We start from the raw sequence: 111,110 nt of genomic DNA, 5'->3' as shown, positions 1-111,110 counted from the left end.
GGGAAGCACGGCGCGGTTGACGACCCGGTCGACGATCACCTCGTGCCGGACGAACCAGTTCACCACATTCTCCGCGCCCATCACCGCGATGCGCTCCATGGTCGCCGCCGTCTCGGCCGCGATATGCGGGGTGATGATCGTGTTGGGCGCCGTCAGCAGCGGGTTGTCGGGTTTTGGCGGCTCGGCCGCCAGCGTGTCCAGCGCCGCCCCGCCCAGGCGGCCGGAGGCCAGCGCCTCGGCGACATCCGCCTCGTCCAGCAATCCGCCACGCGCCGTATTGACCAGCAAGGCCCCCGGCTTCATCCGCGCGATCGTGGCCCGATTGAAGAAGCCGCGATTGGATGCATCCATCGGGCAATGCAGGCTGACGATGTCGCTCTCGGCCAGGAGCTGATCGAGCGGCACGGTCCAGATCCCGGCGACGGCCGAGGCAGCTGCGCCCGGCCGGCCGGAGGCGATGACGCGCATGCCGAGCGCCCGCGCCATCTCGCCGACGCGGCGGCCGATGCGGCCGAGCCCGACAATGCCGAGTGTCTGGCCGCGCAGTTCGATGGCAGTGTAGCGGCCGCGATCCCAAAGGCCGGCTTTCAGCCGCGCATCGAGCCGCACGACGTCGCGCCGGATCGCCAGGATCAGCGCAATCGCCATCTCGGCGGTGGCATCGGCATTGGCGTCGCCCGCCGTCATCACGGGGATGGAGCGCTCGGTGGCGGCGGCAAGATCGACGCTGTCGACGCCCGCTCCCATCTTCGAGATCAGCTGCAGCGAGGCCCCCGCAGCATCGAGCACGGCGGCGCCGAGCGGCGGGTTGGCCCGCACCAGAATGGCGTCGAAGGGTTTGGCCGAGAGCGTCGCGATCATGCGCGCTTGGTCGATCGGCCCGCTCATTGTCTCGATGACAGCGCCAATCGGGTCGAGGATGCGCGACGCCGGCTCCAGCAAATCATCGCCCGTCATCAGGACACGGATGGGCGATGGCATGGCTCTGTCCTCGATCAGCGAGACTGAATTTCACCTCTCCCATAGGGAGAGGTCGGAGCGAAGCTCCGGGTGAGGGGCTGTGATCTCTCGGGCAAGGCCTGAACCCCTCACCCGCCGGCCTGCGGCCGTCGACCTCTCCCTATGGGAGAGGTGAAGACGACCCTTCGCTCGAACCCTACCGCTTCTTCGCCTTGTTCTCGAACGGGTTTTCGCCCTTGCGCAGCTGCAGGCGCAGCGGCACGGCGGCGAGCTTGAAGGTCTCGCGGATGCCGTTCAGCAGATAGCGCGTATAGGCGTCCGGCAGCGCTTCGGGGCGCGAGCAGAAGGCGACGAAGGTCGGCGGACGCGCCTTGGGCTGGGTCATGTAACGCAGCTTGACGCGGCGGCCCGAGACGGCTGGCGGCGGATGGTGCTCCAGCACGCTTGCCAGCCAGCGGTTCAGCGCCGCGGTCGGGATGCGGCGGTTCCAGGTCGCGTAGACCTTGAGCAATTCGCTCATCAGCTTGTCGATGCCCGCCCCGGTCAGGCCGGAAAGCGGCACGAGCGGCACGCCGCGCACCTGCGGCAGCAGGCGCTCGGCCATCTCGCGAAGCTCGGCCATCTTGGCCTGGCGATCCTCGACCAGATCCCACTTGTTGAAGGCGATGACGAGCGCGCGGCCCTCGCGGGCGACCAGATCGGCGATCTGCAGGTCCTGCTTCTCGAAGGGAATCGTCACGTCGAGCATCAGCACCACGACCTCGGCGAAGCGGATGGCGCGCAGCGAATCGCCGACCGAAAGCCGCTCCAGCTTGTGCTCGATGACGCGGGACTTCTTGCGCATGCCGGCCGTGTCGAACAGCTTGATGCGGCGGTCGTTCCAGGTCCAGTCGACCGAGATCGAATCGCGCGTGATGCCGGCTTCCGGGCCGACCAGCAGGCGGTCCTCGCCCAGCATGGTGTTGATCAGCGTCGACTTGCCGGCGTTCGGGCGGCCGACAATGGCAACCTTGATCGGCCGGTTGAGGTCGAGCGGGGCTTCCATTTCCTCGCCGGTCTCGGGATCGATCGGCAGCGGTGCGTCGAAATCGTCTTCCTCGTCGGAGAGCTCGTCTTCCTCGCGCTCGAACGGCAGCAGGGCGGCGAACAGGTCGGCCATGCCCTCGCCATGCTCGGCCGAGATCGCCACCGGCTCACCGAGGCCGAGCGAATAGGCTTCCAGGACGCCGCTCTCGCCGACCTTGCCCTCGGCCTTGTTGGCGACCAGCACGACCGGCTTGCCGACGCGGCGCAGCAGCTCGGCGAAATGCTCGTCGACCGGCGTCACGCCAACGCGGGCGTCGATCAGGAACATCGAGACGTCGGCTTCCTCGATCGCCATTTCGGTCTGGGCGCGCATGCGGCCCTCGAGCGTCTCGGGATCGGCGTCTTCGAGGCCGGCCGTATCGATGATCGTGAAATAGAGATCGCCGATGCGGGCTTCGCCCGGCCGGCGGTCGCGCGTCACGCCCGGCGTGTCGTCGACGATCGCGATCTTCTGCCCGACGAGGCGGTTGAAGAGGGTCGACTTGCCGACATTGGGACGGCCGATGATGGCGACGGTGAAGGTCATGATAGATACGGCCTCAAATGGCGTCGGGAAGCCGCGGCGTCCGCGACTTCCCGAAATACTGCCACGTCGAGGTTCCGGCTAATACGCCCCGCGTGGCCCCGGAACGACGAAAAACGATGGGTTCGGCGCCTGTCGGCGTCAGCTCTTGGCAGGTGCCGGCGCGGGACCGATCTTGGAACGGATCAGGTCGAGCATCAGCTGCGTCCGGCTCTGCATCGACTGCGGCGTCTCCGGATCATCGGCGATGGCCTGGAAATAGCCGCGCGCCGCCGGGAGATCGCCAACGCGCCATGCCGTCATGCCGAGCAGTTCGCGCGCGCTGTGGCGCCACGGACCGCCGACGGCGGCAAGATCGGCGACCCGCGCCTGCATGGCCGGCAGATCGGCCGTATCGACGACGAGCAGGGCGGCGCGCAGGCGCGCCATCGCCTTGAGCAGCGCCGGGGTGTCGGACTTGGCGGCGATCGCGTCGAACGCCTTGACGGCATCGTCGGTCTTCTTGGTCGCGGCCAGTTCCGACGCTGCGCGGAAGCTAGCCAGAACCGGGTAGCCGCCATTGCCGCTCGCCGCGATCTCGTCGAGCGCCTTGATGGCTTCGTCATGCTTGTTGTCGTTGGCCAGGTTCAGCGCCGCGACGAAACGGTCTCCTTCGGCGGCCGCTTGCTGCTCGCGCCAGTATTCCCAACCGCGCCAGCCGCCAACGGCGACGACGATCAGAACCGCTGCCAGAAGAACGTAAGGTCCGAAGCGGGCCCAGAGACGCTTCGCCTGTTCGCGGCGCAGATCGTCTTCGACTTCGTGAAAAATGTCAGTCATGCTCTTCTTTCCGGCTCCGGTCAGCGGCGCGCACCATAACGAAGCGACCCTGCGCTGGCAAATCGATGATGGCGGTTCTTCGCCCGTAAACCCGCGCTTCCGCCGCGGCGTCACGCCGCCGGCGGATCCAGCCGGAAAATGGTGCCCGCCTCGCCGGTATTCGGAAGGATCGCTGGCAGCGAGAATGCACTCCCCGCCCTACCAGAAGGTCCGCAAAGCAGCGTCGCGCGACGCCTCCCGATCAGCCCTTCGACTTTGCTGCAGCTTCGGCCGCGGCCGGCGTCTTCAGCGTGTAGACGTTCTCCGGCGCCGGGAAGGTCCGCGCCTTCACTTCCTCGGCATAGGAGGAGATCGCCTCGCCGATCAGGCCGCCCAGATTGCCGAACTTCTTGACGAACTTTGGCACGCGCGGCGACAGGCCCAACATGTCCTCCAGCACGAGGATCTGCCCGTCGCAATCCGGCGACGCGCCGATGCCGATGGTGGGGATCGCCACGGACTGGGTGATTTCGCGCGCCACCGGCTCGATCACCCCCTCGACCACCAGAGCGAAAGCGCCCGCATCGGCGATCGCCCTTGCGTCCGCCAGCACAGCCGCGACGCTCGCCTCGGTCTTGCCCTGCACCTTGAAGCCGCCCATCGTGTTGAACGACTGCGGCGTCAGGCCGATATGGCCCATGACCGGGACGCCGCGCTGGGTCAGGAAGCGCACGGTTTCCGCCATATGCACGCCGCCTTCCATCTTCACCGCGCCACAGCCGGTTTCCTTCATGATCCGCGCCGCCGAGCGGAAGGCCGCCTGCGGGCTCTCCTCATAGGAGCCGAACGGCATGTCGACCACGACGAGCGCGCGCTTCGAGCCGCGCATCACGGCGAGCCCCTGCAGGATCATCATGTCGAGCGTGACCGGGATCGTGCTCTCCAGGCCGTGCATCACCATGCCGAGCGAATCGCCGACCAGGATGAAGTCGACATGCGGATCCATGATCGCCGCGGTATGCGCGTGATAGGAGGTCAGCGACACGATCGGCGTGCCACCCTTTCGGCTCAGGATATCGATCGCGTTCAGGCGGCGGGTCTGCGGCTCGACGGACATGAGAGGTCTCCTTTGGCGCGGAAGCCATATCTCTTCTGATTGAGGCGCTCGACAACGTTTCGACCGCCCCCGGTGCCCGGATCGTTCCGTTGGCGCCCGGCGGAAACTTGCTAGCATGCTTCCCATCGGCATTCGACTACCGCGCGCGCAGACCTGCCAGCTGCAATTGCAACGGCTCCTGACTTTACGGAAGAATTTCGGTATCCAGATTACCGGTTGTTCAGTCTTTGCTTGCTACCATAAGGAAATGCAGCACGACCTTTCCGGGGAGAAGACTTCGATGCGCCGTTCCTTAGCAGTACTCGGCCTGTCCCTTTCGATCGGGCTCGCGGCCCTACTTGGCGCGGTGCCCGGAACGGCGCGGGCCGACGTGGTCGCCCGCATCAATCTGAGTTCGCAGCAGATGGTCGTCTATGTCGATGGCCGCGCCCGCTATGGCTGGGACGTGTCGACGGCGCGACGCGGCTACACCACGCCGGTCGGCAGCTATCGCCCGACGCGCATGCACCGCATGTGGTACTCGCGTAAATACGACATGGCGCCAATGCCGAACTCCGTCTTCTTCCGTGGCGGCTACGCCATCCACGGCACGCCGCATGTGCGCTCGCTCGGCCGTCCCGCGTCGCATGGCTGCGTCCGGCTCGCGCCTGAAAATGCCCGCACGCTCTATCAGCTCATCGCCGAGCGCGGCATGCAGAATGCGCGCGTCGTGATCACACGCTGAGAAAATCGTGTGGCCGGCGGCCATTGCGTGACGAAGGTCACTGACGGAACGGTTGTGGCCCGCTAGAACAGCATCGTGACGGGCGGCAATCAATGAGCCGCCCGGCCCCTCGAATTGACCCCGCCCGGAACCGCCGCCATGCTCGCTCGCCTGCTTGCTCCCCTCGCCATCGCCACGATCGCGCTGACCACAGCGCCGCAATTCGCCTCGGCCAATTCGCTGTTCCCGGGTCCTGCCGGCGTGTTCGCGAAGGTCAATCTCGCCAAGCAGCAGATGGACGTCGTCGTCAATCGCGGCAATGGCGTCAAGGAAACCTATAGCTGGAAGGTTTCGACCGGCCGCAAGGGCTTCGAGACGCCGCCCGGCAAGTTCCGCCCGGACTATCTCGACGAGATGCACCATTCGACGAAGTATGAAAACGCGCCGATGCCCTATTCGGTGTTCTTCAACGACGGCATCGCCGTGCATGCGACGACCGAAACCAAGAATCTCGGCCGCCCCGCCTCGCATGGCTGCGTCCGCCTCGACAAGGCGAATGCGGAATTGTTCTTCAAGGCCGTGAACGAGATCGGCATGATGCGCACGGCCATCATCGTCGAGAAATAAGCGCCCCGTTCTCCCGGCACTCCTGATTTCCTGACCGAAAGCGCCGCCGCACCCCTCGGCGGCGTTTTCGTTTGGAGCGTTTTCAAGCCAAGTGGGGTCAGTGGGTCGTCGGCGGAGTCATGAAGGCGTAGGGACGCGCCTCCATCAGTCGCCAGGCGCCGCCCTTCTTCTGCGCGAGCAGTGCGACATGCAGCTCCATCGCGCGGCCGCCGCCGGCGCTCGAGCCGGTGACCTCATGCATCGCGTCGATGAAAACGGCGTCTCCCAGCGGGCGCACCGCTTCGACCGTGAAATGGCTGTGCGCGCCCTTCAGGATCGCCGCCATGTCGGCAGTCAGGACCTTCTGCACCCCGGCCGTGCCCGTGCCGCGCAGCCCCATCGGGCTGATGACGGTGGCGTCCTCGGTGAACAGCTTGGCGGCCGCCGCCGCGTCGCCGCGATCCATGCAGGCCGCGATCTCGTCCATCAGCGGCTGAATCTCGTCGGCGAGCTTGCGGCTCATCGGGTTCATCGCGGCGTGCAGATGCGATTGTTGTTGCTGCGTTGCCATGGGGAATTCCTCCAATCAACGGACCATTTCGATCCGGCGACGGAGCATAGTCCCATCCAAATCGCGGACCGTGCACGTCTGCGCGAGGCAACGAGAGCGCCTTCAGCAGACGCGCTGGCCCTCGCGCCAGACGCTGCGCACGACCGGCACGCCCTCGCCGGCCCGCACGCGGACGAGATCGGCGCGCAGCCCCGGACGGATCGCGCCGCGATCGGTTAGACCGACCGCTTCGGCCGGCGCGCGCGTGACCAGCCGCACCGCTTCCGGCAGTCGGATAGACGGCACCAGTTCCGGCAGCGCGAACACCGCGATCATCAGGCTGAACGGCACGTAGTCGGACGACAGGATGTCGAGTTGCCCGGCCTCGGCCAGCACGGCGGCGGAGACATTGCCGGAATGCGAGCCGCCGCGAACCAGATTGGGCGCGCCCATCAGCACGCGGATATCCGCGGCGCGCGACGCAGCGGCGGCCTCCATCGTGGTCGGGAACTCGGCAATCGAGACGCCATCCGACGCCGCCTCGTCGACATGGGCCGCCGTCGCGTCGTCATGGCTCGCCACCGCGATGCCGCGCGGGTGGCAGAGATCGACGATCTCGCGGCGATGCCGGGCGGAAAACTCATCCGCCTGGGCGATCCGCTTGGCGGCGAACGCCTCATAGGCGGCGTCCGACATGCCCATCTTGCCCTGGTAGAAGGCGCGATAGCTGTCGAGGCTGGCAAACTGGCGCTGGCCTGGAGAGTGATCCATCAGCGAGACGAGCTTGACCGGCAGCACGTCGAGGAAGCCGGCCAGCCCGTCGAGCACGTCCGGCGCGGAGACCTCGCAGCGCAGGTGCAGCCTGTGATCCGCGCGCAGCCTGTCTTCCCGCTTCGCCGTCTCGATCGCGTCGGCGAGCATCTGCATTTCGGACGTCGAGGTGCGCGCATCCTCGTCCATGCCGACGCGCAGCGCATCGAACACGGTGGTGATGCCGGCGCCCGCCACCTGGGCGTCATGCGCCTGCACGGCGGCGACCGGGTTCCAGCGCACACCGGGACGCGGCGCATAGTGGTTTTCGAGATGGTCGGTGTGGAGCTCGACGAAACCTGGCACCAGGAAATCGCCCCCGAGGTCCTCGCCATGCCGCGAGGCGCCATGATCGAAATCGGCGATCAGCCCGTCGCGGACGAGCAGGCTGCCCTCGACGATCTCGTCCTCGAGCACGATCCGGGCATGCGAGAAGATCTGTTCGGCCATCACGCTGCCCCCGCCAGCATGGTGACGTGATGGACGCGGAACGGCGCGCCGCGCTCCGGCTCGATGAACAGGCCGAGCCGGTCGATCGCGAACGGCTTGCCGTCGAACTCTGCGAAACGCTGCTTCAACTCGGTCGCCATGGCCTCGGCATCGTCCTTCGGCACGCGCCCCGTCAGGGACATATGGAAGCGGAAGGCGTCGAAGACATAGGGATAGCCCCAGCGCAGCAGGTTGGTTTCCTCATCCAGCGTCAGTCCGGCGACGCGGCGGCGCGCAATATCCGCCTCCGAAAGCGGCGCACGGAAGGGCTCGAACTCGGCCACGATCCGGCCGGCAAGATCGTCCAGCTCCGGCACGCGCTCGTTCGGCACCAGAGCGAAGAATCGACCGAGCCGGCGAATCACCAGTTCCGGCACCAGCACCGGGGCCGACTGCGCCGCGAACGCGTCGAGGGTCGCGACCAGATCCGCCTCGCTCTGCCCATCCGCCAGGGTGAAGGGCGCCTTCAGCGTCGCGTGGAAGCCATATCGCGCCGGATCCGCCAGATAGGCCTCGATCGCGCCGCCGGAAAAACCCTGGATCGGCGGCAGGGGATGATCCTCGCCCGTGAACGCGTCGCGCCCGAGCCAGCGGGCGGCGGTGATCGCGAGAGGATGGTCGGCGGGCGGCGTGGCGTAGATGGCGTATCGCAAGGAGAGTCTCGACAGTTGGCGTCCGAATCGCGGACGAACAGTGTAACCCGAGGCGCATGGCGGAACGGAGACATTGAGCCGGCGAATGGCGGATGGAGAAAAGCGCGCGCCCGCCCGCGTTGCTGAAACTTGGAACGTTGTATTTCACGGTTCCACAACGATATCCGTCTATAAGAACAGCCTGCAGTCGAACGATCGAATGAGGATCCCTATGAGCCTGTCCAAAACCGCCCTCGGCCTCGCGCTGGCACTCCTGGCCGCACCGATGCTGCTTTCGGCATCGCCCGCCTCGGCCACCAGTGCCAACGACTTCTCCACGAGCGGCATCGACTCCGGTCCCATTCCGGATTGGAAGGTGTTCGGCTTCGATCTCTCCAGCGTGCCGAACGACACCGCCTCGCTCGCCGCCTTCAAGGCCTCGCTGTCGCCGCAGATGCAATTGGCGATTTCCAACCGCTGCCGATACAACATCGCGATCAACCCGTTCCAGTATTCCCCCAAGGTCCGCGATTTCTGCTGGGCGCGCTGACCGCCCCTTTTGCGGGATCTGGCAGACGCGGGTGGCGTGAGCGCCGCCCGCGTCAGCCGTGCTGAACCACCAGGCGATCGATCTGGGTGAGGAATTCCGTTCGCGCCACCGGCTCACGCAGGCCGCGCGGGCCATAGATATAGCGCGCCAGGAAATGTCCGGTCAGGCGGAAGGCGTCGCGCAGTTCCTGCGGACCGCCATTGCTCGGGCCGCCGGTCATGAAGGGCGCAAGTCGAAACAGCCGGTCCTCATAGCCGATCGCCCCGGCGCGGCTGACGGCGCGGCCGGTTTTCGGCGACACATAATGCAGTTCGTCTCGCTCGCCGGTCGCCGCGCAGACCGACAGGTCCAGGCCGTAGCCGAGCTCTTCGAGCAGGGCCAGCTCGAAACGGGCGATGAACGCCCCGAAATCCAGTAATTCCGGACGATCCGCTGCCGCGAAGGCATCGAGCGCCGCCTCGACCGCGCCATGCAGCGCGGGATGCGGCTCGCGCTCGGCCAGAAGGCGGAGATGGCCGGTCAAGGTCTGCAGGGCGAAGATCGTGCCGGGGTCGGCCATCAGCCGCCCTGCCCGGCTCACCAGCGGCTCGACCGTGAAGATGCCCAGATGCTCGTCAAGCCGCGCGCGCCAGACCACCTGCACGGTATTGCCAGGCTGGAGCACGGGTGAAAGCCGGCGCGACCGGCCGCCGCGCACGAGTCCCAGATGCCGACCGCGCGCAGCCGTCATCAGTTCGAGAACGACGCTCGCCTCGCCCTGTTGCCGGACGCCGAGTACCAGGCCCTGATCGGTCCATTCCATGCGCGTCATTCTAGAGCCTTTCACCGCTTCTCTGAAACGGCGCAACGCTCTATCTCACTGTGGGGTCGCGTTTTCTCCACGCGAACCGGTACCCACTTCGCTCGAAAACGCTTTGGGGAGTGTCGGCGGCCAAAGCCACGGTCCCGCGACGCGATCGCCGATCCGGCCGCGCTGGAATCCAGACAACAAAAAAGCCCGGCTGATTGCTCAGCCGGGCCTTCGATAACTGACCTAGGTCAGATTACCAGGAACGCTTCAGGAACAGGTTGAAGGTCCAGCCGTTGCCGTCGATGTCATCGGTCGGACCGAAGCGATCATCGTTGACGTTGACGTCGGTGTAGAAGACGTCGCCGACCAGGTCGAGACCCTTGACCGGGGTGTAGGCGGTGGTGAAGCCAACGCGCCACGCGTCGACGTTGAAGTCCTGGTAGTCATCCGAACCGTCGAACTGAGCGTAACCGCCCGAGAGCGACGACCACAGCTGCGGGGTCCAAACGTGCTTGTACGAAGCGAGGGCCGACCAGCTCGAACCCGTACGCGACGCTGCGTCGACGTTCAGGAACGGACCGACGAAGCCAGCCACCGAGGTGCCGCCGGCGATGCCGGTGTACGAGTTGGCGTTGTCGCCGTAGGCAGCCGACACGAAGAAGCGATCGCCAGCCGAGAAGTTGTCGAGAGCGATCTCAAGACCGCCACCGATTGCCCAACCGTCTTCAGCGTCATAGTTGTAGGGGTCGGCCGCCGAGCCGTCGCCGCTACCGATGCTGACAGCCTGATGCGTCCAGGCACCGGCCAGCTTGGCCGAGAAGATGCCCGAAGCGTAGGTCACTGCAGCGACGATATCCGGGATGTTGTCCTGGCCGCCGGTGTAGTACGGACCGATCGGATCAGCGAGATTGTCGACCTGACCGAATGCGTTACGGTCACGAGCGTCTTCCACCGAGATCGCCAGACCGAAGCCGTTGACGGCATAGGTCAGCTGGATGTGATCGACGGTCGAATCCGAACCGAACATGCCGGTGTCGTTGTAGCCCCGGCCGAAGTCGAACAGCGAGGTGAAGTAACCAGCCTTGAGCGGTCCGAGCTCGAGGTAGGCGCTGTCGACGTAAGCGGAGTTCGTCGAAGCGTTGATGTAATCCTGAACGTCGCCTTCGCCGCGGACGTTGCCGGTCTTGGCGCGCATGTCGATGAAGCCGGTCAGGTTACCGTATTCGGTGACCGACGAAGCCGTCGCCTGGATCGAAACTTCCGTGTAGAAGTTGCCCCAGTTGCTGTTCGGGTAGGTACCGTTGAAGACGCCGACGAAGTCGTCGCCCGAACGGTCGCCGAACGACGTACCGAACTTGACGTAGCCGCCGATCTTGATGCACGTGTCGGTGCCCGGCGAGTAGAAGAAGCCGGCGCCGAAAGCGTCGCAGACCTTCACGTAGTCAACCGGCTCGGCGACCGTGAGATCCGCCGCCTGAGCGCCACCAGCCATCAGCATGGCTGCTGCAGAGCCGAGGAGAAGGGTCTTAAAGTTCATATCCTGACCTCCAAAAAGGTAAAACCAGGAGACTATGTCATTCTTCTCGTCGCCTCAGAGTAGACCCCGCAGGATCACCCCTTCTCTTCAGCTCGTACGAAGTCAGTCCTAATCCCCGTTCAGCTGCATCCGCTTTTTATTGGCCCCCACCCCAGGGTGGCCGGCAGATGCAACCGGAATCTCATCTCGTGATTCCGTAAAACTGATCATAGCGAAAGCGCGTTCACGCGCTATGACAGAAATGCAACACCAAGCCCCTTCCGTACTGCGTCAGCCGTTAACCTCCGGCTAAGAAGGATTAACGGCCGTTAACCTTATAACTACCGGGCATTTCTTGAAAAATCCCAGTTTCCCCCGCGCCGCAGGCTAGCGCTTGATCCCGCCCCGCGCAGCGCTAATGTCCCTCCCCTCATTCCAACCACAGGGAAGACCGTCCGCCATGACCGCTCTCGACCAAAATGCGATTCTCGAGCGGCTGCGCTCCGTCGAAGGCCCGGATGGCAAGGGCGACATCGTCAGCCTCGGCCTGGTCTCCGATATCCTGATCAACGGCGCCAAGGTGATGTTCTCGATCACCGTCGACGCGGCGCGCGCCAACGAGCTGGAGCCGCTGCGCGAAAAGGCGGCCGCCGCCGTGCGGGCGATGGAGGGTGTCGAGAGCACGCTTGTGATCCTGACAGCCGAGCGCCGGGGCAACAGCCTCGAGACCCGCAGCCCGCCGCCGCGCCCCGCGCCCGCGGCCTCGTCGCCCGCCGCCCATCCCCCGCGCCCGGCCGCCGCCCGGCCGTCGGCTTCCGGCAAGCCTGGCATTCCGGGCGTCACCGCGATCATCGCGGTCGCCTCGGGCAAGGGCGGCGTCGGCAAGTCGACCACCGCCGTCAACATCGCGCTCGGGCTTGCCGCCAATGGGCTGAAGGTCGGCCTGCTCGACGCCGATATCTATGGACCGTCCGTGCCGCGCCTGCTCGGCCTTTCCGGCCGCCCGGAGACGATCGACGGCCGGACGTTGAAGCCGATGGAGGCGTTCGGCATCAAGGCGATGTCGATGGGCTTCCTGGTGGAGGAAGAGACGCCGATGATCTGGCGCGGGCCGATGGTGATGTCGGCGATCACGCAGATGCTGCGCGAGGTTGCCTGGGCGCCGCTCGACATTCTCGTGGTCGACATGCCGCCCGGCACGGGCGACGCGCAATTGACCATGGCGCAGCAGGTGCCGCTCGCCGGCGCCGTCATCGTCTCGACGCCGCAGGATCTCGCTTTGATCGACGCGCGCAAGGGCCTCGCCATGTTCCGCAAGGTGGACGTGCCACTGCTCGGCATCGTCGAGAACATGAGCTATTTCATCGCGCCCGATACCGGCGCCCGCTACGACATCTTCGGCCATGGCGGCGCGAAGCGCGAGGCGGAACGGCTCGACGTGCCGTTCCTGGGCGAAGTGCCGCTGGAAATGGTCATCCGCGAGACCTCGGACAGCGGCAAGCCAATCACGGCGAGCCAGCCCGACAGCCCGCATGCCCGCGTCTACAAGGAGATCGCCGCCAAGATCTGGGCGGCGGTATCCGGCGGCGCCGGCGCGAGGCAGGCCCCGAGCATCGTGATCGAGTAGAGGCGATGCCGTCATCCCGGCGAAGGCCGGGATCCAGGCCCGCCGTCGTCGGAGGGCTTGGCGACGTCCTCCGCGGCCGGTGTTCATGGCCCCCGGCCTCCGCCGGGGCGACGAGGCGCCTTGGCGGGGGCCCCTCTCTGTCTGAAATGAAAAACGCCGACCGAAGATATCCGGGCGGCGTTTTGATTCGGATCAGGTGCCGACGGTGAAGCGCTTGTGGGTGTGCTTGCGGCTCTCGGCTTCGTCGAGGATCGCCACCGCCAGGTCACCGACCGAGATATGCGCGGTGACGGTGGCCGGGTCGATGACGGGATTGTCGAGGCCGAGGCGATAGCGGCCGGTGCGCGGGGTGTCGTGCTCCAGGATCGCGGCCGGCGACAGGAAGGTCCAGTCGAGGCCGGTCTCCTTGCGGATCTCGGTCAGCCCGTCGCGGGCGGCGAGCGCACCCGGCTTCCAGGCCTCGGGAAATTCGGGCAGGTCGACCGCCTGCACGCCGGGCGCGACTTCGAGGCTGCCGGCGCCGCCGACGACCAGCAGCGGCAGGCCGGCCTTCTTCACGCCGGCGACGATCGCCGCCGCGCCGCGCTTGTATTCATTGTAGATGTCCGGGTTGGTCCAGCCGGGATTGTAGGCGCTGACGACATAGTCATAGCCTTTCACCAGCGCCGCGACGCGATCGGCATCGAGCACGTCGCCGGCGATCTTGGTCAGGCCCGGCGCGTCGGCCAGCTTCTCGGGATGACGGGCAATGGCGCCGACCGCGTGGCCACGCGACAGGGCCTCCGCGACGACCGTCGCCCCGACAAAACCCGTCGCGCCAATGACTGCAATCTTCATCATGTCCATCCTGTTCGACCGGCGCGACGTCCGCGCCCTCTTCCGCATCCCATGCGGTTACGAACGATAACTAGGCGCTTGACTTGAATGCGTAAAGAACGCATCTGCGGCGCACCACAGCACAGCGGGGGAACCACCCTGCGCGCCACAGGAGACGTCATCATGGAAGGAACGGCCGAAAGGCTCGATTCGGAAGCGTCCGACGCACCCGCACCGATGGCCATTGGCGCGCCGCTGCTGAACGGACCGTTCGCCGGCACCGTGGTGTTGCCGGCCGAGCAGTGCCCCGTGCGCGACGTGCTGGACCGGCTGGGTGATGCCTGGAGCTATCTCGTCGTGCTGCAGCTGACCACCGGGCCGCATCGCTTCAATGCGCTGAAGCGCGCGGTCGACGGGATTTCGCAGCGTATGCTGACGGTAACGCTGCGCAGCCTGGAACGGGATGGGCTGGTCAGCCGCCAAGTGTTCCCGACCACGCCGCCGCAGGTCGAATATGCGCTGACCGAGATGGGCCATTCGCTGGCCGAGCCGATGCGCGCCCTCACGGCGTGGGCGGCCTCGCATCATGACCATGTCCGCGCCTCGCGCGCGGTTTATGACGCCAGGCGCGAGACAGAAAGCGAGCGCTGAAATCAGGGCCTGAGCAGGCCCTTCAGCGCGACATGCTGGATAAGCAGGATCGTCTTGGCGTCGCAGATGCGGCCGTCGTCGATCATCGCCAGCGCTTCGGCGAAGGGAAGCTCCAGCACTTCGATATCCTCGCCCTCATTTTCGTGGCCACCGCCATCGCCGGTGCGGTCGCGCGGCGAATAGCGAGCGACGAAGAGGTGAAGCTGCTCGACGACGCTTCCGGGCGACATGAAGGGAATCATCACGCGCACCGGCGCCTCGAGCGTGACGCCGAGTTCTTCCTCGGCTTCCTTCTTGATGCAGGTGAAGGGATCGTCGGCATCGAGCAGGCCGGCGCAGACCTCCACCAGCGGCTCGTGATGGCCACGCACCCAGGCCGGATAGCGGAACTGGCGGATCAGCAGCACCGTGCCGCGATCGGGATCATAGGGCAGCACGGCGGCGCCATCGCCGCGATCATAGGTCTCGCGCGTCTGCGTCTGCCAGCTTCCGTCCGAGCGGCGATAGTCGAAGATGTTCTTGTAGAGCCTGCCCCAGCTATCCGAGAGCAGGATGCGCTCGCGCTCGCGAACGCGGTCATTCCAATCCGTCATGCGATTTCCTTGCCGTCCGTCCTGGCCGCAGCCCAGTCTGGGCGTCTCCGGCCTGCTTCCGCGTCGAGCCTAGTTCAGCACGAGACGCCCTATCAAAGCTGAAATCGCCGCATGGTATTCGGCCGGGTCCGCCCCCGCATCGATCGCCAGGGCGGCGCGGTCGAACGCGGCCGAGAGCAGATCGGTCAGCGCCGCGAGCGGCAGTCCGGCATTGCGCCCCGCCTGAGCCGGCAACGCGGCGGCCAGGCCCTCGGCGAGCGTCCGCGCCGCTTGGGCTTCGTCCAGCGCCCGAACCTCCGCCAGGCCGAGCACGGAAGGCGCCTCGATCAGCAGCAGTCGCGTCCGCCCCGGCTCGCGCATGGCTTGAAGATAGGCCGCGCCGCCGGCGATCAGCGCCTCCAGCGGCGGCAGGGAATCCGGCGCCCTCTCCCCGATCGCGCGAGCGACCTGGCGCGCCTCTTCCGACACGACGGCGCGGAACAGATCGCGCTTGTCCTGGAAGTGATGATAGAGCGCGCCGCGCGTGATCCCCGCCGCAGCCACGATCTCGGGCGTCGATGTCTCAGCATAGCCCTTGGCGATGAACAACGCCCGGGCCGCGGCCAGCAGCGCGGCCCGGGTCTTCTCGGTGCGATCCTGATTGGTGCGGGTCGCTGATTGCATACATACAGCCTGTATGTTAATGGACAAAATACACGCAGACTGTATGTCAGTTATGAGGGAGCGCAAAGCCATGCGGATCACGAGCTTCTATCCCGTGCTGATGACCGGGGATGTCGCGGCGACGGCCGCGTTCTACCAGGCCCATTTCGGTTTCGTGGCTGCGTTCGAGAGCGACTGGTACGTCCATCTCCAGTCCGCGACGGATCCCGCGGTCAATCTCGCCGTCCTGGACGGCACGCACGAGACCATCCCGGAGATCGGACGCGGCATGGCGGCCGGCCTGCTGCTCAATTTCGAGGTCGAGGATGTCGATGCCGTCCATGCCCGACTGGTGGCGGCGGGATTGCCGATGCTGCTGGCGCTGCGCGACGAGCCGTTCGGCCAAAGGCATTTCATCACCCGCGATCCGAACGGCGTGCTGATCGACGTCATCACGCCGATTGCGCCCAGCGCCGAATTCGCCGCGCAATATTCGAAGGACGCGCTGCCGGGATCGAACTGACCGGGATTACGGCGAGTTGGCCAATTCGCCTGCCAACCAGGTGCGGAACAGGCGGACCTTGCGGCTGCGCGCCTTCGCCTCTGTCGTCACGAACCAATAGGCAAGATCGGTCTTCGCCTCCTGCGGGAAGGGCCGGACCAGACGGCCCGCGGCGAGCGCATCGGCGACCACCATCTGCCAGGCCAGCATCACCCCCTGCCCCGCCAGGGTCGCCTCCAGCGCCAGCACCGGATCGGTATAGGACGGGCCGGTCAGCTTGACCGGCGCCGATCCCGTGGCCAGGAACCAGGCGTCCCAATCGACCAGCGTGCCCTCGTCGGCGATCACGGGGACGTCGGCTAGGTCGGCGGGCCGGCGCAGCCGGTCGCGCCATTGCGGCGCGCAGACCGGGAAAAAGGGCTGCGCCGTCAGCGGTTCGGCCACCACGCCCGGCCAGGCGCCCCGCCCGAGCCGTATCGCGCAATCGACGTCGCTGCGGGCGAGATCGATGACATCGGTCGTCGCCACGAAGCGGATCTCGATCTCGGGATGGGCGCGAGTGAAATGGCCCAGCCGCTGCACCAGCCAGCGCGCCGCGAAGGTCGGCGCCGTGGTGATCGTCAGCATGCCGCGCTGGTCGCCATCGATGATGGCGAGCGCCTCGGAGAGCGAACGGAATCCCGCCTGCAGCGGCGGCAAGGCGGCTTCCAGCGCCGGCGTGGCGACCAGACCTCGCGGCGTGCGCTCGAAAAGATGAACGCCGAGTCGCGCCTCGGCGCGCTTAATATGCTGGCTGACAGCGCCAGGCGTAACGCCCAGTTCCGCCGCGGCGGTCGCAAGCGTTCCCGAACGGGCGACGATTTCTATAGCCCGCAGCGCGTTGAGTGGGACTTTGAAAGCCTCGGTCATATAGTTTTTCTAAAGTGTGACCGAGATCATGTCGATAGTGCCGCGAAGCATTTAGGACCATCTTGCCTCAGCGTCAGCCGAGGAGATCGATGATGACGATCCATGGACTCTTTCGCGCACTGATCGATTGGGCGGTCGCGCCGGAGCCCGTCGCCCACAATGCGAACGCAGTTTGGGATTTGACTGTCCGCGAGTTGGCCGATCTTCCGATCGGACCAGAGGCGGTCGATGCCCCGCAGGCGTTTCAACCGCAACCAGACAGTCGCTGTGCGTAATGCAGCGGCTGGGAGAGGAGTACATGATGCCCAGACAGCAAGCGACCCTCGCGACCCAGACCGGCCCGCGCGAGGAAAACCTGCAGAGCCACTACAAGGCTCTGAACCCGTGCCTGGCGGCCGCCGTGCTGCATGCGCGGCCGTCCGAGAAGAAGCTGCCGCAGATGACGATGTCGCGTTCGGGAGAGGATCGCGACTCCGAAATGGAATAGCCGCGCTGCCTGACCGGCGAACGGCCCTCACCTCCTGCGGGAGATGAGGGCGCGCGTTTCGGACGGCGGGCACCGTTCTTAACCTCTCCCTGAGGGAGAGGCGAAGAGCCGGTCGCCACCAGCCTGTGCTAGCCGCGATCGAGCCAGGTCACCTGCTCCGGCGTCAGCTGGATGTCGAGCGCGGACAGGCTGTCTTCCAGTTCTGCCAGCGTGCGCGGACCGATCAGCGGAACCACCGGGAAGGGCTGCGCCAGCACATAGGCGAGCGCGATGTGGATCGGTTCGCGGCCGAGCTTCTTGGCAAGCTCGATCGCGCGGTCGCGGCGCTCGAAGTTCTTTTCCGAATACCAGACCCGGACGATTTCCTCGTCGTCGCGCTTGTCGCGACCGGCGCGGTCGGTGAAGAAGCCGCGGCCCTGGCTCGACCAGGCGAAGTTCGGGATCTGGCGCTGGTTGAGCCAGGCCTTCCATTCGTCATCCGACGCCGCGACGCAGCCGGCCCAGATCGGGTCGAGCATTTCGGCGAGCGAGAAATTGTTGGATAGCGCGCCCGGCTTCTGCTTGCCGGTCTTTTCCGCATAGGCGATCGCCGCGTCCATGCGCTCGCGCGTCCAGTTGGAGCCGCCGAACGGGCCGCGAATGCGGCCAGCCTTCACCTCCGCATCCATAGCGTCGACGAATTCCGAGACCGGCACGTCCGGATTGTCGCGATGCATGAAGTAGATGTCGACATGGTCTGTCTGCAGCCGGTCGAGCGATTCCGTCAGCTGCTTGCTGATCACATCGGGATAGACGAGCGGCGAATGCGCGCCCTTGCCGATAACGACCGATTCATTGCGCACGCCCCGGCTGGTCAGCCAGTCGCCCAGGATCTTCTCGGTCTTGCCGCCGCCATAGATGTAGGCGGTGTCGAACAGATTGCCGCCGGCCTCGTGAAAGGCGTCGAGCAGCACGGAGGCGCTGGCGAAATCCGGGAAGAACTCGAAACCAAGCGCCGCCACCGAGGTCGGCTGGCTGACGCCGGCGAGCTGGCGCTTGGGGATCGACTTCGGTCCGCGCGAAAGCTTGGCGCCCTTGATCGTGGTGGTCTTGCGCGACGCCTTCTCGATGTCGAACACGAGGCCGACCGAGGCGCGCCACTTGTCGAGCGTGCGCAGGTTGCCGAGCGTATCGGCCCAGCTCATGCCGGGCGAATCCAGCTGCTGCTTGCCGGCGCGGATCGCCTCGCCGGCCGCATCGACCTCGAACGAATAGAGCCAGCCCGGCTCGACGACCTCGACAACTTCGACGGTGCCATCAGGACGGATGACGCGGATGGTGCCGGTGCCGCCCTCCTTGCCGCTGGCGAACCAGAAATCGGAAACCTCGATGCGGCCCTTGGTGCCGAGGATGCGCAGCACATTGTCCTGCGCCACCGACACGCTGCAGGAGACCTCGGCGATGATGTCATTCGGGAAAGTCAGGATCGCCGCCGCCCATTCGTCGACGCCGGACTTTCCAAGATGCGCCGAGCCCTGGACCTGGACCGGATCGACGAAGGGCTTGCCCGAGGCAGCGCCCGCGATCAGACGGGTCATCGACACCGGATAGCAGCCGACATCGAGAATGCCGCCGCCGGCGAGATCGTTGGAATAGAGGCGATGGTCGGGATCGAATTTCGGCATGGCGAAGCCGAAGCTCGACTTGATGGCGCGGACTTCGCCAATCGTGCCGCCGGCGACGAGATCATAGAGCCGCTTCGTCTGCGGATGCAGACGGTACATGAAGGCTTCGGCGGCGAAGGTGCCGGCCTTCTTGTGCGCGTGGAAGATCGCTTCCGCCTCATAGGCGGTCAGGCCGAGCGGCTTTTCGACCAGCACATGCTTGCCGGCTTCGGCGGCTTTGATCGCCCATTCGGCGTGGCCGGGATGCGGCGTCGCGATATAGACGGCATCGACCTCGGCATCGTCGAGCAGCGCCTGGTAGCCATCATGGATGCGGGCGCCGGGAAAATCGTCGGCAAGGCCCGACTTGGCGGGATTGCGGCTGCCGATCGCGACCAGCTGGCCGGTCTGCGAATGCGACAGGCCATCGCGAAACGCCTTGGCGATGCTGCCAGGTCCGATAATGCCCCAGCGGACGGGTTTCTGGGCCGAAGTCGTCATATCAGTCTCTTTCGTTGCAAGGCATCCGGCGCGGGAGCCGGATGTTGGAGGGAAGAAGGCGCCGCCTAGCCCTTGACCGCACCCATGGTCAGGCCGGCGACGAAATGACGTTGCATCAGGAAGAACATCAGCACCGGCGGGATCGCGACGAGCACCGTCGCGGCGGAGATGATGTTCCAGGCGGTGACATACTGGCCGCGCAAAGTGGCGAGACCCGCCGTCACCGGCCGAACCGTGTCGGCCTGGGTCAGCACCAGCGCCCAGAAATAGTCGTTCCAGACAAAGGTGAAGACCAGCACGCCGAGCGCCGCCAGCGCCGGACGCACCAGCGGCGTGACAATGTGCCAGAGCACCTGCCAGGGCGAGGTGCCCTCGACCCTGGCGGCCTCGAACAGTTCACCCGGCAGATCGGCAATGAAATTGCGCATGAACAGCGTCGCGAACCCGGTCTGGAAGACGGTGTGGAACAGGATCAGCGCATAGGGCGTGTCGTAGAGGCCGATCGTCAGCATGAAATCGCGAACCGGGATCATCAGGATCTGGTGCGGGATGAAGTTGCCGCCGATCAGCAGCGCGAACAACAGCATATTGCCACGGAAACGGTACCGCGCCAGCACGAAGCCCATCATGGTCGAGAGGATCATGACGAAGAAGACCGTCGGCAGCGTGATGACCAGCGAATTGAAGAAGAAGCGCGCCATCGCCGTCTGGGTGAAGACGGCCTGGTAGTTCTCGAAGAGATTGAAGCTCTTGGGCCAGCCCCAGTAATTACCGACCATCAGATCCTCTTGCGAGCGGATCGAGGTGATGGTGATGGCGACCAGCGGCAGTAGCCACAGGGCGAGCACCACGACGATGGCGACTGGATAGAGCGCGCGGATGGCCGGACGGGCCTGCTGGACGGGAAGTGGATAGCTCATCGTTCGCGCCTCGCCTCGGCACGCATGACGCGGCTCAGATAGAAGACGATGAACACCGCCATGACGCCGAACAGGACTGTGGCGATCGCCGCCGCATAGCCCATCCGGTAGGAGAAGATCGCCTGCTCGTACATCTGGTAGGCGAGCACGGAGGAGGATCCGTAGGGCCCGCCCTGCGTCATGATCGCGATCAGGTCGAAGCTCCGGAGCGCCCCGATCACCGTCACGGTGAGCGCGATAAAGCTCGCAGCGCGCAGCTGCGGCAGCACGATGTGCCAGAACATCGGAAAGCCCTTGGCGCCATCGACGCGGCCGGCGCCCAGCACGTCCTCGTCAAGATTGTTGAGCCCGGCGAGAAACAGCACCATGCAGAAGGCGACCTGCGGCCAGAGCGCGGCGGCGACGATGCCGAATGTCACCAGGTCCGGGTCGGAAAGGATCGCCGGCGCAGAGGCGCCGAAGGCGTTGAAGATCAGCGCCAGCATGCCGAAGGTCGGATCGTAGAACCAGGAATAGACGACGCCGACGGTGACCGGCGCCAGCACGAGCGGCATGAAGAACAGCGACTTGGCCAGCCGGATGCCCCTGATCTTCTGGTTGACCAGTAGCGCCAGCACCAGCCCCCCGACCGGCGCGAGTAGGAAAAGCACCAGCCAGATGACGTTGTTCTTCAGGCTGGTGAGGAACTGCGGATCCGAGAAAAGCTCGATGTAATTGCCGAGGCCCACCCAGCTTTTCGGGCCGATGCCATCCCATTCATAGAGGCTGAGGCGAAAGCTCTGCAGCGTGGGGATGACGATGATCAGCATGAACAGGATCAGGCCCGGGGCCAGCAGCAGCACCGGCGTAATCCATTCGCGATGCCGCCGCCAGGGCGAACTCGGCCGCCTCGTCGCGGCGCGAACCGCCGAAGCCTGCAGGACGTCTGTCATTCGTATTCCACCCGGTCTGTCCGATCGGTGGCCGGGATGCACGCGGCCGGGAAAACCCGAACCGCCGCGAACCCGGCCTGTCGGCAACCGGCGCGGTCGACCCGCGCCGGCTGCATCGGCCCGTCTCAGCTCGGCTTGTAGATGCGCTTGCGCGCCTGCTCGAGCCGGGCCTGGACCGCCTTGCGGCTCTTCGGGTCCGCCATGAACTGCTGGAATCCATTCATGCCGATCTGCGCCATGTCGGGGTCGGTGTCGCGGTCGTAATATTGCGAGGCCGACTTGGCCGACTTGAGGATCTCCTGCCCCTTTTCGAGCAGCCAGTCCTTCTTCAGCACCGGCACGTCCGAGCGGGTCGGGATGTTGCCTTCCGGCTCGACCCAGAGCGCCAGCCGCTCCGGCTGGTAGAAGAACTCGATGAACTGGCGGGCCAGGTCCTTGTTCTTCGCACCGGAGGGGATGTGCATGGAATCGACCGGGAACTCCTCGGCGGTGGGCACGGCCGGGTCGATCGTCGGGAACTGCAGGTAGGTGTACTTGTCGAGGTCGGCGGCCGGGATGTTGCGGGTCAGGAACTGGCCCATCAGATACATGCCGGCCTTGCCCTGCAGCAGAAACGGCACCGCGCCCTGCCAGTCATAGGAGGTGTGGTTGGGAATGAAGAACTTCTTGTCGATCAGTTCCTGCCACTTGTCGAAGACCGCATCGAGCTTGGGATCCTCGTAGGAGGCCTCACCGGCCATCAGCTTCATGTGGAAGTCGTAGCCGTTGATGCGCAGGTTCAGATAGTCGAACCACGCCGCCGAGGGCCAGAGATCCTTGGTGCCGATGGCGAAGGGCGAAATGCCGTCCGCGACCATCTTGTCGCCGAAAGCGACCAGCTCGTCCCAGGTGGCCGGCGCCTTGCCGCCGGCATACTTGTCGAGATAGTCCTTGCGCGCCCAGATGCCCCAGAAGCTGGCGCCGGTCGGCACGCCATATTGCTTGCCGTCGACGGTGACCGTGGTCGTCAGAGCGCCGACCTTGTCGGCCCAGCCCTCCTTGACCCAGAGATCCGAGATATCGTCGAACAGGCCGCGATTGACAAAGGCGCGCATGCGATCGCCCGAGAACCACAGGCAGACATCCGGCGGATTGGCGACGAGGAAGTTGCGGATCGCCGTCTTGTAGCCCTCATGGTCCATCGCATTCTGCTGGACCTTGATGCCGGTTTCCTTCGTGAATTCCTCGATGAACTGGGCCATCAGCTTGCGCTGGCCCTCGCCGCTGATGTTGGTGTTGATCGTGAGGGTGCGGTCGTCGGCCAAAGCGGCCGTGGACCATCCGCCTCCGAGCGCCGCGACGCCGGCGCCCGCCGCCAGCGTCTTGAGCACAGTGCGGCGACTAGCCGTGCCAAAGGGCACGTCAGAACGTTTCTTCATGCTTGTTCCTCCCAAGGACCCTGTTCAACGAACGCCCTCGGATCGGCGCGGCCCTCCAACCGCATGCTGCCGACCTCGAACGATCGAAGCCTCTACCCATAGTCCGCGGGCATTAGGGATCCGGCGTCGCACCTTTGTCAATGCAGCGCCGCAAGCAAATCCCAGCCTTGTAATCGTTACAAAATTCGGCTTAAAGCAGGACTGAAATATCGCGGCAAGTTCGCGCCACCTGAAAATATAATAGTATAAACAAAACCCCTCATTTCTATACTTGAAAACCGAGCCCCCCCGCCGCGCCCGGACTCTCCCAGGCGCCGTTGAATTAGTTAATCAGCGCGGCGAGCGGCAGCGATACCTGCGGGGTAAAGATCTCTACGCGGCCGGCCATTGGCCGTGGAAAGCGAAGTCCGAGACCGCCAGCCGCTCCCGTCCGCCCAATTCGCGCAGCCGGTCGCGCTCGGGCAGCATGTCCGGATCGCCGGGAAAGCCGATGCCGATTCCCGTGCAGGGCTCGAAGCCTTCCGGCACATTGGCGGCGGCGATCACCTTGTCACTGTCGAAGCCGCCGAACGGATGCACGGCGAGGCCGTTGGCGGTCGCCTGCAGCAGCAGATAGCCGAGCGCGATGCCGGTGTCGTGCCGGTTGTGCCAGAGCGAGCGGCCGCTGTCCGAGTGAAGCTTCGCGACCGCATAGGCGAGCACCGAGACGCGGCGGACCCAGGGCTGGTTGCCCTCTACCGCGCAATCGACCAGCGCATCGAAGAACGGCTCGCCGCGAAAGGCATAGACGAAGCGCCAGGGCTGCGTGTTGCTGGAGGACGGCGCCCAGCGGGCGGCCTCGAACAGCGGCTTCAGATCAGCTTCCGTCAGCGTCTTCTCGGGATCGAAGGCGCGCGGGCTCCAACGCTCGGCGATCACGGGCAGGATCGGTACGGCGGTATCGGCAGGCTTCCGCATTCTCAGGCTCTCCATGGCGGCGCGTCGTCCCGAAGCGCCCGCGGCGATCGTAGAGCCCCACCGGCCGCGCGTAATCCCCCCGGCTTGAGAATTCGCGGCCATGATGTTTGATCAACGCCCGTGAAGGCGAAGCAGATTCGCCCTGGGAGGAGCAGCATCGATGAAGAACGTTCTCGCCTATGGCGATTCCAACACCTGGGGCGCCGCCACCGTCCCCCGCCCCGACGAACGCTATGCGCGCGACGAGCGCTGGACCGGCGTGGCCCAGGCGGAACTCGGCCCGGACTGGCATGTGATCGAGGAAGGCCTGCCCGGCCGCTCGACCGTTCATTCCGACCCGGTCGAGGGCGAATACATGAACGGCAAGACCTATCTCCTGCCGTGCCTCAGGAGCCACCGGCCGCTCGACGTCGTCGTCATCATGCTGGGCACCAACGACCTCAAGGCGCGCTTCCACGTGCCGGCCGAGGATATCGCCAAGGGCGTCGGCGAACTGATCAAGGTCATCAAGCAGGCCGAGGCCGGCAATGACGCCGGCGTGCCGAAGATCCTGGTGGTCGCGCCGCCGCCGATGCTCGACCACACCGGCCAGAAGCCGGAATACACCCCGATGCTGGAAGGCGGCTACGCCAAGTCGCTGAAGTTCGCCACGCTCTATGCGGCGATCGCCAAGGAGCATGGCGTGGCCTTCCTGGATGCCGGCCAGCATATCCGCTCCAGCGCCTTTGACGGCATCCATCTGGATCCGGCCGACCAGGCCGCGCTGGGCAAGGCCATCGCCGCCGTCGTCAAGACGCTCGCCTGATCCGGGCTCTCCACGATCCGGCCGCCGCGCGGCAGATTGACGATGCGCCTCCGAGCGCATCGCCAAGGATCAGGCCATCCGCAAGGCGTGGCTACCATCGGCCTCGCGGGCGCTTTCATTCAGCAGTTCGCTGATCGCCGCCGCCGACATCGGCCGGGCAAAGGCGAAGCCCTGCAGATAGGAACAGCCCGCCTGCCGCATGATCTCGGCATCGGCCTCGGATTCGATGCCTTCCGCGGTGACCTCGAGATTGAGGGCGCGGCCAAGCCCGATGGTCGCCTCGCACAGGCGCCGCGTCTCGAGGTCGACCGAGACGCCATGCACCAGCGACCGGTCGATCTTCAGCTTGTCGAACGAGAACCGGCGCAGATAGCCGATCGAGGAATAGCCCGTCCCGAAATCGTCCAGCGCCACGCTGACGCCCAGTATCCGCAGGGAGGCGACGATGTGCTGCGCGCGGTCGGGGAAAGTGACGAGATGCGTCTCGGTCATCTCGACCTCGAGGCGCTCGGCCGGGAACCCGGTTTCCTGCAGGATGGCAGCGAGATTGCGATCGAAGCCGGGATTGCGGAACTGCACCGGCGACACATTGATCGCCAGCCGGATTTCCGGCCATTGCAGCGCGTCGCGGCAGGCATGGCGCAGCACCCAGTCGCCGACTGCGTCCATCAGGCCGTTTTCCTCGGCGACATTGATGAACAGGTCCGGTGAAACGGACCCCTGTCGCGGGTGATCCCAGCGCAGCAGCGCCTCGACCAGGGCGGGCCGCATGCTCTGCGCCTCATAGATCGGCTGGTAGACGACATGCAGCGCGTCGGTGGCCAAGGCATCGCGCAATTCGTCGGCCAGCCGCTTGCGGTCGGTCTTCTCGGCGTCGATCGACCAGTCGTAGAACGCGACGCGGCTGCGGCCCATTTCCTTGGCCTGGTACATCGCAACATCGGCGCGGCGGAGCAATTCGTCGGCAGTGATGGATTCGCCATCGACGACGGCGATGCCGACGCTGGTGCCGATCGCGATCACCCGGTCGTCGATCAGGATCGGCCCGTTCAGGTAGCGGACCAGCCGGTTGCCGATCTCGTCCGCCGACGCGACCGATTCACGATTGTCGAGGACGAGCGCGAACTCGTCGCCGCCCACGCGCGCCAGCAATCCCCGCCGCATGCAGATGGCTTCGAAGCCGCGCGCCACCCGGCGCAGCAGGCGGTCGCCCATCTCGTGGCCATAGGAGTCGTTGACCTCCTTGAACCCGTCGAGATCGAGAAACAGCACCGCGACCGGCTGCACGGGCCGGCGGCTCACCGCCACTTCCAGCGCCCGCGTCAGCGCCACGCGATTGGGCAGGCCGGTCAGGCTGTCATGGTTGGCGTCATAGACGGCCTGGCGCTCGCGCCGGCGTACGGCGACGAGATTGGCGTAGCCGATGCCGAGCAGGAACAGGATCGTCAACCCGATGATGCCGAGGGTCAGATAGGCCATCGGCGCGACGCGCGAGAAGGCCTCGTTGCCGCGGCTGCGTTGCGTCCAGTTCAGCGATCCCAGCGGCTTGCCGGAGGGATCGAGCAGCCGGACGCCCTCTGTCACATGGTTCGGATCGAAGCTCAGCGACAGGCCGTCGATCACGAAATCCTCGCCCATCTGGCGGATGGAGGGATCATCGAGCGTATGCGAGAGCACCAGCATGCGCGGCCGACCGACTGGCGGCGGCACCGCGTCGGACAAGGGAAAGACCGACCCGACCGCCACGACGGCGATGGCGCCCGATCGGTCCTTCATCAGGCCGACCTTGGAATCGAAGGCGGCATACTGGCCTGCCAGCCCCCCGATCAGGGTCTGGAGCGGAGAGCCGAACTCCTCCAGCGCGCTGCGCGGCGCGATGCCGCCCCGTCGAAAGGAGAAGACGGTCTGTCCCCTTTCGTCGAGCAGGTAGGCCGCGTCGAAGAAGACCCCGGTGCGTGTCGCATCGCGGAAATTATTGTTGGCGAAGTCCTTGTCGATCTCGCCATAGAGCTTGATCGCGGCGTCGTCCCAGACCGAGTAGTCGCCATGGATCTGACGCATGCGTTTCTCGAAAGCGCGCAGCGACGCCGCAGCCGAGCGCTCCGTCGCGATATCGTCGATCCGGTCGACCTCGCCCGCCATTTCGTTCAGCGCGAAGATCATGAACATGATCGAGCCGGCCAGCACGAGCAACACTGGCAGGGCAACGCGCAGACCAAACCGAAAGGTGGATCGCTGGAGAAAACTCATGACACCGTGACAAGACCATGTTCCGCAACGTCATTCAATTCGCCGCAAGAGAGGGGCGGCGTAATCCTGCGAAGTTGCTTAATCGCTACCCCGAGTAACGTGTTTCGCAAGCAAAACCGCAAGCGGCGTGTCCGCTTCGACAGTGATATCCGCCAGATCCAGCCAGCCGGCCAGATGTCGCAATTCCTCGGCCAGCGCCGTCACCATGGGCTCCGGCTTGCGCAGGCTCGCCTCGGCGAAGACGCCGAGGATGCGCAGGCGCCCCGCCGCGCGGTCCGCCTTGAGATCGACCCGCGCCTCGAGCCGGCCCCGATGCAGGAACGGCATGACGAAATAGCCGAAGATGCGCTTCGGGCCGGGGGTATAGAATTCGAGCCGGTAATGGAAATCGAAGATCCGCTCGGTGCGGGGACGATGCCAGACCAGCGGATCGAACGGCGACAGCAGCGCGGTCGGCGTCGCCCGGGCGGGAATGGCGGCGCCATCGACCAGATAGCCCTGCTGCTTCCAGCCTTCGACCGTCACCGGCCGCAGCGCGCCCGCCTCGACCAGTTCGCCCAGCGCGAGGCGGGCCTCCGCCACCGGCAGGCGGAAATAATCACGGATGTCGGTCTCCGTCGCCACGCCATGCGCCTTCGCGCCGGCCAGCGCCAGCGCGCGGATGGCGTCTGCCTCGCTCGGCGTCGCGATCGCGCCGATCTCGGCGGGGATGACGCGCTCGGTCAGGTCATAGACCCGTTCGAAGGCACCCCGCCTGTGGCCGGTCGTGACCTCGCCGGCCCAGAACAGGAATTCGAGCGCCGTCTTGCCCTTGTGCCAGCCCCACCAAGGCCCGCTGCGGGTTCCGGGATCATCCAGTTCGCTCGCCGCGAGCGGTCCGCGTCGGCGGATCTCGTCGACCACGGCGCGGACATAATCGCGATTCTCGGAAGCGAAGCGGGAAAGGCCGGTATAGATGCCGACGCCGGAGGCCGCGCGCTGCATGCGCCAGCGCATCAAGGGATGGAGTTCGAGCGGCAGCAGCGACGCCTCATGCGCCCAATATTCGAACAGGGCGCGCTTCTTGCCGCCGGCAAAGGCGCGCGCGTCGAGCGCGGCGCGATCATAGGCGCCGATGCGGCTGAAGGTCGGCAGATAGTGCGAGCGCACCAGCACGTTGACGGAATCGAGCTGCAGCAGCCCCATCTGCCCGATGACAGGCGATATCTGCCGCCACGACGACAACTTCGCCTGGCGCCGGCCGCCAAATCCCTGGGCGGCCAGCGCAATGCGCCTCGCCTCGTCTGCTGTCAGTCCGTCCGTCACCGGCAATCCCCCGCCCTCACCCCGCGTTTATGGCAAAGCGCGGAGGCGGAAGCCATACCGGCCTCGTCCTACGGCGTGGGATCAGGATTGGAGGTTGAGCGCCGAGCGGCCGGATTCGAAGCCAGGCAGCTCCAGCTCCGGCAGGATCCGCCGGCTTTCGCCCAGCCGCGCCAGCAAGGCGGAGATCTCGGCCGCCGGCATCGGCTTGGCCAGATAATAGCCCTGCACATATTCGCACTGGAGCAGGCGCAGCAGCTGCAGCTGTTCCACCGTCTCGATTCCCTCCGCGACCACGGCAATGTCCATGGCGTCGCCGAGCGCGATCATCGACTGGATCAGCGCGTTGGCGGTTGGGTTGGTGCCGAGCTCGGATATGAACGACTTGTCAATCTTGAGCCAGTCGAACGGGAACTGGCGCAGATAGCCGATCGACGAGAAGCCGGTGCCGAAATCGTCGAGCGACAGGCCGAAGCCCATCGACTTCAGCCGTGCCAGCTTGCGCTTGGCGATCGTAGGATTGCGGACCAGCAGCCCCTCGGTCAACTCCAGCTTGAAGCGGTTGGGCACGACGTCATGCCGGCGCGCGATGGCGCCGAGATCATTGGCGAAGCTCGGATCGCGCAGCTGGGCCGGCGACACGTTGATCGACATACGCAGGCCCGGCCAGTCGACCATGTCCTGGCAGGCGCGCTGGAACACGAACTTGCCGATGTCGTGGATCGCGCCAGTCTCTTCGGCGACGGGAATGAACTCCGCCGGCGAGACGCGGCCGAACTCCTTCGAGTCCCAACGCACCAGCGCCTCGAGCGAAACCACAGCCAGGTCGCTGGCCCGCACGATCGGCTGGTAGACGACCGACATCTCATTGGCTTCGATGGAGCCGCGCAAGGCCATGCCGAGCCGCTTGCGATGCAGCGCACCGGTCTCGAGGCCGGGATGATACGGCACGGCGTCGCGTTCGGCGGCGTTCTTGGCCTGGTACATGGCGAGGTCGGCGCGGCGAAGCAGTTCATCCGGCGACACGTCGATGCCGTCGGACACCGCATATCCGACGGCGGCCGTCACCTGGAACTGGAAGCCGGTGACCGTGAAGGGCTGGTCCAGCGCATGCACCATGGCGGAGGCGACCCCCCGCGACGGCGTCAAGCGCCGGCCGGCCGGTAAGCGCCACGGCGAATTCGTCGCCGCCGACGCGGGCAAAGCGGGCATCGGGCGGCAGGATCATCGACAGCCGCTCGGCCAGCATGCCGACCAGCGCGTCGCCGCCCTGGTGGCCGATCGAGTCGTTGACCGACTTGAAGCCGTTGATGTCGAGATAGATGATCGCCGCCTCGCCCCGGGCGCAGGCTTCCTCGAAGGACGCGCTGGCGCTGAGCTCGTTGAAGCCGAAGCGGTTGGTGAGGCCGGTCAGGCTGTCCGTGCGGGCCGCCTCGATGGCATGCTTCTCGCTCAGGGCCTGCGACAGCGCCAGGCGCCGGGCGCGCAGCACCGTCCACATGGCGATCAGGCAGAAGATCAGCAATCCGCCGGCGATCGGCGCCACGACATTGCGCAGCACGGCGAAGCCCGGCGTCGGCGGCGTCCAGACCAGGCGTCCGATCACCTTGCCGAAAATATCGCGGATTTCGGGAAATTCCCGCGTGGCGTCCGTGACCGCGTCGGCCCGCTCCAGACGCAGATCATTGATCAGGAAGCTGCGGCCGAGCTCGGAAAGGCGCTGGTTGTTGAGATAGAAACCCATGGCCAGGAGCGGCAGGGTCGCGGGATCGACCGCGCCGGCATTCGAGACGGGCGCGATGCGGGACACAGCGAAAAGCAGGATTCCGGCCGGCGTCTCGACATAGCTGGAGCGGGCGGCGTTGTTCTCGACCGGTGCGGTGCGGATCAGGTCCTCGATCTTGCCGATCAGCGCCGGCGACATGACCGACGCCGTGTTTGGCGCCTCGGGTGGCGTCCACCAGCCATATTTGACCTGGTGGTCCGGCGACACGATGACGAGGAAATCGGCGATCTGGGTGTCGACGATACCCGTGCCGATATTGGCATCGATCCAGGCGGCGTCGCCGCGCTGGTAGGCGTCGTAGGCTTCTTCCCACCAGGAATAGTCGTTCGCCAAGCCCTGGACGCGCGTATGCATGGCATCGATGCCACCCATCACCATGGTGCGTGTCTGGGCGGCGGCCTGGTCGTTCTGGCGATAGGCCATCCATGCCACGCCCGCAATGACGGTCACGACCGTCACCAGGATACCGGCAACCAGGTTAAACGTTATACGCCCGGCGATCGGGTGAGACATGACGTGTCCATCTCAATTGGCGACACGCAAACTTACGCACCAGCCTTTTATGCCGATTTAACTCGATACAGCGCATTTTAGACAAACGCCGAAACCGGGCGAGTTGTTGACGGCATGCCGGACGCGGCCCGAGGCCCTGTTTCGAACTAAATTCCGACTGCAAATCCGTACTTTCCAGCATGGGGCAACCGTGTGAAAGTGTTCAGTAGATTTGAATATAATATGGTTGACAAACCGTCGAACTTGTCGCCATTTTCCCGACAAAACTGTATGCATCAAGTCTGGGCTATGTTGCGGGGGCAATATGAACTTCCCACCGGATGACGATTCGGCTGGGATGGCGTCATCGGCCGTCGGCTGCCCTTTTCACACTGTCGCTAAGGCCCCTTCGGACAGTGAATTCGAAGATTGGCTCCAGACGGATCTGCGTTGTTCCGCGGGAAAGCGCGAGTTTCAGCTCGGCCGATACACGGTCGCGCATGTTCGCAACGGCTATCAGTTCCTGGAAGCGCTGAAGACCTTTCGGCTGGATGTCGATGACTACCGCAAGACGGGATTCCTGGCGATCGTCCCCTCCTGCGAGCCCTTCGACAATTCGGTCGATGAACTTCGCACGCTGGGCCAGATCCTGGTCGATGCCGGCCTTGCGGAGAGCGCGGGCGCGCTGATCAACAGCCAGACGGTGGCGATCCCGTTCGACGTCGTCTGCCCGGTCACGAACATTCCCACCATCTACGAGTTCTTCCCGGTCGCCTTCTGCCCCCATGCCCGCTCGGTGGCCGATCCCCTCTATGATCCGGCGCTCAGCACGCCTTTCCTCGCCATCAACACGACCTCCGACGCGTTTGCCTTCGGCATGCTGGTGCGTGACCTGAGCCTGCGCCATTTTCGCGTTCCGCCGCACGAGATCCGCGACCGGCACGAACTGGAGCGGTTGCTGCACAAATGCGCCGTCGTCTGGCAGAATATGTCGGCCAACACGATCACGAGCTACAACAAGGTCTCGGAAATCCCGGCGCGGGCGGTGCACCTCTCGGCCGACAAGCGGACCTGGACCGCGCCGCACAACGACCCCGTGTTTGCCGAGATGGTGAAAGAGCCGCACGATCACGAAATGCCGGCCCTCTATGCCAATCGCCTCTGCGAGCGCTGGATCGCCGCCTTATTTGACGGGCAAGCCCTGATGGCCGCCCGGGACGGACAGTCTGGCGGCACCCCCGCCTTCGATTTCAGGAAGTGATCCGATGAGCTACACCAACGAGGACTTCATCGAGGTCCGCTCGATCAGCGACGATCACCAGACCATCCATGCCAAGGCTACCGTGCCGAAGGACACCCTGCTCGGCTTCTTCGACGGCAAGGCCATGCTGATCGACCTCGACAAGCAGAGCGAGCTCGACGACTACTGGTGGCGGCAATCGGTCCATCTCAAGCTGATCGGCCGCAAGCTGCTGTGCCTGCTGCCGATGGAAGAGCCGGCCGGCATCGATTTCCTCAATCACTCCTGCCGTCCGAATACGCGCGTCGAAGAGCAGCTGTACGTCTTCGCCGATCGCGAGATCGCGGCGGGCGAGGAACTGACCGCCGACTACCGGACCTTCGATCTGGTGCCCCAGGGCATCAAGTGCTGGTGCCCCGAGCCCAACTGCGAGATCTGATGCCCTCCCCAGACAAGACGAAATCCGCCGCGCGCACCCGCTATTGGCGCGTCGCGGGCGTCCTGCTGCTGATCGGCATCGAGGCGCTGCTGTTTGGCTATTCCTATCCGTTCTTCTCGCTCGCATTGGAAAAGAAGGGCATCGCCACCTGGCTGATCGGCCTCAACGCGTCGATCGCCGGCGCCGGCATCCTGATCTTCGGGCCCTTCGTGCCCTGGCTGATCGACCGCATGGGCCTGCGCCTGCTGGTCGCGGCCCAGTTCGCGCTGTCGCTGGCCTCCTTTGCCGCCATCTTCGCCTTTGACAACATCGCCGTCTGGTTCATCGCCCGCTTCGTCATGGGCACCTGCTTCTCGGCGCTCTGGACCACCACCGAGATCTGGCTGAACGGCGTGGTCGACGACCGCAATCGCGGCCGCATCGTCGGCGCGTCGGGCACGCTCTATGCCGCCTGCCAGTTCATGGGCCCGTTGCTGCTTTCCGGCACCGGCTCGACCGGCAGCCTCCCCCTTATCGCCGCCATGGTGCCGCTGGCGATCGGCGTCGCGGTGGCGCTGTCGATCCGCTCGGCGGTCGGCGAGGTCGACGACGAGGAAGAGAGCGGCGACGTCCATACGCTGCGCATGTCGCTGACGCTGGCCGGCAGCCTGATCGCCGCCGCCTTCCTGACCGGCATCGGCGAAACCGCGATGCAGAGCCTGTTGCCGCTCTACGGTCTCGCCCACGGGCTGAACGACGCCGGCGCCTCGCGCCTGGTCGCGGTGTTCAGCCTCGGCGAAGCCGTGCTGATCGTGGCGCTCGGCTGGTTCGCCGACCGGCATGGCCGCCGGCTGACGCTGATCGGCACGGCCGGCCTTGCCGTCGTCAGCACGCTCGCCTTCCCCTTTGTCATGGACAAGGCCTTCCTGCTGGAGCCGGTGGTGTTCATCGCCGGCGGCACGGTATCGGGCCTCTACACGCTCGGCATCGTGCTGATCGGCCAGGATTTTCGCGGCCAGCGCCTGGCGGTGGTCTCGACCGGCTTCGCCATGGCCTATTCGGCAGGCTCCGTCATCGGCTCGACGCCGATCGGTTTCCTGATGGACCTGTTCGGCGCAGAAGCCCTGCCCGTCACCGTGGCGCTGGGCTTCGTCGCGCTGCTGATCTTCCTGGTCCGCCCGGGCCAGAAGAAGGCGGCGGAAGCCCCCGCCGACTGAACCTCGATTCCCGCCTGTGCCGCGTCATGCAGTGGCACAGGCAATCCCGCCGAAGTCATAAGTGCACTCGCGATCCCGATCTCGGCCGTTCGCCTCGTTTCCGTCATCGCTCCAAAGCGAACCTCCGAGCTGAAACAGAATCGTAGTATCCAGTTTACGATTGGACCGGCGACGAGCGTGGAAGCGGACCACGCACCAGTCGTTGGGGATGTTTCTGGGCTCGGTAAGGTCTTCTTATTGAGAGAGCATGTGATGTCAGGTTACTTCGGTTCGGAGGAGCAACAGCGCTTGCAAATGCAGGCCGAGGCGAACGCTGACTGGATCGACAAGACACCCGGCGCGTGTCAAACGGGCCGCATGATGGGTTGTGATGACCCCAACAAATTGGGATGGGATCGGGTTACCGAGTTTCTTCATCGTGACGGCATCTGTGGATTCCGCCTTCTCTCCACCAACGAGGCTGACCAGATCGGCACTCGGCTGCTAGGACAGGATTATCGCTTCGATACGTGGGATGTCTTCCTTGCCTCGCGCGCCGCTGCGCCCACCGCAGCGGAAGCAATCCTAGCTCGTGGGCTACCAGACGGGTTGGTCGAACTTGACCGACCAACCGATCCCGAAAGCAAATATATCAAACAGATTCAGGGGTTGATGAACGCGGCGGGGGTCGTTCCGTTCTCTGGGTCACTACTCACCGGAGCCCTTGGCCCGGCGACGACCGTAGTCATCGGCGACGGGCGCGGGGAGATAGTGGCGGTCGCTCATTGTTACCTGCCTCACAATGCCCACAGCCCCTATCACCGATATGCTTGGGGAGGACTCGTCGCCGTATTGGAAACGCAGAGGGGAAGAGGCCTCGGTAATTACATTAATGCACGGATGGTTGTGAGTGCGTTTCGCGACCTCGACGCAACCCACATATACGAGCTCGTTTCGGCTACTAACGCCTCCTCGCGAAAGATGGTCGCGGCGTCCGGGCTCCGGCTAGAACCGACGCTGATATGTGGTGTGGTCGCAGCGAACAGAGGCGCTCGCTTCACCCGATAGCTGATGCGACAGGCGTCTGGATGGGGTTTGAAACAGAATTGCCAATTCTGTTTCACGAACAGCTTCGCTAACTGTACGGCGCCTTTCAAACTCTAGCTCCCCAAACCCGCCGTTCCGCTTTCCACCCGATGTCAGATATTCGCCCGGCGGGTTGCCGAGCTGCCAGCCGTCCAATCGAAAAGGCCGTCCGAGCTAGCTCGTAGCGGCCTTTTTCGATTTCGGGACGTTGAGCGCCAACCCGCCCCCCGCTCAGGCCGTCATCGGCGTACCGATCTCGACGACGCGGCTCTGCCCGTCACGGCCGGCCTTACCTTATGCTGGTGGCCTGCGACCAGACGACCATCCATTGCCCGTCGCGGCGCTCATAGACGTCGGTGTGCCAATAATCGCTGAGGGGAACTTTGTGCCCACCGAAGACGACTTCAAGCTGGGCGCGATAGCGAAGAACCGCCGCTCCGTCGTAGAGGCGCACGGCGATGTCGGCGGGCTCCCATGTCAGGTATCGGATTTGTCCGGAAGCAATCGCCCCCCAGATATTCGTCCCTGGAAAGCGTGGCGCCGATTGGCGTTATCAACTGGAAGTCCGGAGCATGGAGCGGTCGTGCCTGGCCCATATCCGCGCTGACGAGGGCGCGCAGCCTGGCGCGCTCGGTTTCACGCAGCCAGTCGGCGTCATCGGTCGCTGCAGGGTCGGCGGCTCGGATTGTCACATCTATTCTCCACTTGAAAACGAGATATCGCAGGATCTCTGAAGAGGCGCCCTATGCACGGTCCTAGGATCCCGACAAAAAGGCCGCCCGAGATAGCTCGTGGCGGCCTTTTCTATCTCTGGAAGTTGGGCGCAAACCCGACGCCCTGCCTCAATCAAATCGTCATCTGCGTACCGATTTCGACGACGCGGCCGGTCGGTATGTGGAAATATTCCGTCGCGTCGCTGGCGTTGATCGCCAGCTTGATGAACAGCTTGTCCTGGATACGCGCGAACAGGTGATGGCTCGCGGGCTTGATCGAGCGGCGCGACAGGAAGAACGACGTCGACATGATGTCGTATTTCCAGCCCTGCTTGCGGCAGAGGCTGAGCGCCTTCGGCACGTTCGGCGTCTCCATGTAGCCGAAGCTCATGAACACCCGCGTGAAGCTCTCGTTGATCGGCTCGACCCGCACGCGGTCGGCATCGTCGATGCGCGGCGTGTTGCTGGTGACGACCGTGAGCAGCACGTTCTTCTGGTGCAGCACGCGGTAGTGCTTGAGGCTGTGCAGCAGCGAGGACGGCGCCGTTTCGGGATCGCTGGTCAGGAACACGGCGGTGCCGGGAACCCGGACCACGCTGCTCTTTTCCAGGTTCTTGACGAGATCGGCCAGCGGAACGTCCGCGCGGCGGCTCTTGTCGAACAGGATCTTGGTGCCGCGTACCCAGGTCCGCATGATGAACATGATCATGAAGGCGAAGGCCAGCGGCAGCCAGCCGCCCTCGGTGATCTTCAGCAGATTGGCGCCGAAGAAGACGAGATCGATGATCAGGAACGGCGCGATCAGCAGCGCCGACACCCAGAGCGGCCAGCGCCAGAAGCGCCAGATGACGATGAAGGCGAGGCAGGCGGTGATGACCATTTCGGCCGTGACCGAGATGCCATACGCCGTGGCGAGCTTGCTGGACGAGCCGAAGGTGATGACCAGGATCAGCACCGCCACCATCAACAGCGTGTTGACCTGCGGCATGTAGATCTGGCCGACATGCGTCTCCGACGTATGCTCGATTTCCATGCGCGGCAGCAGCTTGAGCTGGATCGCCTGACGGGTCATCGAGAAGGCGCCGGTGATCACGGCCTGCGAGGCGATGACGGTCGCCATGGTCGCGAGCAGCACGACGGGCAGCAGCGCCCATTCCGGGAACAGCAGGTAGAACGGATTGCTGATGGCGGCCGGATTGGCGAGCACCAGCGCGCCCTGCCCCAGATAATTGGCGGCCAGCGCCGGGAAGACGAAGGCGAGCCAGGCGGCCTGGATCGGCTTGCGGCCGAAATGGCCGAGATCGGCATAAAGCGCCTCGGCGCCCGTCACCGACAGGAAGGCCGCGCCGATGACCAGCAGGCTGGTATGGCCATGCGTCGTGACATAGCGGACGGCGTGATAGGGGTTGAGGGCGGCGAAGATGCCGGGATCGTCGGCGATATGCAGGAAGCCGCCGATCGTCATGACGATGAACCAGACGGCGGTGATCGGCCCGAACCAGGCGGCGACCTTGGCCGTGCCATAGCGCTGCACCATGAACAGGGCGGCGATGATGGCGATGGTGATCGGGATGACATAGCCGTCGAAGGCCGGCGTCACCAGCGTCAGGCCTTCCACAGCGGAAAGCACGGAGATCGCCGGCGTGATCACCGCGTCGCCATAGAACAGCGCCGCGCCGGCCACGCCGAGCACGAAGACGATGGGCGCGGACTTGCCGACGGTGCGGGTGGCGAGCGCCATCAGCGACAGCGTACCGCCCTCGCCATTATTGTCGGCGCGCAGCAAAATGACGACATATTTGAGCGTGACGATGATCGTCAGCGTCCAGATGATCAAGGAAATGACGCTGATGACGTCTTCCCGAACGAGTTCGCCATGGGCACGGTTGGCCGCATGCAGGGCCTCGCGCAAGGCATAGATGACGCTGGTGCCGATGTCGCCATAGACGACGCCGACCGAGCCAAGCGCCAGCGTGAAGAACCCAGCATGAGCGACTGGGCTGCCGGCGCCATGCTCGTCGGTAGCCGCTCCGGTCGGCACATCGCTGGCCGAAACCGAAGATGGGGTTCCGGTATCGGACCCCTGCGCATTCAGAGCCATGAACTGGTCATCTCATTCACCGCACCTACCGGCGGCCGCGCGTGCTTATAGCAGAAGCCGTGCGGTGCACAACGCGGAGCATAGCCCCATCCTATTGCGCGGGCACCTCCCGCGGCTTCGGTGCAGGGGCTTTGGGTTTCGAACTCCGGCTCTGGGCCGGCGCAGGTGCAACGGCCGGAGCGGCCACTGGTTGCGCGAAACAGCGGATCGACCCGATCTGGTTCGGGCCATACTGGACATAGGGGAGTCCCCGCAGGCTAGCCGTCGCCCATCGCCATCAGCGACGCGTTGCCGCCCGCTGCCGCCGTGTTGACTGAAATCACCTGTTCCTCGGCAAAGCGCAGCAGGTAATTCGGGCCGCCGGCCTTGGGGCCGGTGCCGGAAAGGCCGGAACCGCCGAAGGGCTGGGTGCCGACCACGGCGCCGATGACGTTGCGGTTCACATAGACATTGCCGACCGCGAGCTTCTCTACGATCGCATCCACCGTCTCGTCGATGCGGCTGTGGATGCCGAGCGTCAGGCCGTAGCCGGTCGCGGCGACCTGCTCGACCACCTCGTCCAGATCGCCCGCCTTCCAGCGCACGACATGCAGGATCGGCCCGAACACCTCGCGGTCGAGCGTCCGGGCCTCGCGGAGCTCGATGATCACAGGCGCGACATAGCTGCCGGCATTGGGCGCCCTGCCCTCGAAGCGCACGGTCTCGCTTTTCCGCATCGCGGCGATGTGGCGGTCGAGATTGGACTTGGCTTCGGCGTCGATGACCGGGCCAAGATCGGTCGCAGGATGGCGCGGATCGCCGACGGTGAGTTCCGCCGCCGCGCCCTCGATCATCTCCAGCATCCGGTCGGCGACATCGTCCTGCAGATAGAGAATGCGCAGCGCCGAGCAGCGCTGGCCGGCCGAACGGAAGGCCGAGGCGACGACATCGTCCGTGACCTGCTCCGGCAGCGCCGTCGCATCGACGATCATGGCATTCAGGCCCCCCGTCTCGGCGATCAGCGGGACGATCGGGCCCTTCCTCGCGGCGAGCGCGCGGTTGATTGACCACGCGGTCTCCGTCGAGCCGGTGAAGGCGACGCCCGCGGTTAACGGATGGCTAACAAGAGCGGCGCCGATCTTGCCGTCGCCGGTCGCCAATTGGCAGGCGCCAACCGGCACGCCGGCCTGGTGCAGCAACCGTACCGCCTCGAAGGCGATGATCGGCGTCTGCTCGGCCGGCTTCGCCACGACCACGTTGCCGGCGGCCAGCGCCGCCGTCACCTGGCCGAGGAAGATTGCCAGCGGGAAGTTCCAGGGCGAGATGGCGACGAAGACGCCCCGGCCGCGATACTGGAGCTCGTTGCGCTCGCCAGTTGGGCCCGGCATCCGGATCGGCGCTGCAAAGTGGCGGCGGGTCTCAGCGGCATAGTAACGGCAGAAATCCGTCGCCTCGCGCACCTCCGAAAGCCCATCGGCCAGCGTCTTGCCGGCCTCGCGGGCGAGCAGGCTCATCAGCCGGTCGCGGTTCTGCTCCAGTAAATCCGCCATTTTGTCGAGGATTTGGGCGCGATCCTCGGCCGGCGTCGCCGACCAGCCGCGAAACGCCGCCTGCCCCGCCCTCATGACGCTGTCGACGGCATCGACGGAGAGCGAGGAAACCGAACCAACCACCGTCCGTCCGTCGATCGGGCTCAGGACCGGCGTCGGCTTCCCGTCGTCGATCGTCACGGCGACGATCGGCTTCGCCACCAGCGCCGTGCCGTCATGCGCCTTCATGCCGTCGAGCACCGCGTTCAGCACGGTTTCGGAGCCGAATTCGAGGCCGGCCGAGTTCTTGCGGGTCTCACCATAGAGATCGGCCGGCAGCGGCAGGTGCCGATGGCGGGCCCGGGCACCGCCCTCCAGCGTCGTGTCGGGCCGGACCAGCAGGCTCGCGATTGGCACCGAGCGGTCGCCCACGACGGCCACAAAGGAGGAGTTTGCGCCATTTTCAAGCAACCGGCGGACCAGATAGGCGAGCAGATCGCGATGGCCGCCGACCGGCGCATAGATTCGGGTCGAGACCGTCGGCACGCTGTCATGCACCGCCTTGTGCAGCGCCTCGCCCATGCCATGCAGGCGCTGCAGTTCAAAGCCGGTCGCCTCCCCGGCCATCTCCAGAATCGTTGCGACGGTCAAGGCATTGTGGGTGGCGAATTGCGGAAATATGCGCGGCCGCAGGTCGAGCAGTTTTCGCGCGCAAAAGAGATAGTTCTGGTCGGTCGCGGCCTTGCGGGTGAACACCGGATAGTCGTCAAGGCCGCGCTCCTGCGCCCGCTTCACCTCGGTGTCCCAATAGGCGCCCTTGACCAGGCGGACCATCATCCTGCGATCCAGCCTTGAGGCCAGTTCGCCAATCCAGTCGATCACCGCGCCGGCACGCTTCTGATAGGCCTGGATGGCGAGGCCGAACCCATCCCAGCCGGCAAGCGACGGATCGGCGAACGCTGCCGCGATCACGTCGAGCGACAGTTCCAGCCGGTCGGCCTCCTCGGCATCGACGGTGAAGTTGAGGTCATAGCTCTTCGCCTGCGCCGCCAACTTGACCAGCCTCGGCGTCAACTCCGCCATTACCCGCGCGTGGTTGACCGCCTCGAAGCGGGGATGCAGCGCCGAGAGCTTGACCGAGATGCCCGGCCGATCCGGCAGCGCCTTCTTGCCGGCCGCCTTGCCGATGGCATCGATCGCCATGGCATAGCTGTCGAAATAGCGCTGCGCGTCTTCGGCCGTGCGGGCGCCCTCGCCCAGCATGTCGTAGGAATAGCGGAAGCCCTGCTTTTCCAGCGTCCTGGCGCGCTTCAGTCCATCCTGGATGGTCTGACCCAGCACGAAATGGTAGCCGAGGAAGCGCATCGCCTGGCGCGTCGCGGTGCGGACGGTCGGGGTGCCGACGCGCTTGACGAGGCCGGCGATGATCCCGTCGGCGCTGTCGGTCGGCGTCACGATACGCGCCGAGAGCCCTAGCGCCCAGGTCGAGGCAGAGACGAACCAGCCTTCCGCCTTGCCGCTATGCTCGCTCCAGTCGGCGCCACCGAGCTTGTCCTCGATCAGCCGGTCCTGCGTCGCCGAATCCGGCACGCGCAGCAGCGCCTCGGCCAGCACCATCAGCGCCAGCCCCTCGCGCGTCGAAAGCCCGAACTCCCGCAAAAAATCCTCAATGCCGCCGACCGCGCCGGACTGGCCGCGGATCGCCTCGATGAAGGCGGTGGCGCGGCGGTCGGTGCGCGCCTCGGCGGCGGCGTCGAGCATCGAGCCGCGGATCGCCTGGCGCATCAGCGCGGCATCGTCGCCGGCATAGGGAGCACGAAAGGGTTCGATGGCGACGGTCGGCATGCGGGCACTCCGGATTGCGAAGTCCGCAGAATATCGCCGATCTCGGCGAGGTTTTGGGGTTTGATGCGAGCCCAATCCGTGACATTCACGGCCGATTGGCATTTTTCCGCGAATGTCTCTACCGTCCAAGGATCTACCTTCTAAGCCGGAGAGCGACACACCGTGGACTTCAGCGACGACGATCTCCGCCAGTTCGACGAGAACGGCGCGCCGCCCCTGCCCGCCACCGGCGATAGCTTTACAGTCGAGACCAACGGCGCTCGCATCTGGGCCGCGAGCTTCGGGACCGGACCGGCGGCCGTCCTGCTGCATGGCGGTCTCGGCAATGCCGGCAATTGGGGCCATCAGGTGCCGGCGCTCGTGGCCGCAGGCTTCCGCGCGATCGTCATGGACAGCCGGGGCCATGGCCGCAGCAGCCGCGACCAGCATCCCTTCTCCTATGGGCTGATGTCATCGGACGTGCTGGCGGTGATGGATCATCTGCAGATCGCCACCGCCCCGATCATCGGCTGGAGCGACGGCGCCTGTACCGGCCTGGTGCTCGCCCGCCGCCATCCCGAACGCGTCAAAGGCGTGTTCTTCTTCGCCTGCAACATGGACCCGAGCGGCGCCAAGCCCTTCGTGCCGAGCCCCGTCATCGACCACTGCTTCGCGCGCCATGTGAAGGACTATGCGGCCCTCTCCCCGACGCCGGACGATTTCGATCCGTTTTCCGCGGCCGTATCGCTGATGCAGCAGACGCAGCCGGATTATTCGGCGGCCGACCTTGCCGGGATCACGGTTCCGGTGGCGATCGTCCAGAGCGAGAGCGATGAGTTCATCCATACCGAGCATGCCCGCTATCTCGCCCGAAGCATCCCCCGCGCGACGCTCACGCTGCTCGACGGCGTCAGCCATTTTGCACCGCTGCAGCGGCCGCGCCTTTTCAACGAGGCGATGCTGGCCTTCCTCGCCAGCCTCGACCTGCGCTGAGCCCATTCTTCCAGCCTATCCAGAAAAGCCGAACCGACATGGACCGTACCGACCGCGCCATCCTGAAAGCGCTCCAGGCCGATGGCCGCATCACGACGCTGGAACTGGCGGCCAAGGTCAACCTGTCGCCGACCGCGACGGCCGACCGGGTCAAGCGCCTGACGCGAGAGGGCTATATCGAGGGCTATCACGCCCGGCTTTCGGCGGAAAAGCTCGATCTCGGGCTTCTGGTCTTCGTCGAGGTCAAGCTCGACCGAACGACGCCGGATGTGTTCGAGCATTTCGCAATCGCCGTGCGCCGCGCCTCCGAGGTGATGGAATGCCACATGGTGGCCGGCGGGTTCGACTATCTGATCAAGGCCCGCGTCAGCGACATGAACGCCTATCGCGCTTTCCTGTCCGACAGTCTGCTGTCTCTGCCCGGCGTGCGCGAAACCCACACCTACGCGGTGATGGAAGAGGTCAAGAACACGGATCTGCTGCCGCTTTAGGGCGCCAGCCGGCTCCCCAAAAGCCAACAAAAAACCCTCCCCCGCGCGCGGCGGGAGAGGGTCGTGACGTTCAGACCGGCCGATTAGAACGGCGAGTCGGGGTAGTAGAAGTCCTTGGCGTTTTCCTTCGTCACCAGCGTGGCGTCGAGGATGTAGCTGCCACGGACCGGCAGGTGGTCGTAGAGACCGGCGGCCGTCAGATCCATCGCGACGGCGACCATCGCCGGCGGATAGAGGATGTCGACCGGGATCATCTTGTCGCCGTCCATGACCTTCTTGATCATGTCCTTCATGCCGGCGCCGGCGACGACGAACTGGATGTCCTCGCGCTTGGCCTGCTTGATGGCCTCGAGCACGCCGACGGCCATGTCGTCGTCCTGGGTCCAGACCGCGTCGATCTGCGGATACTTGGACAGGTAGTCCTGCATCACCTTGAACGCGTCATCGCGGCTCCAATTGCCGAACTGGCGATCGAGAACCTTGATGTCGCTGCCGGCGATACCTTCGTCGAAGCCCTTGTTGCGCTCTTCGTCGATGACGATCGGCAGGCCGCGGATGACGACGACGTTACCCTTGCCGTTCAGCTTTTCCTTGATGTACTCGCCGGCGACGCGGCCGAGGGCCGGGTTGTTGCCGGCGACGTAGAGGTCGGCAACGGCGTTGTCGGTGAGCGCGCGGTCGACGACGGTGATGAAGACGCCCTTTTCCTTGACCTGACGGATCGGGTCGGTCAGCTCATCGGAATTGTGGGGCAGCGTGACCAGGGCGTCGATGCCCTGAGTGGTCAGGTCTTCCAGCGCGTTCGCCTGCGACGCGCCATCCGGCGACGTCTTGACGATGACCTTGAGGCCGGGATAGCGGGCCTCGAGGCGCTTGGCCTGTTCCTGGGCGTGGTAGACGACGCCGCCCGTCCAGCCATGGTCAGCCGCCGGAATGGAGACGGCGATCGTCTTGGTTTCCTGCGCCTGTGCGACGCCGGCGACGAGCATCAAGCCCGCCGCGACCGATCCGAGTAGAAGCTTCCGCATTTCTCTCTCCCAAATTAGCCCAATGCAATGCGGAGTTGATCTCCGCTCTTCCCCTCACCGCCGCCGGACGAGCGAGCGCTGGACCAGCATCGCAATGATGATGATGGCGCCCTGTACGGCTCCGATGAGGTATTCGCTGACGAAGTTGGACAGCACCATGATGTTGCCGACCACTTCGAGAATGAGGGCGCCACAGATGGTGCCCCAGATCCGGCCGACGCCGCCCTTGAGGGCGGTGCCGCCGATGACCACCGCGGTAATGGCCTGCAATTCCCACAGCAGGCCGGTCGTCGGCGTGGCGGCACCGAGGCGCGGCACGTAGACGAGAACCGCGATGGCGACGCAAACGCCCTGGATGACATAGGTCAGGGTCCGGACCCGGTTGACCGGGATGCCGGAATAGCGCGCCACGTCCTCATTCGACCCGACGGCGATGACATGCCGGCCGAAGGCCGTGCGATACAGCAGGAACGCGCCGATCAACGCGACGGCCAGGATGACCAGCACCGGGATCGGCACGCCGAAGACATTGCCGAAATAGACCGGGCGGTAGGCGGCGCGCAGATCCGGCGCCTTCATGGCAATCGAGCCGCCCTCGGCCAGGTAAATGGTGAGCGCCCGGAAGATGCCCATCGTGCCCAGCGTCACGATGAAGGGCTCGATCCGCCCTTGGGTCGTGATCACGCCATTGGCGAGGCCGCAAAGCCCGCCGACGCCGATCGCCAGCAGCATGGCGACCGCCAGCATCGGGATTTCACCGGAGACGACGCCAGTATTGAGGAACAGGATCATCACGCCGGCGACGAAGGCCGACATGGCGCCGACCGACAGATCCAGTCCGCCGGCCGAGATGACGAAGGTGGCGCCGACCGCGATGATCGCGATGAAGGCGCTGCGCGTCAGCACGTTGAGAAGGTTGTCGACCCCGAGGAAATTGGGGTTCACCAGCGCGCCCAGCACCAGCAGCACGGCGAGCGCGACAAAGGGCGCCACGGCGCGGAGATCGATGTCGCCGAGCGAGCGGCGGGCGGGGTTCTTGTTGGCGGTGGTGTCGGTCATGCCTGCTCCGCCATCGAGGCGGCCTCCCTCGATGTAACGCCCGTCGCCAGAACGACGATCTCGTCTTCGGTCATGCGGTTGCCGGTCACCTCGCCCACGATGCGCCCGTTGCGCATGACGAGGATGCGGTCGCAGATGCCGATCACTTCCTGCATCTCGGACGAGATGACGATGACCGACTTTCCGCTTTCCGCCAGTTCGGCGATGAACTTGTAGATCTGTTCCTTGGTGCCGATGTCGATGCCGCGCGTGGGTTCGTCGATGATGACGATCTGCGGGTTCAGCAGCATCATCTTGGCGAGCAGCAGCTTCTGCTGGTTGCCGCCCGAAAGCTGGCCGGCGAGCAGGTCCTTGTTGCGCGTGCGGATATCGAACTCGGTGATCGCGCCGTCGAGCGCCTTGGTTTCCCGGCCGCGGTCGATCAGCAGCCCGCGTACGAACTGGCCGAGCGCCGCCAGCGTCAGGTTGATGCCGAGATTCTGCGCCAGCAGCAGGCCTTTGCCCTTCCGGTCCTCGCTCAGATAGACGATGCCGGCGCGCATGCTGTCGCGAACGGTGACGAAATTCACCGGCCTGCCGTTCAGCTTGACCTTGCCATGCGACGGACGCAGGCCGACCGCGCCTTCCAGCAGCTCCGTACGGCCGGCGCCGACCAGCCCGGCAAAGCCGAGGATCTCGCCCTTGCGCAGCTTGAACGAGGCGTCCTGCGCATAGCCCGGAACCGTCATGTCGTCGACTTCCAGCGCGTAGTCGACGGCCTGGGTGGCGACCCGGTCCGGATAGAGCTTGGCGACGTCGCGGCCGACCATCAGCCGCGCCATGTCGACCGCTTCCAGCCCCTCGGCCGGACGCGTGGTGATCAACTTGCCGTCGCGCAGCACGGTCACGCGGTCGGCGATCTCCTTCACCTCGGGCAGGCGATGCGAGATGTAGAGGACGGCCGCGCCCTTCTTCTTGATGTCCAGGATGACGCGCAGCAGCGCGTCGGTCTCGGTCAGCGTCAGCGAGGCGGTGGGCTCGTCGAAGATGACGATCCGGTGCGGCACCAGCAGCGCGCGGGCGATCTGCACCAACTGGCGCTGCGCGATCGAAAGCCGGCCGACGATGGTGGTCGGATCGATGTCGATGCCAAGGGCGCGCACCGCTTCGGCGGCGCCCTTGTTCATAGCCTTATCGTCCAGCGTCAGGCCCTTGCGGACCTCACGGCCGAGATAGATGTTCTGCGCGACGGTCAGGTCGGGCGCCAGGAGTATCTCCTGGTGCACGAGCACGATGCCGCGATGCTCGGCATCGACGGGGCCGGCCATGACGACCGGCTGCCCGTCGATCCGCAACTCTCCCTTCGTCGGCATCAGATGGCCGGCGAGGATCTTCATAAGCGTAGACTTGCCCGCGCCGTTCTCGCCGATGATGGCGTGAACCTCGCCGGGCACGAGAGCCAGGTTAATGTCTCCCAGCACCTCGACGGGTCCAAACGACTTGGAAATCCCGACCGCCTCCAGGAGAGGCGGCTGCGCACTCGTCCCCATCTCTCTCCCCTCGGCGATCGCCATCAGCCTACCTTGGTCCAGACGTTGCCGGCCTTGGACGATGCCACGGCGGCTTCGATGAACTGCATGCCGATCAGGCCGTCCTCGACGGTCGGATATGTCACGGCCGGATCGACCTTGCTGCCGTCGCGGGCAGCATGAATGGCCCGGGCCGCCTCGGTGTAGATGTTGGCGAAGCCTTCCAGATAGCCTTCCGGATGGCCGCCCGGCACGCGGCTGACGCGGGCTGCCTCAGGCCAGGCGCCGGCGCCGGCGCGCGTCAGCAGCTGCTTCGGCTCGCCGAACTTGGTGAACCAGAGATAGTTCGGGTCGGCCTGCGTCCATTCAAGACCGCCCTTGGTGCCGTAGACACGGAGCTTCAGGCCGTTCTCGTTGCCGACCGCGACCTGGCTGGCCCACAGCATGCCCTTGGCGCCGCCCTTCCACTTCAGAAGGATCTGCACGTCGTCATCGACCTGGCGACCATCGACGAAGGTCGAGAGCTGGGCCAGCAACTGGTCGATCTCCAGGCCCGTGACGAAGCAAGCGAGGTTATAGGCGTGGGTGCCGATGTCGCCGATGCAGCCGCCGGCGCCGGTGCGGGCCGGATCGGTGCGCCATTCGGCCTGCTTGTTGGTGCCGGTGGCTTCCGCCCGCTCGGTCAGCCAGTCCTGCGGATATTCGGCCTGCACCAGACGGATCTCGCCGAGATCGCCATTGGCGATCATGGCGCGCGCCTGCCGGATCATCGGGTAGCCGGTGTAGTTGTGCGTCAGCATGAAGATCTTGCCGGACGACTTCACCAGTTCGACGAGTTCCTTGGATTCCTCGACCGTCAGCGTCATCGGCTTGTCGCAGATGACGTGGATGCCGGCCTTCAGGAATGCCTTGGCCGCGGGCGCATGGACATGGTTCGGCGTGACGATCGACACGACCTCGATACCGTCCGGACGGGCGGCCTCGGCCTTGGCCATCTCTTCATAGGAGGTGTAGGCCCGATCCTCGGCGATGCCGAGATCCGCGGCCGACGCCTTGGCGCGGGCCGGATCCGACGACAGCGCGCCGGCGACCAGGTCATACTGGTCGTCCATGCGGGCCGCGATGCGGTGGACGGCGCCGATGAAGGCACCCTGCCCGCCGCCGACCATGCCGAGGCGGATGCGACGGCCGGCGGTTTCTTCCTTGCTGGCTCCGATTGCCATTGTTTTCTCCGATCCGTGTGGTTGCCGAGGGTCAGGCGATGCCGAGAATGCGGCGGTTCGCCGCCTCGTCGGTGCCGGAGCCGGCAAAGTCGTCAAAGGCGTGTTCGGTGACGCGGATGATGTGGTGCTTGATGAACTCGGCACCCTCGCGCGCGCCGTCCTCGGGATGCTTCAGCGCGCATTCCCACTCGAGCACCGCCCAGCTGTCGAAATCATAGGCCGCCAGCTTCGAGAAGATCGCGCCGAAATCGACCTGGCCGTCGCCAAGCGAGCGGAAGCGGCCGGCGCGATTGACCCAGCTTTGATAGCCCGAATAGACGCCCTGGCGGCCACTCGGGTTGAACTCGGCGTCCTTGACGTGAAACGCCTTGATGCGCTCGTGATAGATGTCGATGTATTCGAGATAGTCGAGCTGCTGCAGCACGAAATGCGAGGGATCGTAGAGCAGGTTCGCACGGGGATGGTTCTTCACCTCCGCGAGGAACATCTCGTAGGTGATGCCGTCATGCAGGTCTTCGCCGGGATGAATCTCGTAGGCGACGTCGACGCCATTCTCCTCGAACACGTCGAGGATCGGCGTCCAGCGGCGGCCGAGCTCGGCGAAGGCTTCCTCGACCAGGCCGGCCGGGCGCTGCGGGAACGGATAGAGGAACGGCCAGGCGAGCGCGCCCGAGAAGGTCGGATGCGCCTTCAGGCCGAGGTTCTTCGAGGCGCGGGCGCAGCGCTTCAGGTGGTCGACGGCCCATTCCTGGCGCGCCTTCGGGTTGCCGCGCATCGCCGGAATCGTAAAGCCGTCCATCAGCTCGTCATAGACCGGATGAACCGCGACCAGTTGGCCGATGATGTGCGAGGCGAGTTCCGTGATCTCCAGGCCATGCTTGGCAGCGGTGCCGGCGAGCTCGTCGCAATAGTCCTTGGAATCGGATGCCTTGTTGAGGTCGATCAGCCGGCTGTCCCAGGTCGGGATCTGCACGCCCTTGTAGCCGAGGGAGGCTGCCCAGCCGCAGATCGCGTCGAACGAATTGAACGGGGCGGCATCGCCCGCGAACTGCGCCAGGAAGATCGCCGGCCCCTTGATCGTCTTCATCGAAAACCTCCTTCGGATACTGCATCCCGGACTTGCGTCCGGGTCGGATGAAAATGAGATCAAGCGCCCCGCTACGGGACGTTGTCCCGGATGAAAATATCGATCTTGATCCGTTCCTGACCGGGAACGATCTCCATATCCTCGCGCATCGCCAGCAGGATGCGCGCGGCGCTGCGGGCCATGTGGCCCGGATCCTGGTTGATGACGGCGTCGATGGAGCCGCGGATCAGGTTGCGGCGATTGGTGGTGGTGAGTTCATGCGCCACGAAGATGATGTCGCGCGTGTGCCCGGTCTTCTGCAAGGCGGTCACGACGCCGGTCGAACCGGCGCCGACATTGTAGATGCCGACGAGATCGTCATGTTCGGCCAGGAGCGCCTCGGCGACGTGACGCACGCGGTCGTCCTCGTCGCGCCCCTCGCGAACCGGCAGCACTTCCAGATCGGGATATTCGCGCGCGACGACCTGCTCGAAGCCGTACTGGCGCTCGATGTGGTCGCGCAGCGCCAGCGAGCCGGCGATCAGCCCGACCTTGCCTTTGCGCCCACCGAGAAAGCGGCCGAGCAGGCTGGCGGCGGTGCGGCCGGCGGCGGAATTGTCGATGCCGACAAAATGCGAACGGCGGGTGCCGGGCAGGTCCGACACCAGCGTGACCACCGGAATGCCCTGATCGGCCAAGGTGTTGATGGCTTCGGCAACGGCCGGATGATCGAGCGCCACGACCGCGATGCCATCGACATCAGCCGGCAAGCGCTCCAGCGCGACGGCCAGCGCCTCGCCGTCGAACACGTCGACGAGCGTGATGTTAAGGAGGACGCGCTCATGCACATAGCGCTCGGCCGTGGCCCGAAACTCGGTTTCGAGCATGCGCATGAATTCGTTGGCGCCGATCGGAAGGATAATCTCGAAGCGATAGTCACGACCGCGTGCGAGGCGCGACGCCATCCGATCCGGCTGATAATTCAGCCGATCGACAGCGGTCTGCACCTTCTCGACCGTTCGCGCATGGACGCCGGCTCTCCCGTTCAGCACGCGATCGACTGTCGCGAGACTGACGCCAGCCTCCCGGGCGACGTCTTGCAGCGTCGTCTTTCCCACGAGGTATCCTCCCTCGTGATGAAATAGCATCAGGAAATGAGGTAGGCAACTCAGAGATGAAACTCCGCCGCACAACACGGTGGAAACCGTTGCGGCATGCGACGGCCGACAGACCGGTCGCATCGACCCATCTCAAGCGGGAGTCATCCGGAGTTTCGGGGGAATTCGGCCTTTGCCATAGCGACACCCGGCCGAACCCCCTATCTTGCAGCCCTGTGAAACCGGCCCTTGCACAGCCGGTCACCACCGACGGGAGTATTGCCTCATGAAGACCGAAGCCGCGCCGTTCCGGCTCGAAGACTATCGCGCTCCCGCCTTCACCATCGATACGGTCGGGCTGGATTTCCAGCTTGCGCCCTCTGCAACCGGGGTTGTTGCCACGATCGCCGTTCGGCCCAATACGGACGAGGCCCGCAACCGGCGCCTCGAACTGGTCGGCGACGAGATCACCCTGAAGGGATTGAAGCTCGACGGCGCGACGCTGCCCGAAAGCCGCTACACCGCGACGCCGAGCCTGCTGACGCTGCATGACATGCCGAACCGGCCGTTCACGCTCGAGATCGAGACCCTCGTCGATCCTGCCGCCAACACGAAGCTGATGGGGCTCTACCGGACCAGCGGCACCTATTGCACGCAGTGCGAGGCCGAGGGCTTCCGCCGCATCACCTATTTCCTTGATCGGCCGGACGTTCTGGCGGTGTACACGACCCGGATCGAGGCTCAGAAGTCCGATGCGCCGATCCTGCTCGCCAACGGCAATCCGGTCGAGAGCGGCGACGTTGCCGGCACCGATCGCCATTTCGCCGTCTGGCACGACCCCTTCCCCAAGCCGTCCTACCTGTTCGCCATGGTCGCGGGCGATCTCGGCGTCATCACCGACAGCTTCACCACCTCATCCGGGCGCGAGGTCGAGCTGCGCATCTATTGCGAGCACGGCAAGGAAGCGCGCTGCACCTATGCGATGGACGCGCTGAAGCGCTCGATGAAATGGGACGAGGACGTCTTCGGCCTCGAATACGACCTCGACATCTTCATCATCGTCGCCGTGTCCGACTTCAACATGGGCGCGATGGAGAACAAGGGCCTCAACGTCTTCAACGACAAGTACGTCCTGGCCGACCCGGATACCGCGACCGATGCCGACTACGCCAATGTCGAGGGCGTCATCGCGCACGAGTATTTCCACAACTGGACCGGCAACCGCATCACCTGCCGAGACTGGTTCCAGCTCTGCCTGAAGGAAGGGCTGACCGTCTTCCGCGACCAGGAGTTCTCGTCCGACATGCGCTCGCGCGCGGTCAAGCGGATCGCCGACGTGCGCACGCTGCAGGCGCGGCAGTTCCCGGAGGATGGCGGCCCGCTGGCCCATCCGGTCCGGCCCGAAATCTACCACGAGATCAGCAACTTCTACACGCCGACCGTCTATGAGAAGGGTGCGGAGGTGGTGCGGATGCTGAAGAGCATTCTCGGCCCCGACGACTTCCGGAAGGGCATGGACCTCTATGTCGAGCGGCATGACGGCGACGCGGCGACGATCGAGGATTTCCTGGCGAGTTTCGCCGATGCGACCGGCGCGGACCTGACCCAGTTCAAGCTCTGGTACTCGCAAGCCGGCACTCCGCAGATCATTGCCCGCGGCGCCTACGACGAAGTCGACCGCACCTACCGCCTGACCTTGAGCCAGAGCATTCCAGCGACGCCCGGCCAGGCCCGCAAGCAGCCGATGCACATGCCGATCCGCTTCGGCCTGATCGGGCCGAATGGCGAGGACATGGAGTTTAGGTCGGTCAGCGGCGGCCGCGTCGAGGACGACATCATCCATCTGACGGAGGCCAGCCAGACGCTGGTGTTCGAGGGTGTCGGCGGGCGCCCGGTGCCGTCCCTTCTGCGCGGCTTCTCCGCGCCGGTCCGCCTGGCGATCGACATCTCGGCCGCCGACCTGCTGTTTCAGGTCCGCACCGATGCCGATCCCTTCAACCGCTGGCAGGCCGCCCAGACGCTGGCCATGCGCAATCTCGTCGCCAGCACGACCGAACAGATCGCCGGCCGCCCCGCCAAGGCCGAGCCGGCCCTGATCGACGCGCTCGGCAGCGTGCTCGACGACGAAACGCTGGAGCCGGCCTTCCGCGCCCAGGTGCTGCAGCTTCCGAGCGAAGCCGACATCGCGCGCGAACTCGGCCAGAATGTCGATCCCGACGCGATCGCGGCGGCGCGGCGTGAGCTTCGCCTGGCGATCTCGACCGGTCTCGGCAACCGGATCGAGCGCCACTACCGCAGCCTGTCGGGGGCGGAATCCTTCCGTCCGGATGCGGACAGTGCCGGAAAACGGGCGCTGCGCAACACCCTGCTCGATCTGCTGCTCGCTCGCCGTTCGCCCGAGGCGATCGCCGCGGCGCTCGCGCATTTCGAAACCGCGAACAACATGACGGATCGGCTGGCGGCGCTTTCCGCGATCACCCAGGCCGCCCTGCCCGAGCGCCGCGCGGTGCTCGACGCTTTCTACAAGCGCTACCAGGACGACGCGCTCGTGCTCGACAAGTGGCTGACGCTGGAGGCGACCGTGCCGGCCTCGGATACGCTGGACCGGGTGAAGGCGCTGCTGAAGCACCCCTCCTACTCGCCGAACAACCCCAACCGGGTGCGCGCGCTCGTCGGCAGCTTCGCAAGCGCCAACCAGACGCAGTTCAACCGGGTGGACGGCGCCGGCTACGATTTCCTGGCCGATTTCGCGCTGGAGCTGGACAAGCGCAACCCGCAGACGACGGCCAGATTGCTGGTCAGTTTCCGCTCGTGGCGGGCGCTGGAGCCGGTTCGCCGGGCCCGTGCCGAGGCGGCGCTGCGCCGGATCGCCGCGGCGCCGGACCTGTCGCCGGACACGCTCGACATCGTCACGCGGACGCTTGCCTGAGCGTCACGCAGGCGAAAACGGCGCCATTCGGCGGCAGACGAATCCGGGCGCGCCGAACCCGGATTCCCCAAGGCCGGAGCCAGAAAATTATGCTTAACGAAACCCTAACACACCTCTGGACAATGTGATTCGCGTCGATTCAAATGGGGGTGATTCGGGGCAAGGGACTGACCCGATGATAGCCGACATCGGGGGGCTGAGATGGCGCGGGCAGATACAGCCAGTGCGTCTGCGAGCGAGCGCATGCCTATTGCAGGGGTACTGTTTCGACGCAAGCAGATGATCAAGGGTCACGCTCGGCTTCTGGCCAAGCCGGCCTACGAAAAGCTCGTCTCGTCCGAGCCGATCCTGCGTCGCTGCATCCCCGTCCTCATCATCATCTTCCTGATGATCGTCGCGCTGGCGCGCTTCGTTCAGCTTTACGACCTCCGCATGGAACGCGAGAACCAGGCGCGCGACCTGATGGGCATGGTGGCGTCCTACCTCGCCCTCTCGCTCGACCAGGCGGAGCCGACGCTGTCGACCGATCGCTACCAGATGGCGGTCCAGAACACGCTCGACAATCTCGTGCCGCAAAGCGCCGCCGATGCCGGCCAGCGCATCTATGTCGCCGACGCAACCGGCCGCGTCATCGCCACCTCGCCGCGCGCCGCCACCGAGGAGAACCGCAGCTTCACCGAGATCGTCAGCGGCGCCCAGCCCCTGGTGATCTTCGGCGACCGTGCCGGCGTGCTGAAGATCAACGTCGATGGTGACCAGCCGGCCTTCGCGACGCTGCGCCACCTGAACGGACGGCTCGGCTTCGTCGCCGTCGCAACGCCCTTCCCGGCGATCTACCGCGACTGGCGCGCCGACGTCTCGCTCAACGTCTCGATCTTCGTCGGCACCAGCGGCATCCTGCTCGTCATCCTCTACGGCTATTTCTCGCAGTCCGCCCGCGCCCAGGAAGCCGACATCATCTACCAGGAGACCTATGACCGCTTCGACACGGCGCTGCGCCGGGGCCGTTGCGGCCTCTGGGATTGGGACGTCGCGCGCGGACGCCTGTTCTGGTCGAAGTCGATGTTCGAGCTGGTCGGGCTCCCACCGCGGGACACGCTGCTCGGCTTCGGCGAGGTGAACGAACTCGTCCATCCCGACGATGGCGACCTGATGAACCTGGTCGAGGCGCTCTATGAGGCCAACGAAACGACCGTCGACCGCATGTTCCGCATGCGCAAGGCGGACGGCAGCTATGTCTGGCTCCGAATTCGCGTTGAGCTGGTGGATGCCGATGGCACGGAGCCGCACCTGATCGGCATTGCCGTCGACGTGACCGAACAGATGCGCCTGGCCGAAAGCTCGCGCACCGCCGACATCCGCCTGCGCGACGCCATCGAGACGATCTCCGAGGCCTTCGTGCTCTGGGACACCCAGAACCGCCTCGTCATGTGCAATTCGAAGTACCAGCAGTTGCACGGCATTCCGGATTCGGCGCTGGAAGCCGGCACACCCTATGCCCAGGTGATCGCGGCCGGGCGCCAGCCCGTGGTGCAGGCGCAGATTCCGAACGAGGGCCGCGCCGAGGAAGGCGCCCGCTCCTTCGAGGCGCAGCTGAACGACGGACGCTGGCTGCAGATCAGCGAACGGCGCACCAAGGATGGTGGCTTCGTGTCGGTCGGCACTGACATCACAACGATCAAGCGTCACGAGGAAAAGCTGATCGACGGCGAGCGCCGCCTGATGGCGACGATCGCGGACCTGCGCCAGTCGCGCCAGAAGCTGGAGCAGCAGGCGCAGGAAATGGTCGATCTGGCGGAGAAATACTCCGAGCAGAAGGACCGCGCCGAGGCCGCCAACCGGACCAAGTCCGAATTCCTCGCCAATATCAGCCATGAGCTGCGCACGCCGCTCAACGCGATCATCGGCTTCTCGGAGATCATGAAGTCCGGGCTGTTCGGCCCGCTCGGTTCGCCGAAATACGGCGAGTATTGCCAAGACATCAATGCCAGCGGCAACTTCCTGCTCAACGTCATCAACGACGTGCTCGACATGGCCCGGATCGAGGCCGGCCGGATGACGCTCGACATGCAGCCGCTGATGCTCGACGAGATCGTTGACGAGGCCGCGCGCGTGATGTCGCCGGAAGCGTCGGCCCGCAAGGTGACGATCGAGGCCGACCTCGAAAGCTCGCTCGGCCTCCATGCCGATCGTCGCGCGGTGAAGCAGATGGTGCTGAACCTGCTGTCGAATGCCGTGAAGTTCACGCCGGAAAACGGTCACATCAGCGTCCGCGCCCGCAAGATCGGCGGCGCCGTGACGCTGACGATCGAGGACAACGGCATCGGCATTCCGAAGGAAGCGCTGAAGAAGCTCGGCCGGCCGTTCGAGCAGGTGCAGAACCAGTTCACCAAGAGCCACAAAGGCTCCGGCCTCGGCCTCGCCATCACCCGCTCGCTGGCGGAACTGCATGGCGGCGCGATGCGCATCCGCAGCCATGAGGGCAAGGGCACGATCGTCTCGATCCGCCTGCCGCTGCTGCAGACCGCGCAGCTGGAGCCGCCGACCGGCGCTTCGGCCGGCGTCGCTCTCAGGCTCGGGGCTTCCGCCGAACCTTCCCGATGATCCGCTCGAACGAAGCGCGGACATCCTTCTGCGTCGCCTGGACATGGGCGTCGAGCGTCGCGAAATCGGGCAGTTCGCCCGCCCTGGACAGCATGTCCAGCAGGCCGCGCGGCGCCTCGCTGGCCCGGAACGGACCGTCGACGCAAAGCCGCAGGATCAGCACCAGCCGCTGATAGAGCCGGAGCGCGGGAAGCAGGATTTCCGCCTCGGTCGCCGGCAGCAGACCGGTGCGCGATGTCGCCGCCAGCACGGTCTCGGTCTCGACATCGAGTATCTCGGGATGGGTCGCGCCATGCACGAGCTGCAGATATTGCGCGATGAATTCGATGTCGATCTGGCCGCCCGGCACCTGCTTCAGGTCCCACGGCCCCTCGGCGGTCTTCTCTTCCTCGAGCAACACGCGCATTTCCAGCACGTCGCGCTTCACCTTCTTGGGATCGTGCGGCGTGGAGAGGATGGCGCGGATATCCTCGACGGCCTCGCCGACCAAGCTCGCATCGCCATGGATCGGCCGCGCCCGCGACAGCGCCATGTGCTCCCAGGTCCAGGCTTCCTTGTTCTGATATTCGACGAAGGAGCGGATATGGGTGGCGAGCGGGCCGGAATTGCCGGAGGGACGCAGGCGGAAGTCAACCTCGTAAAGCGAACCCTCCGCCGTCGGCGCCGAGATGGCCGCGATCAGGCGCTGGGTCATGCGCGCATAATACTGGCTGCCGGAAAGCGGCCGCGCGCCGTCGGAGCCGGTCTCCGTCTCGGGAAAATCGTAGAGCAGGATCAGGTCGAGATCGGACGAGGCGGTCATTTCGCGCCCGCCGAACTTGCCCATCGCCAGCAGCGCGATCCGGCTGTTGGCGATGCGGCCGTGCTGGGCTTCGAGCGCGATCTTGACGTGGTCGAGCAGGGTCGAGACCAGCAGGTCGGCCAGATCGGAATAGGCGATTCCGGCGGCACGCGTGCTGACGGAGCCGGCGATGACGCGAACGCCGATCAGGAAGCCCTGCTCCTTGCCGAAGATGCGCGCGCGATCGAGCACATCTTCCAGCGACACGGCCTCGGCCAGCATGTTCGTCAGCCGGGCGGTGAGGATCGTGCGGTCCGGCAGGCGGCCGAAGAAGGCCGGATCGAGCACGGCATCCAGCACATGCGGTCGCGCCGTGACGATCTCGGCCAGGCGCGGCGCGGTGCCCATGATGGTGGCGAGGAGATTGAGAAGGCCGGGATTGGAGCCGAGCAGCGCGAAGAGCTGAACGCCGGCAGGCAACCGGGCCAGGAAGCGGTCGAACGAATTGAATGCCGCATCGGCATTGTCCGTGGTGGCGAAAGCCTCCAGCAGTGCCGGCGTGATCTCGGTCAGGCGTTCGCGCGCGGCGGCCGAACGCATGGCGGCGTAGCGGCCGAAATGCCAGCCCCGGATCGTGCGGCTGACTTCGCGCGGGTTCTTGTAGCCAAGGCTTGCCAGCGTCGCGACCGTCTCCGGATCCTCGTCGTCGCCGGTGAAGACCAGGCTGCCCAGCGTCGAGGAAAGCGAGGGGGCCGCTTCGAACAGCTGGATGTAGTGGTCGCGCACGGTCTCGAGCGTCTCGACCAGCGCCTTGGAGAAGGCCTTGACAGTCTTGAACCCCATCAGGCGGGCGACGACGTCCAGCCCCTCCTCGCTCTCGGGCAGCGTGTGGGTCTGTTCGTCGGCGATCATCTGCAGGCGATGCTCGATGGCGCGCAGGAAGCGGTAGCAGCGCGCCATGTCGGCCGCCGCCTCGTCGGCGATCCAGCCCTTGGCGCGCAGGATCTCCAGCATGTCCAGCGTGCGCCGGCCGCGCAATTCACGGTCGCGGCCGCCGGCGATCAATTGCTGGGTCTGGACGAAGAACTCGATCTCGCGAATGCCGCCGCGCCCGAGCTTGATGTTGTGGCCGGCCACCGCGACCGCGTCATGGCCCCGATGATCGTGGATCTGCCGCTTGATCGAATGGATGTCGGCGATGGCAGCGAAATCGAGATATTTGCGCCAGATGAAGGGCGCGAGCTCCGAGAGGAACGCATCGCCCGCCTCGATATCGCCGGCGAAGGGACGCGCCTTGATCATGGCGGCGCGCTCCCAGTTCTGGCCGCTCGCCTCGTAATAGAGGAAAGCTGCCAGCGTCGAGATCGCGACCTGGGTGGAGCCCGGGTCCGGCCGCAGGCGAAGATCGGTGCGGAAGACATAGCCGTCGGGCGTGCGCTCCTGCAGGATCTTCACCAGCCGGCGCGTCATGCGGACGAACAGCGCGCCGATCTCGTCGGGGTCGGCAACCTCGGCCCGCTCGGGATCGAACAGCACGATCAGGTCGATATCGCTGGAATAATTCAGTTCGCGCGCGCCGCACTTGCCCATGCCCAGCAGGATCCAGCCCGAGCCGCGCGAAGGCTGGTCCGGGTGCGGGAGCGTCAGCTTGCGGGAGGCGTGCGCCTCGGCGAGGAGGAAGTCTACCGTGGCGCTGACGGCGGCCTCGGCGAAGGCGGTGAGCGCGCCGGTGACGCGCTCGACCGGCCAGATGCCGCCGAGGTCGGCGAGGCCGACCAGCAGCGCCACTTCGGCGCGCGCCTGGCGCAGGCGGGTCATCAGCGTCGCTTCGTCGGTCTCGCGCCAGAGCGCGGCAACTTCGGCCATCCGGCGGGAAAAGTGCGCGTCGGGGTCTGCGGTGAGGATCGCGACCAGACGCGCGGGATCGTCGAGCGCGATCTGCCTCAGGAAGGGCGACGCATCGAACACGGCCGCCAGGAACGACCCCAATCCCTTGTGGGCGTGCAGCAGATCCGCCCAAGCGGGCCCGATGTCGGCCTCCTTGGCGGCTGCCTGCAGGTCCTGAAGGATTTCCCGCGTCCTCGCCGCCTTGGGTGGCCGGATTTCGGTCTGGATGGATGTGGCAAGCGAAGCGCCAACCGACGCGTCTGCCGGTTGCGAAAGAGTGGCGGCCATCATCCCGTCCTTCAGGTCTCGGCCGGGAATCGCAAGGTCACCACAAGTCCCGGTCCGCCATCGCTCATGGCGACCGTACCATGGTGGAGCTTCACGACGGCGTCGACAAGGCTGAGGCCGAGGCCGCTGCCCGGCTGTGAACGACTCTTTTCCAGCCGGACGAAGCGCTGGAGGACGCGAAGCCGCTCGGATTCAGGAATTCCGGGGCCATTGTCGCTGACCGAGACGACAATCTCGTTTTCGACCTGTTGCGCGGCGACGGTCACGACCGGCGTCTCAACCGCCGGCTCGCCGGTCTGAACATACTTGATCGCATTGTCGAGCAGGTTGGTCAGGGCCTGGCTGATCAGCTCGCGGCTGCCATGCAGCGGCAGCGGGCCTTCGACGGACAGCTTCAGCGCGACGCCGGCTTCCTCGGCCACCGGCTCGTAGAACTCCACGACATCGGCGGCGATCTGCGCCATGTCGAGCGGCCCCAGCGCGCCGTCCGGCGAGCCGGCCTCGACGCGCGCGATCATCAGCAGCGCGTTGAAAGTGCGGATCAGCTGGTCCGATTCCTCGATCGTGGCTTCGAGCGCCGCGCGATAGGCCTCGACTTCCGCCGGCCCCGCGAGCGTCGTCTCGACGCGGGTGCGCAGCCGGGTCAGCGGTGTCTTGAGGTCATGCGCGATGTTGTCGGAGACGTCCTTCAGCCCGTGCAGGAGATGCACGATGCGATCGAGCATGGCGTTCAAGTTTTCCGCCAGGCGATCGAACTCATCGCCCGCGGGCGTCACCTCAAGCCGGCCGGAAAGGTCGCCTGCCATGATCTGGCGGCTGGTGGCGGTAACGGAATCGATCCGCTTCAGCACGCGGCGGCTGACGAAGAACCACGAAACCAGAGCGAGGAAGATCAGCAGCACCACGGCGCTGATCATCGCTTTGCCGATCAGTTCGCGGATGCGCTCGATCTCGCTGATGTCGCGACCGATCAGCATGCGGAAACCGTTGGGCAGCGGCAGCACCTGGACCATGGCGATGTGATGCGAGGTCTCGCCTTCCAGCCGCTTGTAGGGAACGGTGACCGGTTCGAGACCGCTCAGCTTGAGCAGCGCGGGCGGCACCTCGGTGACGTTGCCGGCCACGACGCGTCCCTCGGAGTCGGTCACGACATAGAGGCTGGCACCGGGCACGCGGCTGCGCTGCTCGATGGAAGCGACGATGCCGGTGAGGCCGCTGCGCAGGCCCTCGTCGGCCAGCACGCCGATCTCCGCCTCGATCGTGTCGCGGACCTGCTGCGTGAGGAAGCGGTCGGTCTCGCGCGTGATCCAGCCGACAAAGGCGATCGCGAAGACCGAGAAGACGACGAAATAGATCGCGGAGAGCTTGAACGCGGTGGTGCGGACGACCTTACCGAACGCCGTCACGGACCATGTATCCTGCGCCCCGAACCGTATGCAGAAGCGGCTCGGAGAATCCCTTGTCGATCTTGGAACGCAGCCTGGAGATATGAACGTCGATGACGTTGGTCTGCGGATCGAAGTGATAATCCCAGACATTCTCGAGCAGCATGGTGCGGGTCACGACCTGGCCGGCATGCTTCATGAGATATTCGAGCAGGCGAAATTCGCGCGGCTGCAGGGGGATGTTGATGTCGCCGCGGCGGACCAGATGGCTGAGCCGGTCGAGCTCGAGCTCACCGACCTTCAGCATGGTCTCCGCCTCGCCGGGCTTGCGGCGGCGCGCCAGCACCTCGATGCGCGCCAGCAATTCGGCGAAGGCATAGGGCTTGGCGAGATAATCGTCGCCGCCGGCCCGAAGACCGGTGACCCGGTCGTCGACCTGGCCGAGCGCCGAGAGGATCAGCACGGGCGTATCGTTGCCCTTGCGCCGCGTCTCCTCGACCAGCGTCAGGCCATCCTTCTTGGGCAGCATGCGATCGACGATGATGACGTCGTATTTGTTGGCATCGAGGAGAAACGCGCCCTCCTCGCCATCCGCCGCGTGGTCGGGCACATGGCCGACCTCGCGCAGGGCCTTCACCAGGTAGCTGGCAGTCTCACGATCATCTTCGACAAGCAGGATTCGCATGGGTTTACGATAGCCGTTTTTGCAACCAGAGGCACAACTGCCTTGTCATAAAAAGGCGGGCAGGCGGAATAAATCCCGCCTGCCCCAAGCCCGCCGGAAGTGTCGCGGGGCTCACACTGCACTCCCGTGGGCCGTCGAGACGAGGCTTATGCCTTGCCGAAGGGGAGCGCCACGAAGCGCGTCTGGTCGCCAGACTTCACCCGCATCAGCACGGCCTTCATGCCCTGCTTCTTGGCATCGACGACTTCACGCTCGACGTCGCCGGGACGCGCAACCTCACTGCCGCCGACTGCGAGAATGATGTCGCCCGTCTGGAGGCCCTGCTCCGCAGCCGATCCATCGGGATCGACATCGGAAACCAGGACGCCCTTGCCATCGGGCGAGACGGACAGCGACAGTCCGAGATCGGCGACCGAAGCCGACTTGTCCTCGGCCTGCTTGGCACTGGCCTGCTTCTCCGAACCGGGGAGCTTGCCGAGCTTGACGCTGACGTCCTCGGCCTTGCCACCGCGCCAGATGCCGAGCTTCACCGTCGTATCGGGCGAGTAGCCTGCGATGATCTGGGCCAGGTTGCGGGCGTCTTCGACCGTCTTGCCGTCGACCGTCAGGATCGCGTCACCCGACTTGATGCCGGCGGTCAGCGCGGGGCTGCCTTCCTGCGGCTCGCTGACGAGCGCGCCCTTGGCTTCCTTCAGGTTGAGGCTGTCGGCGATATCCTTGGTGACCGGCTGGATCTGGACACCGAGCCAGCCGCGCACGACCTCGCCGTGATCCTTCAGGTCCTTGATGACACGCTCGGCGGTCGCGGCCGGAATGTCGAAGGCGATGCCGACGCTGCCGCCCGACGGCGAGTAGATGGCGGTGTTGATGCCGATCACTTCGCCGGCGAGGTTGAAGGTCGGGCCACCGGAGTTGCCCTTGTTCACCGATGCGTCGATCTGGATGAAGTCGTCATAGGGACCGGCGCCGATCTCGCGGCCGAGCGCCGATACGATACCGGCGGTCACCGTGCCGCCGAGGCCGAACGGATTGCCAACTGCGACGACCCAGTCGCCGACGCGGGAATGACCCTTGGCGAAATCGACATAGGTGAACTTCTCGGCGTCATCGACCTTCAGAAGCGCGAGATCGGTCTTCTCGTCGGTGCCGACCAGGCGGGCGCTGAATTCCTTGCCGTCCGAATTGCTGACGGTGAATTCGGTCGCGCCGTCGACAACGTGGTTGTTGGTGACGACGTAGCCGTCCTCGGAGATGAAGAAGCCGGAGCCGAGCGCCACCGACTGGCGGGGCTTCGGACGCTGCATGCGGTTCGGGGCCTGACCCTGCGGGCCACGCTGGTCCTGGAACTGGCGGAAGAAGCGCTCCATCGGCGAGCCGGGCGGGAACTGGTCCGGATTCGGGAAGCCGAATGCGTCAGGGCCGCCGGACGCATCCGCCTCGGTGACCGTCGACTTGACGCGAACGCTGACGACGGCCGGCTTCACCTTCTCGACCAGGTCGGCGAAGCTCGGAAGCGTCTGCGGCTGGACGCGAACCGCCTCAGCGTAGGCCGGGGTGTGCGAGCTGACCACGGCCTGTCCCGCGATTCCGCCGACGATCAGGGCGGCAAGCGCCGTGCCGAGCAGGGCGCGGCTGCGGAGCCGTGTCTGAGTGGACTTCGGAGCGGGATTCTGTTCGGTCATGATGGTCTCCGTCACGTACAAAAAGGAAAGCAACGCGGGGGGTCGCTGCTCATACGCCGGAGAATGGATCAATGAACGTTACAGCCGCCTGTCACCATCATGAAACGTTGGTAATGTTTGGAGAAGCGTCGCAGAAGCCGAACGAGCAAGGCGGAGAGATCCGCGAAAATGCTCGTCAGGTCAGTGAGATAGCTGAAACGGCGCTAGTTCGAAATATCGCGCAACGGTCCGCTATTCCTCGCGCGCCAGCAATGCCTCGACGCGGGCTTCCTCGTCAGCCGTCAGGCAGGTCACCGCGGCGACGCGACGGCGCCGGAAGACGCCGATCGCCAAGGCTCCGCCTACAACGAGCAAGGCCGGCGGGGCGCCCCAGAGCACGATCGTGTGCCAGGTCAGGCGCGGTTTCAGCAGGACATATTCGCCGTAACGATCGACCAGGAACGCCTTGACCGCCGCATCGCTGTCGCCGGCCTGCAGGCGCTCGCGAACCAGGACGCGCAGGTCGCGGGCGATCGTCGCGTCCGAATCGTCGATCGACTGGCTCTGGCAGACCAGGCAGCGCAGTTCGGCGGAAAGCGCGCGGGCGCGCGCTTCCAGGGCGGGGTCCTTGAGGATCTCGTCCGGCTGGACCGCGGCGAAGGCCGGCCAGGCGGCGACCAGAAATCCCAGCGCAAGCATCATCCGGCGCATGATGCTACTCCGCCGGGACGGCGACAGAGCGCCGGGCCGGCTTCGGCGCGCCGACGCGCAGGCGACGGTCGGAAAGCGAGAGCATGCCGCCCGCCGTCATCACGAGCGCGCCCAGCCAGATCAGCGCGATCAGCGTCTTCCAGTAGACCCTGACGACGGTCGAGCCATCGGCGGAAATATCGCCGAGCGAAACATAGAGCTGGGAGAAGCCGAAGGTGTTGATCGCGGCCTCGGTCGTCGGCGTGTTCGGGACCGTGTAGAGCCGCTTTTCAGGCTCCATCGTCGCCACGACATTGCCGCCCTGGCGAACCGTGAAGCGCACGCCCGTGCCGGTATAGGTGCCGCCGCTGATCGGCACGAAGCCGTCCATGGTCAGCGTCCGCGATCCGATCGTCACCGCCTCGCCGGGCTTCAGCGTCACGATGGTCTCGCTGTTCCAGGCCGTGGATCCGATGATGCCAAGCACGGTGACGCCGACGCCGAAATGCGCGACCATCGTGCCCCAAGCCGAGCGCGGCAGTCCCGCGCCGCGCCGCCAGCTTTCCGCCGGCGAGACGCGCCCGAGCTTGATGCGGAAGGCGATTTCCGACAGCGCACCGACCATCAGCCACACCGCCAGCGCCACGCCGAACAGCGCCAGAGCCGAGGGCGTTCCCATCAGCGCCAGACCAAGGATGACCACCGCCATGGCCGCGCCAAAGGCGAACAGCAACCGCTGCCCCGCCGCGACGATGTCGCCGCGCTTCCAGGCGAGCATGGGGCCGAACGGCACCGCTATCAGCAGCGGCACCATCATCGGGCCGAAGGTCATGTCGAAGAATGGCGCGCCGACCGAGATCTTCTCGCCCGTCAGCGCTTCCAGCGCCAGCGGATAGAGCGTACCGACCAGGACGGTCGCGCAGGCGGCCGTCAGCAGCAAATTGTTGAGGACGAGCGCGCCCTCGCGGCTGATCGGGGCAAACAGGCCGCCCTGGCTGAGCTGACCCGCCCGGGCCGCGAACAGCGAGAAGGCGCCGCCGATGAAGACGCAGAGAATGCAGAGGATGAAGATGCCGCGCGTCGGGTCGGTGGCGAAGGCATGCACGGAAGTGAGCACGCCGGATCGAACCAGGAAGGTGCCGAGCAGGGACAGCGAGAAGGTGAGGATGGCGAGCAGGATCGTCCAGATCTTCAGCGCCTCGCGCTTCTCCATGACGATCGCGGAATGCAGCAGCGCGGTTGCGGCGAGCCAGGGCATGAAGCTCGCATTCTCGACCGGATCCCAGAACCACCAGCCGCCCCAGCCGAGTTCGTAATAGGCCCAGTAGGAGCCCATCGCGATGCCGAGCGTCAGGAAGCACCAGGCCGTCAGCGTCCAGGGCCGCACCCAGCGCGCCCAAGCCGCGTCGATGCGGCCATCAATCAGTGCGGCGATGGCGAAGGCGAACGAGATCGAACAGCCGACATAGCCGAGATAGAGCAACGGCGGATGGATCGCGAGCCCGACATCCTGCAGCAGCGGATTGAGGTCGCGCCCCTGCAGCGGCGCCGGATCGAGCCGCAGGAAGGGATTGGAGGCGATCAGGATGAAGAACAGGAAGGCCGCGCTGATCCAGGACTGGACGGACAGCACCAGCGCCTTCAGCTTCAGCGGCAGGTTCTCGCTGAACACCGCCACGAGCGCGCCGAAAAGCACCAGGATCAGCACCCAGAGCAGCATCGAGCCTTCATGGTTTCCCCAGACGCCGGAGATCTTGTAGAGCAGCGGCTTCAGCGAATGGGAATTCTCGACCACGTTCTGGACCGAGAAATCGGAGACGACATAGGCATAGGTCAGCGCCGCGAAGCTCATCGCGACGAACAGGAACTGCGCCACCGAAGTGGTCGAGGCGACCGCCATCAGCCTGTTGTCGCCGCGCAAGGCGCCCCAGAAGGGCAGCGTGCCGCCCGCCAGCGCAAGAACCAGCGCCAGAACGAGCGCGTAGTGGCCGATCTCGACGATCATCGCTGCACCGTCTCCGGCGCAGGGCCATCGCCGTCCTCAGGCCGCCATTCGCCACTCTTCTTCAGGGCCTCGACGACTTCCTTGGGCATGTAGGTCTCGTCATGCTTGGCCAGCACCGTGTCCGCCACGAACAGGCCATTGCCATCGACCTTGCCCTCGGCCACGACGCCCTGCCCTTCGCGGAACAGGTCGGGCAGAATGCCGACATAGCGCGCCGGCACCGTCGCCTTGCCATCGGTCACGGCGAAGCGGACGACGCCGTCCGCCTCCTTGACGATCGAGCCCCGCTCGACGAGGCCGCCGAGGCGCACGCGCTGATCCAGCCCCGGCGGCTTTGCCAGCACATCCGAGGGCGAGGTAAAGAAGGTGATGCCGTCCGACAGCGCAAAGAGAACGAGCCCGACGGCGCTTGCCAGCACGACGCCGGCAAGGCTGATGAGGGTCAGGCGGCGCTGCTTACGCGTCATGTCGAACGATCAATCCTTGCCGATGCCAATGTCACGGGCCGCCTGCTCGACGACGGCGAGAAGTTCCGGCTTTTCAGCCAGTCCGGCGCGAGCGCGAGACAGCGCCGCGCGGGCCTCGTCCGGCTTGCCAAGCACCATATAGGCACGGAACAGCCGTTCCCAACCGGTCGTGTCGCTGGGATCCGCGTCCAGCCTGGCCGCGAGGCCCGATACCATGCCCTCGATCATCTGCTGCCGCTCGGCCGGGCTCTGCTGCGCGGCGGCGGCGATGTCGGAGGCCGTCGGACCGGGCGCGACCGGCCCCGCCGTCGGCGCTGTTGCGGCGACAGTCGAGGTTGGCTGGAACTGCGCCAGCTCGGCCTGCGCTGCCGAGAGCCAGGGCGCATCGGCCGGCGCGGAAGCAATCAGCGCCTTCCAGGCCGCGATGGCATCGTCCTTGCGGCCGGCCTGGCCCAGCGCCACGGCGAGGAAGAAGCGGGAGCGCACGTCGTCGGGGTCGAACTTGAGCGCTCGGTCGAAGGCGGCGCGGGCATCCTCGGTCACGACATTGCCGCTCGCCCGCGTCAATGCCTCGCCATAGAGCGACTCCCGCTCGGCGGTGGATCCGAGCAGGCGCTTGGCGTTGCCGAGGGCGCGGACGGCGTCGTCGAAACGGCCGAGCCGCATGTAGATCGGCGACAGCACCTCCCAGCCGCGCCCGTCCTCGGGATTGGCGGCGAGATGGGATTCGACCTTGGCGATCAGGTCGTCGACATTGCCCTGGGCTGTCGGCTCGGCCTCGCGGCTGCCGATCGGCCGGTCGGCCAGCTGCGGCGAGCCGACATAGAGATAAGTGCCAATCGCCAGCAGCGGGATGAGGACCAGCGCTCCCAGCCGTTCGACACGGTAGGCGGGCCGGGATGGGGGCGTCTCGGCCGTCGCACCGGAATCGCTGTTCAGAAGCCTGCGTGAAATCTCGATGCGGGCCGCATCCGCCTCGGCATCGCCGATCAGGCCGCGCTCGCGGTCACGCCCGAGTTCATCGAGCTGGTCGCGGTAGATCGAACGGGCAGCGCCGGCATGGGCGGCGGCGTGCGTCTGCCTGCCCAGGGGAATGAGCACGGCAAGCGAGGCGGCGGCCGTCAACGCGGCCATGACAATCCAAAGAAGCATGGTCTGTTCCTGGACGCGTTCTAGCCTGTCCGCCACCGACGCGCACGCCGCATTCTGTCGCGGCAGGAACGCGGCTTCTAACTGATCGGACGCCAGCTGCCTTCGGCCTGGCGACAGGCCGTGCCGCGCGCGGCCTGCGGTTCGCCGCCCGCCCAGATCCGGTGCGTGTAATCGCGGCAATCATAGGCGTTGACGCGGTAGCGTGGCCCGGGAACCACCTCGCCGCGAAAGCCCTCGCGGTCGCCGCGCCACTCGACGGGCGAACCGGGGCGGCCATATTCGAGCGCCTGGAATTCCGCCTGCTCCGCGCGCTGGCGCTCCCGGTCGTCCAGTCCCCGGCCGATCGACTGTCCCGCGACGCCGCCGCTCAGGGCGCCCGGCGGTGGCGCGGCGGGCCGTCCGGCGCCGCTGCCGGCCGCGCTGCCGAGGCTCTCATTGCCGCCTGGGCTGATGCAGCCGGCCAAGCTCGTCGCAACCAGTCCCAAGACAAGCCAAGCACCCAGCCGCATGATCAACCACCCCGTATGTCCCTGCGATTCGGAAGAACGCCCCCCGAACCGCGGATTCGCAGATCCGATACCAGCATGGCGGAAATGCGATTCCAAACCAACTCAGGCGGCGGGCAGCCGGACTTCCGCGCGCAATCCACCGAGCGGCGAACGATCCATCTCGAACGCCCCTTCATAAAGCGAGGCCAGATCGGTGACGATCGACAGGCCCAGGCCGGAGCCCGGCTTGCTCTCGTCGAGCCGCTTGCCGCGCCGCGTCGCCTCCAGCCTCTCGGCTTCCGTCAATCCGGGGCCGTCATCATCGACGCGAATCACCAGCGACCCGTCGATATCGCCGGCAGCCGGGATATACGCGACCTCGATGGCGACTTTGGACGCAGCCCATTTGCAGGCATTGTCGACGAGATTGCCGACCATCTCCTCGAGATCCTGCTGCTCGCCACGGAAGCGCGCATCCGGCGCGGTGCGCAGGTCGATGGTCAAGCCGCGATCCTCGTGGATGCGGCGCATGGCGCGAACCAGCCGCGCCAGAACCGGCTCGACCTCCGTCACGGCGCCGATCACCTGCGAGCGCGCCGCGATCCGGGCGCGGTCAAGGTGATGATTGATCTGCATCCGCATGATCTCGGCCTGCTCGCAGACCTTGGCCGAAAGCCCACCCTGATCCGATCGGGCCTCGTTGGTGATGACGCTGAGCGGCGTCTTCAGGGCATGCGCGAGATTGCCGACATGGGTTCTCGCGCGCTCGATGATCTGCTGGTTGGAGGCCATCAGCGCGTTGAGCTCCTTGGCGAGCGGCTCGATCTCGGCCGGGAACGGGCCATCGAGGCCCTGCTCCTTGCCGCTTCGCAGCGCGGCTAGTCCCCGCCGCACCTTCTCGAGCGGTCGCAGGCCCCAGCGGATCTGGAACGCCGTGGAGGCGACCAGGCCGATGCCGAATACAGCCAGCGTCAGCGCGACACTGGTGCGGAAATCGGCGATCTCCTCCCGCAGCTCGGACGCGTTGCCGGCGATCACCACGTCGTAGCGGTGGTCGACGTCGAAGGTGATGGTCCGTTGCAGGACGCGCAATTGCTGCTTGTCCGGCCCCTCCATCGTCGCCTGCTCGACGCCGTCGACGGAGTTGCGCGACGTCGCATTGGCGATATCCAGCGTGTCGGTGGAAAGCGAGCGCGAGGCGAGCAGCACCGGGCCATTGACCTGGCGGATCTGCCAGTACCAGCCGGAATAGATCAGCTCGAAGCGCTGTTCGCCGAGATTGCCGGGGTCGCCCAATTGCCCGGGCGCCTGGGTGGCGAGGTTCCCGACCAGGGTCTTGAGATAGACCGAAAGCCGCTCGTCGAAGGCGCGCTCCACCGTATCGCGGTAAAGCGAGGTCAAGATCACGCCGGCCACGACCAGCGCGATCGCGCTCCAGAGCGACGCGCCGGCAATTAGCCGAAACGCGAGCGAATTGACGCGCATGTCAGTCGGCGCCGCCGCCGGCCGCGGCCGTTCCCGGCGTCACCACACGGTAGCCGAGGCCGCGCACCGTCTCGATCAGATCGCCCGAAACCTTCTTGCGCAAGCGGCCGACGAACACCTCGATGGTGTTGGAATCGCGGTCGAAGTCCTGGTCATAGAGATGTTCGATCAACTCGGTGCGCGACACCACGCGGTCGCGATGATGCATCAGATATTCGAGCACCTTGTATTCATGTGCGGTCAGCTTGACGGGATTGCCATCGACGGTGACGCGGCCGGATTTGGTGTCGATGCGGACCGGGCCGCATTCGATCTCGTTGGTGGCATGGCCGGCGGCGCGGCGGACCAGCGCACGGATGCGGGCCAGCACCTCCTCGATATGGAAGGGCTTGGCAACATAATCGTCAGCGCCGGCATCGATGCCCTGCACCTTGTCGCTCCAGCGATCGCGGGCGGTGAGGATGAGCACCGGCATCTTGCGGCCGGCGCGGCGCCAGGCCTCCAGCACGCTGATGCCGTCCATGCGCGGCAGGCCGATATCGAGCACGACCGCGTCATAGGGTTCGGTATCGCCGAGGAAATGGCCATCTTCGCCATCCCTGGCGGAATCGACGACATAACCAGCCGTCTTCAGGGCTTCCGTCAGCTGACGGTTCAAATCCGGATCGTCTTCAACGACGAGAATGCGCATTCCACTAGCGTCCCATGATCGAGCCGCTGCGTGCGTCGACGCGCACGCGCTTCACCTCGCCGCCACTGCCAAGCACATTGACGATGTAGACAAGGCGATTGCCGGCCCTGCAGAGCTGCGCCGAAACCACTTCGCCGCCATCCGCCAGCGAACCACGGATTTCGCTCAAAGATATGGCATCGCCATTCTGGACCGCCTGGCGCGCCTCCCCCTGCGACAGGCAGGTGTCGCCATACGCCGCGGACGGGCCGTATTCGGGCGACCCGAACCAGACGAACATGGCGGCCAGAAAGAGAATTGCGATGAAGTTCTTCGACATGCCCCCGTCCTAAGCGTGTTCATATGAACACGACCTGAATGCCGGCAACTTTCACGCGAACTGTATCACTTTCCACCGAGGGGCGCGCGCGCCATCCAACGGCCGTATAACGTCAGCCCCGCGCCGACCAGCGTGCCGATCGCCACCGCAATCTGGCCGAGCGACGCCTGATCCTCGGCCGAGATCGAATGGCCGAAAATGAGGCCCAGTATCGGCGCCAGCGCGGCAATGATCGCGCCCCAGGTGACGCGCGAAACGTACCACGGCTCGGCGTTCGACGCATGGATCACGGCGGGATCGGCGGCAACCTCCTCTATGATCGCCTTGGTAATGCGCGGCGCCATGTCGGCCGTCAGCGGATTGTCCGCGCGACCGACCATGCGATTGATCGCGCCTTCCAGCGCGCCGAGGACGATATCGACGGGATTGAGGGTGGGCAGCCGGATCATCAGGACCTCCAGAGCCGGATCAGGGAATGGATTTCGTCGCGATGGCGCCAGCCGACGATGACGAGCGCGTATAGGGCCAACAGCACCACGACCAGGACGATCGCGCCGGGCGACAAAGAGGGATCGATGGCGGATCCGTCGAGGGGCACGGCCCCGGCGCCGCCGGTGGCAAGTGCCCCGCTCGCGGCGGTCGCCGCCACGGATTTCCGCGCCGCGATGACACGGGCGATCTGTGCCCGCGTCGCCGGGCCGACCATGCCGTCGACGGTGAGGTTCGGATGGGCAGCCTGGAAGGCGCGCACCGCTTTGTCCGTCTCGACTCCGAACCGGCCGTCAGTCGGGACGGATCCGATGCCGGCGCGGACCAGATCCTCCTGCAGCGCGCGCACGTCGTCGCCGGCATCGCCAAGGCGGAGGGCTGCGAAGGCAACTGCCGGGAGGGTGCGCCGCCCCAGAAGGATGAGGTCCGCCTCGCGCGCCCGGCGACGCGTCAGTCCCTCGACCACCCGCCCTCCCGCCTTGTTCCAGGCGGCGAGGCCGGCTCGCGCGGCGACCGCGTCGCCCCGGCGCCAGGCCTTTACCCAGGAAGCACGCGCGATCGCACCGGTGTTGAAATGAAACGACACCGCGCCGTCGAAAGCATGGGCCGGCGCGCCCGGCATCGCGGCGGCAACGGCTGGCTCGTAGCGGCTGGCCAGCGCGGCCGCGAGAAGCCGCCGGCTTTCGGCCCTCGTGATCACCATCCCGGCCTTGGGCCTCACCACGCCCGAGGCCGCCGTCAGGCCAACGCCGATGGTCCACACACCCGCCACGTCACGATAGGCGCGCAGCACTTCGCCCTCTTCGGCGACGAGCTGTTCCAGCCCCGCCGGCGTGATTTCAGCCATGCCCAATCTCCGCTCTGCGAGGCACGCGAAATTTTTCAAGAAAAATTGAAAGGCTCGGGAACCGCCGCCGCCCTGCGGTGTTGATTTCGCGAGATGCTCAGGCAGCTCATATCAGGCCAAAAGCCGAAAAGAGCCCGCCGCTCCCCCCCCAGCGGCGGGCTCTCTTTATTTCCCAAGCCGTTCAGTACGCCGCGATCACCGCTCCCACCGCGGCGGTTTGCACTTGCCCTTCGCCCGCCCGGTGCGACCGCACATGCAGCGTGGACGTATCGCCGGCGACCAGCGAGCGGGCCGAGCCGGACGACTTCGTCCGCTCCAGCCAGAAGATCGCGGTTTCCTGGATGTTGAAATCGACGGGTGCGATCGACCCGCCACGCAGGCCATCGCCAAGGCTGTCGCGCGCCTCCGTGCCGAGGCACCAAAGCCGCGAGGCCCCGTTGGACACGACATTCGCGCCGAAATTGTCGTGATAGATCCCGCCGACATCGATGCCGACGAGCCCGTCATGGCTGGTCAGGCCGTTGTTGGACTGGCTCTCATAGCAGCCATTGCCATAGGCCCGGCAATCCACCGTCAGATGGTGCAGCGCGGGCGTGCCGCCCTGACCCCAATGGAAATTGAAGCCGTCCTTGGCGTTGGAGGCGGCGATGCATCGGACGAGAACGACCAGGCCGGTGGTGTCGAAGATGCGGAAGCCGTCATAGAGATGGCTCGGACCGCCGGCATAGCGGGCGGAACAATCGACGAAGACCAGAGAGCGCGTCACCGCTCCCTGCACGAACACGCCGCCATTCGCGCCACCCTGGAAATCGAAGCCCTCCAGATAGACGGACTTGGCGGTGCCATCGAGCGCGAAGGCGTCGACCACGAGCAGCACGCGGGTGTTGGCATTGGTCGGTGCGGCGCCATCGGCGCGATGCACATAGAGCGTGCCGCCGACCTGCGCCCAGGATCCGGCCGTCGCGTTGCAGCTCGCGGCATCCGCCACCCGCGCCAGTTCCCCCGGTTCTCCGAACGAATTGGCGTGAGCCAGATCGAGCACGGCCGTGACGTTGGAGCGGGCGACCGCGTAGCAATTGCCGTAGGTTCCGTCCGGCGAGCCCGGCCAGCCGAGATCCCCGCCGGCCCAGCAGGTCACCCGGCCGCCCACCGCGCGGTAGGCGGCCGGCTGGGTCGGGATCACCATCGGGCCGCTATTCGTGAAGCCGTTGGCGCGCGGATAGACGCCCGCTTTGACCGCCACGTTGAACGGCACGCCGCCGGCATTGCCGAGCTGGGTGGCGACGAAGATCGACTTCACCGCCGCGCCCCAGCTGGTGCCGGCATTGCCGTCATTGCCCGTGGCGATGTCGACGAAGTAGCTCGGGCCAGCCAGGGCGGCCGTGGCATAGGCTTCCGGCTTGAGATCGCAGAGATAGCGGCCTACGCGCTGGCGGAAGGCCAGCGGATAATCGGCGAAGGGAAAGCCGAGGCCGGAGGGCGGCGGCACCCGCCGCCCGGCGCGCGTCCGCGCCGTGATGCCGAGACGAGGCATCCGCATCAGATCCACCCGATCAGCGTCGCCGTCGTGCCGGTCGCCAGCACCCGCACGGCGCGGATCGGCAGGACATCGCCGGCATAGCGGCTGTAAGTGATGTCGACGCCGCCCTCGTCGCGCAGCACGGCGTTGCCATCGGTCTGGAAAACCAGCGCGCGAGGACGAACAACGAGATCGGCGCTATCCGAGGGCGAGATGGAAAAGTGGCGCGTCGCCGGCCCCGAAAGGCCCGACGCCGCCCCGGCAAAGGGATCGCTCATGATGGTCTCCATGGTTGATGGTTTGCGGCCGACGCATGCGGCTTTTGCCTGCGAAGGCCCTCACCCCAGCCCTCTCCCGCAAGCGGGAGAGGGCGCAGCAAGGCCCCGGAGGCGAGCGCCTGAAGCCCTCGTCCCACTCGCCCTCGCCCTCGCCCCACACTCGCCGTCATCCTCGCGAAGGCGAGGATCCATGCAGCCGGGTTTGCCAGGGGCCAGGCGCTCGAAGATCCTTCGAAACGCCTGAGGCTTCGGATGAATGGGTCCTCGCCTTCGCGAGGATGACGTCGGTGGTGGGGGGCCACGCCGATCGAGGGTGGCGGAAGAAAGTCTCCCGATCACACGCTGGTCCAGCCCGGCGCCTTGCGCACGAGCAGTGTCTCGCTCGCCTTGTCGAAGGCGAGCCAGCCGATCTCGGGCGTGGCGAACCACCACGCTCCATCGGCGTAGACGGCGAGATCGCCGCCCTGCCCGGCCCAGGCGCCGGTCGGGCTGAGCCCGAGCAGATAGCGCTCGCCCTCGACCGGCGAGCCCGGCGGCGAGACCGCGTCGACGGACTCGACCGCAAGCTGGACCAGCCCGTCGAGACGGCGGAGCGCCTCGTTGTGGGTAACATGCTTCTGCGCCTGTGACGGCGCGAGGAACGGCAGCGCGAGATGCGCGGTCTGATCAACCATGGACGAGAACCTCCGTTGCGATGCCCGGTCCCGCCGTGGCGCTCAGCTGGCGGACGCGGACGGTGAAGGATGCATCCGGCGCGCTCAGCACCGCCGCGAGGTCGCCCGCCGACAGTGCCAGCGACGGCACGGCGGTGTCGAAGCTCGCGCGCAGCGTCGCGCCCTCGAGCAGATCGACCCGGTAGGCTTCCGACGCCTCGCCGAGCGGCACCTCGACCTGCTCCCAGCCATCCCCGCGGACCCGCGTCTGGCGGATCCAGGAGAGCGCGACGTCGCCGATCGCATCGCGTGCCCCGCGAAGATGCGCTGGCGCGAAGGGCAGCCGCCAGCGACCGGCGACGGTGAAATCCTGCGTGGTGAAGCGATCGGGATCGAAGGCGATGGCCAACGGCCCGACCCGCAGCGTGTGGGCCAGGCCGATCTCGGAGGGATCGAGATCGAGTTGGGGTGTCGCAGCGTCGATGCGCACGAAGCGTGCCCCTGCCGCATGACCGCGCGCGGCAAGATCCGACGTGCCGCCCTGCCCGCGCAGCAGTCCGGACACCCGCCAAAGCCCGGCGCCGAGCAATTCGGCCGAGCGGAACTGGATCACCTCGAAGCCATCCGCCTCGCTACCGATCGCCGCGATATTGCGCCCGTTCAGCGCCGCCTCGTCCGGCAGGCTCGCCAGCGCACCGACCGGCAATTCCACGTCGAGCGTGGTGGCAAGATCCCAGCGCCCGACCGGCCCCGGCGGCACGACCTCCGCGATGGTTCCGACCGTCGCTGCCTGCGGCACGATCTGGCGCAGCGGGAAGCCAGTTTCGGCCGAACCGATCGAAAGGCCGAAGGCGCCTGGCCAGGGAGCGGCGAACACCGCCACCCGCGCCGCCGTCGCTTCGCTGCCCGTCAGGGACGGCAGGTCGAGGACGATGACGTCGGGCGGGCCGGGATCGGCCGACCATTCCGGCGTGCCGGTCGTGCCGCCGCCGGCCGGAACCGGTGCGCCAAACGGATCGACCGTTCGCCCCTCGATGCGCCGCGCCAGGCCGTCCTCGACCTTGGTGACGCGAAAACTCGTTCGTCCCTCGGGCCGGAGCAGCGTCACGACATCGGCCGGCTCGATCGCCAGCCGGCTGTCGGTCAGCGCCAGCGACACCGTCTCGCGCCCGTCCCAAATTTCCTGCAGGCGCTGATCGGCGAGCGCGACGGCCAGCGCATCGTCGGTCACGATGCCGGTCGAAAGCGTCGCCTGCCGATGCCCCGCCGCCTCCAGCCGGCGCGAGGCAACGACCCGGTCGCGGTAATCGCCGGCGCCGTCGATGAAGCCGAAGGCAAGTTCGGCCGGCAACTCGGTTTCCTGCGCCCTGCGGATCGCGAGCAAGGGCTGCTCGCCCTCCTCGACGAGATCGGCCGTCGTCAGCGTCAACCTCGGCAGGCCGCGCCGGATGAAGCGGACGACGTCGCCTGATTCCGCTGCTTCGAAGCCGAGTGCTTCGGCGAGACCGTCTAGCGCCTGCCGGGCCGAGCCGACCCGGGCAATCACGAAGCCGTCGACCAGCCCGTCGAGATCGCCAACGCGATAGGGCTCGAAGCCATAATCCCGCAGAATGCGCTCGACCAGGCGGATGGTGGTCAGGTTGCCGAGCCGACCGTTCAGCCAGTGCCCAGTCTCCCAATTGCCGCCATCTGACCAGACTTCCGTCAGCTGCGGAAAGGCCGGATAAGGCCGCGCGTCCCAGGACCAGACATAGGTGCGCGAGGCATCGACCATCCGCCCTTCATAGACATCCGAGGCAGGATTGTTCGTCGCGACGAAATCGGCTGAGGCCGGGTCCCAATAGCCGAGCACAGCGGTGAGGAACCGCTCCTGCATCAGCGCGTCGCGGCTGCCATTGGAAAAATGCGGCAACCTGGCGCCGCCGACCTTCGGATCGGGAAAGACGTTCGGCTCGTTGGCGCCCTTGTCGATCGCGGCGCAGCCGATCTCGGTGAACCAGATTGGCTTCGACTTCGGCGTCCAGGCGGTTGCGATCGTCGCCTCGACGCCGCCCGGTCGGTCGAAATGCGGGTTCGACCACCAGTTCGCGAGATCCTTGTAGCGGAACACCCAGGGCTTGCCCGCGCCGCCATCGCTGATCGGCGAGCGGATCTGCGCCAAGCGGTCGGCGTCGCTCGCATAGTACCAATCAAAGCCCTCACCGCCGGCGATGTTGGCCCTGAGATAGTCGACGTCGCGGCCGCTCTCGGCGACCGCTGCGTCGAGATGGTCGAAACCGTCGCGCCAGTCGGACAAGGGGACGTAGCTATCGATGCCGATCGCGTCGATGGCATCGTCGGCCCAGAGCGGATCCAGATGAAAATGCACATCGCCCGAGCCATCGCCGGGCTGGTGGCCGAAATACTCGCTCCAATCGGCGGCATAGGTAATCTTTGCCGCCGGCAGGATCAGCCGCACATCGGCGGCAAGCGCCTGCAGCGCCGCGACGAAGGGATAGGTCGAGGCGTCGGAGCGCAGCGTCGTCAGCCCGCGCAATTCCGAGCCGATGAGAAAGGCATCCACCCCGCCGGCCGCCTTGCAGAGATGCGCCGCGTGCAGGACCATCCGCCGGTAGGTCCATTCATCCGGGCCGGAATAGTGCACCGCGCCGCCCGAGACGGAGAAATCCGTCCGCGCCGCCGTGCCGACGAAGCTGGCGATTTCGCTCGCGGCCGCCGCCGTCTTGTCCGGCGTGCCGTCACGGTCCGGTGCGATCGAGGCGGTGATCTCGCCGCGCCAGGGATAGGCCGGCTGGGTCGCGTCCCAATAGGGATGCGGCAGGTCATTGTCGGCGGGGATATCCATCATCAGGAAGGGATAGAAGGTGACGGCGATGCCGCGCGCCTTCAGATCCTGAATCGCGCGAATGACGCTGGCGTCTGAGGGCGTGCCGCCGAAGGCCGGCCGGTCATCGATACGGCTGACGGCTCGCGCCGCGGAGCGGTTCAGCCCAGCGACGCGCCACGCGGTCGGGCTCGTGACCGTCGAGTAATCCTCGACGCGCGGTGAAACGGTGCAGTGGCCGACGCGGAGATCGTCGCCAAACCAGGAGACGGCCAGTGCCGCCCGTTCGAGATGGGGGCAAAGCGCCTGCAATTCATAGATCGAGGCTTCCCAATCGGTGCGCGCGCCATCGACATGGCGGTTGATGGTAACGCGCCGGCCCCGCCCCTTCGACGTGTAGACCGGCAGCGGGTCATAAGCGAATTCCGACGCGCCGGGGATGATGACGACGGCGCGGATCTCGTCCTCGACGCCGCCGACCGGGCGGAATACCTCGAAGGAAAGCTGCGGCAGCCGGTTGCCATAGTCGCCGATCGGCAGGCGCTCGAAGACGACCATCGCCGTGCCGCGATAAGCCGGCGTTCCGGTCGTGCCCTGCCGGGCCTCGATCAGGCTGTCGGCCGGCTGGTCCTCCCCGCCCAGATGCACGCGATGGTGTACATCCGCCAGGTTGATCAGATCGCCATCGGCCCAGACGCGTCCGATGCGGGCGATCGGCCCCTCGCAGATGCCCACGGCGAAATTGGCATAATAGGAGTAGGTGGTGACGGTCGGGCCGCCCTTGCCGCCCTCCTCTTGCTTCACCTCCTGGAAGCGCGTCGCCCAGATGACCTGGCCGGCCAGCCGGGCGCGACCATAGACGCGCGGGATCGGCGTGCCCTCCTCCGAACGCTGCACCGAGAGATCGGAGAGGCGCGGCCCCTCGATGTTCTGGCCGAACAGGGTCTGGTCGACGGCATAGCCGGCCATGGCGCCGACCGCGCCGCCAAGGATCGCACCGACCGGGCCAAACAGGCCGCCGATCGCGGCGCCGGCCGCCTGCAGGACGAGGGTCGCCATCAGTCGGTCACTCCGGGAAAGCGGAAGGCAAAGGCGGCGCGCCGGCGCCACCAGGGCGAGAGAGCGGCGGTGGCGACGGCGGCGCCGTCATGCGCATGCAGGAAGCGATCCGGCGCAATCAGGATCGCCGCATGCTTGGCCGGCAGGTTTTCCCGCCAACGAAACAGCAGCAGATCGCCCGTCGTCGCCGCATCGAGCGGAACAGCCGCCATGTGCCGTCCGGCGGCCTCGGCCAGCGTGTCCTGCCCGCGCGCCTCGGCCCAGTCGGCGGTATAGGCCGGCACGTCTTCCGGCTCGCCGCCATAGAGCTCGCGCCAGACGCCGCGCACCAGGCCGAGGCAATCGCAGCCGACGCCTCGAAGCGACGCCTGGTGCCGATAGGGCGTGCCGAGCCAGGCCATCGCCGCCTCGACGATCGCCTGGCGGGAAGCCGGGTTTACCATTTCGATCCCCTTCCGAATCTGCGAGGTTCCGCCGGCTCACCGGGAACGAGGCTCCGCCATGCCCAGGCACACCGAAAACATGCGCGCCTTGCGCGAAACCCTGACCGGATTGACGCGCGAGACGGCGTGGCCGCAGAAGAACGAGGTCAGCCGCAACATCGACATCGCGATGTCCTATGTCGCCTGGACGCCGGCTGTCGGCGCCGCCGCGACCGATACGGCGGCCCGTTGCTTCGAGGTGCTGCAGATCGTCAGCCGCGCTTCGTCCGACGAGGCCAAGCGCGCCAGCGCCATCCAGGACGGCCTTGCCGCGATCGATGAACTGGAGCGCGTGCTCGACGCCGCGGCCTGAAGCTACAACCGCCCGCCATTGTTGCGGCTGCCATTGCGGGCATAGCCGAGCGCGAAATCATTGCCCGGCATGTGCGGAAAGCCGCGAAAGTTCAGGCGATTGCCGAATTTCTCGCGGCAGGTATCGAAGCGCTTGTCGCAGCCGGCCGTGACGGTGAACGTGTCGTCGGGCTCGATCGCGCCGGTCATGGCGTTCCAGAGCTCGATCGTCGGCTGGCCTGCGACATCGCGCCGCGACTTGACCACAGCGCGGCGGCCGGTATTGACGCCGCCAACCCAAGTAAGCGTGCCGCGCTCGAACCAGCCGGCGGCAAACGCTTCCAGCCCGGCAATTGTGAACCGCCTGCCGTCCTGCGCGGCCACCACCGTCCCGCTGCCGCGAAAGGCGGGATCGTCGAGATCGACCCTGCATCTGGCATCACCGAGATCGGCGTCGCAGGGGGCGCGAAACACCCGTCCCTGCGGTTCGTCCAAGCCGGCGGCGAGACCACGGATCTCGACCCGGAAGGCGCCATCCTCGCGCAGCACCTCGCCGATATGGCCGACGCGGAGCAGCAGCCGCTCCTCCGGCGCCGACCAGTTGACGAGAAACGTCTCGATCCGGGCGTGGTCGAAGGCGCCGGCGGCAAGTTCTGCCTCCGACAGCCGGTCCGAGATCAGCGCACCGGCGACCTCCATGCCGCCCGTGACCATGCCGGTCTCGGCGCTGGCCTCGCTGGCGGAAAGGCCCGTCGCCGCCTCGTAGGTGACGCCGTCCAGCACGAGGTCGCGATCATGATCGGTGAAGCCGAGCACGACGCCGTCCTTCCGCTGCAGCCGCCAGGCGTGGCAAAGCGTCGAGGCGTCGCCGGCCAGATGCGCCGCGAGATCGGGAGGAAGCGTCCTCATGGCCGGATCTCCACGATCGGGATCGACGGGATTTCGCCGGCCTCGAAGGCGGCGAGATTGATCAACAGTTGGTCGGTATCGAAGCGCACCGGCACGTCGAAGCGGAAGCCGGCGGTGACGATCGCGCCCTCGGCCGGCGCCTCAGCGAACGTGACCAGCCCGGTCGCCGGGTCGACGGCGAAGTCCTCGGTCGCGACGCCATCCACCGCCACGCGGACGCTGCCTTCGACCGGCTTGGCGATCGCCCGCTCATAGGGCGCATGCAGCGCGCCGTAGGTCTTCTTCAACTGAAACACCGTCGTTTCTTCGTCGCCAGCGCCAAGCACCTGGTCGGTCGGCGCCGGCTCCGTCCCCGGCGGTGCGGAGGCGTCGTCGGCTCGGTCGCGCCAACGAAACCCGAACAGTTTTCCGCGCCGCTCCTCGAAGAAGGCGATCACCTGATGCAGGTCGGCGAGCGAGCGCACGCCATAGCCGGCGTCATAGCGGCGGCGCGATTCCGCCCAGCGCGCATTGCGCCGCTCGCTGCCCGAGCCAAGCGTCACCACCTCGGTGCGCCGCTCCGGCCCGCCGGAGGAACCGAAGGCGATGTTGGTCGGGAAACGGATTTCGTGAAAGGCAGGGATCAGCGGCATCAAAGCCCCCTTCTGCCGCGACCGACGGCGCGCGCCAGCGTCGCGGCGACATGCGCCTCGGACTTTCTAAAACTCTGGGCGTCCGGCGTCTGGATGGCGATGTTGACCGTCACCGGCGCGCCGCCGCCCGAAACGCCCAACCGCCCGTCAGGGCCGCGTGAAAGCGGCATGATGGCCTCGGCCCCCGCCTCGCCCATCAGGCCGAGCCCGCCGGACAAGGGAAAATAGGTCGGGCTGGCGACGACGCCGCCCTTGGCGAACGGCTTTACCCCGCCGAGCGAGCCGACCAGGCCGGAGAGCAGCCCGCCGATGCCGCTTTCGATCGGCTTCAAAGCGGCGTTGAGCGCCATCGTCGAGAAGCGCAGCGCAAGGTTTCTGAGGATGTCGTCGAATTCCTTGCCGCCGACCACCGCATCGCGAAACGCCCGGCTGATCGCGCCGGAAAAGCCGTCGGCCTGCTTGGCAAGGCCATCGAGCGAGGCGGTGAAGGCGGAGGTATCGGCCGTGATACGCACGGAAAGTTCGTCGATTGGCGTGGTCATGATGGCTCCTGGTCGAACAGACGGTCGCCTCCACCGGTACACGCATGTATAGTGACGAAAGGACCAGCTCTATCGGGGGTTATGAATGCTGAATCTGAAGGCCATTTGCTTCTCGGCCATGATCATTCTGGGCGGCGCATACCAACACGCTCATGCGACCGAGCCAACGACCGACCAGAAAATTGAGACCCTGATGAAGGGGATTGACTTCGATCAGCAAAGACATCGTCTGCTGGACCAGATCTTCAACGCCTTGAAAGCAACAAATCTAGAAATCCCTCAGTCGTTCATGGACAGAGCGACGTCAATCATGATGGAGAATTACGAGGACGTTTTCTCCAATCAAGATCAGGCAATCATCGAGATATACAAGTCGGTATATTCTGAAGCAGAAATTGACGCCATGTACGACTTCTACAGCACACCTGTTGGACGCCAAATCCTGGACAAGAATTCAGCTATTGCCAAAGAAATAACGGAATACTCGCTTCCAAAGTCGGTAGAATTCATACAGAAATCGATGAGCAAGATTCAGACGGATCCGGAAATCCAAGAAATAATCCGCGAAGCTCGTCAGAAGAAGCAATGATTCCAGGCGAGGGGCTAGTGATCCGGGAACCGCCGCATCAAGTCGTCAAGACGGGTGCGGTCCATCGGGGCATGGGTCCGGCCGGTCAGGCCCTCGATCGCGGCGGAGAGTTCGCGCGGCGTCAGCGCCCAGAATTCGCGGCTCGACAGCCTGAGCACGCCAAAGCCGATCGCCATCGCCTCGCGCCAGGGAAAAGGCGCCGGATCCTTTCCCGAGGCAAGCAAGCCCCTCACCCCGACCCTCTCCCGGTTTCCGGGAGAGGGAGCCGACCGAGGCTCGGGCGAGACGTCATGCTTACCGCCTTCATTGGAGGAGAAACACGATGTCCCAAATCGCGAGCAGTTCTGATCGGCCATTGCGTCCTCTCTAGTCGCCCCCGCCGCCGATGATAATCAACTCCTTTGCCCGACGCCTGGGATATGAGCGGCCGACTTGATACGTCAAATCCACCGATCTGATCGCCGCCCAACAATAGAGGTCGCGAGCCTCCGAATTGTCGTTCAACGACAAGATGAAGCGACCGCGAATATTCCTCAGACAATCCGCGAGGCGAGTGTGATCAGCCCGTTCGAACATACCTCGACCATATACATGCTCAGTCCCTAAGTAGGGTGGATCGAGGTAGAATAGCGTTTTTGGCCGGTCCCAGCGCTCAATGAATTCTTGCCACGGTAAGCATTCAATCCAAACCCCAGACAACCGCTCGTGAACGGCCTTTAGTGCGAGAGCAAGCTTGGTGATGTCAAACCTGGCCGAACTGGCGGCATCTATGCCGAAGGTCCGCCCTGAGACCTTACCGCCAAAGGACAAACGCTGAAGGTAGAGAAAGCGCGCGGCACGCTCCAAGTCAGTCAGTGATTCCGGTTCCTGGGCCGCCAATCGTTCGAATTCAGTTCGACTCGTGAGCTGCCACTTCAGAATGTCCATGAATGCCTGATAGTGGCGCTGCAAGATCCGGAATAGCGTCGCCACGTCACCGGACGCGTCATTCACAACCTCAGTTTTTGGCACCAGGCGACGCCTGAGAAAGACGCCGCCCATACCCAAAAAGGGTTCGGCGTACACACTGTGCGGAGCGGCCTCGATCTCGTTGATGATCCGCTTGGCTAACTGCCTCTTGCCCCCAATGTAGCCCGCAACCGGCTGAACCGGATTGATATTTCGAAACTCTGAAAGATCCATATCGATTAACATCCCGGTCTGCGGTTGCATAACTGCATACACATACGAATGCCGGTACGGCGCAAATTGGCTCCGGTCCGTGCTTTACAAGCGAATAACGGCCCCGATCCGCCGGCTGCCGTGAGCTGAACAAGCGTCTTGCTTGCCGGCCTTCCCGCGCATGCCGTCATCCTGCCGCCCCGCACTCACCCCCCGCCCCCGCCAAACGTCGCGCCCAGAAGCTCCGACACGATCGCCGCGAACCCCGCCGCACCGTTGGGAGCCCGCATCGCCGCGACCTGGTGGTCGTCTATGCTTTCTCCCGCGCCGCGGAGGCCGGCGCCGAGGATGCGGATCGCATCCCTGGCCGAAAGCCGGCCCTCGCCGAAACGGGCGGCCAGTGCCGAGAGGTCCTCGGCGCCGAAGGCGGCCTCCAGCTCGGCCAGCGCGCCGAGCGTCAGGCACAGCGTGTGCGGCCGGCCGTCGAGTTCGGCCTCGATCTCGCCGCGATGCCGGTTCGCCATCACGTGGCCGCCGTGAACTGGATCAGGCCGGCCGATTCCAGCGCGATCTCATAGGTGACCGCGCCGTCATGCTCGCCGGAATAATCCAGCGCGGTGAGCTGGAACGGTCCGGCCAGCGTGCCGAAATCCGGCACGATCAGCTGGAAATCGCGGATCGCGCCGTCGAAGAACAGCGTGCGGATCGCGGCGTCGGTCGCCGCGTCGCGAAAGATGCCCGATCCGGAAACGCTGGCGCGACGGACGCCGGCGCCGGCGAGCAGTTCGCGCCAGCGGCCGGCCGAATCCGTGTCGGTAATGTCGACCGTCTCGGCGTTGAGCGCGAAGCGCCGGGTCCGCATTCCGGCCACCGTCGAAAAATCGCCGGAGCCGGTGGTGTCGATCTTCAGGAGCAAATCCTTGCCCTTCTGCGCCGTCATCCTCTATCCCCTTCTCATTCGCTGAACCTGTTTCACCCGCCTGGGAGCCGCCGCCGATGCCTCGAATCGAAGTCGTCCGCGCCGGCGAGAGCGACATCCCGTTCATCGTCGCGACCGAGCGGCGGCCGGGTTTCGAAAAGCTGGTCGGCCGATGGGAAACGGCGCAGCACGCCGAGGCGATGACCGAACCGCGCTATGCCTATTTCCTCGCCCGCGCCGGCGAGGATGGCGGCGAGCCAAAGCCGCTCGGCTTCGCGCTGCTGCGCGACTGGGACTCGCCCGAGCGGTCGACGCTGCTGAAGCGGATCGCCGTCAGCGAGCCGGGCCAAGGCGTCGGCCGCGCGCTGCTCAGGGGGCTCATCGAGCGTGTCTTCACCGAGACGAAGGCGCACCGGCTGTCGCTCGGCCTGTTCCCGCACAATCTGCGCGCCCGCCGCGCCTATGAATCCGTCGGCTTCCAGGCCGAAGGCGTTTCGCGCGGCAGCGCCTTTGTCGGCGGCGAACATCACGACGAGCTGGTGATGGCGATCCTCAGGCCCGACTGGCTGGCGAGAAAAGGCTAGTCCTCGACCAGCGCCGCGAGGCGCAGGACGCCGTGCTCGGTGATGCCGTCCGGATCCAGCCGGACCTCGGCATAGGTAACGCGGATCAGCACCAGCGAAGGACCGTCCATCGCAAGCGGCGCGTCATGCAGCAGCCGCATCAGATGGCCGAGGATTGCCCAGGCCTCGCGCTTGCCGATTGCCCGCGACCAGACATGCAGGGTCAGGCTGACCTCGCCGCCCGCCTCGCCATCGCTCGACCAGTCGGCCTGCCCGGTTTCGCCCAGCGTCACCGAAGGAAAGGCGAGGCCACGCGGCGCGCCGTCATGGATGCGGTCCCCCACCAACGCCCCGAGGTCGCCATCGGCGAGCAGGCTGGCGACGATCGCCACCTGCAGTTCGAGCGCGGCTGTCATCGCGACCTCCTTCTCAGGCGGTTTAGCGCCGGCGCGATGACGGGCTTCGCCGCCTCACGAAGCGCGCCGAATTCGCGGGCGAAGAGGGTTTCGCCGGAAAGGGTGATGTCGAGGGAATGGCTGGAATGAGACACGGTCCCTGAAGGAGGAGTGCTTTCGTCACCGCTCCCTGAGGGAGAGGTCGACGCGCGGAGCGCGGCGGGTGAGGGTTTAGGGACCTCTCCGGAAAGGCCGTAAACCCTCACCCGGTCTTGCGGGCCGACCTCTCCCTCAGGGAGAGGTGAAGGTTCGGTGCCTTCTGAATTCGTCTCCTCCAGCGCCTGCCTCAGCCTTTCCGCATTGCGCTGCAAGGCCTCGGCGACAGCGGGGTCGACAGCCTTGCGCAGCGCCGAGGCCAGCGCCTGGCCCGTGAGGGCGCGCGCGTTCATGGCCTTTCCTCCACCGCTTCGAGCACGAGAAAGCGCCGGGTTTCGTCCGGGTCGCGCCAGGCCTCGATGCGCAGCACGCGTCCGCGATGCACGACCCGCATGCCGCCCTCGACATCGGTGCGGTGGCGCATGGTGATGCGGTGCGTGACGCGGGTCGCGAGCCGGTCGGCGGCGAAAATCTCGCCGGCCGCGACCGGCTCGATGGCCGCCCAGAGCGTCGCGACCTCTACCCATTCGACCGTCGCGCCACCGCTGCCATCGGCGGTGCGGACGGGTCGTTCCAGCGCGACGTGGCTCGAAAGCTGGCCGGGATCCAGACCGTTCACAGCGAACGCACCCGATAGGGCGCGACCAGCGCCTCGAAACCAAGCGGCGCGACGTCGCCGGCTCGGTCGAAGCCAACGGCGCCGCGATGTTCATACCAATGCGCCACCAGCATCAGGATCGCCTGGCGCAGGGCCGCGGGTACGGCGAGGCTGGAGACGCCATAACCGACGGTGACGTCGATCTCGATGCCGTTGTCGTAGAGCGGCGCCTGCGGCCGAAGCTTCGCCACGATGCGCGGCGGCAGGCGGGCGGCGTCGACGCGGTAGGCCTCCGCCTCGAGGACCTGCGCCGCGCCGACGATGTCGTAGAGCGTGATGCTTTCCACGGAGATCAGCGGCGCGAGGGGAAGCTCGATCGCCCGGCCGGCCGGCCATTCGTCGAGATAGATGCGCCATCCCTGCGCGATCAGCTTGCGCCGCGTCTCGCTTTCAACATGGGTGCGCGCCGCCAGGATCGCCGCCTGCAGCAGGCTGTCCTCCTCGGTGCCGTCGACGCGCAGATGCGCCTTCACATCGGCCAGCGACACCGGCTCGGTCGCCGGCGCGGAAATCAGCGCCACGGTCATGATGGCTCCTTGCGGTGAGGTGTTTTGGATGAGGAGGAGCGGCGCCCGCCAGGGCGAAGCGCCGCTCCAGGCCGGCTCCGGCGGGAGGGGACCGGGGCCGGCTATCACGCACCTCCGCCGTCATCCCGGACGCAGCGAAGCGAAGATCCGGGATTCATTCAGCCGGGGAATCGGGAGGTTCGCTTCCCGTTGAACCCAGCTGCATGGATCCTCGCTTTCGCGAGGATGACGGCGGAGGGGTGGACGACATGGAGGCATGTAGAACGCACGAACCCTCACCCCGCCCCTCTCCCGCCTCGCGGGAGAGGGGGAAGGAGAGCTCCGGCTTTCGGGGGCCCTGCCTACTCCCCTGCTAAGGGAGTGGATGGGTCTTTGCTTCCTAGCTCGTGCCGAACTTCAGCAGCTTGATCGCGTCAAAATCCTGGACGCCGCCGCCGACGCGCTTGGTGGTGTAGAAGAGGACATAGGGCTTGGCGGAATAGGGATCGCGCAGCACGCGAACACCGAGGCGGTCGACGACGAGATAACCACGCTTGAAATCGCCGAAGGCGAGCGACAGCGAATTGGCGGCGATGTCGGGCATGTCCTCGGCCTCCGTCACCGGGAAGCCCATCAGCGACGCCTCGCCGCCCGCCACCGCCGCCGGCTGCCAGAGATAGTGGCCGTCGGCGTCCTTCAGCTTACGGATGGAAGCCTGGGTGCGGCGGTTGAGCACGAAGCGTGCATTGGCGCGATAGCCTGATTTCAGCGTGTAGATCAGGTCTACCAGCACGTCGGAGGGATTGCTGGAGGGGAGCGCACCGGACGCGCCCGTCACGACATAGCCAAGCTTGCCCCAGGCCCAGCTCGCCTCGGCGGCCGTGGTGTAGGCGAGAAAGCCCTTCGGCTTGTTGGTGCCGTCGCCGGAGACGAAGGCGGTGCCTTCCTGCGCCGCGAAGGCGCTCTCCACCTCGGCGGCGATCCAGTCATCGATGTTGACGGCGCTATCGTCGAGCAGCGCGGCGGTTGCCGCCGGCATGGCGTAGAGCTCCATAGCCGGGAAATCGAGCGCGGCGATGGTGGGCGACGTGGTCTGCGAGCGGCTGTCGGTCTCGCCGGCCCAGCCGACCGCCGGGCCGGCGGTCATGAAGGGCTTGCGATACGTGCCGGAAGAGACCTGCCGCACATCGGCGATAGCGCGGATCGGCGAGATGGCGGCGAGGCGCTTGCCGATCTCGGTCTCGGTCTCGATCGGCACGAGATAGCCGCCATCGGCATTCGAACCGGCCGAAAGCGCCTTCTGTTCCAGCTTGCGAAACCCGTCCTCGTCGCCGCCGCGCACATAGCTCTCGAACGCCTGCTTGTGCTCGGAAGGCCGCGCCGCGCCACGCTCGGCCGAAAGCGGCGGGCGGCGCCCCTTCAGCGTCAGCTCGTCCAACGCCTTGTTGATGCGGTCGAGCTTGTCGGTGGTGACGACGTCGGCGGTGAGCTTGGTCTCGATCTCGGAGAGCCGCTCATCATTGGTGTCCTTGAACGCCTCGAAGGCGCGCATGAAGTCGTCGAAGGCGGCGGAAACGTCGCCGCTTTCGGCAGCCTTGGCCTCGGGGGCAGAGCCGGAAATCTCGGTCATCGATTTGTCCTTGTCGGGTGGAGGGAACGGGCGGCCCGGCGCATCCGCGCGGCCAGGCCGGTGGTCTTGACGCTCGAAACGCGGGCGTCGGGCTGCATCGGGAAGGTGACGACCGAGATCTCCCAGAGGTCGATCTCAAGCAACTTGCGGATGCCGGCCGACCGGTCGGCGCGCGCCTTGACGGTCTTGAAGCCGATCGAGAGCCCGTCGAGCGCGCCGGCTCGCATCAGGCTCGCCACCTCGCGCCCCCGCGCCACGTCGGCCATCAGCCGGCCGCGCACAAACAGGCCGCGCGGATCCTCGCGGATCTCCATCCAGACGCCGATCGGCTCGGCCGGATCGTGCTGGTAGAGCATGCGGATGCCGGCAGCGCCCCGCGCCCCAATCGAGCGTTTGAACGCGCCGGGCAGCACGAGATCGCCCGAGAGGTCGGCGGTGCCGAACAGGCTGGCATAGCCGGAAAACACCCCTTCGCCATCGACGCCGGAGAGGTCGGCGGCGGCGAATTTGGTCTCGAGCGCAGGCGCGGAAGAAAGGGTCATGCGGTCTCCTTCGCGGAAAGGTCCGCGTGGAAGGGGGAGTCGGATCAATGGTTTGGCGTGAATGGTTTCGAGGTTGATTTCACCCTCGCCGTTGTCCCGGGCGGCGACCCAGGATCCATTCAGCCGGCGCCTCGGGCGCCGAGACGTTTATCCAGAAGCCGACCAACCCGGCTGCATGGATCTTCGTCTCCGCGAGGATGACGCCGGAGATGGGATGGGCGGCGGCCTCGACCAAACTTCGTCGGGCTGCACACCCTCGTTGCGTCCTTCGAGACGGCCCTTTGGGCCTCCTCAGGATGTTGAGGTTCAGCGCTGCGCGGCGTCCGGAGAGAGGCCCAAACCGGCTGGCGCACTAGCTCCGCGCCAGGAGCCTCTCCAGCGCGCCGGCGAAATCGCGGAACACCTTGCGGTGGTCGGGTGCAAGGCGTTGCAGGATGCGGTTCAGCATCTGGGTCATGCTTCACTTCCTCCAATGTGCGCTCCGGGCCGCCCCCGCGCTCGCCGTACCAGCGGCGCTCGACGCCTGCCCCTTACTCGCCGTTCGATCGGCGCGTTGTGCCTGTCCCATGCTCGCCGTCATCCTCGCGCAGGCGAGGATCCATTCCCCCCAAGCCTTGGGAGGTTCGCTCGGGTCCGAGCCTGCAGGGCCAATCACGACGGCTGCATGGATCCTCGCTTTCGCGAGGATGACGCCGGTGGGTGTATGGCCGGATGCAGGTAGCATCTGGGCCATCTTTACTCGCACATGGCGAGCCGTCACCCGCGGGCAGCGGAGAAAACCCCCGCGCTCAGAATCCCTTAGCGCCGGTCGTTGAAGAACCGATTCAGCCGGGCGATCTCGGCCACGAAGTCGTTGAACCGGCGGTTTGAGCTGGCCAGTTCGCGCAGGGCCCAGACCAGCAAGGCGCTGGCACCGGAGGCCCAGAGAAACAGCGCCAGATGCGCCAGGTCGCCCCGGCTGGCAAAGACGCGGGTCAAGTCGTCCACCCCTCGTCTCCTTCTCCATTCGCAGGCCCCGAACCCGTCGCGCCATAACCGACCGCCTGGCGCTTCTCGTCGCGGGTCAGGAAATCGGCGGCGGTGATACGGCTCCAGAGTGCCGCCCGTTCCACCGACAGCGCCTCGACCGCGTCGGCGTCGAAGCCGAGCCAGATCGCACCGGGATAATGCGGCCCGAGCCAGGTGGTGAGCGCGTCGGCGGTACGGCCGACCAGCGGCAGGACCGTCTGCCGCCAGAACACGCGGTTGGCCTCGGCATAATTGGCGAAAGTGTTGTCGCCGGGAATGCCAAGCAGCATGGGCGGCACGCCGAAGGCGAGCGCGATCTCGCGCGCCGCGCCGTTCTTCGCCTCGATGAAATCCATGTCGTGCGGCGTCAGCGCCATCGAGGTCCAGTCGAGCCCGCCTTCGAGCAGCAGCGGCCGCCCGGCATTGACCGCGCCGGTATAATTCGCCTCGAGCTCGCGCTTCAGCCGCTCGAACTGATCCTGCGAAAGATTGGCGCCGCCCTCGCCGCGATAGACCAGCGCGCCGGAAGGGCGCGCCGCATTGTCGAGCAGCGCCTTGTTCCAGGCACCGGCGGCATTGTGCAGGTCGAGCGCGATGGCGGCCGCTTCCAGCGGCGCGAAGCCATAGTGATCGTCGAGGGGATGATAGAGACGCAGATGCAGGACCGGCGATGCGCCATCCTCGACGGAAAAGCGCACCGTCCGCCCGGCGACGGAATATTCGTAGGCCTCCGGCCAGCCGTCCGGGCCCGGCACGACCTTCATGCGGTCGGGCCGCAGCGCATGCAGTTCGGCCGGATCGCCGCCCAGTTGCACCAGCTCGGCATAGGCGTTGCCGGAAACCAGGAGGTTGCCATAGAGCGCCTCCAGCCAGGCGGTGCCGGACTGGCGGCCGTTCGGCCGGGCAAGCAGCGCCAGCAGCGGGTGATCCGGCCGCTCGGCCTCGCCCTCATAAGCCAGCCACGGCACCGAAGCGGCGGCTTCCGCGATCATCGTCACGGCGCGATAGACGATGGCGTTCTTGATGTAGCCTTCGCGGGCAAGGCTGGCGAGATCGCGCGCGGTCCAGACGGGCCGCCCCTGCCCTTGCAACGCGATCAGCGGCCCGGTGCGCGAGGCCTTCGCTTCGGGCACGGCGACGCGGCCGCCGAACAGGCGGTTAAAGAGGTTCGGCTTCATGGAGTCTCCGATCGAAATCGCTTTTGCGCGCCGCTCTCCGGCGTAGGCAAGCGGGCGAGCCAAGGCCCCGGTTCACAACCTGAATTTTTCCACGCCGGCGGACACAACCATTCGCCGTTGCAGCCGGGGCTCTTGCGTTCTCGTCTGCCAAATGAACTATGGACGCAGTACTTTCGGAAGGAGGGCCGGCACGGATTTGCCTGCGCGCCTGCCCACGCCATCCCGACGGATATGCCGGTCCGGGCACAATTCCGGACGCAAGAGGACTATTCGGTGCTCGACTTCGCCTCGCTCCTCGTCGCCATCGGATTTTCCACGGCCTTTCTATCGGTCATCCTGCTCGCCGCCTGGAAAACGTCGCGGCGGGACGGCTTTCTGCTGACCTGCGCCACCGGCGCGCTGCTGATCGCGGTCAGCGTCGGCCTGTCGGTTCTGGACAGGCTTCAACCTTCCGTCTGGTTGCTGGCAATGGCCCTGACGCTGCTGATGTCCGGCACGGCCAACCTCTATGGCAGCGCCGCGCAATTCCGGCTCGGCAGTTCGCCCTGGCGGCGGATCGTGGTGGCGAGCCTGATCCCGGTGGTGCTGACGCTGGCGCCGCTTATGCCGGGCTATAGCGGGATCGCCTATGCCATCAGCTTCCTGAGCACGGCCGTTCTGCTCTTCCTGACCTCGCACCAGTTCTGGCTGGCGCGCGCCCAGGCGCCGATGACGACCCTCACCATCGCCTCGCTCTATTTTGTGGTCGGTCTGTCCTTCCTGCCCCGCGCGGTGCTGGTCCTGGTCAGGGACGGCATCGTCGTTGCCGGACGGCCGCAGAACTGGGCGCAGGACCTGTCCATCATGCTGGTGATCGGCTCGATCCCCGCGCTCGGCGCGTTGACCATGGCGCTGAGCCAGATCCGCACGGCGCAGGCGCATCGGCGCGAAGCGCTGACCGACCCGCTGACGGGGCTGATGAACCGGCGCGCCCTGTTCGACGCGCAGCAAGGTGGCCTGGCGCCGGCGAGCGTCGTGGTCCTCTTCGATATCGACGAGTTCAAATCCATCAACGATTCCCATGGCCATGCGATGGGAGATCGCGTCATCGTCCTGTTCGCGACGGCGCTGAAGGACAACCTTCCCGCCTCGGCCCTGGCCGCCCGGATCGGCGGCGAGGAGTTTGCTCTGATCCTGCGCGACACGACGCTGGAAACGGCAGCCCGGCATGCCGACGAAGTCCGCCGCCGCTTCGTCGCCCTGGTGCGGGCGGAAGCCGATTTGACCTGCACCGCCAGCGCCGGCATCGCCGGCACGGGACCGCATGCCGCCCATGCCGATCGCGTCCTGGCGGAAGCCGACCGCGCGCTCTACGACGCCAAGCGGGGCGGACGCGACAGGGTCGTCATCGCGCAGCCCCAGGCCGAACGCCCGCCGGTCGCCAGAGCCGACACGGCCTTCCGCGGTTCCGCCGGCTAGTTGCCGTCGAGCGCGATGTCGGCGTGCTTCTGGTTGGTGAACAGCAGCGACGGGTGCAGTTCTTCCAGTCCGTCATAGGGGTTGGCGTGAATGGCCAGGATCCACAGGCTCACCGAAGCGGTGATGGCGTAGATCGCCAGCGCCCGCCTGCCGGCCAGCTTGCGGTCGGCATGGGTCGCCGCGATGGTGATCGCCGTCAGCAGCGTCAGGAACATCACCAGGTACCATTTGTAATAATCGATCGAGGTGTTGCCGACCGCGAGGCGCATGTTGCGGGCGTCCTGCAGGTTGCTGAGGTCGTGGATCGCCTGCGAAATCAGCAGACCTGGCGCGTTGCCGCGCGCCAGATCCGCGATCTCGCCGCGCAGATCGTGCAACGCCTTCTCAACCTGCTCGTCGGGCAGAACGTTCTTGCCCTCCAGCCATTCGCGCATCGCCACCTGCTTGCGATAGGTTAGGATGCCATCGTTCAGCTTGGGCGAATTGAGAATATCCGGCTCGGCGCTGCGCAGCAGGCGGATGATCGACGAGCGCTCCATGCTCGCCGCCTGATCCGCCCTGGAATTCACCGCCCAGATATCGGCGGCGATGAAACCGAGCGACAGCGCCCAGGCGGTCGCGATCGTGCCGAGAAAGGCGGATTGCGGGATCGAGAGAATGTCGCGGCTGGCATGCTTCGACAGGAAATAGAGAGCGAGCCTTCCCGCCAGATAGAACGTCAGTCCGAAGGCGGTGAACAACACGAACAGCATCGGTGCCGAGAGTTGGGAGGCCTGCTCCATCGATAGTTCCCCATTGCATGCGTCCGACAGGATCGGGACCGTCGCCCACGCGCGGCGACGGGCGCCGGCACGCGGCTTCTGCCTGATGCTTCAGGGGATTCGCCTTGCAAGACAACCGGCCTTCCGATCCCGCAGCCAAACGTCGCTTCACATGCTCCGGATCCTCGGCTCGCCCGGCGCGCGCAGCATCAGCGCGGTCAGCGCCCAGACCAGCGCGTCGAGCCGGTCCGGCGAGCGGCCATGGGCCAGGCCCTCCGGGCCGAAATCCGCCATTTCATCCTCCAGCGCCGGGAACGTCCCGGCATGGCGCACCCGGCCCTGCGCATAGAGCGCGGCCACCGGTTCGGCCCGCAGATATTTGCCACGCGTCGCGCGCACCGAAGTCACCGGCACGGCCGGATCGACCTCGTTGATCACGCTCGCCACCATGTCGCCGCCCTGGTTGACCTCGGCGACCAGCAAATCCGCATCAAGCGCCCGGTAAAGCCCGACCGCGACGGAAGCCCAGGCCGCCGGCTTCACCTCGGCGAGGCTCCGATCCGCCAGGACATAGGCGTTGCCATCCTCGGCCAGGCCGCAGGCGACGATGCCACAGGCATCCGCCCCCTTGCGCCGCGAGGCGGGCGGATCGACCGCGACCGCGATGCGGACGAGATCCGGCGCGCGGTCGACGCGCTGGCGCTCGATCTCGTCGCGGCTCCACAGCGCATCGGCGCGATCCTCGATCCATTCGCCGTCGATCTCCTGCCGGCCGAGCCGGGTGCCGCGATAGCGCCCAACGACGCGCTCCAGGAAGCCCGGCGCCAGATTGGCGAGGTTGGCCGAGGTGCCGGCGCGGGTAATCACGGTCCGCTCGGCGGAAAGCAGCCGCTTCAACAGCGGGATCGGGCGCGGAGTCGTGGTGACGAGCTGGCGGGGCATGTCGCCCAGCCGAAGGCCGAATTGCAGCATGTCCCAGCAGGCCTCCGGATAGCGCCATTTGCCCAGTTCGTCCGCCCAGGCCGCCTCGAATTGCGGACCGCGCAAACTCTCCGGGTCCTCCGACGAAAAGCACAGCGCCAGCGCGCCATTCGGCCATTCCAGCCGGCGGCGCGACGGCTGCCAGCTCGGCCGCTCGTGCCGGCGATGCACGGAAAGCAGCCCCGAAACCCCTTCGATCATCACATCGCGGACATCGGCCAAGGTCTCGCCGATCAGGGCGATCCGCCCGACGGGCGACGCGGCAAAGCCCGGACGGCCGGCGGCAAGGCCGCGGATCCATTCGGCCCCGGCGCGGGTCTTGCCGGCGCCGCGCCCGCCGATCATCAGCCAGGTGAGCCAGTCGCCCTCGGGTGGATACTGGTCGTCGCGGGCCCAGAAGTCCCAATCATGCTGGAACGCCTCGATCTCCTCCGGCCGCAACCCCGCCAGCAGGCGGGACGGCCGCATCCCCCGCTGCATCGAGCTGTTCCAGGCGCGCCTGAAGCCGCGCCCGGAGGGCCTCAATGTCGACGGGGGCGGCATCGGCGGCATCGTCCGTTCCTTCCCGCAGCTTTCCCAGCGTCTCGAGGGTGCGCGCCAGCACGGAGAGCGTGCGCGCGTCCTTCTCCTCGACGCCGCCCTCGCCATTGGCGAAGCGCATTTCGAGCTCGGCGACCTGCTTTTCAAAGGTCCGATAAAGCCGCGCCACCAGCTTCTCCTCCGCCGCCCCGTCCGGCAGCGGCGGCGCCTCGCCCGGCCGCAGCCAACCCTGCCGGTCCGCCCGCTTCGCCACCGCGACATGGCTGACGCCATAAGTCGCGGCGATATCGCGAAGCGGCAGCGCCGACGTCTCATAGGCGACGCGCACCGCCGCCCACTGATCGAGGCTCAGTTCCGGCATATTTTTCATGGGCCTCGATTGGGGGAACGGTGTTGGCTGACGGTGGTGGCCAAGCGCTCGCAGGCGGCTCACCCCACTCGCCGTCATCCCCGCGAAGGCGGGGACCCATGCAGCTGAGCATCCGGGAGGTTCGCACCTCCTAGAACCCGGCTGGATGGATCCCCGGTCAAGCCGGGGATGACGGCGAGACTTGGAAGGCAGGGGATCTGAATTGGGGAGCCTTTGAGCGCCCGCATCCGCTGAACGCAACTCTTCGACTATGCCTGAACCCTACCGGAGCAGCGCCTCGCTGTCAAGGACTATTTTCCTATCCATCGAGACATTCCCTTCCGGCCCGGCAGCAACAGCTTCGTGCAACCGGCACCAGACAAGCGCGCCGCCCTGCACTATCCTGCCGCCAAATTCCAAGCATCCCTGGGAGGGGAACCCTGATGAGCGACCTGCCGAGCTTCGACCTTACCGGCCGTACGGCCCTTGTCACCGGCGCCGCGCGCGGCCTCGGCCGCGCCACCGCGCTGGCACTGGCCGCCGCGGGCGCGGATGTGGCGCTCGGCCTGCGCGACGCGACTTCCGATGCCGGGCTGGTTGCCGAAATCGAGGCGATGGGCCGCCGCGCCGTCCCGCTGCAGATGGACGTGCTCGACCTGCCGCAGGCCTATTCGGCGGTCGACGCTGCGATCGCCGCGCTCGGCCAGATCGACATCCTGGTCAACAATGCCGGCGGCGGCACGATCGGGCCGGTCGAGGACTTCCCGGAGGCGGATTTCGACTTCACGATCAACCTGACCGTCAAATCGACCTTCTTCCTGTCGCAATATGTCGGTCGCCACATGATCGAGCGGAAGACCGGCGCGATCATCAACATGGGCTCGCAGGCCGGCGCGATCGCCCTGCCCGGCGAGGCGATCTATTGCCTGAGCAAGGCGGCGGTCAGCCACATGACAAAGTGCTTCGCGGTCGAATGGGGCAAGCACAATGTCCGCGTCAATTGCGTGGCGCCGACCTTCATCCGCACCGATGGCACGGCCGACATGCTGTCCGATCCGGAATTCCACGCCGACGTGCTGGAGCGCATCGCCGCCCTGCACCGGATCGGCCAGCCCAAGGAAGTCTCCGGGGTCGTCGTCTTCCTCGCCTCCGACGCCGCCTCGATGATCACCGGCCAGACGCTTCTGGTCGATGGCGGCTGGACGGCGCGGTAGCCGCTGCCAGCGGGACTAACAAGCCAGCAACACAGTTGCATAGACCCGCCTTGGCACAGATCAAACACACAAACAAATTAATCTTCATACTTAGAATAATATAATCTCACCTCTAATGCGAGAAGTATTAAATATGAAAAGAGTAAATCTATTAGAATATTTCGAATTGGCCGAAGCCCTGCAATTCGCTAGGCAGGCATCAACGCCAGAATCATCAGAAGGCGGCGCTTTATACGTGGGCCTATGGCAATTGCCCATCAAACTCCGATCTTTCGTCGCAGATAACAATGGCTTTGTGACCAGTAAAAATGCGGCATCAAGCTTGATAGACTCTGTTACACGGATAGTATCTACAATAGTTCCGGCAGGTGATTTCAAACCAGAAAATTTCTCAAAAGAATATCAGTCATGGGAATACAGCGAAATTCCACGAAAAATTGATGCTTTTAAAAGCGTTTTTGAAGCCGAATGCCGCGATGTTGACGTATACTCCGTCGATGAGATCTCAATATATAAGACATCCGCGCTCGTTTCGAATGGATCAGGAATAATACCGATCGAGTATCGGTCCCTTGTGAGCAAAGACGTGCTCGATGAATTCGATAATTCAGGAAAATGTCTCGCTTTTAATCTACCCACAGCCTGCGGCTTCCACGCCTTGCGGGGACTGGAGTTGGTTATGGAGAGCTATCTCAGATACTTCGGCGTCACCAAAAAGCTGCACAGCTGGAATGACTACATACAGGCGGCGAAGAAGCTAGTAGAAGATAAAGATGAAAAGCGAAAGCCATCTGCAAAAGTAGCCACAATGCTGGATCGCATGCGTGAACTTGATAGAAATCCATTGATGCATCCTACCAATACTCTGGATATCACGTCGGCCGATATACTTTATAAGCTTGCAGCAATTACAATTGTCGAGATTGTTAGAGATATGGGAGAGACGCCCCTCTAAATACTAATTCCGGCTCGACAATCGGAGTTGACAGCTATCCAATTACTGAGAATTCGCCCGGCCCGCCGATCAGCCATGTTCCCGCTTGGGCATGCCGCAGCGAGAGAAGCGCCGAATGTTTGCCGATCGGGTGCGGCGCCGGTATTCGGCCTGCTGCGTCAGGATCGGCACCGAAAGACGCAAGTCTTGCAGCCTTTCGACACGCAATCTTTACACGCCGACGCTTATCCCGAAGCTGCGGTGTGGGGCCAATCCCGGGCAGCCGCGAAGCCGGATCGAACTTCCGGAAGTTAGGGCATCATGACGAAAGCCATTCGCACGCTTGCGCTCTGCGGAGCGCTCCTTGCAACCACCGTCTTGGCGACCGCGGTGCGGGCGGAAACCGCCGCAACCCCCGCCAGCACCGCCCCGAGCGGGGCTCAGTCGATCGCGGTGCCGTCCGGCGTCCGCTACGAACTGCTGGGACGCTGGGACGTCGACCGGCTCAACCAGATCCTCGTCACCGACTTCCCGAAATTCGCCGGCATCGACGTCACCTACACGCCGGCGCGCAATGCGGTGAAGCTCTACCGCGTCACCTACCCGTCCGTCATCCCCGAGCAGGGCAACAAGCCGATCGTCGCCACGGGCCTGCTGGCCATCCCCGATACCGGCAGCAAGTCCTTCCCGATCGTCTCCTACCAGCACGGCACCGTCTATGGCCGGCAGGAGGTCCCCTCCTTTCCCGACCAGTCGCCCGAAACCCAGCTGATGCTCGCGCAGTTCGCTGGCCAGGGCTACATCGTGATGGGCGCCGACTATTTTGGCATGGGCGTTTCGACGGAGCCGGAAGGTTACATGGTCAAGGGCAGCCATCAGATGGCCTGCCATGACATGATCCGCTCGGGCCGCAGCTTGCTCGACACGATGGGGATCACCAGCGACAAGCTTTTCCTCGGCGGCTGGTCGCAGGGCGGCTTCGTCACCATGGCCTGCCTCGAAAAGCTCGAGAGCGCCGGCGTCACCGTCGATGGGGCAGCCACCGCCAGCGCCCCGATCGACGTGTTCGCGCTGATGAACGGCTTTTTGAACTTCCCTCGGCCCAATGATGCCGCCTGGCTCAACAGCATCGTGATCCTGTCGGCCTTCGCCTATGAGAACTATTATGGCGTGCCGGGCCTCGCGCGTTCCGTGCTGAACCCGGACCATTATGACGCCGCCCGCCGCGCCTATGAGCGCGAGCCCTTCGAGGCCTCGGAGATCCCGACCGACCTGCGCAAGCTGATCCGGGCCGACTATTTCAATCCGCAGTTCTTCGCGGGTTCGGCCTATGGCCGGCTGCTGCGCGAGGCGCAGGGCTATCGCTGGGTGATCCAGTCGCCGGTGCGCAATTATTACGGCGAGGCGGACGAGGCGATCACCCAGGGCGTCGGCAAGATGGCGATGACCTACCAGCAGGCGATGGGCGCCGGCAATCCGAAGGTCGAGGCGATCTCTACCGGCCCGACCACGCATCGCGGCACCTACGCCAAGGCCGCCGCCGAATGGAAGCGCTGGTTCGACAGGAAGTGACGCTCTCCGGAGATGCGGCACGGGCCGGCTAAGGCGCCCCGTTGCCCCGCCCTCTCCCCCAGCGGGAGAGGGTCTTGCGGCTCGCGAGCCTCCCCTGGCAGGATCAGGCAAAAGATCGAGACTTTTCGGCTTGGGCCGGGGGCGCTCTCGGACCACATCCAACCCGCACCTTCACAGCGGGACAAGATCCATGAAAAAGCGACAGCTAGGCCGCAACGGCCCCATTGTTTCCGAGATCGGCTATGGCGCGATGGGAATTTCGCTCGCCTATGGCGCCAGCGACGAAGCCGAAGGTATCGCCACCATCCAGCGCTCCTTCGAACTCGGCGTCACCTTCTTCGACACCGCCGAGCTCTATGGCTGGGGCGAGAACGAGCGGATCGTCGGCAAGGCCGTCAAAGGCTTCCGCGATGAGATCGTGATCGCGACCAAGTTCGGCTTCACGAAGGAATTCGGCACAGACAGCCGGCCGGAGCACATCCGCGAGGTTGCGGAAAACAGCCTGCGTTATCTCGGCATCGAGCAGATCGACGTGCTCTACCAGCACCGCGTCGACCCCAACGTGCCGATGGAGGACGTGGCCGGAGCGGTCAAGGACCTGATCGCGGCCGGCAAGGTGAAGCATTTCGGGCTGAGCGAAGCCGGGCCGGAAAGCATCCGCCGCGCCCATGCCGTCCAGCCGGTCGCGATGCTGCAGACCGAATATTCGCTGTTCGAGCGCGACGTCGAAGTGCTGTTCCCGCTTCTGCGCGAATTGGGGATCGGCTTCGTGCCATATTCCCCGCTCGGGCGCGGCTTCCTGACCGGCACGGCCAAGCCAGCCGGCGACTACGAGGAAACCGACATGCGCCGCACCGACCCGCGCTGGCAGCCGGGTAATTTTGAACGCAATGTCGAGGCGGTCCGGCAGTTGACGGAGCTGGCAGCCAGCAAGGGCGCGACGGTGGCGCAGCTGGCGCTGGCCTGGCTGCTCGCCCAGGGCGACGACATCGTTCCCATTCCCGGCACGCGCAACCGCGAGCGGATCGAGGAAAATGTCGGCGCCTCCGAGGTCCGGCTTGACGAGGCCGACCTCGCCCGGATCCGCGAGATCCTGCCCAGGGGCGGCTTCGGCGCCCGCTATATCGACGCCTGGATGCCAAGCTGGACCTGACGTCGGCTCTCTCCCGAAAAGCAGATTGGCCGCGATGACGCGCGGCCAATCCCGGGGCTTTTGACGGGGCTCAGGCGAAGCCCGCCACCGCATGCGGTACATAGGCGGCTTCGAGCGCCGCGATCTCGAATTCGTCGAGCCGGACCGACAGCGCCGCCGCCGCGTCGTCGAGATGCTGCATCTTGGTCGCGCCGACGATCGGCGCCGTGATCACCGATTTCGACAGCACCCAGGCGAGCGCGATCTGGGCGCGCGGCAGGCCGCGCTGCTCGGCGACATGCGCCACGGCTTCCACCACGCGCCTGTCGGCATCGGCCGTGCGCGAATAAAGCCCCTTGCCGAATTCGTCCGTCTCGGCGCGCGCCGTCTTCTCGTCCCAGTCGCGCGTCAGCCGGCCCCGCGCGAGCGGGCTCCAGGGGATGACGCCGATCCCTTCCGCCGCGCAGAGCGGCAGCATCTCGCGCTCCTCCTCCCGGTAAAGCAGGTTGACGTAATCCTGCATCGAGACGAAGCGGGCCAGGCCGAGCGCCTCCTGCTTGGCCAGCATCTGCGCGAACTGCCACGCATACATGGACGACGCGCCGATATAGCGGGCCTTGCCCATCTTCACGACCTCGTCCAGCGCCTCGATCGTCTCCTCGATCGGCGTTTCATAGTCGAAGCGGTGGATCTGGTAGAGATCGACATAGTCGGTGCCGAGCCGCGCCAGGCTCGCATCGATCTCGTGCAGGATCGCCTTGCGCGACAAGCCGGCGCCGTTCGGGCCGGGGCGCATGCGGCCATGCACCTTGGTGGCGATCACCACCTCCTCGCGCCTGGCGAAATCGTTCAGCGCCCGGCCGACGATCTCCTCGCTGGAGCCGTCGGAATAGACATTCGCCGTGTCGAAGAAATTGATGCCGAGCTCCAGCGCCTTGCGGATGAAGGGCCGGCTTTCGGCTTCCGGCAGCGTCCAGGCATGGTTGCCGCGCGCCGGGTCGCCATAGCTCATGCAGCCGAGGCAGAGGCGGGAAACTTCGAGGCCAGTGCGACCGAGACGTGTATATTCCATGGAGCGCTCCTTGACGACCGGATCCGATCCGCCCCGGGGCGATGAGCCCGGCGCGGTTCGGCGATCTCGGCAATGTGAACCATAAAGTGCCTATGCACGAGCCACTTATCGGTTACTGTTTGCGTGACGTGAGGCCCGGCTGTCCCGGTGCGGTGCCTTGCGCTCCAAGCATGGGGACTGCATGAGCACACGCAGCGCTAGCCTCTCCACCTCCGGCGCCTGGCTTATGGCGCTCGCCGCCCTGGCCGGACTGGCCGTTTCGATCGCCAACTACTTCAACCGCGACAGCGGCATCGCCGGCGAGCCCGGCACCCTCCTCGTCATCGCCTCCACCGCGATCATGCTGGTCGCGGCGCTGATCCTGGCGCGCGCGTCCCGGCTCGGCGGCTTCCTGCGCGGCTTTCTCGTCATCGGCTGCCTGGTCGACATCTTCGGCACCGGCTTCGCCGCCTACCTGCTCGAAAGCCAGGCCCTGCTCTGGCTCATGGTTGCCGGCCTGGTCGGCTGGCTGCTGCATGTGTTCGGGCCAGCCCGCGACCTGAAAGCGATCCCCACCTCCTGACGAAAGCGCCGATCATGCCTCGGACTGAAGCTCGTCTGCCTCGCCTCGCCCTGTCCTGCCTGTTCGCCATCGCAAGCACCGCCGGCCTAGCCACGGCCGCCCGCGCCCAGGATGCCGCCAACCCCGCCCCGCTTAACGACACCGCCAAGAACTGGTCGACATTCAACGGCGATCTGCAGGCGCGAAAATTCTCGCCGCTGACGCAGATCACGCCGGAAAACGTGAAGGATCTGAAGGTCGCCTGGAAGGTGCACACCGGCGACATGTCGGACGGCTCGGGCACCACGCCGCCCTCGGTCTGGTCGGCGACGCCGCTCTTCGTCAACGACACCGTCTATCTCGGCACGCCCTTCTACCGGATCTTCGCGATCGAGCCGGATACCGGCAAGGTCAAATGGACCTATGACAGCAAGGGCGAGCTGAAGGCGCTGACGCAGCCGGACCTGAAGAACCGCGGCGTCGCCTATTGGCAGGCCGATGCGCCGGTCGCGGGCCGGGCCTGCGACAAGCGCGTCTATATCGGCACGATGGACGCCAAGCTGCATGCGGTCGACGCCGATACCGGCAAGCCCTGCGCCGATTTCGGCAAGGCGGGCGTGCTCGACGTCAACGCGTTCAACACCACCAACGCGAAATGGCCGCTGTCGCTGCTGCAGCCGCCGACCGTGTTCAAGGACTATCTGCTGCTCGGCTGGGCCGGCAAGGACTGGGACCAGACCGTCGACAGCCCCGGCACGATCTTCGCGCTCGACGCGCGCACCGGCGCCCTGCGCTGGGAGTTCCACTCGCTGCCGCCGGAGGTCATCAACAAGACCGGCACGGCCAATGTCTGGGCCTCGATGTCGGTCGATCCGGAACGCCAGATCCTCTACATCCCCGTCTCCTCGCCCAGCCCCAATTTCTATGGCGGCGACATTCCGGAGGGACTCGAGGTCATCACCTCGGTGACGGCGCTCGATATCCCGACCGGCAAGATGCTGTGGAGCCGGCAGCTCGTCCATCACGACATCTGGGACCTCGACACCAACGCCGCGCCGACGCTGTTCGACCTCGAGAAGGACGGCAAGACGATCCCCGCTCTGATCCAGACCTCGAAGCAGGGCTTCCTCTACATCCTCGACCGCACGACCGGCGAGCCGATCTATCCGATGGAAGAGCGGCCGGTGCCGAAATCGACCGTGCCGGGCGAGCATTCCGCCCCCACCCAGCCCTTCGTCGACCTGCCGAAGCCGGTGGTGCCCGACAAGTGGCCGGGCGTCTATGACCTCGCGGACTGGGCGAGTTTCGGCTATTGCAGCCGCACCGCCAAATCGCTGGTCGACGAGGGCCGCTTCACGCCGCCCAGCCTGCAGGGATCGCTGGTCTATCCCGGCACGATCGGCGGCACGGAATGGGGCGGCGGCGCGCTCGATCCGCGCTCGCAGACCTTCGTTGTCAATTCCTCCAGCGCGGTGCAGACCTACCAGTTGCTGACCCGCGCCGACTACGAGAAAGCCGTCAGCGGCGGCTCGGAGACCGGCGGCCTGTTCCCGCAGACCGGCGGCCCCTATGGCATGAACCTCAACACCTTTCTGAACCCGCTCGGCATGCCGTGCTGGAAGCCGCCCTATGGCACGATGGCCGCGTATGACCTCAAGACCGGCGCGCAGCTCTGGAACAAGCCGTTCGGCCAGATCCAGAAATGGGGCTTCTACATGCCGGAATCCTGGGGGACGATCACGATCGGCGCTCCCGTCGTCACGGCGACCGGCGTGATCTTCATTGGCGCCTCGATGGATTCGCGCGTCCGCGCCATCGACCTGAAGACCGGCGAGGTTCTCTGGAAGTCGCTGGTCGAAGCCCCCGCCGTCGCGATGCCGGCGGTCTACGACTACAAGGGCAAGCAATATGTCGTCTTCACCGTCGGCGGCAATTCGATTCTGACACCGAGGGTATCCGACGAAATCGTGGCGTTCGCTTTGCCCAATTGAGGGAGCTCGCACCCTCTCGCCCCTCCCTCGCCGTCATCCCGGGCTTGACCCGGGATCCATACAGCTGAGGCGCTGGCAGGTCGGGCCCATCCGCACCGCGTCTCGGATTCAGCCAACTAGGATGGATGGATCCCGGGTCAAGCCCGGGATGACGCCGGAGGGTGAGATGAAGGCCAGAGGCTGGAGTGTGGGCGAGGTATAAAAGGCCCCTGCGAGCGTCAGCGGGCAGCTTAAACATCGTCCCGCGACGCGATAGTGCCAAGCTCTACCGCCTCGAGAGCAACCTCGACATGCTCGCACCCTGTTCCCCCACCCTCGCGTCATCCCGGGCTTGACCCGGGATCCATGCAGCCGAGGCGCTGGGAGGTCGGGCCCATCCACGCCGCGTCGCGTGGCAACCAACCCGGATGAATGGATCCCGGCCTCCGCCGGGATGACGCCGGAGGGTGAGATGAGGGCCGGAGGCTGGGGTGAGAGCGCAAGGCTGGCGGGAGTGCGGTGACGCACCTCAGACATCGGCTTGTCGAGGGAGAGTGCACGGCCCGACGCCTCGACAGCAACCTCGGCAAGCTCGCACCCACCCGCCCCACCCTCGCCGTCATCCCGGGCTTGACCCGGGATCCATACAGCCGAGGCGCTGGAAGGTCAGGTCCATCCACGCCGCGTCTCGCGTGGCAGCCAACCCGGATGGATGGATCCCGGGTCGAGCCCGGGATGACGCCGGAAGAAGTGCTCCAGCCGGCCGCGAAAACATCGCGACCGGCCAGAGGATCGTTACGCCGCGCGGCGGGCTTCCGTGTCGAGGGCGGCAAAGTCCTCGTCGGAGAGCTTGATCGAGGCGGCGGCCGTGTTTTCCTCGAGATGCTTGACGCTGCCCGTGCCGGGGATCGGCAGCATCACCTTCGAGCGCTTCAGCAGCCAGGCGAGCGCGATCTGGCCCGGCGTCGCGCCGAGCTTGCCGGCGATCTCGGTCAGCGCCGAGCCCGGCCGGGCGAGATTGCCGGAGGCGAGCGGCGCCCAGGGAATGAAGCCGATATTGTTGGCCTCGGCATAATCGAGCACGGCCTCGCTCTTGCGGTCGACGAGGTTGTACTGGTTCTGCACGGTGGTCACGGGGAAGAACTTCTGCGCCGCCTGGATGTCGGCGACGGAGACTTCCGACAGGCCGACATGGCGGATCAGGCCTTCCTTGCGCATGTCGGCGATCACCTGGAACTGCTCGTCCTTGGGTACGCGCGGATCGATCCGGTGCAGCTGCCAGAGATCGATGCGGTCGATCTTCAGGCGGCGCAGGCTCATCAGCACGCATTGACGCAGATATTCCGGCCGGCCGACCACCTGCCAGATGTTCGGACCATGCCGGGTCAGCGCGCCCTTGGTGGCGATCACGAGGTCCGTGTAGGGATGCAGAACCTCGGCGATCAGGTCCTCGCTGACATAGGGGCCGTAGCTGTCGGCGGTGTCGATCAGGTCGATGCCGAGTTCCGGCACGCGCTTCAGCGTCCGCTTCGCCTCGGCGACGTCCTTCGGCTCGCCCCAGATGCCGTCGCCGGTGATCCGCATGGCGCCGAAGCCGAGCCGGTTGACGGGCAGATCACCGCCGATCAAGAACTGACCGGACGCGGCGGCGTTGATGTCGTTTGGCATGGTGTCGTCCTTCGATGAGGAGGCCGGAAGCGACGACCTTTGCGGCACGCGCATCCAGCCGGAATCGAAATCCGCTGTGCGACGGAAAGCAGGCAAGGCACCCTGGCCGTGACACCCGCTCGTCTCGCAATGGATGCCCCCGGGAGGGGCCTCCCAGAAATGGGCGCGCGGCGGGCGATATCAAAGGGCGGCGCCGATCACGGACGCGTGAACGACGCCGCCCTCGGCTCTTCCCTAGGCGCTCGCCGTCGGACGGATGACGATTTCGCTGGTGTCGACATCGGCCGGCTGGCCGATGACATGGGCGATGGCAGCCGCGATCGCCGCCGGCTTCAGGGCGATGCTGCGATAGGCGACCATCGCCGCCGCCGCGACCGGATCGGTGATCGTGCTGGCGAGCTCCGATTCCACCACGCCCGGATAGACGCAGGTGACGCGGATCTTGTCGTTCTCCTGCCGCAGGCCATCCAAGATCGCCCGCACCGCATATTTGGTGGCGCAATAGACCGCGGCGGTCGGCACCACGGCGAGCCCGCCGATCGACGAGACATTGATGATCTGTCCCGCGCCCTGCCGGTTCATCACGGGCAACACCGCCGCGATGCCATGCAGCACGCCGCGGATGTTGACGTCGATCATGCGATCCCATTCGTCAACTTTGAGCGATGCCATCGGCGACAGCGGCATGATCCCCGCATTGTTGACGATCACGTCAATGCGTCCGAAGGCATCGACGGCCGCTTGGGCAAACTGGTTCATGCTGTCGCGATCGGTGACATCGAGCGACTTCGCCAGCACGGTTCCGCCCGCCCCTTCCAGTTCCGCTGCCAGCGCCTCGATGCGATCGGTGCGCCGCGCGCCGATCAACAGTCTCGCGTCGGCCGCTGCCAGTTCGCGCGCCAGGGCGGCGCCGATGCCGCTGCTGGCGCCCGTGATCAGAACAACCTTGTTCCGGATATCCGTCATGTCGTGCTCCTTTTGAAGACGCACCGACATCGCCCATCCCGCCCGCCGGGCGGTAGAACGGAACTCCGAGACTCTTGCACGATCGTCCAAACCGGTCGAAAGCCGGTTGCTTTGCACGGCCGCGCAATCGAAGATGCCGGCATGCGAAATTGCAATGATCTGGCGGATCTGATCGGCCGCCTTGCGCCGGAAGACGGCATCGTCGAGACGACGCTGGAGCGGGTAAGCCTTGTCCGATCATCGTCGCGGACCGAGCCGGTCCACACGCTGTACCCGCCGTCCATCTGCCTCGTCGCTCAGGGCCGGAAGCAGGTGACGATCAGCGGCCGGCCGTTTCTCTACGATCCATCGAGCTTTCTCATCGTCGGCATCGACCTGCCCGTCATCGGCGCCGTGGTGTCGGCAAGCCCCGAAGCGCCCTTCCTATGCCTGCGGCTGGAACTCGATCGCGCTTTGCTTGCCGAGATCGTCACGACGCGGGCGGACATGCCGGCGGCAGAGCAATCGTCACCGCTGGCAACCAGCGCCGCGACGCCGGGCCTGATCGATGCGGCGGTTCGATTGCTGGCTCTGACGGAGGACCAAGCCGAGGCGAGGCATCTCGCCCCGCTCGCCGAGCGGGAAATCCTGCACCGGATCCTGTCCGGCCCGCATGGCGCGCTGCTGCGCCAGATCGCCAGCGGCGAAGGCCGTCTGGGCCAGATCGAGCGCGTTGTCCGCTTCCTGCGCGGGTCGTATCGGGAGGCGTTCGCCATCGACGATCTCGCTGCCATGGCGGGCATGAGCCTGTCGAGCTTTCACGAGCATTTTCGCGCCGTCACGACCATGACGCCGCTGCAGTTCCGCAACCATATCCGGCTGCAGGAAGCGCGCCGGATGATGGTCATGGATGGCCTGTCGGCGGCCGAGGCCGGCTTTGCGGTCGGCTATGAAAGCCCGTCGCAATTCTCGCGCGACTATGTCCGCATCCACCAGCTCTCGCCCAAGCGCGATGTCGCTCGGCTGCGCGGACAGGATGCCCGGTTCGGCTAGTGGGTTCGAGACGCCCATCGAGCGGGCGTCTCGCGTCGCGCGCGGCCTCTCCGCGGGTGGCGATCTACTCCCGCCAGCTCTTCAGGCCCAGCAGCTTCTCGCCCAGCGGCGAGAGGGTCGCCGTTTCGGCGTTCGCCTTCTCCCACTCGCGCGGGTCGCCCGGGAAAGCGTCGCGGTGCGGATGGTCCAGTTCGCGCCAGAGCCGGATGCGCTCGGTGCGCTCGGCGACATTCGCCTCCTCGGCCGGATGCATCGAGATGTACTGCGCCATGCGGACGCGGTCGTCCGAATGGTTGGGCCGCACGCCATGCGCCAGCAGCGAGTTGAAGATCAGCAGGTCACCAGCCTCCATCTCGATATTGGTGATGGAGAGCCCCGTCGTGTTGGGATGCATCGGGTCGCGGTCGTCCGGCTGGGTCTTCACCCATTCGTCAAAATTCGCGAACAGCTCGGGGATACACTGGAAGCCACCGACATCGCCATCCTGCTTCTTCAGGCTCAGCACGCCCTGCACGCCGATCGGCGGGGGAACGAGCGAGGTATCGGCGTCCCAGTGGATGAAGCCATTCGGGTTGCCCTTCACCTTCTTCGGCGGGTTCAGATTGGCGCGGTCGATCGTCACCCAGAGGTCCTCGCGGTCCCAGATGTCGACGAAGGCGTCATAGATCCGGCTCTCCTGGCGATTGTCCCAGAGATACTGGTGATTGTAGATCTCCAGCATGCCGGTGCCGTTCAGCTCCTTCATGATGTGATCGCGGCGCTGCGGCGCATACCAGGTGGCGGGATCGGCCGGGTCCTTCTCGTCGAACTGCCAGAGCAGGTCGACCAGCCGCTCGACATTCTCCTTCGGCACGGCCTGGCGCACGATGACATAGCCGCGCGTGATCCAGTGCTGCCAGTCTTCCTCGCTGAGCACGCGCAAAGGCAGCGTCTTCGCGATGTCCTTCAGCTGCGTTTCCTGGTGCGTGGTCGGATGGCTGTCGCGCTTGACGCCGGCATTGGCGGCCATGGACATCGTCTCTCTCCCTGATCTCCCACATCCCTCGCGGATGCCTCAGGAGAAAGACTAGCGATCGGCGCCGACGCGTGTTCGCTAATCCCGGCAAAAACTGATACGATTCTGGCGTCGATGAGCCCGAGGGATCCAGATGAAGCCGTTTCTCGAGAGATTGGCGCTGCCGGACGGAGCCTCCTGGGCGACGCTCAACCGTCGCCTCGACGGCGAGATCCCCTTCCAGTGGCATCATCACCCCGAGTTCGAACTGACGCTGACGCTGAACTCGCGCGGCCAGCGCTTCATCGGCGACCATATCGGCAGCTATGACGATGGCGACCTCGTGCTGGTCGGCCCCAACCTGCCGCATAGCTGGTGCTCGGCCGCCAAGGTCGAGGAAGCGGCGCCGCATGTCGCTCTGGTGATGTGGTTCCTGCCGCAATGGACGGTGCCGCTCGGCAGCGTGTTCACCGAACTGCGCGCCGTCGCCGCCATGCTGGCGCGGGCAAAGACGGGCCTGAAGTTCTCCGACGCCGCTGCGGCCGGGGCGAGGCCGCTGATCGAGGCGCTCTTCGCGCTGCCGCCGGACGAGCGGCTGATCCAGCTCCTGCACGTACTGGCGCGGCTTGCCCGCGACGCCGACGCCGTGCCGCTCGCCTCGCCCCTGGCGATCGCCGACGACAGGCCGATGGATCGCGGCCGGATCGACCGCGTGCTCGACCATGTGCACCGGCATTTCGCCGAGCGGCTGACGCTGGATGGCCTCGCGGACATCGCCGCGCTGAGCCCGTCCGGGCTGCACCGGCTGTTCCTGCGCCATACCGGCCAGAGCGTGACGGGCTATCTGGCGCGCCTGCGCATCGGCGCCGCCTGCGCGCTGCTTTCGGGTGGGACGCGGCCGATCGCCATGATCGCCGACGAGGTCGGCTACGACTCGCTCGCGAACTTCAACCGCCAGTTCAAGGCGCAACGCGGCCTGACGCCGAGGCAGTACCGGCAACGGTTTCGGATGGGTGGGTAAGGCCCCACGCCCGCCGTCATCCTCGCGAAGGCGAGGATCCATGCGGCAGTGACATCGGGAGTTCGGGCTGCAAGGAACCGGCAAAGGTACCTCTTCACCTCTCCCTGAGGGAGAGGTCGACGCATGAAGTGCGGCGGGTGAGGGTTTACGGCCTCACGGACAAGTTCCCTAAACCCTGACCCGGAGCTTCGCTCCGACCTCTCCCCATGGGAGAGGTGGAGAAAGCGAGCCTCGTTCGCGTGCGGGAAAGGGCACAGGCGAGCCCCCTCTCCCGCTCGCGGGAGAGGGTTGGGGTGAGGGTCTGCCGGAAAGCGTCCCTACCCCTCCGGCTTCTCCGTCTCCGGGATCTGGCCCGGCCATTCGACGATGAATTCCTCATATTCCTCGACCGGGATATCGCTCTCGCTCACCGTGCGGCCGGAGGTCGAGATGCCGGCGTCGTGCACCGTCTCCGGGTCGCCGGAGACCAGCGGGTGCCACCAGTAGAGGTCGCGGCCCTCGGCGATCAGGCGGTAGCCGCAGGTCGGCGGCAGCCAGGTCAGCGTGCGCACCGTCTTGGGGTCGAGCGGGATGCAATCGGGCACGAAATCATGCCGGTTGGGATAATCCCGGCAGCGGCAGGTATCCTCATCCAGCAATTCGCAGGCGATCGCCGTCCAGACGATCTCGCCGGTGTCCCAGTCTTCCAGCTTGTTGAGGCAGCAGCGGGCGCAACCGTCGCAGAGCGATTCCCATTGCGTCGGGTTCATCTCCTCCAGGGTCAGGCGCTTCCAGAACGGCGCTTCCTCGGTCTCGGGCGCGGATGCCAGGGCGACATCCTGTTGCGCGGAGGCCGCAGCGTCGCGTGCGTCCTTTCCTTGCAAGGGCATGGAGATTGCGTATCCTTTGTCGATCGGCGAAAACCGGCCAGGGCTGGGGGCGGTCTGTTCACCGAGCATTCCGAATGGCGCTATATAGTGCCGGAATGTGATGTTTCGACGGCCTTTTAGAACCATTCGACCTCTATTGGAACAGCCCTTGCGCAAGCTTCAGCATCGTATCGCGGCATGGATCGGCGGCTGGAAGCCCAGCGCGAACCGTCCGGCGGACGCGGCTGGCGATCCGGCCTCCCCGGCGGAGAAGGCCGCGCAAGACGATGCGCCGGCAAGCCCCGCGCCCGCGAAATCGCCCCGGCTGCGACTGATCGAGATCGACGCCTTCATCGATTCCGCGCTGTACCGGATCTGGACCGGGCTAAAGGACGGCGCCGAGGCGCTGTCGCGCTTTGCCCGCCGCTTCCGCATGACCGGCTGGCGCCGCGCGCCGTTCGAGATCCTGGGCGACGGGCTGACCATGGCGGTCGGCGGCGGCATCGTCATGCTGACGCTGGCCTTGCCGGCCTTCGACGCCACCAAGCAGGACTGGCTGGCGCAATCGGATTATTCCGTCACCTTCCTCGACCGCTACGGCGCCGAGATCGGCAAGCGCGGCGTGCGCCATTCGGAATCCGTCCCGCTGGAGGAAATGCCGGACAGCCTGATCAAGGCGACGCTCGCCACCGAGGACCGGCGCTTCTACACGCATTTCGGCATCGACATCATCGGCACGGGACGCGCGCTGATGGAAAACCTGCGCAATGACGCCGTGCGCCAGGGCGGCTCGTCGATCACCCAGCAGCTGGCGAAGAACCTGTTCCTGTCGAACGAGCGCACGCTCGACCGCAAGATCAAGGAAGCCTTCCTCGCGCTCTATCTCGAGAGCAACCTCTCCAAGCACGACATCCTGCAGCTCTATCTCGACCGCGCCTATATGGGCGGCGGCAATTTCGGCGCGGCGGCGGCGGCCGAGTTCTATTTCGGCAAGAAGGTCACCGACATCAACCTGGCCGAGGCGGCGATGCTGTCCGGGCTCTACAAGGCCCCCGCCCGCTACGCGCCGCATATCAACCTGCCGGCAGCGCGCGCCCGCGCCAATGACGTGCTGACCAACATGGTGCAGGCCGGCTTCATGACCGAGGGCCAGGTGATGGGCGCGCGGCGCAAGCCGGCCGACGTCGTGCGCAAGGCCGCCGACACCGCACCCGACTATTTCCTCGACTGGGCCTTCGACGAGGTCAAGAAGCAGGTGCCGGATGGCGACCGCAGCCTGATCGTCCGCTCGACCGTCGACGTCAACATCCAGAAGACCGCCGATGAGGCGATCGAGAGCGCGCTGCGCGATTCCGGCGAGCGCTACCGGGTCAGCCAGGCGGCGATGGTGGTGGCCGAGCCGGATGGCGCGGTGCGCGCTTTGGTCGGCGGCCGCGACTATGGCGAGAGCCAGTTCAACCGCGCCACCGATGCGCTGCGCCAGCCGGGCTCGTCGTTCAAGCCCTTCGTCTACACGGCGGCGCTGCAGCACGGCTATACGCCGAAGAGCATCGTGGTCGACGCGCCGATCTCGATCGGCAACTGGTCGCCGAAGAATTATGGCGGCCGCTATATGGGCTCGATCCAGCTCACCACGGCGCTGATCCATTCGCTGAACACGGTCGCGGTGCGGCTGGCCGGTGCCGTCGGCCGGCCAGCGATCATCGACCTCGCCCACCGCATGGGCATCACCACCAACATCATCAATTCGAAGTCGTTGCCTCTCGGCGCGACCGATGTCCGCGTGCTCGACATGACCGGCGCCTATGCGGTGTTCGCCAATGGCGGCCTCAAGGCGACGCCCTATGCCTTCACGCAGATCCTCAACAGCCAGGGCCAGGTGGTGTTCGACCGCAAGCGCGACGTGCCGCCGCCCGAGCGCGTGCTCGACGAGAAGACCGTCGGCATGATGGACTACATGCTCGGCCAGGTGCCGGAGCGCGGCACCGGCCGCGCCGCCAAGCTGCAGGGCATCAAGACCGCCGGCAAGACCGGCACCACCAATGCCTATCGCGACGCCTGGTTCATGGGCTTCACCGGCAATTATGTCGGCGGCGTCTGGTTCGGCAATGACGACTTCACCTCGACCAACAAGATGACGGGCGGCTCGCTGCCGGCGCAGACCTGGAACCGGGTGATGACCTATGCCCATAACGGCATCGAGCTGAAGCCCATCCCCTATATCGATGAGCCGGCCTCGGACGGTCCGCGCCCTGCCCCGGCGGTCGCCAGCACCGACGCGGACCAGCGCCCGCTGTCGCTTTCGGCGCGCACGACCGAGCGGCTGATCGCGCTGGAAAAGCTGCTGGAAACGGCGCCGCCGCTGAAGCCGCTCAACGCCGTCTCGTTCGACTCCGGCGAGGCGATCCGCGCCGCGGCGCTGGAAGGCACGCCCTAGGCGCGCCCTCGGGGCCCCGGCCCACGCCTGTGCAACCGGAGCCCGGGCGCGCGGCGCTCTCCCTTGTTCCGTCACGAGCCTCCACAGTTGCCCAATTCCGCCGCAGGCACGCCTGTATTTCCGCGCGAATGCCCGCCATGCGTGTGCGGATTTCGTTCAAATTTTGAAATATATTATCGTATATCTAGAATAGAATGGGGAGATATGACGCATTACGTAGCAACAATTCGGAAACTATACGCAGAAACCGAAATGTAGACGCCGATTCTGTCACACGCTTGTTGCGAGAAAGCTACAGACTTCAGGTGCCGTCCGCGATATTCAATGAATTCGGACGTTATGGAGGGCGACATGAGGAAGACGGCACGTGCAGCGGCGCTTGGGCTTGGGATGACCTTCGGCTTGGCTGGCGCGGCCGGCGCTGCCGACCTGACAGTCCCCTATGAGCCAGTTCCCGCGCCCGAGCCCGCCTTCACCTGGACCGGCCTCTATATCGGCGCCCATGGCGGCTATGCCTGGTCGGACTTCTCCAACGAAGGGATCGCGGCCTATGGCGATCTGAAGCCCGATGGCTGGTTCGGCGGCGGCCAGGCCGGTTACAACTACCAGTTCGCGAATAATGTCGTGCTCGGAATCGAGGCCGACGTCTCCTTCGGCGACCAGAAGGACAGCCTTTCGGCCGTGATCGGCGACCCGCTGGAAAATGCGGTCACGCTCGACTACGCCGCCAAGATCGACGCCTTCGGCACCGTGCGCGCCCGCGCCGGCTATGCGGTCGACCGGTTCCTGCCCTATGTCACCGGCGGTCTCGCCTGGGCCAATGCCGAATTGGACTTCCACAACCAGATCATCGCGGACGGCAATGTCGCCGTCGACCTCAGCGCGTCCGACAAGCAGACCTTCACCGGCTGGACGATCGGCGCCGGCCTCGAATATGCCGTGACCAACAACATCACGGCCAAGGTCGAATATCTCTATGCCGATCTCGGCTCGAAGGATTTCGACCTGGGAAACCCGGTCTCCGCCGACATAACCATGCAGACGGTCAAGTTCGGCCTCAACTACAAGTTCTGACCGCCCGGGCGTCTCGGACCGGGAAGCGCCCCACTCCCGGTCCGCCGCGTCTGCGCGGCCTTGCGGCGTGTGGAATGCCCCTTCGCTGCCGCCTGCCCGGCTTCCGGCGCCCCCGTCCGGAAGAGAAGCGCTGTTGCAGCGACACCACAGACAGCGCAGCGGCTGAACGCTAAGTTCCCCTAAGTTATGGGGGACTAAATGCTTAAGAAATTTATTGGAATCTCTTTCCTTGCCGCGCTCGGCATGGCCCAGGCCGCGCAGGCTGCGGACCTCGCGGTCGTCGAG

General features: G+C 65.9%; 105 protein-coding genes (2 of these 105 cut by a window edge). 32 read left to right on the top strand and 73 right to left on the bottom strand.

The window, feature by feature from the left end:
• The 4 genes from ACHMWQ_RS11830 to panB form a co-directional block, all read right to left on the bottom strand.
• Positions 1-981: the 5' portion of a hydroxyacid dehydrogenase gene (locus tag ACHMWQ_RS11830; RefSeq protein ID WP_396307615.1), read on the bottom strand. Its footprint begins 27 nt before the window's first position; 981 of the gene's 1,008 nt are visible here — the first part of the coding sequence; it begins with the start codon at positions 979-981; the stop codon falls past the left edge of the window.
• 175 nt (positions 982-1,156) lie between these two features.
• The gene (gene der / locus ACHMWQ_RS11825) at positions 1,157-2,572 is read right to left on the bottom strand and encodes a ribosome biogenesis GTPase Der (protein ID WP_396307614.1); all 1,416 of its coding nucleotides are present in this window, start codon (positions 2,570-2,572) and stop codon (positions 1,157-1,159) included.
• A gap of 138 nt (positions 2,573-2,710) precedes the next feature.
• Positions 2,711-3,388: a tetratricopeptide repeat protein gene (locus ACHMWQ_RS11820; protein WP_354548248.1), complete on the bottom strand. Its 678-nt coding sequence runs from the start codon at positions 3,386-3,388 to the stop codon at positions 2,711-2,713.
• A gap of 241 nt (positions 3,389-3,629) precedes the next feature.
• On the bottom strand, positions 3,630-4,484 hold the full coding sequence (panB, locus tag ACHMWQ_RS11815; RefSeq protein WP_396307613.1) for a 3-methyl-2-oxobutanoate hydroxymethyltransferase: 855 nt from the start codon (positions 4,482-4,484) through the stop codon (positions 3,630-3,632).
• 280 nt (positions 4,485-4,764) lie between these two features.
• Here panB and ACHMWQ_RS11810 point away from each other — a divergent pair, with 280 nt between their 5' ends.
• Positions 4,765-5,208, top strand: coding sequence for a L,D-transpeptidase (locus tag ACHMWQ_RS11810; protein ID WP_396307612.1), 444 nt, complete (start codon positions 4,765-4,767; stop codon positions 5,206-5,208).
• Positions 5,209-5,346: 138 nt separating this feature from the next.
• Entirely contained in the window at positions 5,347-5,814 is a 468-nt protein-coding gene (locus tag ACHMWQ_RS11805) for a L,D-transpeptidase (protein ID WP_396307611.1), read from the top strand.
• A gap of 97 nt (positions 5,815-5,911) precedes the next feature.
• Here the strand turns inward: ACHMWQ_RS11805 and ACHMWQ_RS11800 are convergent, their stop codons facing one another.
• The 3 genes from ACHMWQ_RS11800 to ACHMWQ_RS11790 form a co-directional block, all read right to left on the bottom strand.
• Positions 5,912-6,364: a nuclear transport factor 2 family protein gene (locus ACHMWQ_RS11800; protein WP_396307610.1), complete on the bottom strand. Its 453-nt coding sequence runs from the start codon at positions 6,362-6,364 to the stop codon at positions 5,912-5,914.
• A 102-nt stretch (positions 6,365-6,466) separates the two neighbouring features.
• Positions 6,467-7,606: an alpha-D-ribose 1-methylphosphonate 5-triphosphate diphosphatase gene (locus tag ACHMWQ_RS11795; RefSeq protein ID WP_396307609.1), complete on the bottom strand. Its 1,140-nt coding sequence runs from the start codon at positions 7,604-7,606 to the stop codon at positions 6,467-6,469.
• Entirely contained in the window at positions 7,603-8,295 is a 693-nt protein-coding gene (locus tag ACHMWQ_RS11790) for a DUF1045 domain-containing protein (protein WP_396307608.1), read from the bottom strand. The genes ACHMWQ_RS11795 and ACHMWQ_RS11790 overlap by 4 nt, the downstream gene beginning before the upstream one ends.
• Positions 8,296-8,506: 211 nt before the next feature.
• Here ACHMWQ_RS11790 and ACHMWQ_RS11785 point away from each other — a divergent pair, with 211 nt between their 5' ends.
• On the top strand, positions 8,507-8,824 hold the full coding sequence (locus tag ACHMWQ_RS11785; protein ID WP_396307607.1) for a hypothetical protein: 318 nt from the start codon (positions 8,507-8,509) through the stop codon (positions 8,822-8,824).
• A 52-nt stretch (positions 8,825-8,876) separates the two neighbouring features.
• Here the strand turns inward: ACHMWQ_RS11785 and recO are convergent, their stop codons facing one another.
• A complete protein-coding gene (gene recO / locus ACHMWQ_RS11780) occupies positions 8,877-9,626 on the bottom strand; it encodes a DNA repair protein RecO (protein WP_396307606.1) in 750 nt (249 codons plus the stop codon).
• 241 nt (positions 9,627-9,867) lie between these two features.
• Entirely contained in the window at positions 9,868-11,151 is a 1,284-nt protein-coding gene (locus ACHMWQ_RS11775) for a porin (protein WP_396307605.1), read from the bottom strand.
• Between the two features lie 439 nt (positions 11,152-11,590).
• On the opposite strand from ACHMWQ_RS11775, the gene ACHMWQ_RS11770 reads away from it, so the two are divergent.
• Complete coding sequence (locus ACHMWQ_RS11770) at positions 11,591-12,757, top strand: Mrp/NBP35 family ATP-binding protein (protein WP_396307604.1); 1,167 nt, start codon at positions 11,591-11,593, stop codon at positions 12,755-12,757.
• A gap of 192 nt (positions 12,758-12,949) precedes the next feature.
• Here the strand turns inward: ACHMWQ_RS11770 and ACHMWQ_RS11765 are convergent, their stop codons facing one another.
• Positions 12,950-13,597, bottom strand: a complete 648-nt coding sequence (locus ACHMWQ_RS11765; protein WP_396307603.1) for an NAD(P)-dependent oxidoreductase — start codon at positions 13,595-13,597, stop codon at positions 12,950-12,952.
• 159 nt (positions 13,598-13,756) lie between these two features.
• Between ACHMWQ_RS11765 and ACHMWQ_RS11760 the strand changes: the two genes are divergently transcribed.
• Positions 13,757-14,224: a winged helix-turn-helix transcriptional regulator gene (locus tag ACHMWQ_RS11760; protein WP_396307602.1), complete on the top strand. Its 468-nt coding sequence runs from the start codon at positions 13,757-13,759 to the stop codon at positions 14,222-14,224.
• Between the two features lie 2 nt (positions 14,225-14,226).
• Here ACHMWQ_RS11760 and ACHMWQ_RS11755 read toward each other — a convergent pair whose 3' ends face one another.
• Both ACHMWQ_RS11755 and ACHMWQ_RS11750 read right to left on the bottom strand, forming a co-directional pair.
• Complete coding sequence (locus tag ACHMWQ_RS11755) at positions 14,227-14,817, bottom strand: NUDIX domain-containing protein (protein WP_396307601.1); 591 nt, start codon at positions 14,815-14,817, stop codon at positions 14,227-14,229.
• A gap of 69 nt (positions 14,818-14,886) precedes the next feature.
• Entirely contained in the window at positions 14,887-15,480 is a 594-nt protein-coding gene (locus tag ACHMWQ_RS11750) for a TetR family transcriptional regulator (protein ID WP_396307600.1), read from the bottom strand.
• 70 nt (positions 15,481-15,550) lie between these two features.
• Between ACHMWQ_RS11750 and ACHMWQ_RS11745 the strand changes: the two genes are divergently transcribed.
• Positions 15,551-15,982 carry a VOC family protein gene (locus ACHMWQ_RS11745; RefSeq protein WP_396307599.1) on the top strand — a complete coding sequence of 144 codons (432 nt, stop codon included), beginning with the start codon at positions 15,551-15,553 and terminating at the stop codon, positions 15,980-15,982.
• Positions 15,983-15,988: 6 nt separating this feature from the next.
• On the opposite strand, the gene ACHMWQ_RS11740 is transcribed toward ACHMWQ_RS11745, so the two are convergent.
• Entirely contained in the window at positions 15,989-16,870 is an 882-nt protein-coding gene (locus tag ACHMWQ_RS11740) for a LysR substrate-binding domain-containing protein (RefSeq protein ID WP_396307598.1), read from the bottom strand.
• An 89-nt stretch (positions 16,871-16,959) separates the two neighbouring features.
• On the opposite strand from ACHMWQ_RS11740, the gene ACHMWQ_RS11735 reads away from it, so the two are divergent.
• Both ACHMWQ_RS11735 and ACHMWQ_RS11730 read left to right on the top strand, forming a co-directional pair.
• On the top strand, positions 16,960-17,145 hold the full coding sequence (locus ACHMWQ_RS11735) for a hypothetical protein (RefSeq protein ID WP_354548225.1): 186 nt from the start codon (positions 16,960-16,962) through the stop codon (positions 17,143-17,145).
• 26 nt (positions 17,146-17,171) lie between these two features.
• Positions 17,172-17,357 carry a hypothetical protein gene (locus ACHMWQ_RS11730; protein ID WP_354548224.1) on the top strand — a complete coding sequence of 62 codons (186 nt, stop codon included), beginning with the start codon at positions 17,172-17,174 and terminating at the stop codon, positions 17,355-17,357.
• Positions 17,358-17,485: 128 nt separating this feature from the next.
• On the opposite strand, the gene ACHMWQ_RS11725 is transcribed toward ACHMWQ_RS11730, so the two are convergent.
• The 5 genes from ACHMWQ_RS11725 to ACHMWQ_RS11705 all read right to left on the bottom strand — a co-directional run bounded on the left by ACHMWQ_RS11725 (position 17,486) and on the right by ACHMWQ_RS11705 (position 23,728).
• Positions 17,486-19,501: an aldo/keto reductase gene (locus ACHMWQ_RS11725; RefSeq protein WP_354548222.1), complete on the bottom strand. Its 2,016-nt coding sequence runs from the start codon at positions 19,499-19,501 to the stop codon at positions 17,486-17,488.
• A 65-nt stretch (positions 19,502-19,566) separates the two neighbouring features.
• Entirely contained in the window at positions 19,567-20,421 is an 855-nt protein-coding gene (locus tag ACHMWQ_RS11720; protein WP_396307597.1) for a carbohydrate ABC transporter permease, read from the bottom strand.
• Entirely contained in the window at positions 20,418-21,353 is a 936-nt protein-coding gene (locus ACHMWQ_RS11715) for a carbohydrate ABC transporter permease (RefSeq protein ID WP_396307596.1), read from the bottom strand. The genes ACHMWQ_RS11720 and ACHMWQ_RS11715 overlap by 4 nt, the downstream gene beginning before the upstream one ends.
• A gap of 125 nt (positions 21,354-21,478) precedes the next feature.
• A complete protein-coding gene (locus tag ACHMWQ_RS11710; RefSeq protein ID WP_354548218.1) occupies positions 21,479-22,771 on the bottom strand; it encodes an extracellular solute-binding protein in 1,293 nt (430 codons plus the stop codon).
• A gap of 372 nt (positions 22,772-23,143) precedes the next feature.
• Entirely contained in the window at positions 23,144-23,728 is a 585-nt protein-coding gene (locus tag ACHMWQ_RS11705; protein WP_396307595.1) for a nitroreductase family protein, read from the bottom strand.
• 160 nt (positions 23,729-23,888) lie between these two features.
• Here ACHMWQ_RS11705 and ACHMWQ_RS11700 point away from each other — a divergent pair, with 160 nt between their 5' ends.
• Positions 23,889-24,533 carry an SGNH/GDSL hydrolase family protein gene (locus ACHMWQ_RS11700; protein ID WP_396307594.1) on the top strand — a complete coding sequence of 215 codons (645 nt, stop codon included), beginning with the start codon at positions 23,889-23,891 and terminating at the stop codon, positions 24,531-24,533.
• 69 nt (positions 24,534-24,602) lie between these two features.
• Here ACHMWQ_RS11700 and ACHMWQ_RS11695 read toward each other — a convergent pair whose 3' ends face one another.
• The 4 genes from ACHMWQ_RS11695 to ACHMWQ_RS11680 all read right to left on the bottom strand — a co-directional run bounded on the left by ACHMWQ_RS11695 (position 24,603) and on the right by ACHMWQ_RS11680 (position 30,384).
• A complete protein-coding gene (locus ACHMWQ_RS11695) occupies positions 24,603-26,729 on the bottom strand; it encodes a putative bifunctional diguanylate cyclase/phosphodiesterase (protein ID WP_396307593.1) in 2,127 nt (708 codons plus the stop codon).
• A 132-nt stretch (positions 26,730-26,861) separates the two neighbouring features.
• Positions 26,862-28,088 carry a winged helix-turn-helix domain-containing protein gene (locus tag ACHMWQ_RS11690; RefSeq protein WP_396307592.1) on the bottom strand — a complete coding sequence of 409 codons (1,227 nt, stop codon included), beginning with the start codon at positions 28,086-28,088 and terminating at the stop codon, positions 26,862-26,864.
• A gap of 81 nt (positions 28,089-28,169) precedes the next feature.
• Positions 28,170-29,204, bottom strand: coding sequence for a putative bifunctional diguanylate cyclase/phosphodiesterase (locus ACHMWQ_RS11685; protein WP_396307591.1), 1,035 nt, complete (start codon positions 29,202-29,204; stop codon positions 28,170-28,172).
• Positions 29,098-30,384, bottom strand: a complete 1,287-nt coding sequence (locus ACHMWQ_RS11680) for a diguanylate cyclase domain-containing protein (RefSeq protein WP_396307590.1) — start codon at positions 30,382-30,384, stop codon at positions 29,098-29,100. Before ACHMWQ_RS11680 ends, ACHMWQ_RS11685 begins: the two co-directional genes overlap by 107 nt.
• A 337-nt stretch (positions 30,385-30,721) precedes the next feature.
• On the opposite strand from ACHMWQ_RS11680, the gene ACHMWQ_RS11675 reads away from it, so the two are divergent.
• The 4 genes from ACHMWQ_RS11675 (at position 30,722) to ACHMWQ_RS11660 (ending at position 34,285) form a co-directional block, all read left to right on the top strand.
• On the top strand, positions 30,722-31,624 hold the full coding sequence (locus ACHMWQ_RS11675; RefSeq protein WP_396307589.1) for a hypothetical protein: 903 nt from the start codon (positions 30,722-30,724) through the stop codon (positions 31,622-31,624).
• Positions 31,625-31,628: 4 nt separating this feature from the next.
• A complete protein-coding gene (locus ACHMWQ_RS11670) occupies positions 31,629-32,042 on the top strand; it encodes an SET domain-containing protein (RefSeq protein WP_354548209.1) in 414 nt (137 codons plus the stop codon).
• On the top strand, positions 32,042-33,238 hold the full coding sequence (locus ACHMWQ_RS11665) for an MFS transporter (protein WP_396307588.1): 1,197 nt from the start codon (positions 32,042-32,044) through the stop codon (positions 33,236-33,238). The genes ACHMWQ_RS11670 and ACHMWQ_RS11665 overlap by 1 nt, the downstream gene beginning before the upstream one ends.
• Positions 33,239-33,490: 252 nt before the next feature.
• Positions 33,491-34,285 (top strand): GNAT family N-acetyltransferase, encoded by a 795-nt coding sequence (locus tag ACHMWQ_RS11660; RefSeq protein WP_396307587.1) that lies wholly within the window; start codon positions 33,491-33,493, stop codon positions 34,283-34,285.
• 307 nt (positions 34,286-34,592) lie between these two features.
• On the opposite strand, the gene ACHMWQ_RS11655 is transcribed toward ACHMWQ_RS11660, so the two are convergent.
• From ACHMWQ_RS11655 to putA, 3 genes are all read right to left on the bottom strand, one after another.
• Entirely contained in the window at positions 34,593-34,757 is a 165-nt protein-coding gene (locus ACHMWQ_RS11655; protein ID WP_396307586.1) for a DUF4440 domain-containing protein, read from the bottom strand.
• Positions 34,758-35,149: 392 nt separating this feature from the next.
• Complete coding sequence (locus ACHMWQ_RS11650; RefSeq protein WP_396307585.1) at positions 35,150-37,117, bottom strand: potassium transporter Kup; 1,968 nt, start codon at positions 37,115-37,117, stop codon at positions 35,150-35,152.
• Between the two features lie 257 nt (positions 37,118-37,374).
• The gene (putA, locus tag ACHMWQ_RS11645) at positions 37,375-40,470 is read right to left on the bottom strand and encodes a bifunctional proline dehydrogenase/L-glutamate gamma-semialdehyde dehydrogenase PutA (RefSeq protein WP_396307584.1); all 3,096 of its coding nucleotides are present in this window, start codon (positions 40,468-40,470) and stop codon (positions 37,375-37,377) included.
• Between the two features lie 162 nt (positions 40,471-40,632).
• Here putA and ACHMWQ_RS11640 point away from each other — a divergent pair, with 162 nt between their 5' ends.
• Positions 40,633-41,442: an alpha/beta fold hydrolase gene (locus ACHMWQ_RS11640; RefSeq protein WP_396307583.1), complete on the top strand. Its 810-nt coding sequence runs from the start codon at positions 40,633-40,635 to the stop codon at positions 41,440-41,442.
• Positions 41,443-41,480: 38 nt separating this feature from the next.
• Entirely contained in the window at positions 41,481-41,933 is a 453-nt protein-coding gene (locus ACHMWQ_RS11635; protein WP_396307582.1) for an Lrp/AsnC ligand binding domain-containing protein, read from the top strand.
• A gap of 83 nt (positions 41,934-42,016) precedes the next feature.
• On the opposite strand, the gene ACHMWQ_RS11630 is transcribed toward ACHMWQ_RS11635, so the two are convergent.
• The 6 genes from ACHMWQ_RS11630 to ACHMWQ_RS11605 form a co-directional block, all read right to left on the bottom strand.
• The gene (locus tag ACHMWQ_RS11630; protein WP_396307581.1) at positions 42,017-42,961 is read right to left on the bottom strand and encodes an ABC transporter substrate-binding protein; all 945 of its coding nucleotides are present in this window, start codon (positions 42,959-42,961) and stop codon (positions 42,017-42,019) included.
• A gap of 54 nt (positions 42,962-43,015) precedes the next feature.
• Positions 43,016-44,020 carry an ABC transporter permease gene (locus ACHMWQ_RS11625; protein ID WP_396307580.1) on the bottom strand — a complete coding sequence of 335 codons (1,005 nt, stop codon included), beginning with the start codon at positions 44,018-44,020 and terminating at the stop codon, positions 43,016-43,018.
• A complete protein-coding gene (locus ACHMWQ_RS11620; protein ID WP_354548194.1) occupies positions 44,017-45,549 on the bottom strand; it encodes a sugar ABC transporter ATP-binding protein in 1,533 nt (510 codons plus the stop codon). The genes ACHMWQ_RS11625 and ACHMWQ_RS11620 overlap by 4 nt, the downstream gene beginning before the upstream one ends.
• Before the next feature lie 23 nt (positions 45,550-45,572).
• A complete protein-coding gene (locus ACHMWQ_RS11615; RefSeq protein ID WP_396307579.1) occupies positions 45,573-46,751 on the bottom strand; it encodes a Gfo/Idh/MocA family protein in 1,179 nt (392 codons plus the stop codon).
• A 31-nt stretch (positions 46,752-46,782) separates the two neighbouring features.
• Positions 46,783-47,838: a sugar phosphate isomerase/epimerase family protein gene (locus ACHMWQ_RS11610; RefSeq protein ID WP_396307578.1), complete on the bottom strand. Its 1,056-nt coding sequence runs from the start codon at positions 47,836-47,838 to the stop codon at positions 46,783-46,785.
• Positions 47,839-47,909: 71 nt separating this feature from the next.
• Positions 47,910-48,965: a LacI family DNA-binding transcriptional regulator gene (locus ACHMWQ_RS11605; protein WP_396307577.1), complete on the bottom strand. Its 1,056-nt coding sequence runs from the start codon at positions 48,963-48,965 to the stop codon at positions 47,910-47,912.
• 235 nt (positions 48,966-49,200) lie between these two features.
• On the opposite strand from ACHMWQ_RS11605, the gene pepN reads away from it, so the two are divergent.
• A complete protein-coding gene (pepN, locus tag ACHMWQ_RS11600; protein WP_396307576.1) occupies positions 49,201-51,843 on the top strand; it encodes an aminopeptidase N in 2,643 nt (880 codons plus the stop codon).
• 201 nt (positions 51,844-52,044) lie between these two features.
• Positions 52,045-54,447: a PAS domain-containing sensor histidine kinase gene (locus tag ACHMWQ_RS11595; protein ID WP_396307575.1), complete on the top strand. Its 2,403-nt coding sequence runs from the start codon at positions 52,045-52,047 to the stop codon at positions 54,445-54,447.
• On the opposite strand, the gene ACHMWQ_RS11590 is transcribed toward ACHMWQ_RS11595, so the two are convergent.
• The 19 genes from ACHMWQ_RS11590 to ACHMWQ_RS11500 all read right to left on the bottom strand — a co-directional run bounded on the left by ACHMWQ_RS11590 (position 54,413) and on the right by ACHMWQ_RS11500 (position 76,543).
• The gene (locus ACHMWQ_RS11590) at positions 54,413-57,403 is read right to left on the bottom strand and encodes a bifunctional [glutamine synthetase] adenylyltransferase/[glutamine synthetase]-adenylyl-L-tyrosine phosphorylase (RefSeq protein WP_396307574.1); all 2,991 of its coding nucleotides are present in this window, start codon (positions 57,401-57,403) and stop codon (positions 54,413-54,415) included. The two genes, ACHMWQ_RS11595 and ACHMWQ_RS11590, sit on opposite strands and share 35 nt — an antisense overlap.
• 11 nt (positions 57,404-57,414) lie before the next feature.
• Positions 57,415-58,809: an ATP-binding protein gene (locus ACHMWQ_RS11585; RefSeq protein WP_396307573.1), complete on the bottom strand. Its 1,395-nt coding sequence runs from the start codon at positions 58,807-58,809 to the stop codon at positions 57,415-57,417.
• Entirely contained in the window at positions 58,793-59,473 is a 681-nt protein-coding gene (locus ACHMWQ_RS11580) for a response regulator transcription factor (protein ID WP_354548182.1), read from the bottom strand. The genes ACHMWQ_RS11585 and ACHMWQ_RS11580 overlap by 17 nt, the downstream gene beginning before the upstream one ends.
• A gap of 146 nt (positions 59,474-59,619) precedes the next feature.
• Positions 59,620-61,155, bottom strand: coding sequence for a Do family serine endopeptidase (locus tag ACHMWQ_RS11575; protein WP_396307572.1), 1,536 nt, complete (start codon positions 61,153-61,155; stop codon positions 59,620-59,622).
• Positions 61,156-61,386: 231 nt separating this feature from the next.
• A complete protein-coding gene (locus tag ACHMWQ_RS11570) occupies positions 61,387-61,848 on the bottom strand; it encodes a cytochrome c-type biogenesis protein CcmH (RefSeq protein WP_396309433.1) in 462 nt (153 codons plus the stop codon).
• Between the two features lies 1 nt (position 61,849).
• Positions 61,850-63,829 carry a heme lyase CcmF/NrfE family subunit gene (locus tag ACHMWQ_RS11565; RefSeq protein ID WP_396307571.1) on the bottom strand — a complete coding sequence of 660 codons (1,980 nt, stop codon included), beginning with the start codon at positions 63,827-63,829 and terminating at the stop codon, positions 61,850-61,852.
• On the bottom strand, positions 63,826-64,296 hold the full coding sequence (ccmE, locus tag ACHMWQ_RS11560) for a cytochrome c maturation protein CcmE (protein ID WP_396307570.1): 471 nt from the start codon (positions 64,294-64,296) through the stop codon (positions 63,826-63,828). The genes ACHMWQ_RS11565 and ccmE overlap by 4 nt, the downstream gene beginning before the upstream one ends.
• 9 nt (positions 64,297-64,305) lie before the next feature.
• The gene (ccmI, locus tag ACHMWQ_RS11555; protein WP_396307569.1) at positions 64,306-65,448 is read right to left on the bottom strand and encodes a c-type cytochrome biogenesis protein CcmI; all 1,143 of its coding nucleotides are present in this window, start codon (positions 65,446-65,448) and stop codon (positions 64,306-64,308) included.
• 77 nt (positions 65,449-65,525) lie between these two features.
• Entirely contained in the window at positions 65,526-65,957 is a 432-nt protein-coding gene (locus ACHMWQ_RS11550; protein ID WP_396307568.1) for a hypothetical protein, read from the bottom strand.
• Positions 65,958-66,059: 102 nt separating this feature from the next.
• Positions 66,060-67,421: an ATP-binding protein gene (locus ACHMWQ_RS11545; protein WP_396307567.1), complete on the bottom strand. Its 1,362-nt coding sequence runs from the start codon at positions 67,419-67,421 to the stop codon at positions 66,060-66,062.
• A gap of 1 nt (position 67,422) precedes the next feature.
• The gene (locus ACHMWQ_RS11540) at positions 67,423-68,112 is read right to left on the bottom strand and encodes a response regulator transcription factor (RefSeq protein ID WP_354548170.1); all 690 of its coding nucleotides are present in this window, start codon (positions 68,110-68,112) and stop codon (positions 67,423-67,425) included.
• Between the two features lie 4 nt (positions 68,113-68,116).
• Positions 68,117-68,431 (bottom strand): PepSY domain-containing protein, encoded by a 315-nt coding sequence (locus ACHMWQ_RS11535; protein ID WP_396307566.1) that lies wholly within the window; start codon positions 68,429-68,431, stop codon positions 68,117-68,119.
• 65 nt (positions 68,432-68,496) lie between these two features.
• A complete protein-coding gene (locus tag ACHMWQ_RS11530; protein ID WP_396307565.1) occupies positions 68,497-68,880 on the bottom strand; it encodes a hypothetical protein in 384 nt (127 codons plus the stop codon).
• The gene (locus ACHMWQ_RS11525) at positions 68,880-69,767 is read right to left on the bottom strand and encodes a glycoside hydrolase family protein (RefSeq protein ID WP_396307564.1); all 888 of its coding nucleotides are present in this window, start codon (positions 69,765-69,767) and stop codon (positions 68,880-68,882) included. Before ACHMWQ_RS11525 ends, ACHMWQ_RS11530 begins: the two co-directional genes overlap by 1 nt.
• A gap of 181 nt (positions 69,768-69,948) precedes the next feature.
• Complete coding sequence (locus ACHMWQ_RS11520; RefSeq protein WP_396307563.1) at positions 69,949-71,307, bottom strand: hypothetical protein; 1,359 nt, start codon at positions 71,305-71,307, stop codon at positions 69,949-69,951.
• Positions 71,307-71,564, bottom strand: coding sequence for a hypothetical protein (locus ACHMWQ_RS11515; RefSeq protein WP_396307562.1), 258 nt, complete (start codon positions 71,562-71,564; stop codon positions 71,307-71,309). Before ACHMWQ_RS11515 ends, ACHMWQ_RS11520 begins: the two co-directional genes overlap by 1 nt.
• Before the next feature lie 335 nt (positions 71,565-71,899).
• Positions 71,900-72,238, bottom strand: a complete 339-nt coding sequence (locus ACHMWQ_RS11510; protein ID WP_396307561.1) for a DUF2793 domain-containing protein — start codon at positions 72,236-72,238, stop codon at positions 71,900-71,902.
• Complete coding sequence (locus tag ACHMWQ_RS11505; protein WP_396307560.1) at positions 72,231-76,100, bottom strand: glycoside hydrolase/phage tail family protein; 3,870 nt, start codon at positions 76,098-76,100, stop codon at positions 72,231-72,233. Before ACHMWQ_RS11505 ends, ACHMWQ_RS11510 begins: the two co-directional genes overlap by 8 nt.
• On the bottom strand, positions 76,100-76,543 hold the full coding sequence (locus ACHMWQ_RS11500; protein WP_396307559.1) for an NlpC/P60 family protein: 444 nt from the start codon (positions 76,541-76,543) through the stop codon (positions 76,100-76,102). Before ACHMWQ_RS11500 ends, ACHMWQ_RS11505 begins: the two co-directional genes overlap by 1 nt.
• A 58-nt stretch (positions 76,544-76,601) precedes the next feature.
• Between ACHMWQ_RS11500 and ACHMWQ_RS11495 the strand changes: the two genes are divergently transcribed.
• Positions 76,602-76,895 carry a hypothetical protein gene (locus tag ACHMWQ_RS11495; protein WP_396307558.1) on the top strand — a complete coding sequence of 98 codons (294 nt, stop codon included), beginning with the start codon at positions 76,602-76,604 and terminating at the stop codon, positions 76,893-76,895.
• Positions 76,896-76,897: 2 nt separating this feature from the next.
• Here ACHMWQ_RS11495 and ACHMWQ_RS11490 read toward each other — a convergent pair whose 3' ends face one another.
• Genes ACHMWQ_RS11490 through ACHMWQ_RS11480 form a run of 3 tightly spaced genes read right to left on the bottom strand, consistent with a single transcriptional unit; the run spans position 76,898 to position 78,956 of the window.
• Positions 76,898-77,782 carry a DUF2163 domain-containing protein gene (locus ACHMWQ_RS11490; RefSeq protein WP_396307557.1) on the bottom strand — a complete coding sequence of 295 codons (885 nt, stop codon included), beginning with the start codon at positions 77,780-77,782 and terminating at the stop codon, positions 76,898-76,900.
• Positions 77,779-78,414: a TIGR02217 family protein gene (locus ACHMWQ_RS11485; RefSeq protein WP_396307556.1), complete on the bottom strand. Its 636-nt coding sequence runs from the start codon at positions 78,412-78,414 to the stop codon at positions 77,779-77,781. The genes ACHMWQ_RS11490 and ACHMWQ_RS11485 overlap by 4 nt, the downstream gene beginning before the upstream one ends.
• Positions 78,414-78,956 (bottom strand): phage tail tape measure protein, encoded by a 543-nt coding sequence (locus tag ACHMWQ_RS11480; RefSeq protein ID WP_396307555.1) that lies wholly within the window; start codon positions 78,954-78,956, stop codon positions 78,414-78,416. Before ACHMWQ_RS11480 ends, ACHMWQ_RS11485 begins: the two co-directional genes overlap by 1 nt.
• Positions 78,957-79,041: 85 nt before the next feature.
• On the opposite strand from ACHMWQ_RS11480, the gene ACHMWQ_RS11475 reads away from it, so the two are divergent.
• The gene (locus tag ACHMWQ_RS11475) at positions 79,042-79,545 is read left to right on the top strand and encodes a DUF2059 domain-containing protein (protein ID WP_396307554.1); all 504 of its coding nucleotides are present in this window, start codon (positions 79,042-79,044) and stop codon (positions 79,543-79,545) included.
• Between the two features lie 14 nt (positions 79,546-79,559).
• Here ACHMWQ_RS11475 and ACHMWQ_RS11470 read toward each other — a convergent pair whose 3' ends face one another.
• The 4 genes from ACHMWQ_RS11470 to ACHMWQ_RS11455 all read right to left on the bottom strand — a co-directional run bounded on the left by ACHMWQ_RS11470 (position 79,560) and on the right by ACHMWQ_RS11455 (position 81,646).
• Complete coding sequence (locus tag ACHMWQ_RS11470) at positions 79,560-79,778, bottom strand: rcc01693 family protein (protein WP_396307553.1); 219 nt, start codon at positions 79,776-79,778, stop codon at positions 79,560-79,562.
• 133 nt (positions 79,779-79,911) lie between these two features.
• The gene (locus tag ACHMWQ_RS11465) at positions 79,912-80,727 is read right to left on the bottom strand and encodes a DNA adenine methylase (RefSeq protein ID WP_396307552.1); all 816 of its coding nucleotides are present in this window, start codon (positions 80,725-80,727) and stop codon (positions 79,912-79,914) included.
• 185 nt (positions 80,728-80,912) lie between these two features.
• Complete coding sequence (locus ACHMWQ_RS11460) at positions 80,913-81,230, bottom strand: gene transfer agent family protein (RefSeq protein ID WP_396307551.1); 318 nt, start codon at positions 81,228-81,230, stop codon at positions 80,913-80,915.
• Positions 81,230-81,646 carry a phage major tail protein, TP901-1 family gene (locus ACHMWQ_RS11455; protein ID WP_396307550.1) on the bottom strand — a complete coding sequence of 139 codons (417 nt, stop codon included), beginning with the start codon at positions 81,644-81,646 and terminating at the stop codon, positions 81,230-81,232. Before ACHMWQ_RS11455 ends, ACHMWQ_RS11460 begins: the two co-directional genes overlap by 1 nt.
• 56 nt (positions 81,647-81,702) lie before the next feature.
• On the opposite strand from ACHMWQ_RS11455, the gene ACHMWQ_RS11450 reads away from it, so the two are divergent.
• A complete protein-coding gene (locus ACHMWQ_RS11450) occupies positions 81,703-82,209 on the top strand; it encodes a GNAT family N-acetyltransferase (protein ID WP_396307549.1) in 507 nt (168 codons plus the stop codon).
• On the opposite strand, the gene ACHMWQ_RS11445 is transcribed toward ACHMWQ_RS11450, so the two are convergent.
• From ACHMWQ_RS11445 to ACHMWQ_RS11410, 8 genes are all read right to left on the bottom strand, one after another.
• On the bottom strand, positions 82,206-82,604 hold the full coding sequence (locus ACHMWQ_RS11445; protein WP_396307548.1) for a DUF3168 domain-containing protein: 399 nt from the start codon (positions 82,602-82,604) through the stop codon (positions 82,206-82,208). The two genes, ACHMWQ_RS11450 and ACHMWQ_RS11445, sit on opposite strands and share 4 nt — an antisense overlap.
• On the bottom strand, positions 82,601-83,032 hold the full coding sequence (locus tag ACHMWQ_RS11440) for a hypothetical protein (protein ID WP_396307547.1): 432 nt from the start codon (positions 83,030-83,032) through the stop codon (positions 82,601-82,603). Before ACHMWQ_RS11440 ends, ACHMWQ_RS11445 begins: the two co-directional genes overlap by 4 nt.
• Positions 83,029-83,358 carry a phage head closure protein gene (locus ACHMWQ_RS11435; protein ID WP_396307546.1) on the bottom strand — a complete coding sequence of 110 codons (330 nt, stop codon included), beginning with the start codon at positions 83,356-83,358 and terminating at the stop codon, positions 83,029-83,031. Before ACHMWQ_RS11435 ends, ACHMWQ_RS11440 begins: the two co-directional genes overlap by 4 nt.
• A complete protein-coding gene (locus ACHMWQ_RS11430) occupies positions 83,355-83,924 on the bottom strand; it encodes a head-tail connector protein (RefSeq protein WP_396307545.1) in 570 nt (189 codons plus the stop codon). The genes ACHMWQ_RS11435 and ACHMWQ_RS11430 overlap by 4 nt, the downstream gene beginning before the upstream one ends.
• Positions 83,925-84,303: 379 nt before the next feature.
• A complete protein-coding gene (locus tag ACHMWQ_RS11425; protein WP_396307544.1) occupies positions 84,304-85,533 on the bottom strand; it encodes a phage major capsid protein in 1,230 nt (409 codons plus the stop codon).
• Positions 85,530-86,075 (bottom strand): HK97 family phage prohead protease, encoded by a 546-nt coding sequence (locus ACHMWQ_RS11420; protein WP_396307543.1) that lies wholly within the window; start codon positions 86,073-86,075, stop codon positions 85,530-85,532. Before ACHMWQ_RS11420 ends, ACHMWQ_RS11425 begins: the two co-directional genes overlap by 4 nt.
• A gap of 798 nt (positions 86,076-86,873) precedes the next feature.
• Positions 86,874-87,062 carry a hypothetical protein gene (locus ACHMWQ_RS11415; protein ID WP_354548139.1) on the bottom strand — a complete coding sequence of 63 codons (189 nt, stop codon included), beginning with the start codon at positions 87,060-87,062 and terminating at the stop codon, positions 86,874-86,876.
• Positions 87,050-88,261, bottom strand: a complete 1,212-nt coding sequence (locus ACHMWQ_RS11410; RefSeq protein ID WP_396307542.1) for a phage portal protein — start codon at positions 88,259-88,261, stop codon at positions 87,050-87,052. The genes ACHMWQ_RS11415 and ACHMWQ_RS11410 overlap by 13 nt, the downstream gene beginning before the upstream one ends.
• Before the next feature lie 273 nt (positions 88,262-88,534).
• On the opposite strand from ACHMWQ_RS11410, the gene ACHMWQ_RS11405 reads away from it, so the two are divergent.
• Positions 88,535-89,719: a GGDEF domain-containing protein gene (locus ACHMWQ_RS11405; RefSeq protein WP_396307541.1), complete on the top strand. Its 1,185-nt coding sequence runs from the start codon at positions 88,535-88,537 to the stop codon at positions 89,717-89,719.
• On the opposite strand, the gene ACHMWQ_RS11400 is transcribed toward ACHMWQ_RS11405, so the two are convergent.
• The 3 genes from ACHMWQ_RS11400 to ACHMWQ_RS11390 all read right to left on the bottom strand — a co-directional run bounded on the left by ACHMWQ_RS11400 (position 89,716) and on the right by ACHMWQ_RS11390 (position 92,362).
• Positions 89,716-90,501, bottom strand: a complete 786-nt coding sequence (locus ACHMWQ_RS11400; protein ID WP_396307540.1) for a hypothetical protein — start codon at positions 90,499-90,501, stop codon at positions 89,716-89,718. The two genes, ACHMWQ_RS11405 and ACHMWQ_RS11400, sit on opposite strands and share 4 nt — an antisense overlap.
• 147 nt (positions 90,502-90,648) lie before the next feature.
• Entirely contained in the window at positions 90,649-91,929 is a 1,281-nt protein-coding gene (locus ACHMWQ_RS11395; protein WP_396309432.1) for a DNA-packaging protein, read from the bottom strand.
• Positions 91,868-92,362 (bottom strand): hypothetical protein, encoded by a 495-nt coding sequence (locus ACHMWQ_RS11390; protein ID WP_396307539.1) that lies wholly within the window; start codon positions 92,360-92,362, stop codon positions 91,868-91,870. The genes ACHMWQ_RS11395 and ACHMWQ_RS11390 overlap by 62 nt, the downstream gene beginning before the upstream one ends.
• Before the next feature lie 431 nt (positions 92,363-92,793).
• On the opposite strand from ACHMWQ_RS11390, the gene ACHMWQ_RS11385 reads away from it, so the two are divergent.
• From ACHMWQ_RS11385 to ACHMWQ_RS11370, 4 genes are all read left to right on the top strand, one after another.
• A complete protein-coding gene (locus ACHMWQ_RS11385) occupies positions 92,794-93,564 on the top strand; it encodes an SDR family NAD(P)-dependent oxidoreductase (RefSeq protein WP_396307538.1) in 771 nt (256 codons plus the stop codon).
• 133 nt (positions 93,565-93,697) lie between these two features.
• A complete protein-coding gene (locus tag ACHMWQ_RS11380) occupies positions 93,698-94,519 on the top strand; it encodes a hypothetical protein (RefSeq protein ID WP_396307537.1) in 822 nt (273 codons plus the stop codon).
• Positions 94,520-94,819: 300 nt separating this feature from the next.
• A complete protein-coding gene (locus tag ACHMWQ_RS11375) occupies positions 94,820-96,070 on the top strand; it encodes an alpha/beta hydrolase family protein (protein WP_396307536.1) in 1,251 nt (416 codons plus the stop codon).
• Between the two features lie 190 nt (positions 96,071-96,260).
• Positions 96,261-97,223, top strand: coding sequence for an aldo/keto reductase (locus ACHMWQ_RS11370; RefSeq protein WP_396307535.1), 963 nt, complete (start codon positions 96,261-96,263; stop codon positions 97,221-97,223).
• A gap of 70 nt (positions 97,224-97,293) precedes the next feature.
• Here ACHMWQ_RS11370 and ACHMWQ_RS11365 read toward each other — a convergent pair whose 3' ends face one another.
• Positions 97,294-98,274, bottom strand: coding sequence for an aldo/keto reductase (locus ACHMWQ_RS11365; protein ID WP_396307534.1), 981 nt, complete (start codon positions 98,272-98,274; stop codon positions 97,294-97,296).
• 181 nt (positions 98,275-98,455) lie between these two features.
• Between ACHMWQ_RS11365 and ACHMWQ_RS11360 the strand changes: the two genes are divergently transcribed.
• Positions 98,456-98,836 (top strand): hypothetical protein, encoded by a 381-nt coding sequence (locus ACHMWQ_RS11360; RefSeq protein ID WP_354548126.1) that lies wholly within the window; start codon positions 98,456-98,458, stop codon positions 98,834-98,836.
• Positions 98,837-98,850: 14 nt separating this feature from the next.
• Complete coding sequence (locus ACHMWQ_RS11355; protein ID WP_396307533.1) at positions 98,851-100,806, top strand: pyrroloquinoline quinone-dependent dehydrogenase; 1,956 nt, start codon at positions 98,851-98,853, stop codon at positions 100,804-100,806.
• Positions 100,807-101,580: 774 nt separating this feature from the next.
• Here ACHMWQ_RS11355 and ACHMWQ_RS11350 read toward each other — a convergent pair.
• Together ACHMWQ_RS11350 and ACHMWQ_RS11345 are read right to left on the bottom strand one after the other, a co-directional pair.
• Positions 101,581-102,453: an aldo/keto reductase gene (locus ACHMWQ_RS11350; RefSeq protein ID WP_396307532.1), complete on the bottom strand. Its 873-nt coding sequence runs from the start codon at positions 102,451-102,453 to the stop codon at positions 101,581-101,583.
• A gap of 234 nt (positions 102,454-102,687) precedes the next feature.
• Complete coding sequence (locus tag ACHMWQ_RS11345) at positions 102,688-103,419, bottom strand: SDR family oxidoreductase (protein ID WP_396307531.1); 732 nt, start codon at positions 103,417-103,419, stop codon at positions 102,688-102,690.
• A gap of 141 nt (positions 103,420-103,560) precedes the next feature.
• Here ACHMWQ_RS11345 and ACHMWQ_RS11340 point away from each other — a divergent pair, with 141 nt between their 5' ends.
• Positions 103,561-104,451, top strand: coding sequence for an AraC family transcriptional regulator N-terminal domain-containing protein (locus ACHMWQ_RS11340; protein ID WP_396307530.1), 891 nt, complete (start codon positions 103,561-103,563; stop codon positions 104,449-104,451).
• Between the two features lie 64 nt (positions 104,452-104,515).
• On the opposite strand, the gene ACHMWQ_RS11335 is transcribed toward ACHMWQ_RS11340, so the two are convergent.
• Positions 104,516-105,460 carry a phytanoyl-CoA dioxygenase family protein gene (locus ACHMWQ_RS11335; RefSeq protein ID WP_396309431.1) on the bottom strand — a complete coding sequence of 315 codons (945 nt, stop codon included), beginning with the start codon at positions 105,458-105,460 and terminating at the stop codon, positions 104,516-104,518.
• Between the two features lie 139 nt (positions 105,461-105,599).
• On the opposite strand from ACHMWQ_RS11335, the gene ACHMWQ_RS11330 reads away from it, so the two are divergent.
• Positions 105,600-106,466, top strand: a complete 867-nt coding sequence (locus ACHMWQ_RS11330; protein ID WP_396307529.1) for a helix-turn-helix domain-containing protein — start codon at positions 105,600-105,602, stop codon at positions 106,464-106,466.
• Between the two features lie 317 nt (positions 106,467-106,783).
• Here the strand turns inward: ACHMWQ_RS11330 and ACHMWQ_RS11325 are convergent, their stop codons facing one another.
• A complete protein-coding gene (locus tag ACHMWQ_RS11325) occupies positions 106,784-107,215 on the bottom strand; it encodes a YcgN family cysteine cluster protein (protein WP_396309430.1) in 432 nt (143 codons plus the stop codon).
• Positions 107,216-107,639: 424 nt separating this feature from the next.
• Here ACHMWQ_RS11325 and ACHMWQ_RS11320 point away from each other — a divergent pair, with 424 nt between their 5' ends.
• The 3 genes from ACHMWQ_RS11320 to ACHMWQ_RS11310 all read left to right on the top strand — a co-directional run.
• Entirely contained in the window at positions 107,640-109,751 is a 2,112-nt protein-coding gene (locus ACHMWQ_RS11320) for a transglycosylase domain-containing protein (RefSeq protein WP_396309429.1), read from the top strand.
• A 351-nt stretch (positions 109,752-110,102) separates the two neighbouring features.
• Positions 110,103-110,825, top strand: a complete 723-nt coding sequence (locus ACHMWQ_RS11315; RefSeq protein ID WP_396307528.1) for an outer membrane protein — start codon at positions 110,103-110,105, stop codon at positions 110,823-110,825.
• A gap of 198 nt (positions 110,826-111,023) precedes the next feature.
• Positions 111,024-111,110, top strand: partial view of an outer membrane protein gene (locus tag ACHMWQ_RS11310; protein WP_396307527.1) — the beginning only. It continues 648 nt past the right edge of the window; 87 of the gene's 735 nt are visible here — the first part of the coding sequence; the start codon lies at positions 111,024-111,026; the stop codon falls past the right edge of the window.

This window comes from Kaistia sp. UC242_56 (assembly GCF_044452255.1).
Classification (GTDB): domain Bacteria; phylum Pseudomonadota; class Alphaproteobacteria; order Rhizobiales; family Kaistiaceae; genus Kaistia; species Kaistia defluvii_A.
Note: the sequence above shows the minus strand (reverse complement) of the source record. Positions and strands in the feature narration are given on the sequence as shown.

What these genes read in the sequence shown, in the direction of transcription:
- ccmE (WP_396307570.1), bottom strand. Translation starts at nt 64,296, where the DNA reads ATGACGCGTAAGCAGCGCCGCCTGACCCTCATCAGCCTTGCCGGCGTC.
- ACHMWQ_RS11700 (WP_396307594.1), top strand. Translation starts at nt 23,889, where the DNA reads ATGAAGAACGTTCTCGCCTATGGCGATTCCAACACCTGGGGCGCCGCC.
- ACHMWQ_RS11500 (WP_396307559.1), bottom strand. Translation starts at nt 76,543, where the DNA reads ATGGTAAACCCGGCTTCCCGCCAGGCGATCGTCGAGGCGGCGATGGCC.
- ACHMWQ_RS11395 (WP_396309432.1), bottom strand. Translation starts at nt 91,929, where the DNA reads ATGCGGCCGTCCCGCCTGCTGGCGGGGTTGCGGCCGGAGGAGATCGAG.
- ACHMWQ_RS11625 (WP_396307580.1), bottom strand. Translation starts at nt 44,020, where the DNA reads ATGACCGACACCACCGCCAACAAGAACCCCGCCCGCCGCTCGCTCGGC.
- ACHMWQ_RS11545 (WP_396307567.1), bottom strand. Translation starts at nt 67,421, where the DNA reads ATGCGCGTCAATTCGCTCGCGTTTCGGCTAATTGCCGGCGCGTCGCTC.
- ACHMWQ_RS11565 (WP_396307571.1), bottom strand. Translation starts at nt 63,829, where the DNA reads ATGATCGTCGAGATCGGCCACTACGCGCTCGTTCTGGCGCTGGTTCTT.
- ACHMWQ_RS11455 (WP_396307550.1), bottom strand. Translation starts at nt 81,646, where the DNA reads ATGACGGCGCAGAAGGGCAAGGATTTGCTCCTGAAGATCGACACCACC.
- ACHMWQ_RS11750 (WP_396307600.1), bottom strand. Translation starts at nt 15,480, where the DNA reads ATGCAATCAGCGACCCGCACCAATCAGGATCGCACCGAGAAGACCCGG.
- ACHMWQ_RS11685 (WP_396307591.1), bottom strand. Translation starts at nt 29,204, where the DNA reads ATGGTGCATGCGCTGGACCAGCCCTTCACGGTCACCGGCTTCCAGTTC.
- ccmI (WP_396307569.1), bottom strand. Translation starts at nt 65,448, where the DNA reads ATGCTTCTTTGGATTGTCATGGCCGCGTTGACGGCCGCCGCCTCGCTT.
- ACHMWQ_RS11430 (WP_396307545.1), bottom strand. Translation starts at nt 83,924, where the DNA reads ATGACCGTGGCGCTGATTTCCGCGCCGGCGACCGAGCCGGTGTCGCTG.
- ACHMWQ_RS11390 (WP_396307539.1), bottom strand. Translation starts at nt 92,362, where the DNA reads ATGCCGGAACTGAGCCTCGATCAGTGGGCGGCGGTGCGCGTCGCCTAT.
- ACHMWQ_RS11785 (WP_396307607.1), top strand. Translation starts at nt 8,507, where the DNA reads ATGAGCCTGTCCAAAACCGCCCTCGGCCTCGCGCTGGCACTCCTGGCC.
- ACHMWQ_RS11410 (WP_396307542.1), bottom strand. Translation starts at nt 88,261, where the DNA reads ATGAAGCCGAACCTCTTTAACCGCCTGTTCGGCGGCCGCGTCGCCGTG.
- ACHMWQ_RS11770 (WP_396307604.1), top strand. Translation starts at nt 11,591, where the DNA reads ATGACCGCTCTCGACCAAAATGCGATTCTCGAGCGGCTGCGCTCCGTC.
- ACHMWQ_RS11820 (WP_354548248.1), bottom strand. Translation starts at nt 3,388, where the DNA reads ATGACTGACATTTTTCACGAAGTCGAAGACGATCTGCGCCGCGAACAG.
- ACHMWQ_RS11615 (WP_396307579.1), bottom strand. Translation starts at nt 46,751, where the DNA reads ATGGCAATCGGAGCCAGCAAGGAAGAAACCGCCGGCCGTCGCATCCGC.
- ACHMWQ_RS11550 (WP_396307568.1), bottom strand. Translation starts at nt 65,957, where the DNA reads ATGCGGCTGGGTGCTTGGCTTGTCTTGGGACTGGTTGCGACGAGCTTG.
- ACHMWQ_RS11340 (WP_396307530.1), top strand. Translation starts at nt 103,561, where the DNA reads ATGCGAAATTGCAATGATCTGGCGGATCTGATCGGCCGCCTTGCGCCG.
- ACHMWQ_RS11575 (WP_396307572.1), bottom strand. Translation starts at nt 61,155, where the DNA reads ATGACCGAACAGAATCCCGCTCCGAAGTCCACTCAGACACGGCTCCGC.
- ACHMWQ_RS11660 (WP_396307587.1), top strand. Translation starts at nt 33,491, where the DNA reads ATGTCAGGTTACTTCGGTTCGGAGGAGCAACAGCGCTTGCAAATGCAG.
- pepN (WP_396307576.1), top strand. Translation starts at nt 49,201, where the DNA reads ATGAAGACCGAAGCCGCGCCGTTCCGGCTCGAAGACTATCGCGCTCCC.
- ACHMWQ_RS11735 (WP_354548225.1), top strand. Translation starts at nt 16,960, where the DNA reads ATGATGACGATCCATGGACTCTTTCGCGCACTGATCGATTGGGCGGTC.
- ACHMWQ_RS11745 (WP_396307599.1), top strand. Translation starts at nt 15,551, where the DNA reads ATGCGGATCACGAGCTTCTATCCCGTGCTGATGACCGGGGATGTCGCG.
- ACHMWQ_RS11380 (WP_396307537.1), top strand. Translation starts at nt 93,698, where the DNA reads ATGAAAAGAGTAAATCTATTAGAATATTTCGAATTGGCCGAAGCCCTG.
- ACHMWQ_RS11705 (WP_396307595.1), bottom strand. Translation starts at nt 23,728, where the DNA reads ATGCGGAAGCCTGCCGATACCGCCGTACCGATCCTGCCCGTGATCGCC.
- ACHMWQ_RS11730 (WP_354548224.1), top strand. Translation starts at nt 17,172, where the DNA reads ATGCCCAGACAGCAAGCGACCCTCGCGACCCAGACCGGCCCGCGCGAG.
- ACHMWQ_RS11760 (WP_396307602.1), top strand. Translation starts at nt 13,757, where the DNA reads ATGGAAGGAACGGCCGAAAGGCTCGATTCGGAAGCGTCCGACGCACCC.
- ACHMWQ_RS11535 (WP_396307566.1), bottom strand. Translation starts at nt 68,431, where the DNA reads ATGTCGAAGAACTTCATCGCAATTCTCTTTCTGGCCGCCATGTTCGTC.
- ACHMWQ_RS11345 (WP_396307531.1), bottom strand. Translation starts at nt 103,419, where the DNA reads ATGACGGATATCCGGAACAAGGTTGTTCTGATCACGGGCGCCAGCAGC.
- ACHMWQ_RS11480 (WP_396307555.1), bottom strand. Translation starts at nt 78,956, where the DNA reads ATGACCACGCCAATCGACGAACTTTCCGTGCGTATCACGGCCGATACC.
- der (WP_396307614.1), bottom strand. Translation starts at nt 2,572, where the DNA reads ATGACCTTCACCGTCGCCATCATCGGCCGTCCCAATGTCGGCAAGTCG.
- ACHMWQ_RS11475 (WP_396307554.1), top strand. Translation starts at nt 79,042, where the DNA reads ATGCTGAATCTGAAGGCCATTTGCTTCTCGGCCATGATCATTCTGGGC.
- ACHMWQ_RS11540 (WP_354548170.1), bottom strand. Translation starts at nt 68,112, where the DNA reads ATGCGCATTCTCGTCGTTGAAGACGATCCGGATTTGAACCGTCAGCTG.
- ACHMWQ_RS11605 (WP_396307577.1), bottom strand. Translation starts at nt 48,965, where the DNA reads ATGCTATTTCATCACGAGGGAGGATACCTCGTGGGAAAGACGACGCTG.
- ACHMWQ_RS11355 (WP_396307533.1), top strand. Translation starts at nt 98,851, where the DNA reads ATGCCTCGGACTGAAGCTCGTCTGCCTCGCCTCGCCCTGTCCTGCCTG.
- ACHMWQ_RS11580 (WP_354548182.1), bottom strand. Translation starts at nt 59,473, where the DNA reads ATGCGAATCCTGCTTGTCGAAGATGATCGTGAGACTGCCAGCTACCTG.
- ACHMWQ_RS11330 (WP_396307529.1), top strand. Translation starts at nt 105,600, where the DNA reads ATGAAGCCGTTTCTCGAGAGATTGGCGCTGCCGGACGGAGCCTCCTGG.
- ACHMWQ_RS11365 (WP_396307534.1), bottom strand. Translation starts at nt 98,274, where the DNA reads ATGGAATATACACGTCTCGGTCGCACTGGCCTCGAAGTTTCCCGCCTC.
- ACHMWQ_RS11525 (WP_396307564.1), bottom strand. Translation starts at nt 69,767, where the DNA reads ATGGCTGAAATCACGCCGGCGGGGCTGGAACAGCTCGTCGCCGAAGAG.
- ACHMWQ_RS11420 (WP_396307543.1), bottom strand. Translation starts at nt 86,075, where the DNA reads ATGACCCTTTCTTCCGCGCCTGCGCTCGAGACCAAATTCGCCGCCGCC.
- ACHMWQ_RS11680 (WP_396307590.1), bottom strand. Translation starts at nt 30,384, where the DNA reads ATGTCTCACCCGATCGCCGGGCGTATAACGTTTAACCTGGTTGCCGGT.
- ACHMWQ_RS11590 (WP_396307574.1), bottom strand. Translation starts at nt 57,403, where the DNA reads ATGGCCGCCACTCTTTCGCAACCGGCAGACGCGTCGGTTGGCGCTTCG.
- ACHMWQ_RS11425 (WP_396307544.1), bottom strand. Translation starts at nt 85,533, where the DNA reads ATGACCGAGATTTCCGGCTCTGCCCCCGAGGCCAAGGCTGCCGAAAGC.
- ACHMWQ_RS11460 (WP_396307551.1), bottom strand. Translation starts at nt 81,230, where the DNA reads ATGGCGAACCGGCATCGCGGCGAGATCGAGGCCGAACTCGACGGCCGG.
- ACHMWQ_RS11440 (WP_396307547.1), bottom strand. Translation starts at nt 83,032, where the DNA reads ATGAACGCGCGCGCCCTCACGGGCCAGGCGCTGGCCTCGGCGCTGCGC.
- ACHMWQ_RS11450 (WP_396307549.1), top strand. Translation starts at nt 81,703, where the DNA reads ATGCCTCGAATCGAAGTCGTCCGCGCCGGCGAGAGCGACATCCCGTTC.
- ACHMWQ_RS11725 (WP_354548222.1), bottom strand. Translation starts at nt 19,501, where the DNA reads ATGACGACTTCGGCCCAGAAACCCGTCCGCTGGGGCATTATCGGACCT.
- ACHMWQ_RS11375 (WP_396307536.1), top strand. Translation starts at nt 94,820, where the DNA reads ATGACGAAAGCCATTCGCACGCTTGCGCTCTGCGGAGCGCTCCTTGCA.
- ACHMWQ_RS11740 (WP_396307598.1), bottom strand. Translation starts at nt 16,870, where the DNA reads ATGACCGAGGCTTTCAAAGTCCCACTCAACGCGCTGCGGGCTATAGAA.
- ACHMWQ_RS11775 (WP_396307605.1), bottom strand. Translation starts at nt 11,151, where the DNA reads ATGAACTTTAAGACCCTTCTCCTCGGCTCTGCAGCAGCCATGCTGATG.
- ACHMWQ_RS11710 (WP_354548218.1), bottom strand. Translation starts at nt 22,771, where the DNA reads ATGAAGAAACGTTCTGACGTGCCCTTTGGCACGGCTAGTCGCCGCACT.
- ACHMWQ_RS11675 (WP_396307589.1), top strand. Translation starts at nt 30,722, where the DNA reads ATGGCGTCATCGGCCGTCGGCTGCCCTTTTCACACTGTCGCTAAGGCC.
- ACHMWQ_RS11495 (WP_396307558.1), top strand. Translation starts at nt 76,602, where the DNA reads ATGCCCAGGCACACCGAAAACATGCGCGCCTTGCGCGAAACCCTGACC.
- ACHMWQ_RS11650 (WP_396307585.1), bottom strand. Translation starts at nt 37,117, where the DNA reads ATGGCTCTGAATGCGCAGGGGTCCGATACCGGAACCCCATCTTCGGTT.
- ACHMWQ_RS11520 (WP_396307563.1), bottom strand. Translation starts at nt 71,307, where the DNA reads ATGCGGATGCCTCGTCTCGGCATCACGGCGCGGACGCGCGCCGGGCGG.
- ACHMWQ_RS11765 (WP_396307603.1), bottom strand. Translation starts at nt 13,597, where the DNA reads ATGATGAAGATTGCAGTCATTGGCGCGACGGGTTTTGTCGGGGCGACG.
- ACHMWQ_RS11800 (WP_396307610.1), bottom strand. Translation starts at nt 6,364, where the DNA reads ATGGCAACGCAGCAACAACAATCGCATCTGCACGCCGCGATGAACCCG.
- ACHMWQ_RS11670 (WP_354548209.1), top strand. Translation starts at nt 31,629, where the DNA reads ATGAGCTACACCAACGAGGACTTCATCGAGGTCCGCTCGATCAGCGAC.
- ACHMWQ_RS11510 (WP_396307561.1), bottom strand. Translation starts at nt 72,238, where the DNA reads ATGGTTGATCAGACCGCGCATCTCGCGCTGCCGTTCCTCGCGCCGTCA.
- ACHMWQ_RS11810 (WP_396307612.1), top strand. Translation starts at nt 4,765, where the DNA reads ATGCGCCGTTCCTTAGCAGTACTCGGCCTGTCCCTTTCGATCGGGCTC.
- ACHMWQ_RS11635 (WP_396307582.1), top strand. Translation starts at nt 41,481, where the DNA reads ATGGACCGTACCGACCGCGCCATCCTGAAAGCGCTCCAGGCCGATGGC.
- ACHMWQ_RS11490 (WP_396307557.1), bottom strand. Translation starts at nt 77,782, where the DNA reads ATGAGGACGCTTCCTCCCGATCTCGCGGCGCATCTGGCCGGCGACGCC.
- ACHMWQ_RS11350 (WP_396307532.1), bottom strand. Translation starts at nt 102,453, where the DNA reads ATGCCAAACGACATCAACGCCGCCGCGTCCGGTCAGTTCTTGATCGGC.
- ACHMWQ_RS11385 (WP_396307538.1), top strand. Translation starts at nt 92,794, where the DNA reads ATGAGCGACCTGCCGAGCTTCGACCTTACCGGCCGTACGGCCCTTGTC.
- ACHMWQ_RS11665 (WP_396307588.1), top strand. Translation starts at nt 32,042, where the DNA reads ATGCCCTCCCCAGACAAGACGAAATCCGCCGCGCGCACCCGCTATTGG.
- ACHMWQ_RS11720 (WP_396307597.1), bottom strand. Translation starts at nt 20,421, where the DNA reads ATGAGCTATCCACTTCCCGTCCAGCAGGCCCGTCCGGCCATCCGCGCG.
- ACHMWQ_RS11530 (WP_396307565.1), bottom strand. Translation starts at nt 68,880, where the DNA reads ATGATCCGGCTGCCCACCCTCAATCCCGTCGATATCGTCCTCGGCGCG.
- ACHMWQ_RS11610 (WP_396307578.1), bottom strand. Translation starts at nt 47,838, where the DNA reads ATGAAGACGATCAAGGGGCCGGCGATCTTCCTGGCGCAGTTCGCGGGC.
- ACHMWQ_RS11485 (WP_396307556.1), bottom strand. Translation starts at nt 78,414, where the DNA reads ATGCCGCTGATCCCTGCCTTTCACGAAATCCGTTTCCCGACCAACATC.
- ACHMWQ_RS11595 (WP_396307575.1), top strand. Translation starts at nt 52,045, where the DNA reads ATGGCGCGGGCAGATACAGCCAGTGCGTCTGCGAGCGAGCGCATGCCT.
- ACHMWQ_RS11315 (WP_396307528.1), top strand. Translation starts at nt 110,103, where the DNA reads ATGAGGAAGACGGCACGTGCAGCGGCGCTTGGGCTTGGGATGACCTTC.
- ACHMWQ_RS11370 (WP_396307535.1), top strand. Translation starts at nt 96,261, where the DNA reads ATGAAAAAGCGACAGCTAGGCCGCAACGGCCCCATTGTTTCCGAGATC.
- putA (WP_396307584.1), bottom strand. Translation starts at nt 40,470, where the DNA reads ATGCCGACCGTCGCCATCGAACCCTTTCGTGCTCCCTATGCCGGCGAC.
- ACHMWQ_RS11515 (WP_396307562.1), bottom strand. Translation starts at nt 71,564, where the DNA reads ATGAGCGATCCCTTTGCCGGGGCGGCGTCGGGCCTTTCGGGGCCGGCG.
- ACHMWQ_RS11630 (WP_396307581.1), bottom strand. Translation starts at nt 42,961, where the DNA reads ATGCGGAAGCTTCTACTCGGATCGGTCGCGGCGGGCTTGATGCTCGTC.
- ACHMWQ_RS11445 (WP_396307548.1), bottom strand. Translation starts at nt 82,604, where the DNA reads ATGACAGCCGCGCTCGAACTGCAGGTGGCGATCGTCGCCAGCCTGCTC.
- ACHMWQ_RS11505 (WP_396307560.1), bottom strand. Translation starts at nt 76,100, where the DNA reads ATGGCGACCCTCGTCCTGCAGGCGGCCGGCGCCGCGATCGGCGGCCTG.
- ACHMWQ_RS11755 (WP_396307601.1), bottom strand. Translation starts at nt 14,817, where the DNA reads ATGACGGATTGGAATGACCGCGTTCGCGAGCGCGAGCGCATCCTGCTC.
- ACHMWQ_RS11335 (WP_396309431.1), bottom strand. Translation starts at nt 105,460, where the DNA reads ATGGCCGCCAATGCCGGCGTCAAGCGCGACAGCCATCCGACCACGCAC.
- ACHMWQ_RS11465 (WP_396307552.1), bottom strand. Translation starts at nt 80,727, where the DNA reads ATGGATCTTTCAGAGTTTCGAAATATCAATCCGGTTCAGCCGGTTGCG.
- recO (WP_396307606.1), bottom strand. Translation starts at nt 9,626, where the DNA reads ATGGAATGGACCGATCAGGGCCTGGTACTCGGCGTCCGGCAACAGGGC.
- ACHMWQ_RS11805 (WP_396307611.1), top strand. Translation starts at nt 5,347, where the DNA reads ATGCTCGCTCGCCTGCTTGCTCCCCTCGCCATCGCCACGATCGCGCTG.
- panB (WP_396307613.1), bottom strand. Translation starts at nt 4,484, where the DNA reads ATGTCCGTCGAGCCGCAGACCCGCCGCCTGAACGCGATCGATATCCTG.
- ACHMWQ_RS11715 (WP_396307596.1), bottom strand. Translation starts at nt 21,353, where the DNA reads ATGACAGACGTCCTGCAGGCTTCGGCGGTTCGCGCCGCGACGAGGCGG.
- ACHMWQ_RS11360 (WP_354548126.1), top strand. Translation starts at nt 98,456, where the DNA reads ATGAGCACACGCAGCGCTAGCCTCTCCACCTCCGGCGCCTGGCTTATG.
- ACHMWQ_RS11325 (WP_396309430.1), bottom strand. Translation starts at nt 107,215, where the DNA reads ATGAACCCGACGCAATGGGAATCGCTCTGCGACGGTTGCGCCCGCTGC.
- ACHMWQ_RS11620 (WP_354548194.1), bottom strand. Translation starts at nt 45,549, where the DNA reads ATGGGGACGAGTGCGCAGCCGCCTCTCCTGGAGGCGGTCGGGATTTCC.
- ACHMWQ_RS11400 (WP_396307540.1), bottom strand. Translation starts at nt 90,501, where the DNA reads ATGGAGCAGGCCTCCCAACTCTCGGCACCGATGCTGTTCGTGTTGTTC.